Genomic DNA, 112,503 nt, shown 5'->3' on the forward strand with positions numbered 1-112,503 from the left:
CGTCTCGGCGCACGGCGCCGACCCCCTGCCGGGCGCGCTGGCCCGGATGGGCGTCCCGGTCGTGTCGCTGGGCAGGTCCTCGGTCTCGGCGGCCCTGCCGTACGTCGACGTCGACAACGTGGGCGGGGCCACGGCGGCGGTCACGCACCTGCTCCACCGGGGGCGGCGGAGGATCGCCACGATCTGCGGACCCGTGGACATGGTCGCCGCGCAGGACCGGCTCACGGGATATCGGGAGGCACTGCGCGGCACCGGGCATCGCTCGATCGTCGCCATCGGGGATCTCACCCGTGCGTCGGGCGCGGACGCGATGCGCCTGCTGCTGCGGGACGACCCGGCCCTGGACGCGGTCTTCGTGGCGGACGACCTGATGGCGATCGGCGCCCTGCACGCACTGCACGAGGCCGGGCGGCGCGTGCCGGAGGACGTCGCGGTCGTGGGCTTCGACGACCTCGAAGCGGTCTCCTACACCCTGCCGCCGCTCACCACCGTGCGCACCCTCCGGACTGATCAGGCGACGGCGGCGGTGCGCCTGCTCCTGCGCCAGATCGCCGGCGGCCCCGCCTCCTCGACGATCCTTCCCACAGAGCTGATCATCCGGCAGTCCACCTAGCGCACCTTCGCACGGGGTCAGTGGAGAGTCGCGGTCACCACGGCGTCGGGCTCCGTGCCCGCCTGGACGAGCACGCCCCCATCCGGCGCCCGACTCTTGATAAGTAAGACTTAGTAAGTTCTACTGAGTACATGGGACGTCGAACGCAGGAGCTCGGCCGCTTCACCGATGTGGCGCTGCTGGTGCTCATCAGCCTGGCCGAAGGCCAGAAACACGGCTACCGGATGATCCAGGACATCGAGGAGTTCTCGGGCACCTCGCTGGAGCCCGGCACGCTCTACGGCGCGCTGATGCGCCTGGAGGAGCGTGGCTGGATCGAGCCGGTCACCTCGGCCGAGCGGCGCAAGCCGTACCGGATCACCTCCGCGGGGAAGGACATGCTCACCGGGCAGCTCGCGACGCTGCGGCGGATCGAGCAGGAGGGTGCCAGGCGCACAGGAGTCGCCTGGGGGCTTGGATGATGCGCCTGCTCGCCGCGACGGTGTTGCGGCTCTACCCGAGAGCATGGCGCAGGCGCTACGCCGAGGAGGTCGGCGATCTGCTGGCCTCACGCCCGGTCCGCGCCCGCACGGTCACCGACCTCGCCCGAGGAGCGTTCGACGCCTGGATCAACCGTCGTCTGATCCCGGGAGGTTCCGCCATGCGCGTCCCCATCACCCCCATCGTCCTCACCGTCAGCACTTACGCGCTCCTCAACCTCTGGAATCCGGGCATCCGCCATGTGCCCAGCCTTCACGAGGCATGGAACGTCGCCATGGAGAGCAGCTCGACGGCGACCCTGGGGCTGGCCGCGGTCGCCACCTTCCTGTTCGCCGCCACTCCTGTCTTGGCGATGCTCTCCCTCGTGCCCCTGTTCTTATCCGCGACCACAAAAAGGGCCTTCATGGAGGGCAGGGGCCTCCTGGTGCTGACTCTGGCCGGGGCCTTCGCCATACCGATCTGGGGGTTCACGAGCATCTACTACGGCATGACCTTCTTCGACCTGGGTTTCCCCGTGGGCCCGCTCGGCAACGCGATGACCGGTGGGTTCTTCGCTCCCCTGATCATCGTCGTAGCGCTGGGTCTGCGCGGGGTCGCCGTCGTGGATCCGCTGCTCGACGCCGGCGTGCACCGGGCAGGCAGGCTGCTCAGCATCGCCGCCGCGCTCAACATGGTGGCCTGGGTACCGGTCCTGCTGCTGCTCACCCTCGGCGCCTCGGGTGCGTCCACCCGGTTCGTGGTGGCGGTGCTGGCGAGCGTCGTGTGCAGCGTCGGCATATCGGTCGTCATCATCCGCAGCTGCACGCGCCCAGAGCCCTCCCGGAATCTCGTCCGGGCCTGAACACGCACTCGCGGTCGCAAGACGGCGCGGGCGCTCGCGCCACGGGTGGCCGGTTCCTCAGCCCCGTGTCCCATTTCTGTCCGTCGATGCCCCTGACAAGATCTCCGCCGGCAGTATCGCCCCCGGTTATGGCCGACGATCGTCTGAGCCGCCGGCGGATAGGAGCCGGCGTCCCTCATCGACGTGTTGAGCGTTCTGGATGACGGCGCCCGCGCAGCAGCCGGCCGCCGAGTAGGACCGCGCAGGACCCGACGGTCAGCAGCCCGCCGGCGAGGAAGGTGCCCCGTACATCGGTGAGCGGCAGGACCAGCCCGCCAAGTGCGGCGCCCGCCGCGATGCCGGCGTTGTAGGCGCCGGAGTTCGCTGCGAGGGCCATGTCCGTGCGGCCCGGCGCGCAGTGCAGCATCGCGTTCTGCGTGGTCATGAACACCGGCCCGAGGGCACCGCCCATCAGTGTCAGGAACACCACCGCCGCCACCTGATGAGCGCCGAACGCGTACAGGCCGAGCATGCCCACCGCCTGCGTGGCCACGGCGGTGGCCAGCGCCGACTGCGGAAAGCGGTCCAAGAACCACCCGGTGATGCTTACCCCGGCCAGACACGCGACACCGAAAACCACGAACAGGACACTGACCGCGCTCGGGGAAAACCCGCTCACGTCCCCCAGGAACGTCACGATGTAGGTGTATCCCGTGAACGCCCCGGCGGCGGACAAGGCCCCGGCCGCCAGCACCGTCCCGAACCGCCGCACGTCGGGACTGCTCGCGTACGCGGCGGACTCCTCTTCCGGACGCGAAGTCGGCAGCAGAACGGAGATCGTCACCAGAGAGATGAGCCCCAGAGCCGCCAGCGTGGCGATGGGTACCTGCCAGTCACTCTGCTGGCCCAGCCAGGTCCCAGCGGGAACACCGAGCACGAGGGCGAGCGAACCGGCCACGGATAACGCCCCGACCACCCGTCCCCGGACCTCGGGTGCGAACAGGCCCACCGCGACCGGCCCCATCACGGCCCAGAACAGTGCCTGGGCGAGCGCGGTCAGCAGCCGCGCCACGAGGAGCAGCCCGTAGGAGGCGGCCAGCGCCGCAACAAGACTCGACACGACGAGCGCGGCCAGCAGCCCCGTGAGCACATAACGTCGGGGCACGGCCCGCACGACGTGGGCAAGTGGCACAGACGCGATGGCCACCGTCACACCGTAACCGGTAACCAGGAGACCAACCGTTGACAGGGACACCCGTAGGTCTTCGGAGATGAGCTCCAGGAGGCCGACCGGCAGGTTCTCCGCGGTGTTGAAGGTAAGGGCGGCCAGCATCAGGGCCCCGAGCACCGCCAGTCTGTGCCACGGAGCCGGTTGCCGCGCGATCGTACTTCCTGCTCCTGTCCTCGCGCGTTGTACCTGCTCCGTGGCACCGTCCATGCAGGTACCTCATCAGGCGCACCAGTTCCGCCGCAACCGGATTCATCCGCGGAACTCTCGCCACAGGCATCAGACCCGTCTCGAATTTGCATCTCCTGCGGTTCGCGACGGTTTGAAATTCAAGCAACCTCTGAACAGCGGCTAGCCGCCTTGCGGCCCGTTTTTGCCGTATTCCGGTGCTACCCGGTGAGCGGCGTCTCCCCGGTGCGGGCCCGGCGAGCTCGCGCGCTCGTCCGCTCCAGCTCGCCCGTGCTCGGCGGCAGCGAGGTTCTCGAGTTCGGGCAGCCGCTCGACGGCGCGCCCGTCGAAGGTGCCGGAGACGGAGGGATGCTCCGGCGCCAGGAACGCACCCACTCTGCCCCCTTCAGCGGCGGGGTCGGGCCGGCGCCCACGGCCCGGACAAGGCGGTGATCACCGCGGTTGAGGGCAATGGCTCGTTATCCGGCGCTCTGGCCGCCCGGTGGAGACCTTCCGGCGTCGGTAATCCTCGAGCTTGACGGGAAGCGCGGGCCTTTCTGCGGGAACGGGTAATCGATGGTGATCGGCCGGATTCCGGCGACCACTGCGGGATCAGCGCCACCAGTCGTCGAGCGGGGTGACCGGAACGGCCCGCTTGTGCCGGGTCGCGAGGTAGAGCGACTCCACCTTCGCCGCCACGTCCGGCGGGACGTCGATGCCTTCCAGATAGTCGTCGATCTGGGTGTATGTCAGGCCGAGCGCCACCTCGTCGGGCAGGGCGGGCCGGTCGTCCTCGAGGTCGGCGGTCGGCACCTTCTCCCAGACGCTCGGCGGTGCGCCCAGCTCCTGCAGCAGGACGGCGCCCTGGCGCTTGGTCAGTCCGGTCAGCGGGGTGATGTCGACACCGCCGTCGCCGTACTTGGTGAAGAAGCCGGTCACCGCCTCGGCCGCGTGGTCGGTGCCCACGACGAGCAGGCTCAGCTGCCCGGCGATCGAGAACTGGATCACCATGCGTTCGCGGGCCTTGATGTTGCCGCGCACGAAGTCCCGTAGCTGGGGCTCATCGCCCAGCAGCTCCCGCACGCCGAGCGCCGTCTCGGCGGCGACGGCGTCGGCGCCCGGCTTGACGTTCACCGCGATCGACCGGTCGGGCCGGATGAACCCCAGCGCGATCTGCGCGTCGTGCTCGTCGGCCTGCACGCCGTAGGGCAGCCGCACCGCGACGAAGGTGGCCTCGTGCCCCTCGGCGCGCAGCTCCTCGCTGGCGAGCTGGCACAACCTGCCGGTCAGCGTGCTGTCCTGGCCGCCGCTGACCCCGAGCACGTAACCCTTGGCCGGGATCGACCGCAGGTAGTCCTTGAGGAAGTCGACCCGCTGCCGGATTTCGACCTTGGGCACGATGGTCGGCTTGACGCCCAGCTCAGCGAGGATCTGCTCCCGTAGATTTGCCATCCAGGTACTGTACTGGCCGATATCGAACCGCGAGAAGGCGGCGTCGAGCGGAGCCTGCGGAGCGACCCGCCGGCGACGGGGGAGGGCGTCCCGCCGAGCTGAGCCGGCGGCTCGCAGGGGGTGTCTACCTGGTGGTGGACCAGCCGTGGATGCGCTTCAGGGCGAGGGCGACCTCGACGAACCGCTCGCCGTCCAGGATCGAGCCTTCGCGCCGGATGTCGTCCTCGTCGAGGGCGAAGACCCGGTCCAGGCGCAGGTAGGAGACGCGGTTCTCCTTGTCCCAGCGGCCGGGGCCGATCTCCAGCCACTCGTCCGGGTCGTCGCCGCCGCGGCTGGACAGCATCATCGCGAGCAGCTGGCGCTTGTGGCGGCCGACGACCAGCAGGGGCCGGTCCTTGCCCCGCTCCGGGTCCTCCTCGTAGGGGACCCAGGCCCAGACGATCTCGCCGGGGTCGGCGAGGCCGTCGAGATCGGGGGAGTAGCTGAGGGTCGCCGCCCGGTCTACGCGGTAGACCTCCCGGACTGCGCCACGGGTCGGCCTGGGGTCTTCGCCATGATCATTCACGGGGACAGCCTATGGGAGACCGTACATTTCGACCAAAGTCGTGCACTTCAACCGGCCGTACATTTTGACCAAGAGGTGGCCGTGCGCTTCAACGCGCTTCACCCGGCTATGCGCTTCAACGGTCCTGTGTTTCACCCGGCTGTGCGCTTCAACGGTCCTGTGTTTCACCCGGCTGTGTGCTTCATCGGGCTGTGCGCTTCAACCGGTCCTGGGCTTCGAGCAGCCGGGCGTTTCGGCCGGAGAGGGCAAAGGCCTGGCTCAGGTCTGAGCCAGGCCTGATCGATTCTCCCTCAGCCGCCGCTCTTGCGGCGGAAGGAACGCTTGCCCCCAACCGGGCCATGGGCACCGTGGATCTTCGAGGAGTTCTTCCCCTTGCCCCCGGCGCCCGCCTCCGTCTGGGCGAGCTTCTTACGCTCCAGGGCCTCGCGGAACTTGCGCTTCAGCTCATCCTCGGAACTTTCGGGTTCCGGTGTGACCTCAGACATACGGACCTCCTGATCTGGACGGGCAGTCCAACCCCGGCCAACCCGAACATCCTCTCATGCCCAAAATAGAGATCCGGTTTGGTCGGTGCATGCCCGGGGCCATCATCGGCGGCGGGCCGGTGAGGTGACCGACGGCCCTGCCATGGCGATCACCTCGTGCGATGCCGTCGTGGCCCGGAGCCCGGCACCGGAGCCGGCAGCGGAGTCGGCACCGGAGTCGGCTCGGACAGCACTGGCGATGATCTACCTCCGAGGGTACGCACGGCCGCTGGGCAGGGTGCTGGGCAAGCCACTGAAGCTCGGCCCCGGTACGCTGTTCTCGCTGCTGAAGCGTCTTGAGATGATCGGTTATATCGGGCGGTGGCGCGACAGCCGGGACGAGCGCGTCCCGGTGGTCCCGCGCTCAGTCCGGAGGGCCGAAAGCCGCGGCCGGGCGGAGAGGATTCCGCCGGCGACCGTTAAAAGCCGTCGTCAAAAGCCTGGGTATGGACCCGGTGGAGCAGTGGGAGCTCCGCCGGTCACCGATCCGGGTGATCGCCGCGGCGAACGACGTGCATTGCTGATCCACACGGAGAGGACAGGAAGCTCATGGCTGGTAGTCACGGAGGAAGCCCCAAGTCTTGGCTTGCGGTGATCATCATTCTGGTGGGGTTCGCCGTCGGGGGCGTGGCCCTGTGCGTCGGCCCCAACTGGATGGTGTTCTGGGCGGGAGCGGCGATCATCGCGATCGGCGGTGTGGTCGCCCTCATGGTCGACATCTTCTCCGATGTGATCGTGGACGCGCCCCGGGTGCCGATGGACCACGCCAACCGCGGTAACTGAGCGGCGGCGGGCGGCTGGTCAGGTGCCCCGCAGAGCGTCCTCGACCGAGGGGGAGAGCTCGAAGGCGGGGCGCAGGCCGGTGATGGTGAGGATCCGCTCCAGGGTGCCGTGAACACCGACGAGGGACAGGCGGATGTCCAGGGCCTGGCTCCGCTGGAGGCTCAGGATGAGCTCCCCGACGCCGGTGGAGTCACAGAAGGTGAGTTCGGTGACGTCGACGACCACGGAGGCCGCTCCGGACTCCCAGGCCTTGGCCATCTCGCTGCGGAAGACGGGGGCGTACTGGTAGTCGAGCTCTCCGCAGGCCTGGACGACGAACGCCGTGCCGTGCAGGCTCGATGAGGTCGTGAAAAAGGGCATGCTTCGCTCCTGAGGCCCGCGGGTGGCAGGGCGGGCCCCTATTTCCTACCAGTTCCGCGGTCGTTATGACGCACTGGAGCTCAAGTGAACCGGTAGAGCAGCTCGGGGCGCCCCAGCCCGCCGTACTGCGGAATCCTGCGGGCGGCCCCGATCTCCGTCAGGTATTCCAGGTAGCGGCGGGCGGTCACCCGGGAGACGCCGATCGCCGTGCCCGCGGTCTGCGCGGACAGGCCGTCGGGAGATCTGCGCAGTTCGGCCAGTACGGCGTCGAGGGTGGCCGGGGTCATTCCCTTCGGCAGCGAGTTGTGCGCCGGGCCCCACAGGGAGCCGAGGGCGCGGTCCACCTCGGTCTGGCCGCTGGCCTCGCCCGAGCCGTCCACGGACGACCTGAACTCCGCGTAGCGCATGAGCTTCTCGCTCAGCGAGGCGAACGTGAACGGCTTGAGCAGATACTGCGCCACCCCGACCGACACCGCGGATCTGATCACCGACAGGTCGCGCGCGGAGGTGATCGCGATGACGTCGGACAGGACGCCCGCGGCCCGCAGCGCCCGGCACACCTCCAGGCCGTGCATGTCGGGCAGGTAGAGGTCGAGCAGGATCAGGTCGACCGGGTGCCGCCGCAGGAAGCGCAGCGCCTCCCCGCCGGACCTGGCCACCCCTTCCACCCGGAAACCGGGCACCCGCTCCACGAAGAGGCGGTTCGCCTCGGCGGTGATCTCCTCGTCCTCGACGACCAGCACCGAGATCATGAGACGACCTCTCCGTGCGGCAGCGATTCAAGCGATTCATGGGACAGCGACCCATGCGGCAGCGGCAGCCGTACGGTGAACACCGCGCCCGGCCCGTTGCCCACGTCGATCGCGCCGCCCAGGCGGTTCACGGCCTGCCCGACCATGGCCAGCCCGAGACCGCGGCCGTCCCCCTTGGTGGTCCAGCCCCGCCGGAACGCCTCGCCGGCCGTGACGGGGTCGAGCCCCGGGCCGCTGTCGGCGACGCTGATCAGGAAGGTCGTCTCGTCGGCCCGCAAGCTCACCTCCACCCGCGCGGGCGGGACTCCCGCCATGGCCGCGTCCACCGCGTTGTCTATCAGGTTGCCGAGGATCGTCACCAGGTCCCGGTCGTCCAGGTCGATGTCGTCGAGCTCGGTGTCCGGGCTGATCACCAGCTCCACGCCGCGCTCCCCGGCCTCGGCGCTCTTGCCCAGCAGCAGCGCGGCGAGCACGGGTTCGCGTACGGCCCCCATCACCCGGTCGGTGAGCTGCTGCGCCGCCTTGATCTCCGCGGTCGCGAACGCCATCGCCTGTTCGGTGCGGCCCAGCTCGACGAGGGTGATGACGGTGTGCAGCCGGTTGGCCGACTCGTGGGCGGCGGCCCGCAGGGAGTCGGCGAAGCCTCGTTCGGCGTTGAGCTGCCCGGTCAGGGACTGCAGCTCGGTGTGGTCGCGCAGGGTGACCGCGATTCCGAGTGAGCGGCTGCCGGAGCTGACCACGGCGGCGTTCACCACGAGTGTCCGCTCTCCTGTCATGTGGATCTCGTCGGTCCGGGTCCTCCCGCTCACCAGCAGGTCGGCCAGGGAGGCGGGCAGGCCCAGCTCGGTGACGTGCACCCCACTCACCTCGCCGTGCAGGCCGAGGAGCTCCCTGGCGCCGTCGTTGCAGAGCGTGACCCTGCCCGCGTCGTCGACGAGCAGCAGCCCTTCTCGTACGGCGTGCAGGATCGCGTCGTGGTATTCGTACATCCGGCTGAGCTCCGCGGGGCCCATTCCGTGGGTCTGGCGGCGCAGCCGGGTCCCGACCAGGTAGGTGCCCGCTCCGCCGGCGGACAGGCCGAGCAGGCCGATGAGCACGACGCCGGCGATCTGCCCGCGGGTCCTCATGCTGATCTTGTCGATCGTGATGCCCGCGCTGACCAGGCCTTTCACCGTGCCGTTGGCGTCGCGCACCGGTGTAACGGCGCGGACCGAGGCGCCGAGGGTGCCCGTGTAGGTCTCGGTGAAGGTCTCACCTTTCAGCGCGCGGGTGGTGTTGCCGAGGAAATGGCCGCCGATCTGGGTCGGGTTGGGATGGGTGTAGCGGATGCCGGTGGGGCTCATGATCGTGATGAAGTCGACCCCGGTCTCCCGCCGGACCCGCTCGGCGTACGGCTGCAGGACGGAGGAGTCGCCGAGGCCCGCCAGGACCGAAGGGGACTCGGCCACGCTGATGGCCACCGCCTCGGCCTTTCCGTTGGCCTCCTCGGCGAGCAGGTCTCCGGCTTGGGAGAAGGCCAGCAGCGCGCTCCCCGCCACGGTGACCCCGACCACGACGGTCTGCAGCACGAGCATCTGCCTGGCCAGACTCCAGCGGTGTATCCGTCTCGGCAGCTCTCTCACATCCACAACCAAAATGTACGCAATAGTGACTTGGGTCACAGGGTGAAGTCATAGTCACTCGGCCAGAGTTTTTATCTAGACCCGGAAGACCGAGTGTCTCTTATGTCCCGAGATCGTACTCATTATCTCTATATAGCCGTAATTGTCGCAGTGATCGCTGGGATCGCGGTCGGGCTCGCCGCCCCCGAGGTCGGTCAGGACCTGAAGCCGCTGGGCACCGCCTTCGTCGCGCTGATCAAGATGATGATCAGTCCCATCATCTTCTGCACCATCGTGCTCGGCGTCGGATCGGTCACCAAGGCCGCCAAGGTCGGCAAGGTGGGCGGCCTGGCGCTCGGCTACTTCCTCATCATGTCGACCGTCGCGCTGGCCATCGGCCTGATCGTGGGCAACCTGGTCGATCCCGGTCAGGGACTCCAGCTCACCGACGAGCTCCGCAAGGCCGCCGAGGCCGAGGCCGCCAAGGGCGGCGAGAGCGACACGGTGACGTTCCTGCTGGGGATCATCCCCACCACGCTGGTGTCGGCGTTCACCGAGGGCCAGGTGCTGCAGACGCTGCTCGTCGCGCTGCTCACCGGATTCGCCCTGCTGGCCATGGGGGAGCGGGCCACGCCCATCCTGAACGGCATCGGGCACATCCAGCGGCTCGTCTTCCGGATCCTCTCCATGATCATGTGGGCCGCCCCGGTCGGCGCCTTCGGCGCGATGGCCGCCGTCGTCGGCGCCACCGGCATGGACGCGCTCAAAAGTCTCGGCGTCATCATGCTCGCCTTCTACGTGACCTGCGTGATCTTCGTGTTCGGCATCCTCGGGCCGATGCTCTGGGCGGTCGCCAGGGTCAGCCTGGTCTCGCTGCTGCGCTACCTCGCCAGGGAGTTCCTGCTGATCCTGTCGACCTCGTCCTCGGAGTCGGCCCTGCCCCGTCTGATCGCCAAGATGGAGCACCTCGGCGTGAGCCGTCCCGTCGTCGGCATCACCGTGCCGACCGGCTACTCCTTCAACCTGGACGGCACCGCCATCTACCTGACGATGGCCACCCTGTTCGTCGCGAGCGCCACCGGAGCCCCGCTCGCCTTCGGCGAGCAGATCTCCCTGCTGGTCTTCATGATGATCGCGTCGAAGGGCGCCGCAGGGGTCACCGGCGCGGGCCTGGCCACCCTCGCGGGCGGCCTGCAGTCGCACCGCCCCGACCTCGTCGACGGCGTCGGCCTCATCGTCGGCATCGACCGCTTCATGTCCGAGGCGCGGGCGCTGACCAACTTCGCGGGCAACGCGGTCGCCACCGTCCTGGTCGGCACCTGGACCGGTGAGTTCGACAAGGAACGCGCGGCCGAGGTGCTGTCGGGGCGGATGCCGTTCGACGAGACCACCCTCCTGGACGAAGACGACAACGACCCCCCGCCCCCGCCCGCCGAGCGGTCCGACGACCCGGCGCTGTCACCGGCGTAGCCGTCACCGTCCGAACAGCCCGTGAATCCGAGCCGGCACCCTCTCCCAAGGGTGCGGGCTCGGATTCACGGCTTTTCCGGCCGTCCTGCCCGGGCGGGGAAGAACCCTGCGGGCACCGAGCTTCCTGCGGACCTTGGCCTCTTGCCGCCGCGTCGGTTCGTCGATCCGTGAGAGCCCACCATGCGCATGCGCGACATCGGCGATGTCGCGCCGACGGCGTTCCAACCGTCTGCTGCGAGTCCAAACACCTCCAGCGTGGCGCGTGGCTTTCGGGACTGCGGCATAACGGCTGGATTAGCATGGCATCGATCACATCTCATGATCAATCTGTGATGTGAGGCGATCTCCCCCCTCATGCTGTGAAAGCCGAGGTCGAGGAGAGACCCCATGTCCCGCAGACATGCCATAACCACGGGATGCGTCCTAGCAATCACCGCGCTGGCACTGACGCCCGTCCAGGTCGCCGCCCGGTCCCGGCCGGCGGAAACGTCGGCGGCCCTGTCCGCCTGGAAACCACCGCCGGGCATGCTTGAGGCGCTCCAGCGCGACCTGAGCCTCAGCAAGGAGCAGGCCCAGGCCCGCCTGATCAACGAGGCCCGCCTGGCACCGGTCGAGGCCGAGCTCCGCGGGAAGCTCGGTGACCGCTTCGGCGGTTCCTGGTTCGCGGGAACCATCGCGCAGAACCTCGTGGTCGCCACCACCTCCGCCTCCGACATTCCCCAGATCACGGCCGCGGGCGCCCGGGCCGAGATCGTCACCCGATCGCTGGCCGACCTCGCCGGGATCAAGAAACATATCGACGGCACGGTTCCCACCCGCCGGGAGGCGGGGACCGTGCGCTACGTCGACGTGAGGACCAACAAGGTCGTCGTTCTCTCCAAGGAGAAGGAGGTCGAGCAGGCCACGAACGTCCTGGAGAGTTCCGGCGTGGATCCGGTCGCGGTGAGGGTGGAGGCGTCCGAAGAGACCCCCCGGCTCCTCGACGACATCATCGGCGGCATCCCCTACTACATCGGTACCTCGGAGCGCTGCTCGGTCGGCTTCTCGGTGACCCACGGATCCCAGAACGGTTTTGTCAGCGCCGGTCACTGCGGGAAGAAGGGCGACACCACAAGCAGCACCAACTGGAGCCCCCAGGGCGTCTTCGAGGGGTCGACCTTCCCGGGCAGCGACTACTCCTGGGTCGCCGTGAACGCCAACTGGACGCCCAAGCCGGCGGTGAGCAACGGCAGCGGCGGCACCGCGAGCGTCGTCGGCTCCAGGGCCGCCATCGAGGGCGCCTCGGTCTGCCGGTCGGGCTCCACCACCGGCTGGCACTGCGGCACCATCCAGCAGCGCGACACCAGCATCGCCTATCCCCAGGGCACCGTCTACGAACTGGTCCGCACCAACGTCTGCGCCGAGCCCGGCGACTCCGGCGGGTCCTTCATCTCGGTGGACCAGGCCCAGGGCGTCACCTCCGGCGGCTCCGGCAACTGCACCCAGGGCGGTGTCACCTACTTCCAGCCGGTCGGCGAGATTCTCGCGGTCTACGGTCTGAGCCTGGTGACCGCCACCGGCGCCACCCCGCCGAGCACCACCCCACCGGGCACCACCCCACCGGGCGTCACCCCGCCGGGCACGACCCCCCCGAGTACGGGCGCCTGCACCGGCCTGCCGAAGAACGTCACCGGCACCCTGAACAATGGGCAGATCGTCTACCAGCCAAACAACCGGAACTATCGGACGACCGTCCCCGGTCTGCACTCCGGCTGCCTGGACGCCAACGAAGGGGTCGACTTCGACCTCTTCCTCGAGAGGTGGAACGGCCGAAACTGGAACACGGTCGCCACCTCCGACAGCCCGAACCCCGACGAGAGGATCGACTACACCGGCCCGGCTGGTTACTACCGTTACCGCGTGGCCTCCGCGAGCGGCTCAGGTCCCTACACCCTGAGATACAAGACGCCGTAGGAGGAACGCCCTCGTTCGCAGAGCGTTCCGGCCAACGGCACGGACCCTCCCGGCTCCCCGGCCGACCACGGTGCACGCCTATCCGGCCTGGATCTGCGCTTCCCGCCGATCCAGGCCACGATCTCCTCCATCCACCCCACCGTCGCCCTCGCCGCCATAGCGGTCGAACTGCGCCAAACTTGACGGTGACCGGACGGATGCCTGCCGAGGAGACCGCACCATGCCCTTTGTCGTCGATCTGACCCGTGGAACCGTCGAACGGGAGGATCGCTCCGCTGAGGCGGGTCACTTCGGTGGATCCATTCTCGGGTTGCGGCTGCTCGCCGAACGCACGCCCGCCGGTCTGGATCCGTACGATCCGCGGGCGCTCGTCTATGTCGCGGCCGGCGTGCTGGGGGGCGTACGGGGACCGGGGCTGGCCAAGTCGGTGTTCCTGGCCAAGTCGCCGCTGACCGGGGTGGCCGGGGAGACGCACGCGCTCGGCCCGTTCGCGGCGGGCCTTCGCGGTGCGGGCGCCGAGGCTCTGGCGATCACCGGCAGGGCGGAGACGCTCTCCTATCTCCTGGTCACCGGCGGCCACGTCTCGATTCACGCCGCGGGAGAGCTGCGGGGGCTGGGCACCGCCGCCACGACCGACGCCCTGCGCGCGCGCCACGGCCAGGACGCGCACGTCGCGGCGATCGGGCCGGCGGGGGAGAGCCTGGTCCGCTACGCGAGCGTGGTGACCGACTACGCCTTCGCCGCCGCGAGATACGGCGTGGGCGCGGTCTTCGGTTCCAAGAACCTCAAGGCGATCGTGTGCGTGGGAGACGCCCCGGCCTCCGTCGCCGATCCGGACGCGCTGGCCGGCCTGGCCGCCTTCTACCGGGAGGCGATCCCCGGTAACCGGCTCGCCGCGCTCCAGCGCAGCGAGCCCGGGTTCGCCGGGTGGGTGGGGGAGACCCCGCAGCCCGGCTACCTGGCCGTGCGAAACTTCTCCGTCTCGGGAGAGAACGGCCTGCGCCCCATCGCCCCGCACGCCTACGACGGGCGGGCGGTGGCGACCGAGGGCGGGTGCCCCGGCTGCCCCAACGACTGCCTCAAGGTGTACGCCCCGCAGGGAGCGCCCGAGCGAAGGTCCGGCGGGCTGGGCCAGGAGGCGGTCCTGTCGCTCGGCTGGAACCTGGGGATCGACGATCTCGACACGGTGCTCGGCGCCAACGCGCTCTGCCACGACCTCGGCCTCGATCCGGTCTCCCTCGGCGGGACGCTCGCCTTCGCGATGGAGTGCGCCTCCCGTGGGCTGCTGCCCGCGGGACCCGCCTTCGGCGACACCGGGGCGCTCGACGGCCTGATCCGGGACGTCGCGGCGCGGGGCGGAGCCCTCGGTGACCTGCTCGCCGAGGGATCGGCCCGCGCCGCCCGCCGGATCGGACCCGAGGCGGAGCCGTACGCGATGACCGTCAAGGGCGCCGAGGTGCCGTGTTTCGACCCGAGGGCGCAGCCGGGGATCGGGCTCGGCTACGCCGCGGCTCCGAACGGCCCGCGCTACGACGCGCTGGAGCACGACCTCGACTTCGATCCCGAGCTCGGCCTGCCGTACTCCTTCCCCGAGGCGGCGCGGATCGGCGTCGAACCCGCCGAGGCGGTCACGCTGGACGCCGGGCGGGGGCGCCGCAGCGCTCGCCTGCTGCGGCTGTGGAGTGCCCTGGACGCGCTCAACCTCTGCGTCTTCGCCAGCTCCCCCACCAGGCCGCTGACGATCGACCACCTGACGTCGCTGGTCACCGCCGTCTCCGGGGAGAAGTTCACCGTGGAGGATCTGCTCGACGCCGGTCAGCGGCGGCTCGACCTGATGCGCACCTACGCGTCCAGGGAGGGAGGCGGGCCGGACGAGCTGCCCGCTCGCTTCCACGACGAGGCGGTCACCGCGGGGCCGTACGCGGGCGCGGTGCTGGCGCGCGACTCCTTCGCGCGGGCGCGTGACGCCTTCTACGAGGAGCTGGGCTGGGGCGACTCCGCCGTCTGACCTTTTCGTCTTCCGCCCAACGAGATCACGGCCGGGGTCGACGCGGGCGGATTCACCTGCCGCCTCCCCGACCCCGGCGAGATCACCTGGAACCCGTCCGGCCGCGGGTCCCGGCCGGGCGTGACCTCGGCGTTGACACCCTCGGGGAGGCGTCCTAGCTTGTGCAAGATCAAATGATTGAACCAATGGTCGACAATGAGGAGGGGTGGATGTCCGTCATCGATTCCCACCAGCATTTCTGGAACCTGGAGACGGGTTCCTACCCCTGGTTGACGGCGGATCTGGAGCCGATCTTCCGTACCTTCGCCCCGGAGGAGCTCATCCCGCAGCTCGCCGCGGCAGGGGTGGACCGGACCGTGCTGGTCCAGGCGGCGGACTCCTACGCCGACACCGACGCCATGCTGGCGCAGGCCGACGCGTACGACTTCATCGCCGCCGTGGTGGGCTGGGTGCCGCTGGACCGGCCGGGCGAGGCGGCCGAGGCGCTGGAGCGGTACGGCAGGCACCCGAAGTTCGCCGGGGTCCGGCACCTCATCCACGACGACCCCGACCCCGACTGGGTGATCCGGGACTCGGTCGTCGAGGGCCTCGGACTCCTCGCCGCGGCGGGGCTGCCCTTCGACGTGGTCGCGGTGCTGCCCAGGCACCTGGAGCACGTGGCGTTCCTCGCCGAACGGGTGCCTGGCCTGCGGCTGGTCATCGACCACCTGGCCAAGCCGCCGATCGCGGAGAAGGGCTGGGAGCCGTGGGCGTCGCTGATCGCCCGTGCCGCCGAGCACCCCAACGTCTACGCCAAGGTCTCCGGTCTCAACACCGCCGCCGACGCCGAGAGCTGGACCGCCGAGGACCTCCGGCCCTACGTCGAGCACGCCGTCGAGGTGTTCGGCCCCGAGAGGCTGATGTTCGGCGGCGACTGGCCGGTGGCCCTGCTCGCGGGCGACTACGCGAAGGTGTGGAAGGAGACGGGCGTGCTCCTGTCGGGTCTCGACGAGGCCGCCAGGAACGCCGTCCTCGGAGGCACCGCCGCCCGCTTCTACGGGATCGAGAGCTGATCGTCCTTGACCCGCTCGCCGCGGCCGCTCGTCCCTCAGGCTGACCTGCGCAGGAAGTTCAGGCTCCTGGCCAGGGGGAGAAGGTCGACGCCAAGGTGGCGCAGGATCGACACGGAGGCGTTCGAGCCGTCGGCCAGCAGGCCCCTCAGCAGGTCCTCGTCCGTCACCCGGCTCCCGGAGCCGCGCCGGTTCATGGCGACCTCGACGACCTTTCTCGCCCTGCCCGTGAGGGGAAGGTCGCCGACCGGGCCGACGAGCACCACGTTCAGCGGGCGGACGCGGGAGCGGCGCAGCCGCCACGCCAGAGGGTCGTCCCGCCGGACCGGGATCCGGCGGCGGATCTCGTCCAGGTCGATGCCGAGGGTGGCCAGCAGTTCGCGATCACCCGCCCGGCCCTCCGCCGCCCGGCGTTCCCCGATCTCCGTGCGGACCGCCTCGGGGGTGACCGTGAAGCCCGCCACCGGCCAGGACTCGGCCAGGGCGAGCAGGAACAGGTCCTCGTCGAGCGTGGTGCGGCCCTCGTCGAGGGCCAGAAGACCGGCACGGATCGTGGTCCGTCGGGCCTCCGGGGTGAATCTGGCGAACATCGTCATCTCCCGCCGTCGATGATCCGGTGCGCGTGCTTCCTGTGTGCCGTCTGCCGTTTCACGCCGAGTGCCGCGGCGATGGTCTCCCACGACGCCCCCTGGAGCCGGGCGCCGGTGACGTGCGCCGCCTCGAGCTCCTCTAGGAGCCGCCTCAGTGCGGCCACGGCGGCCAGCGCGGCCACGGGGTCCCTGCCGTCGACGGCCTCGGCGAGTTCGGTTACCGATCCCATGGCGTCAGCATATGCTGACACTTCATTTTTGTCAGCATATGCTGACAAAAATGTTCGGCGATCGAGGGCCGGGCGGCCGGCGGCCTCCATGCGCGTTCACCGGCGAGACGATAACGTTCGGGGAGTGGACAGGATCTTCACGCTCAGAGAGGCGAGGGCGCTCATGCCCGCCCTGCTGGAGCGGACCGACGAGTTCGTGAGCATGCGCGGAAAGCTGGCCGAGCTCGCCCATGACCTCCGTGAGGACGGCGTGTCGGAGTCCGGCGGGCTGCCGGAGGCGAAGGCGTTCGAGGCGCGCCTGGACGAGATCCTCGGCTGGTTCGAGGCGGAGGGCATCGAGGTCAAGGGCATCGCGCCCCTGCTGGTGGACTTCCCCTCGATGCTCGACGGGGTCTCGGTCCGGCTGTGCTGGCTCGAAGGGGACCGCGACCTGGCCTGGTATCACCGCGACGAGCTCGGATTCGCCGGCCGCAGACCCCTTCGCTGAGCGTGGACGTTACTCGATCACGAGGTTGACGGGGATGTTGCCCCGGGTGGCGTTGGAGTAGGGGCAGACCTGGTGGGCGGCCTCGACCAGGGCGGTGCCCTGCTCGCCGTGCAGCTCGTCGGGAAGCTCGACGCGCAGCGCCACGGTCAGCCCGAAGGTCCCGTCCCCCCGCACGAGACCCACCTCGGCGGTCACCGAGGCCTCGGAGGCGTCGAGCTTCATCTGCTTGGCGACCAGCTGCAGCGCGCTGGCGAAACAGGCGGCGTAGCCCGCCGCGAACAGCTGCTCGGGGTTGGTGCCCTCGCCCGATCCGCCCATCTCCTTCGGTGAGGCGAGTGTCACGTCGAGACGGTTGTCGGAGGACACCGCCCGTCCGTCGCGGCCGGAGGCGGTGGCGATGGCGGTGTAGAGCGCGCTCATGGGTTCTCCTTCTAGATTTTCAACAATTTCATTGTGCACGATCTAATTGTCCACAGTCAACTTTGGTATGCTTCCCCCGTGAAAATGTTGCTGGAGAATCAGCTCTGCTTCGATCTGCACGCCGCGTCGCGGGCGATGGACGGTGTCTACCGGGGAGCGCTGCGCGAGCTCGGCCTGACCTATCCGCAGTATCTGGCGATGATGGTGCTCTGGGAGCGTGAGCCGGTGACGGTCAAGGAGCTCGGTGAGGCTCTGCGACTCGACTCCGGGACGCTGTCGCCACTGCTCAAGAGGCTGCAGGCGGCGGGGCTGGTAAGCAGGGAGCGCAGCGCCGCCGACGAGCGTTCCGTGCTGGTACGGCTCACGCCGGAGGGCTCGGAGCTGAGGCGGCGGGCCCTCGAGGTCCCTCGCAAGATCTTCGAGGCCACCGGCCTCGATGCCGCCGAGGGCAGGGAGCTGCAGCTCACCCTGCGCCGCCTCACCGCCTCCCTCGACAGCGCACCCCGATGATCACGGCCGACGACGTGCGCCGCGTGGCCATGGCGCTGCCCCGGACGGAGGAGAAGATCGTCAGGGACCGGGTGACGTTCCGGGTGGGAAGGATCGTCTACATCGGGATCTCGCCGGACGAGACCTCGATGGGCTTCGCCTTTCCCAAGGAGGAGCGGGCCGCCCTGATCGCGGCCGAGCCCGAGAGGTTTCACATGCCCCGGCCCTCCGACGAGCGGTACAACTGGGTGCGGGTGTGGCTGGGCGCGATCGACGAGACCGAGATGCGCGAGCTCGTCGAGGACGCCTGGAGGATGGTCGTGCCCAAGCGCCTGCGTTCGCTCCCGGGTCGGCTCTCCACCTCGCCGCCGTCTTCGTCGCTCACAGGTGACCGTGGACGAGGCACCCCGTCGCCATGCGCGAACGGCGCTCCCGCCGCCACGGAACCGCCCCACCCGTACTGAGAGAGGACCGAGCCGGGGCTAAGCCTCCGTCGGGCCGGCCGGCTCGGCCAGGAGCGCCGCCAGCCCCCGCAGTTCCTTGCGTGACAGCACCCCGAGCTTGCGCAGCGCGTTGGAGATGTGGCTCTCCACTGTGCGCCTGGACAGGAACATCTCGGTGGCGATCTCCTGGTTCGTCTTCCCCCGCGCGGCCAGCAGCACCACCTCGCGCTCCCGGGACGACAACGTCTGGCCGTGGGACGGCCGCCCGCCGCGCCACGGGTAGGGGATGGGCACCCCGTTCTGCCGCATGATCTGGCAGATTCGCGCGATGTCCCGGTCCGCGCCCATCTCGCCGTACAGCCGCAGCGCGCCTTCCAGCAGCGGCCCGCCGTCGGCCGCCCCGTGCTCGCAGCGCCACCGGCCCAGGCGCTCGGCGGCCAGCGCCTCCTCGTAGCGCAGCCCGGCCTCACGCAGGGTGGTACGCGCAGTGTCCAGCAGCCGGTCGGCCTCCAGCGGATCCAGGGACCGCGCCAGGACCGCCCGCGCGCCCAGCAGCGCCGCCTGCGCGATCGGCGCGTCGGCGCCCGAGATCCCCGCGCTCAGCTCGTCCACCAGCCCGGCCGCCTGGTCCGCTTCGCCGAGCGCGTCCAGGGCGTTCACCAGGCACAGCACGCTCTCCGCCCCCCACACCCAGTTCCCCTTGGCCCGCACGTGGGCCAGCGCGGCGGTGGCGTGCTCGACCGCCCCGGCGGCATCGTCCAAGGTCAGCAGCAGTCGGGACAACGTCATCCGGGCGGGGATGAGCGGCCAGACGGCCCCGACCCGCTCGGCCACCGCGATCACGTCGCCCAGGCGGGCGGTCGCTTCCTCGGCCGGGCCGGTCGCGGTGAGCAGCGTGGCGTGCAGCAGCCGCCGGTCCAGGGACGCGGCCCCCAGCTTGGCCCCCGAGCCCGCCAACCGGAGGCTGCGCTCCTCCAGGCCCGTCCACCGCCCGGCGGCCAGGTCGACAGCGGCCGTCACCAGCTCGGTGATCTCCGCCAGCCGGAGGTACTCGGCCTGGTCGGCCACCTGGCGTCCCTCGGCGAGCAGGGCCTCGGCCAGCTCCAGCCGGCCGACGTGCAGGGCGCCCTGCGCCCAGTTGAGGCAGGCGCGGGCGTGCTCCCGCGGCGCGGCCCTGAGCTCGTCGTCGCGCAGCAGCTCGGCGATCAGCCGCGTGCTGGCCGGGTCGCCCTGTTCCAGCAGGAGTGAGGCCCTGGCGATGCGCACCGCGACGCGGACGTCACGGTCGCCGCTGCGGCGGGCCGCCTCCTCGGCCTGGTCGCAGCGTGCAGCGTGCTCGCTGACGTGCCTGTCCACGACGGTCTCCGGCGCGGAGAGCACCGCCAGCGCCCGTCCCAGGAGCGCGGGCCGGTCGGCGAGGTCCTCCAGGGCGCCCTCGATCTGGAGGTGGCCGGCCCGCGTCTCGCCCTGCTGCCGCAGCAGGCGGCCGAGCACGAAACGCAGCTCGCCGCGCAAGTGGGCGGGGAGGGGCTCGGTGGCCAGCAGGCGTTCGAGTACGGGCACGGCCTCCGTGTGCGCCAGCCCGTCCACCGCCGCCCGGCCGAGTTTGACGGCCAGCCGCACGCGCACCTCGTGGGACAACTCGCCGATCTCCAGCGCCTGGAGCAGGAACCGTGCCGCGATGGCGTCGTCGCCGTGGGAGAAGGCGGTGTCGGCGGCGGCCTCCGCATTGACCACGAACTCGGCCGTGCGCCCCGCGTGCCGGTAGTGGTGGGCGAGCCGGACCACGGGCCTCGGCCCGCCGCCGGATTCAGCGCCGGTTTCAAGGGTCTGCGCGGTCCTGAGATGCAGCCAGCGGCGGCTGGACACGGGCACGGATTCGTACACGATCTGCCGCGCCAGCGCGTGGCGGAACCGGCACCGGCCGCCCTCCTCGTGCAGCAGCCCCACCGCCTGGGCCTGCGCCAGCGCCCTGGCGATGGCCGGGGGCCCGCTGCCCGCGACCTCCGCGAGCACCCGCTCGTCCGGCGTCATGCCGACGACGGCGGCGGCCCCGAGGATCTCCCGCGCCGGGTCGTCGAGGGCGGACAGCCGCTGCAGGACGACGTCGCGCAGCACGGTCGGCACGGCGAGGTCGGCCAGGATGTCGGGGCGGCCGGGGATCTCGCCGGCGGGCAGCCGCTCCAGCAGCGTGCGCAGCACCTCCTCCACGACGAACGGGATGCCGCCGGTCTTCTCGTAGAGGGGTCCGGCGAACGCCGGGGGAAGATCGGTTTTGAGTATGCTCCGCGCGAGCTCCTCGACCTCGGGCATGGTGAGCGGGGCCAGGCCGATCGTGCGGGCCGGTCCCGACGGGGCCCGGGCGAAGGCTTCGCGGATCGGCAGCAAGCCCGACTCGGTGCGTACGGTGAGGATCACCGTCAGGTCGCGCGGCATGTGAGCGGCCAGGAAGGCGAGGAAGTCGTGCGTGCCGCCGTCGGCCCAGTGCACATCCTCCAGGACGAGCACCAGCGGGCTGAGGTGGTCGAGCAGCGCGACGGCGGCGCGGAACACCCGGTGCCGCTCGGCCCGCTGGTCGGGCAGGGGCGGAAGCGGCGGCGGCAGGTGCTCGGCGATCTCGGGCAGCAGCGGCGCCAGCGCCCCGACGACAGGGTTGGACGGTCGCGACCGGGCCAGCTCGGCCTCCGCCTGGCGGAACGCGTCGAGCAGCGGCGACAACGGCAGCGGTTCCTGGAGTTGTTCGCACTGGCCCACGAGGCGGCGGGTTGCGGTCAGGTCGGGCGCCGCGAACAGTTCGGCGACCAGGCGGCTCTTGCCGATTCCCGCCTCGCCCTCGACCAGGGCGAGCGAGGGCCGTACGCCGATGACCGCGCGCAGGAGGGCCAGCTCGGCGTGCCGGCCGACGAGGAGGTCAGACAGGGCGCCCGACAGCATGCGGCCACCCCCTACCTGCACTAATTAGTGCAAACAGGGTACCAAGAATTCATTAAGTACCGCCCAAAAATCCGTATACGGTACGGATGCCCCATCCCGCGCCCCTCCCTAGCCTCAGTGATCGTCCGTGCGACGTGCGGAGAGGCATGAAGGGCCAACGATGCATCCCATATCCCCCCAAATTCCCAGAAGGCTGGCCACGGCCGCAGCGTTGACCGCGCTGGCGGTGAGCGGCCTCGCCTGGCCTGGATCGGCCTCCGCGGCGACCGGCGACGAGCCGCAGAAGACCTACATCGTGCAGATGATCCCCGACCCCGTCGCGACGTACGAGGGCGACGTGGCCGGGCTGGCCAGGACCAAGCCCGAGCGGGGCAAGAAGATCCAGCCCAGGTCCGCCGCGGTGACGGAATACGCCGGCCACCTCAAGGGCCAGCACGACGCCGCGCTGAAGAAGGCCGGCGGCAGGAAAATCTACGACTACGTCTATTCCTTCGGCGGGTTCGCCGCCAAGATGACCGCCGAGCAGGCGGTGAAGATGCGGACGCTACCCGACGTCGTGGCGGTCACCGAGGACAAGAAGGTCACGGTGCAGACCTCCTCGACGCCGTCGTTCCTCGGCCTCGATGCCCGCGGCGGCCTGTGGGACCAGCTCGGCGGCCCCAGCGGCAAGAAGGGCGGTGCCGGCGAGGACCTCATCATCGGCGTGATCGACAGCGGCATCTGGGCGGACAACCCGAGCTTCGCCAACCCCGATCCGGACGGCCACGCGTACAGGCGGGTCGGCGGCTACACCGGCACGTGCGACCAGGGCAGCCCGGACGACTCCTGGGACGCCTCCCTGTGCGACGGCAAGATCGTCGGCGCCCGGCACTTCGACGAGGGCTGGGGCGGCGACCAGGGCATGAAGGAGTTCATGCCGTGGGAGTTCGCCTCGCCGCGTGACTACAACGGCCACGGCACCCACACCTCCTCGACCGCCGCGGGCAACCACGACGTGCGGGTGACCGGCCCCGCCGCCGGGTACGGCAAGATCAGCGGCATCGCGCCGCGCGCCAGGATCGCCATGTACAAGGCGCTGTGGTCCACCCAGGCCGCGGACACGGCCAGCGGCTACAACTCCGACCTGGTCGCCGCCATCGACCAGGCGGTGGCCGACGGCGTCGACGTCATCAACTACTCCGTCTCCGGGACGAGCACCGACTTCCTCGACCCGGCCGAGCTCTCCTTCCTGGCCGCCGCCGACGCGGGCATCTTCGTCTCCGCCGCCGGCGGCAACAGCGGCCCGGCCGCGAACACGGTGGCGCACCCGTCCCCGTGGATCACCACGGTCGCCGCCGGCACGCACAATCGGACCACGCAGGGGAAGGTGACCCTGGGCAACCGCACCTCCTACACCGGGCCGTCCGCGGCTCCCACGAAGGCGGGCCCGGCGCCGCTCATCGACGCCGCGACGGCGGGCCTGCCCGGCGCCGACCCGGCGAAGGCGGCGCAGTGCCCGGCCGCCCGTGACAACGGCGGCACGGCGGTGCTCGACCCGGCCAAGATCAAGGGCAAGATCGTGATCTGCGACCGGGGCGTGACGCCCCGGGTCAACAAGAGCGTCGCGGTGTCCGAGGCCGGCGGCCTGGGCGTCATTCTGACCAACGTCGACGACGATTCGCTCTACACCGACCTGACCAGCGTTCCCACCGTGCAGCTGCACGTGAAGGACAGGCAGGCCGTCAAGGACTACGCGGCCACCAACGGCGCCACCGCCACCATCGAGCAGGCGAAGGTCAGCACCGACGCCCCGGCCCCGTACGTCGCGGACTTCTCCTCGCGCGGCCCGATCAGCGCCGGCGGCGGCGACGTGCTCAAGCCGGACGTGATCGCCCCCGGCCAGGACATCCTCGCCGCGTTCTCCCCGGCCGGCTCGGGGGGTCTCGACTTCAACCTGTCCAGCGGTACGTCGATGGCCGCCCCGCACATCGCCGGTCTTGCCGCGCTGCTGAAGGACCTGCACCCCGACTGGTCGCCGATGGCCGTCAAGTCGGCCCTCATGACCAGCGGCACCGACGTCAAGGACGGCCCCGCCGACGACTCCTCGGTGATCTTCGGTGCGGGCGCCGGCCACGCCGCCCCGAACAACGCCGCCGACCCCGGCCTCGTCTACGACAGCGGCACCAACGACTGGATCGCGTTCCTCTGCGGCGAGACCAAGGGCGTCACCAAGGAGGCCTGCGACGAGCTGAAGAGCGAGGGCTACTCGTTCGACCCGAACGACCTGAACACCCCCTCGATCGCGATCGGCCGCCTGACCGGCACGCAGACCGTGACCCGCAAGGTGACCAACGTCGGCCGCTCGACCGCCAAGTACACCGCCTCCGTCACCGGCCTGCGCGGGATCAAGGCCAAGGTGTCGCCGAGCACGCTCAAGCTCAAGGCGGGCGAGACCAAGTCGTTCACGGTCACGTTCAGCCGCACCACCGCCGCGATGAACGCCTACGTCGGCGGCCACCTCACCTGGAAGGGCAACAAGCACACCGTACGCATCCCGCTGGTGCTGCGACCGGCGCAGGAGACCTGGGCGGCCTCGTACGGCGTCGCGGGCGGCCCCGACTCCGGCGAGTACGTCACGCTCGACCCCAAGGGTGAGCGGGTCTACGTGACCGGCGTCAGCCAGGCGGCCACGTTCGGCCAGGACAGCCGATCCATGGTCACCGTCGCCTACGACGCGGTCACCGGCGCCGAGCTGTGGAACAAAAACTACGTCGGCCCGGAGAAGGCGTACGACGAGCCGTTCGGCCTGGAGATCAGCCCTGACGGCTCCAAGCTCTTCGTCGTCGGCACCAGCCAGGGCACCGGCCCCGGCCTCGACGCCGTCACGATCGCGTACGACAGCGCCTCCGGTGAGCAGCTGTGGGAGACCCGGCACACCACTCAGGGCTCCTCCGGCGACTACGCCAAGGGAGCCGCGGTCGCGCCCGACGGCAAGACCGTCTACGTCACCGGCATGACCTCGTTCGGTGAGGCCGACAAGAACGACTACTTCACGGCCGCGTACGACACCGTCACCGGCAAGCAGTCCTGGTACGTCCAGTACGACGGCCCGGGTTCCAGCACCGACGACGGCCGGGAGATCGTGGTGACCCCCGACGGGTCCAAGGTCGTCGTCACCGGCCAGAGCGCCGGCCCCGAGGGCACCGGCCTGACCGACTGGGGCACCGTCTCCTACGAGGCCGCCACCGGCAGGCAGCTCTGGGCCGCCGACCTCAACGGCGAGGACAACGGCCTGGACATCCCCTCCGCCCTGGCGGTCACCGAGGACGGTAAGGCTGTCGTCGTCACCGGCGTCACCAGCAACCCCGGAACGCTGACCGACTACACCACCGTCTCCTACGACGTCGCCACGGGTGAGCAGCTCTGGTCCGACACCTACGACGGCCCCGCGCACGAGAGCGACACCCCGCACGACATCACCGTCGCGCCCGGCGGCAAGCTGTACGTCACCGGCAACACCACCGGCGAGGGCTCCGGGTCCGACTACACCACCGTCGCCTACGACGCGGCCACCGGCGCACGCTCCTGGGTGCGGAGCTTCGACGGCACGGCCAAGAACGAGGACTACGCCTACGGCGTCCGGACGACGCCGGACGGGAGCAAGGTCGTTGTCATCGGCGGCAGCAGCGTGAGCAGCGAAACGGATATGGGCACGGCCGTGACCATGGACTACGTGACCATCGCCTACGACGCGGCCACCGGCGAGCCGATCTGGACGGGCCGCTACGACGGAAACGTCGCGGCCGGGGACTCCGCCAACGGCCTGGCCGTGGACGCCACCTCCGGCAACGGAGTCCGCATCTTCGTGACCGGCACCAGCGCGACCGGCGGGACCCCGCCGAACGCCGCCGAAGTGGACATGGTCACGGTCGCCTACTTCGAACCGTGGAAGCAGTCCTGACCCTTCGGTGACACCGCGCCCCCGGCCTCCCCAAGGAGCCGGGGGCGTTCCCGTCTCCCGAGGAGACGGATGAGGAGGTCAAGCGGGAGGCCGCGGCCTTCCGGGATCGGAGGGTCTTGCCGGTAGATCTTCAAGAGGTTCCGTTGAGATAGACCTCCCGGGCCAGTTTTGTCACCTGGGCGGTGGAGCGCTGCCAGGTGGTCGACGAGGGGTGGGCGGTGAGCAGGACCATGATCCAGCGCTCCTTCGGGCCGACGAGCCCGGTGGTGTGCAGCACCGGGTGGCCGTAGTCGGGGACCGGGCCGGTGGCGGCGGCTGTGAACAGGGCCGGGGAGACGGCCGGGACGGCGGGACGTCCCGCGGCGGTGGCGGCCGGCGCGGCGGGGAGCCCGGCGGGGGCGGTGGACGCCGCGGGCGCGGAGGTGTCCGACGTGGACTTGAAGACGGTCTTCCTGCACCGGCCGGGGGGTGTCGAGCCGTACCCCGACCAGCCCTGCTTGACCGCCCACGGGCCGCGGACCCCGCGGGGGATCCCGAAAAACTGGTCGAAGCCGTCGGCGCCGCACTGCTCGGCTTCGCGCAGGTGACCCAGGATCAGGCCGCTGACCCGGGGGTCGGCGCGGTCGAGCAGGTAACGGTAGGTCTTGGTGATGTCCAGCGCGCTGATCGAGGTGTAGCCCCAGTAACCCGGCCAGCCGGCGGGCGGGGGAGCGGTGTCGGTCAGCTGCAGCTTGCGCGCCGTCCGTTCGATGATCTTTCCCTGGCCGCCCCGGTTCCAGAAGGAGGTCGCCGCGTTGTCGTCGCTGACCCGCAGCATCGTCTTGAGCAGCGCGAGGTTGCTCTTGGAGACGCTCTTGTGCGCCTCCAGGTAGTCGATCGCGATGAGGATCTTCACCACCGACGCGGAGCGGAACTTCCGGTGCGCGTAGCGGTTCGAGGTGATCTTTCCCGTCTGGCGGTCGAAGACCACGTATCCGGCGGTGATCCCCGCGGGGACCTGTGGCGTGCCTGAGGTGGCGGCGGACGCCGGTCCGGTGGCCGCCAGGAGGGGGATGGCTGTCGCGAGGATCGTCAGGAAGCGCTTCACCCGCAAATGCCTACCAGATCCGGGCGGGCCCCGTGGGGTGCGCCGGGTGATCGAGTGGATCCGGCCGGTCAACGCCCGTCAATCCCCACCCTAAAACCAACTAAACATGTAGAGATTATGGGGTTTAGTGGTATTATCGAAATATGTCGGCAGCTTCTCTCCATCTTGCCGTTGCTCTCGACGGCGCCGGATGGCACCCGGCGGCCTGGCGTGACCCCGCCGCCTCTCCCAAAGACCTGTTCACCGCCGCCTACTGGGCCGGGCTGGTGAACGAGGCCGAGCACGGTCTGCTCGACTTCGTCACCATCGAGGATTCCCTCGCCCTGCAGAGCACCCGTCAGGAGGGCCCCGACGGACGCGTCGACCAGGTGCGCGGGCGCTTCGACGCCGCCCTTGTCGCCTCACGGATCGCGCCGCTGACCAGCAGGATCGGGCTGGTTCCGACGATCACGACGACGCACACCGAGCCCTTCCACGTGGCGAGCGCCCTGGCCACCCTCGACTACGTCAGCGGTGGCCGGGCCGGATGGCGCGCGCAGGTCTCGGGGCGCAGCGCCGAGGCCGCCCACTTCGGCCGCCGGGACATTCCCTCACTGCGGCTGGAGAGCCTCGACGACCCCGAGACGGTCCGCCTCATCCGCGAGCTGTTCGACGAGGCCGCGGACGCCGTCGAGGTGGTGCGCCGCCTCTGGGACAGCTGGGAGGACGACGCGGTCATCCGTGACGTGCCCACCGGCCGCTTCATCGACCGCGACCGGCTGCACTACATCGACTTCGAGGGATCGCGCTTCAGCGTCAAGGGGCCTTCCATCGTCCCGCGGCCGCCCCAGGGGCAGCCGCTGGTCACCGCGCTGGCCCACGCCCGGGTGCCGTACGAGTTCGCCGCGCGCAGCGCCGACGTCGTCTACATCACGCCGCACGACGCCGAACAGGCGCGCGCTATCGTGGAAGAGGTCCGGGGGTTCGGCAACGACGTGCTGAAGATCTTCGCTGACCTGGTCGTCTACGTGGGCGAGGACGCCCGCGAGCGCAAGGCCCGGCTCGACGAGCTCGACGGCGCCGACCACGCCTCCGACGCCGCGATCTTCACCGGCACGCCCGGAGAGCTCGCCGATCTGATCCTGGACTGGCGCCGAGCCGGTCTGGACGGGTTCCGGCTGCGCCCCGCCGTGCTGCCGGCCGATCTCGGCGCGATCACCAGGGGACTGGTGCCGGAGTTGCAGCGACGCGGTGTCTTCCGCACCGCGTACGAGGCGGCCACGCTCCGCGGCCACCTCGGACTGCCCCGTCCGGCCGGCCGTTACGCGGGGAGCCGCTGATGACCACTCCCGGTTCGAAGTCCGGTGTCTCCACGCTCAAGGAGATTCGATGAAGCAGGTCATCCTCGCAGCCCACTTCCCGGGCGTGAACAACCACACGGTCTGGAGCGATCCAGCCTCGGGCAGCCAGATCGACTTCGCCTCGTTCGCCCATCTCGCGCGGACCGCCGAGCGCGGCAAGTTCGACTTCTTCTTCCTGGCGGACGGCCAGCGGCTGCGCGAGCAGCGCGGCAGGATCCACGATCTCGACGTGGTCGGCCGCCCCGACGCGCTCACCGTGCTCGCCGCCCTGGCCGCGGTGACCGACCACCTCGGCCTGGCCGCGACGATCAACGCCACCTTCAACGAGCCCTACGAGGTGGCCCGCAAGCTCGCCACCCTCGACCACCTGTCCGGTGGCCGGGCCGGCTGGAACATCGTCACCTCCTCCGACGCGTTCACCGGGGAGAACTTCCGCCGGGGCGGCTTTCTGGACTACTCCCAGCGCTACGAGCGCGCCGAGGAGTTCCTGCGGACCGCCCACGAGCTCTGGGACTCCTGGGCCGAGGAGGATCTCGTCGCCGACCCCGTCGCCGGCACGTTCGCCGCGGAGGGCGCGGGGGCGTTCGCCCACCACGGCGCCCAGTTCGACATCGGCGGCCACTTCACCGTGCCGCGCAGCCCGCAGCGCTACCCGCTGACCATCCAGGCGGGCGACTCCGAGGAGGGCCGGGAGTTCGCCGCCTCCACCGCCGACGCCATCTTCTCCCGGCACAGCACGCTGGAGGCCGGTCAGGCCTTCTACCGCGACATCAAGTCCAGGCTCCCCGGGCACGGCCGGTCCCCGGACTCCCTGAAGATCCTGCCCGGGGTCACGTTCGCGCTCGGCGACACCGACGCCGAGGCCCAGGAGAACGCCGACCACATCCGCCGCCAGCAGGTCAGCCCGCAGACCGCGATCCTGCTGCTGGAACAGCTGTGGAACCGCGACCTGTCGTCCTACGACGCCGACGGCCCGCTGCCGGCGATCGACCCGGACGTCTCGGAGGACTCGATCATCAAGGGCCGCGCCCGGATGCACCGGGATCCGCTGAAGACGGCCGCGGAGTGGCGGGCCCTGGCCGAGGCGAAACGGCTCGGCATCCGCGACCTGATCATCGAGGTCACCGGCAGGCAGTCCTTCATCGGCTCGCCCGCGCGGGTCGCCGAGGAGATCAACGAGTTCGTGCAGACCGACGCCGCCGACGGCTTCATCCTGGTGCCGCACCTCACGCCGGCCGGTCTGGACGGCTTCGTGGACAAGGTCGTGCCGCTGCTGCAGGAACGCGGGGTCTTCCGCGCCGAATACGAGACGAGCACGCTACGCGGCCATCTGGGGCTGGAGAACGACCTGTGACCTCCTTTCCGGGGCCAGAGCCCGAGGTCTCCACGCTCAAGGAGGTTCGATGAAATTCCTTGCCATCACCCTTATCGTGCACGGGCCGAACCCGATCACCGGCGAGCTGAAGTCCACCAACGCGCGCCTGCGCGAGGTCGTGGAGAACGCGGTCCTCGCCGAGGAGCTCGGCTTTGACGGCTACGGCGTCGGAGAGCGGCACGAGCGCCCGTTCATCTCCTCCTCCCCGCCGGTCGTGCTGAGCCACATCGCCGCCAGGACGTCCACGATCAAGCTGTTCACCGCGGTCACCACGCTGAGCCTGCTCGACCCGGTCCGCGCCTACGAGGACTACGCCACCCTCGACCACCTGTCCGACGGCCGCCTGGAGCTGATCATCGGCAAGGGGAACGGCACCGCGCAGGCCCAGCTCTTCCACGTGACCGCCGAGGACCAGTGGGACCGCAACCGGGAGGGCTACGAGCTGTTCCGCCGCCTGTGGCGGGAGGACAAGGTGACCTGGTCCGGCAGGTTCCGGCCCTCCCTGGACGAGGCCGAGACCTGGCCGCGCCCGCTGCAGCAGCCGATCCGCGTCTGGCACGGCAGCGCCACCAGCAGGGAGTCGGTGGACCTCGCCGCGCAGTACGGTGACCCGCTCTTCTCCGCCAACGTCAGCAACCCGATCGAGCCCTACGCCGAGCTGATCCGCCACTACCGGGAACGCTGGGAGTTCTACGGCCACGATCCGGCGGACGCCCTGGTCGGCGCGGGCAGCGCGGGCTTCTACACCGCCAGGACCTCGCAGGAGGCGATCGAGACCTACCGGCCGATCTTCAACGCCCGGCTGGAGCTGTTCAGGAAGGTCGGCGTGACCCCGGTCTTCCACACGCTGGAGGACGCGATCGAGCGCAGCTCCATCCTGGTCGGCAGCCCGCAGCAGATCATCGACAAGGTCCACCGTTATCACGCGGCGTTCGGGCACGAGGTCATGCACCTGCAGGCCGACGCGGACGGCCTGACCGACAAGCAGCACCGGGCCGGGCTCGAGCTCTTCCAGGCCGAGATCGCCCCCGTGCTGCGCAGGGAGATTCCCAGCAGGCCCTTCCCCCGACACGGGGATCCGCGGCCCGCGAGCCCGCGGTCCGCGAACGCTCAGCACGGGAGGCAGCCATGACATCCCTGTCGATCCTGGACCTGGCGCCCATCCCCTCCGGGGGCACGGCCGGCGACGCGCTGCGCAACACCCTGGACCTGGCCAGGCGCGCGGAGGCGTTCGGCTACCACCGCTACTGGGTGGCCGAACACCACTTCGCCCCCGGCGTCGCGAGCGCGGCTCCCTCCGTGCTGATCGCCCTGGTGGCCGCGGCGACCGACACGATCAGGGTCGGCGCGGGTGCCGTACAGCTCGGGCACCAGACCGCGCTGGCCGTCGTCGAGCAGTTCGGCCTGATCGACGCCCTGTATCCGGGCCGTATCGATCTCGGCCTCGGCCGGTCGGGCCAGCGCAGGACCGAGCTCGCGGAGCTCGCGAAGAGGACCCCGCCGCCGCCCAAGCCCGCCAGGGTCGTGGACGGACTGCTCATCCCGGAGGGGTTCTCCTTCGCCGCGCTCGCCGCGTCGCCGCTCTTCGCGCTGTACGGCTCGCTGCTGCAGCAGCCGGGCGCGGAGAGCCCCGACTTCGCCGACCAGGTGGACGACATCATCGCGCTGCTGGCCGGGACCTACCGGTCCGCCGAGGGGCTGGCCGCGCATGCCGTACCGGGCGAGGGCGCGAACCTGGAGCTGTGGGTGCTGGGCAGCAGCGGCGGGCAGAGCGCGCAGGTGGCGGGGGAGCGCGGGCTGCCGTTCGCCGCGAACTACCACGTCAGCCCGTCCACCGTGCTGGAGGCGGCCGACGCCTACCGGGCGGCCTTCAAGCCCTCGAAGACCCTGGCCGCGCCCCACCTGATCGTCTCCGCCGACGTGGTCGTGGCCGAGGACGAGGACACGGCCCGCGAGCTCGCCTCGCCGTACGGGCTGTGGGTGCGCAGCATCCGCACCGGCGCGGGCGCGATGCCGTTCCCGACGCCGGAGGAGGCCGCCGCCCACGAATGGACCGAGGAGGACCGCACCCTGGTGGCCGACCGGCTGGACACCCAGTTCGTCGGCTCGCCGCGGACGGTCGCCGAGAGGTTGCGCGTCCTGCGCGACGTCACCGGCGCCGACGAGCTGCTCGTCACCACCATCACCCACGACCACGCGGACCGGGTCCGCTCCTTCGAGCTCCTCGCGGAGGAGTGGCGGAGGAGCTGATCGCGCCGCTCACGCGGGGCCGTGCCGATCCCCACCCGCGCGGGTGTTCGGCTCCCGCGTGAACGTGCCCGTCAACCAGCAGGTGTAAGGCCTCGATGGGCGTGCGACGAGCCGAATAACATGTATTACCGATTGACTTTGTAGGTTATATGTCTGACGATAGGCATGACCTAGTCTCCAGCCGTGAATGAGGTCTCTCGTGTCCGCTCCCGTCCTCGACGTGGGGGTGCGGCGCCGGGCCGTACGGGCGCAGCCACGCGTTGCCCGGCCGTTCGCCGCCGCCTGGCAACGCCTGCTCAGCCCGCTGGTCATCGTCGTGCTCTGGCAGGTCGCCAGCAGCACCGGCCTGCTCCCCGAACGTCTCCTCGCCTCACCCGTCAAGATCGTCACCACCGCCACCGACCTGATCCAGACGGGCGTCCTGCCCGAGGCGATCGTGATCTCGCTGCAGCGCGCGGCGATCGGCTTCACCCTCGGCGCGCTGGCCGGAATAGGCCTGGCACTCATCGCCGGGCTCAGCCGGGTGGGGGAGAACACGGTGGATCCGCCCCTGCAGATGCTGCGGGCGCTGCCGCTGTTCGGCCTGATCCCGCTGTTCATCCTCTGGTTCGGGATCGGTGAGACGCCGAAGGTCGCACTGGTCGCCCTCGGCGTGGTCTTCCCGCTCTATCTCAACACGTTCGCCGGGATCCGCGGCGTGGACGGCAAGCTCGGCGAGCTGGCCCAGGTGCTGCGGCTGCGCCGCTCGGCGATGATCGCCCATATCGTGCTGCCCGGCGCGCTGCCCCAGACCCTCGTCGGCCTGCGGCAGAGCCTGGGCGTCGCCTGGCTGGCACTGATCGTCGCCGAACAGATCAATGCGGACGCGGGCCTCGGCTACATGATCAACGACGCCCGTGAGTTCCTGCGCACCGATGTGATCGTCGTCGGCCTCATCGTCTACGCGATCTTCGGCCTGCTCACCGACTCGCTGGTGCGCCTACTGGAGAGGAGGGCCCTGTCGTGGCGACAGAGCTTCCTGTCATCGTGACCTCGGACCTCGAGACGGCCACCTCGGGTTCCGAGACCGCCGCGCCCCCGGATTCCGGAAGGGCCGCGACCCCGGCGCCGACGGTGAGGGTGAACGGCCTCACCCGGACCTTCGGCGAGCGACGGGTTCTCGACGGCGTCGACCTGGAGATCCGCAGGGGTGAGTTCGTCGCGCTGCTCGGCCGGAGCGGCTCGGGCAAGTCCACGCTGCTGCGGGTGCTCGCGGGGCTCGACCCCGGGGCGAAGGGCGAGGTCGAAGTGGAGGGCACCGTCGCCGTCGCCTTCCAGGAACCCCGGCTGGTGCCGTGGAAGCGGATCCTCGCCAACGTCGCGCTCGGGCTCCAGGCCCCCGACCCGCGCGCCGCCGCGCTGGCGGCGCTGGAGGAGGTCGGGCTCGGCGAGCTGCACGGCGCCTGGCCGCTCACCCTGTCCGGGGGAGAGGCCCAGCGGGCCTCCCTGGCCAGAGCCCTGGTCCGCGAGCCCGACCTGCTCCTGCTGGACGAGCCGTTCAGCGCCCTGGACGCGCTGACCCGCATCACCATCCACCGGCTCGTGCTCGACCTGTGGGGACGGCACGGGCCCGGCATCCTGCTCGTCACCCACGACGTGGACGAGGCCATGCTCCTGGCCGACCGCATCCTCGTCCTCGACCGGGGTGTGATCGCCCACGAGTCCAGGGTGGACCTGCCCCGGCCTCGCCATCGCGATCATCGCGACCTCATCGCCCTGCGCTCGACCCTGCTCACCAGGCTCGGCGTCACCCTGGAGGGAACCACGTGAACCGCCGTGTCGTCACCACCCTGATCGCCGCCTTACTCCTCACCGTCACGGCCGCCTGCGGCGGCACGGAGGAGCAGGCCGTACGCGCGGACGGCTCGGTCGACCTCTCCCAGGTGACGCTCCGCGTCGGAGACCAGAAGGGCACGGGGCTGCAGGCACTGCTCACCGCCGCAGGCCAGCTCAAGGACGTCAAGTACAAGGTCACCTGGGCCCAGTTCACCTCCGGGCCGCCGATCCTGGAGGCCATCAACGCCGGTTCCCTGGACTTCGGCGCGGTCGGCAACGCCCCGCCGGTCTTCGCCGCCGCCGCGGGGTCGAAGATCTCCATCGTCGGGGTCGCGGAGAAGGGCGTCGGCGGCCAGGCCATCGTCGTCCCGCCCGACTCGCCGATCAAGACCCCCGCCGACCTGCGCGGCAAGCGCGTCGCCGTGGCCAAGGGCAGCTCCGCCAACTTCCACCTGCTGGCCGTGCTCAAGAAGGAGGGGCTGAGCTTCACCGACATCCAGCCGCAGTATCTCCAGCCGCCGGACGCCCTGGCCGCGCTCTCCTCGGGGAAGATCGACGCCTGGGCCATCTGGGATCCCTACACCGCCCAGGCCGAGGCCCAGACCAAGGCGCGCATCCTGGTCGACGGCGCGAACTACGTCAACGGATTCGAGTTCCAGATCGCCGGCCAGGACGCCCTCGCCGACCAGGCCCGCTCGGCGGCACTGGGTGACTGGGTGACGCGCATCCGCAAGGCCCACCAGTGGGCCAACGACCACCAGGACGAGTGGGCGAAGGTCTTCTCCCAGCTCACCGGCCTGGACCAGGCGATCGTCTCCGTGTCGGTCAAGCGCAGCCAGTTCAAGGACCTCAAGCTTGCCGGAGACACCGTCGCCCGCGAGCAGCTCGTGGCCGACGCGTTCAGCGAGGCCAAGCTCATCCCCGTTCCCGTCAAGATCGCAGACGTGGTCGACACCCGCTTCGACGCCAGTCTGGAGAACCCTTCGTGACGCGTTCCCCGCGCTGCGGACCGGGGATTACCCATATTGGAGGTATTCGATGAAGTTCCACTGGTTCCTGCCCACCGCCGGCGACAGCCGGGTCCTCACGGGGGGCGGCCACGGCCTCAGGAGAGGGCACGGCCGCTCCGACGCGGCCCCGTTCCGCCCGCCGGACATCGAATACCTGGCGCAGATCGCCCGCTCCGCCGAGCAGCTCGGCTTCGAGGCCGTCCTCACCCCGACCGGCACCTGGTGCGAGGACGCCTGGCTGGTCACCGCCGCACTGACCCGCGAGACGGAGCGGCTGAAGTTTCTCGTCGCCTTCCGGCCGGGCTTCATGTCGCCGACCCTGGCCGCGCAGATGGCCGCCACCTACCAGCGGCTCTCGCGCGGCAGGCTCCTGCTCAACGTGGTGACCGGCGGGGAGACGGTCGAGCAGGCCAGATTCGGTGATCACCTCTCCAAGGACGAGCGTTACGCGCGGACGGACGAGTTCCTGTCGATCGTGCACGGCGCGTGGAGCGGCACGCCGTACGACTTCGACGGCAAGCACTACCAGGTCGACGGCGCGATGGTCTCGGAGGTGCCCGATCCCGTCCCGGAGATCTACTTCGGCGGCTCCTCGCAGGCCGCGGGGCCGGTCGCGGCCAAGCACGTGGACGTCTACCTCACCTGGGGGGAGCCCCCGGACCAGGTGGCCAAGAAGATCAAGTGGATCCGCGAGCTGGCCGAGGAGAGAGGACGCAAGATCCGGTTCGGCATCCGGCTGCACGTGATCACCCGTGACACCGAGCGGGACGCCTGGGCGGAGGCGGAGCGGCTGCTGGCCGCGATCGACCCGGCGGACATCGTGTCGGCCAGGAAACTGCTGGGCCGCAGCGAGTCGGTCGGCCAGAAGCGGATGCTGGAGCTGCACGAGGGTTTCACCGGGGGTACGGCCCGCGACCTGGAGATCTACCCGAACCTCTGGGCCGGGGTCGGCCTCGTACGCGGCGGCGCCGGCACGGCGCTGGTCGGCAGCCACTCCCAGGTCGCCGAGCGGATCGAGGAGTACGCCGCGCTCGGCATCGAGGAGTTCGTCCTGTCGGGCTATCCCCACCTGGAGGAGGCGTACTGGTTCGGCGAGGGTGTGCTCCCCAAGGTGGCCGCGCCCGCGCTGAGGTGACCGCGGCGGTGATCGCCCCGGCGCGGGCGCGGGGGCGATCACCGCGATACCCGGCGTCACGGTGCCGGGCGACTTCCGGAAAGCGGCCTCTCGCACGGACGGGTACGGCGGGCGGTTCCGGTGACCGCTCGCTCAGCGGCGGGCGAGCCGCCGTGCGATCCCGCGGTCGGCGACCACGTCGGCGATGGCGACGGCCAGTGCGACCAGCACGAAGGCGATGGTGAGCAGGAGCCCGTGCCGGAACGCCAGGGAATAGTCCCCGTTCGACGAGGCGGCCCCGAAGAACACCGAGCCGACCACCGCGATGCCTATGGCGGAGCCGATCCGCTGCCCCGTCTGCAGCACGCCGCCGGCGGCGCCGGCCCTGACGACCGGAACCTCGGACAGGGTCAGCGTCTGGTTCGGGGAGATCACCAGGCCGCTGCCCAGGCCGGCCGCGAGGAGCGGCACCGCGATCGCCCAGGCCACCTGATGGCCGGGGACCAGCCGTACCATGAGCTCGGTGACGGCCAGGGCGACCGCGACCAGCACCAGCCCGCCGACCACCAGCGGGCGGCCGAACCGGGTGACGATCCGTCCGCCCAGTACGGAGGTCACGGCCGATCCCACGGCGAACGGCGTGGTCGCCAGACCCGCGGTCAGGGCCGAGTAGTGCAGGCCGTTCTGCAGGTACAGGGTGAGAATGAAGAAGATCGCGGTGAAGCCGGCGAAGTAGAGCGCCGCGAGCAGGGCGCCGAGGGAATACGAGCGCCTGCGGAACAGGGACAGGTCGACGACCGGCTGGCTACGCCGCCCGTACCGGCGCTCCCAGGCCACGAAGCCGGCGATCACGATGAGCCCGGCGGGCGGCAGCAGCCACCTCTCGGGGCTCTGCCACTGCTCGCCCTCCACGAGCGGCAGCAGTATCAGCACGACGCCGATGGCGAGCAGCAGCACGCCCACGGGGTCGATGCTCTCCCGCCGTCGTTCTCCCGGCTTCAGCAGCGGGATGTAGCGATATGCCAGGACCACGGCCAGGATGCCGATCGGCACGTTGACGTAGAAGACGAGGCGCCACCCGTCGTGATCGCCGCCAAGATAGATGAGCAGCCCGCCGAGCAGCGGGCCGATCGCGGTCGATATGCCGATGGTGGCGCCCAGCAGCCCGAACGCCCGGCCTCGCTCCGAGCCCCGGAAAAGCTGCTGGATCAGGCCGCTGACCTGCGGATTGATGATTCCGCCCGCGACCCCCTGGACGAGGCGGGCGATGACCAGCCAGGTCGGGTCCTGGGCGACTCCGGCCGCCGCGCTGGCCAGGGTGAAGAGGACGACGCCGAAGACGAACGCGTTGCGCCGGCCGTACATGTCGCCGAACCGCCCGGCGGGCACCAGCACCAGCCCGAAGGCGAGGGCGTATCCGGACACCACCCACTGCAGCGTGCTCTGCGGGGCGTCCAGACCGGTACGGATGGTGGGAAGTGCCACGTTGACGATGCTGACGTCCAGCAACGTCATGAAGCCGGCGACCAGGCAGACGGTCAGCGCCTTCCAGCGACGAGGGTCCGCTCCCTCCTGACCGTATGCGGCCGGAACCTCGTCCGGCCGGGCCTCGGCGCTCATGCGGCGTACCGGCGCGGCGCACCGGTGCGCGTACCCTGCCGTGCTGAGGCGGCCAGAGGGACGGAGGTGACGGGAGCGGCCGGACGGCCTTCGGCTCCGACGGTGACGTACGCGCCCCGGCCCATGCGACTCCACCGCGTGCATTTCAAGCTTCCCGGTGACATGGGCAATCGGCTGATGATCACCATGACCGCCTCCTTCCGCGCTTCCGGCGGCGTCTCCCGCACTAGAACAACGAGCCCATATCTACCCCTTTTGGACAAGCGAATCATAGTCGGGCCGCCGGATGCCTGGCCGATACCGCTCAGGCCGTGATGACGCGCGGGCGAAGCAGGTCCTCGGACTTATCAGTACAGCTCACGCCCTCCGGGGGTGGCCACGGGGGACCGGCGGCTCTCATCGCCGCCGTGATCGCCCGGGCGGTGCAGGTGGGCTCCATCCCGATGGCGGAGCCTTCGACCGGCCGCACTCCGGGGCCTCGTGTCAGCCGGCGGCGGACGACGCGGAGAAGGCGGAGAAGGCGGAGAAGGCGGAGAAGGCGGTTCGAACGTGGACGGCGGCCGAGGCCGGGGCCTACCCGGCCACAGGACGGCGACGGTGACGATCGCGGAGATCGTCAATAGGACGCCCAGCAGAATTTCGAGAAGCGCGGTGGTCGACATCGGGCCCTCCCTCGACCTCGCCGTGGACACATGATCACGAGGACGAAGGTCTTCCCACACCCCCGTGTCGCACGAGGGCCACCCCGCCGGGTCTCCCTGTGCTCGGGGACCGTGATGACGATCGGGGTGTCGGACGGTGGGTACTCCCCTCCGCATTTATTCCACTATCCGTGCGGCTCAGGCCCCAGTCAAATGCCCGCGACCACTCCCGGCCGGCGCCCCCCCGGGGTTGGCGCGCCGCCCAGGCACTGGCCTAACCTGGGATGACGGGGGGAGTACTTCTCAAGAGCCGATCCGGTCAGGACGGACGTTTCGAAGCGTCCCCGGACGGCCGCCCGCAGGCGCGGGCGAAGGAGACCTCGAACAGCCGAAGCGCGTTCGAGGGGGTTCCATGTCCGCCAAGGCAGTCCTGTCGGTAGCCGATCTTGAAACGATCGGCTCGCCGAAACTGTGGACGATCACCGTGGCCGCTCTGATGTTGCTGCTGGCCGTGGATTTCCTGCTGACACGACGCCCGCACGAGGTGCGGATGCGAGAGGCGGTGGGCTGGTCGGTCTTCTACCTGGCCCTGCCTCTGATCTTCGGTGTTTACGTATGGGGGGTCTTCGGGTCCGGTGTGGCGATGGAGTTCTTCACCGGCTATGTAGTGGAGAAGTCACTGTCGGTGGACAACCTGTTCGTGTTCATGCTGCTGCTGTCCGCCTTCGCGGTCCCGACCGCGTTGGCCCAGCGGGTCCTGCTGTACGGCATCATCGGGGCACTGGTGCTGCGCGCGATCTTCATCGCCCTGGGGGCGGCCGTTCTGCAGAGCGGCACATGGGCGTTCCTGCTGTTCGGCGGGATACTGATCGTCACCGCCGGGAAGATCCTCAAGGACGCGCTGGGTGAGAAGGAGCAGACGGTCGACATCTCCTCCATGCGCACGATCCGGCTACTGCGGCGCCTCATGCCGGTCACCGACGACTATCGCGGCTCCCGCCTGGTCGTTCGTGAGGGTGGCCGCCGCGCTCTGACCCCGCTGGCGCTGGCCATCGTGGCCGTCTTCGCCACCGACATCGTCTTCGCCGTCGACTCGGTGCCCGCGGTGTACGGCGTGACCGAGGATCCCTTCATCGTCTTCGCCACCAACGTCTTCGCCCTGCTGGGCCTGCGGGCGCTCTACTTCGTGCTCCTGGGCGTCCTGACGAAACTGCGGCACCTGAACCACGGACTCGGCGTCATCCTGGCCTTCATCGGGATCAAGCTCGTCCTGCACTGGGCGCAAGGCGTCTGGGCGTGGGTCCCGGGGATTCCCACTCCGGTCTCGCTGGGGGTCATCGTCGTGGTCCTGATCACCGTCACGATCACCAGCGTGTACGCCAACCGCCGCGACACGAAGCCCGCCTCCTCACCCGCCGAACGCGAACCCCGCTCGAGGCCGACGCACTGATGCTCCGTTGCGGGCCCCCGATCTCATGGGACAGGGCCTCTGCGGCCCGGAGAGAACGAGGGACGGCGGCAACGGCGAACCCACCCCGTCCAGGGCCGAGGCAGTGGAGAGAACGAAGGCCTCTCTGATGCGAGCGGCTTGATACGGAGGTGCCGGCGCTCCGTCCCACCGCGACGGAGGAACCGGCCGTACTCGGACGCCTCTCGGCCGCGATCCCCGACGTGGTGAGAAAAACCCGAGGTCATGGCCAATCCTTTTGCGCCGTGGCTCCGAAGCTCCGATGTGACCGTCAAGAAGCCAGCCATGTCCAGCCTCGCGGCGGCAACCTGCGGGCTGCTCGCGGCGGGGGCGGCCCTGGGCGCCGCAGAACTGGCGGCGGCCCTGTCGAAGCCGCAGACCGGCCCGCTCCCGGCGGTGGGTTCGGCCTTCATCGATCTCACCCCCGCGTGGCTGAAGGATTTCGCGATCCGCACCTTCGGCGGCAACGACAAGATCGTCCTGCTGCTGGTCCTGGTGATCGTGGTGGCCGCGTTCGCGGCGGTCATCGGTCTGGCCGCACGCCGGCATCCCCGTCTGGCCGGCGGTGGGCTGATCTCCCTTGGTCTGGCCGCCGCGATGGCGGCGCTGTCACGGCCCGGCTCGGCACCTCTCGACGTGCTGCCCTCCTTACTGGCCGCGGTGGTCGGGGCGTCGGCGCTGCACCTGACGCACCGCGCCTGGCTCCGTACCTTCGCCACGCACCTGGACGCCGACCGCCCCGACCCCTCTGCCTCTGACCGTCCCGAACTCGCGGCCGGCCCGATGACCGATCGGCGGGCGCTGTTGCGCACTGCCGCCACGGTGCTGGGCTTCGCCGCCGTCACCGGCGGCCTGGGGCGGGTGGTGAGCGCCACCCGGGACACCGCCGCCGCCGGAGTACGCCTGCTGCTGCCCCGGCCGGCCGATCCCGCGCCGCCGCTGCCCGCGGGCAGTGACCTGCGCCTTCCGGGCCTGGGGCCTTTCACCACCCCGAGCAAGGACTTCTACCGGGTGGACACCGCCCTGGTCGTTCCCCGCGTGCCGCACCAGGACTGGGTACTGCGCATCCACGGCCTGGTCGACCGGCCGGTCGAGCTGACCTTCGACGACATCCTCGCGCGGCCGCTGGTGGAGCGGGACATCACCATGACGTGCGTGTCCAACGAGGTCGGCGGCCCCTACGTCGGCCACGCGCGATGGCTCGGCGTCGACCTGGCCGATCTGCTCCGCCAGGCCGGTGTACGAGCGGACGCCGACCAGATCCTGTCGCGATCGGCGGACGGCTGGACCTGCGGCACCCCGGTGCAGGCCGTACTGGACGGCCGGGACGCGCTGCTGGCCGTCGGCATGAACGGCGAAGTCCTGCCCCCGGTGCACGGATTCCCGGCCCGCATGATCGTTCCCGGCCTGTACGGATACGTCTCGGCCACCAAGTGGGTGACCGAGATCAAGCTCACCCGTTTCGCCGACGAACGCGCCTACTGGACCAGCCGTGGCTGGGCCGAGCACGCCCCCGTCAAGACCGCCTCCCGCATCGAGCTGCCCAAGCCCTTCGCCCGGCTGGCCGCGGGTCCCGCCACCATCGCCGGGACCGCCTGGGCCCAGCATCGCGGGGTGGCCGCCGTCGAGGTCCGGGTGGACGGCGGCCCCTGGCGGCAGGCGCGGCTGGCCCCCTCGCCGAACCCGGACACCTGGCGCCAGTGGCACCTGGACTGGCAGGCCACCCCCGGCGACCACCGGCTGGAAGTCCGCGCCACCGACGCGGTCGGCCAAACCCAGCCACAGCAGCGGGCGGCGCCGTTCCCCGACGGCGCCACCGGCTGGCATTCGGTCCTGGTGACCGTCCTATGACCCCTCCTGACCGAACCCCGTCCCATCACAGTCCCATCACACAGAGGAAAAGATCATCATGAAGGTTCGTTCTCTCGCCCTTCCCCTCCTCGCCGTGGCCGTGTCGTTGACCGCGGCATGTGGCGGCGACACCTCCGCCTCCCCGGCCGCGAGCGGTGCCGCGCCCGCGCCGAGCGCCGAATCGCCGATGGCCTCCGACTCGGCGTCGTCCGCGGCCATGCCGTTCGGCGCGGCCTGCTCGGCGGTTCCGGCCTCCGGAGAGGGCAGCTTCACGGGAATGGCCGACGACCCGGTGGCCACCGCCGCCTCCAACAATCCCTTGCTCTCCACCCTGGTCACCGCGGTGCAGAAGGCCGGGCTCGGCGACACGCTCAACAGCGCCGAGGACATCACCGTCTTCGCGCCCACCAACGACGCCTTCGCCAAGATTCCCAAGGAGACCCTCGGCAAGGTCCTGGCCGACAAGAAGGCCCTCACCGACATCCTCACCTACCACGTCGTGCAGGGCCGCAAGACTCCGGCCGACCTCGCGAACGGCTCCTTCACCACCCTGCAGGGCGGCACGGTGACCACCACGGGATCGGGCGAGGACTTCAAGGCCAACGGCGCGGCCGTGCTCTGCGGAAACGTGTCCACCCGCAACGCCACCGTCTACATCATCGACACCGTCCTGATGCCCAAGAGCTGACCCCGGGGCTCGCCGTGCCGGCACCGCACACGGGGACGGCACGGCGAGGGGGCGTACGGAAAGAACAAGCCGGGCGGCCACGGAAGGGGATGCGCGGGCGGTCCCTTCGCCGCCCGCCGTACCGGCCTCTGTCCGGGAGTCGCCCGTTCAGCGGTCGGCCACGTCCGGGAGCGCCACGCGGGCTACGCGTGGACGGCTCCCGCCCTGGTGAACGTCTCGACGATCTCGGCCCACGACGCTCCCGCGGTCAGCAGGGCGATGAGCAGGATGCGCGCCTTGTACGGATGGAGGAAACCCGCGCCCGTCAGCCCCCGGGCGAGGAGGTCGCTCTCGGAACCGGGGAAACCGTAGGTGCGGGAGAGCACGGATCCGGCGCCGGTGCGAGAGGCGAGCACAACGGGCATGCGCCCGGCGAGCTCGGTCAGCACCTCGAGGTAGCTCTCGGGCACGTGGCCGACGCCCATCGCGGCGATCACCAGCCCGTCGGCGCGGTCCGCGACCGCCCGCAGGATCTCTCCGTCGTCGCCGAGCGTCGCGGTGACGAGAGCGACCCGGCGGAAGCCGGCGTCCGGTACGAGCCGTACGGTGACCCGCTCACCCGGAGTGGAGAGGAACCGCGCCCTGCCCTCGACGAGGTGGCCGAGCACGCCACCGTTGGGAGAGGCGAAGGCGGCGACGCTGGTGCTGTGCGCCTTGCGGACCCGGCGGGCGGCGTGGATCTCGTCGGCGAACACCACGAGGCAGCCACGCCCGCGTGCGGCGGGATCGGCCGCGACCTCGATCGCGGCGAGCACGTTGGCCGGGCCGTCGGCTCCGGCCATGGTGGGGTTGCGCATCGCCCCCGTCACCACGATCGGGGCCGGGCCGGTGTGGAGGAGGTCGAGGAGGTATGCCGTCTCCTCGATGGTGTCGGTTCCCTGGATGACCACGATGCCGTCGGCGTCGCCGTCGCGGATCGCGTTCGCCAGATGCCGGAGGTCGTCGAAGCTCAGGGAGGCGCCGGGAAGCCGGCGGAAGTCTCGTACCTCGATCTCGACATCGAGCTCGCCGAGTCCGGGCACCCCGGCCAGGAGCTGCTCTCCCGTCAGCGCGAGCACGGCTCCGCCCCCCTGAGCGCCGGGGGCCATGGCGATCGTGCCACCGAGCGAGAAGACCACGATCCGGACGGACACGCCCACCCCTTTCAAGGCCACTGACCGTAGGAGGAGCTTAACGAGGCCACAGGTCGGTCAGCCGCCCACAGCCGATCGTCTAGTCCATCCAGCCCCGCCTTGATCATTTTCCGTATCCCGCACCGGGCCTAGCTCAGCAGGGACCGCTCCAGCTCCGGTGGGAGGCCGTGCGCCTGCCCGGCCTGGTACGCGGCGGTGCCTGCCCGACGCATCCACTCCCAGGTGCCGGCAACCGTCGCCTCGATCGGCCGGCTGGGCAGACCGAGACGGCGGGCGGTGGCGGTCTCGATCTGCCATGCGGTCCTGGCCACCTCCTCCGGCAGCCAGAACGGCAGGTGCCTCCATGGCTGCACGCCCGCCTCCAGCAGGGTCTTCTCGGTTATCGGCACCAGCTCCGACGCGGGTCCGCCGGTCGCGGAGACGGTTTCCCGGCATGCCCGCAGCAGCCCGCCGTAGGTTGTCATGCCGTACGGCCCGGTGGCGGTCACGGGTCCGGACATCCCTCGTTCGGCGGCGTCCACCAGCCAGCTCGCGAGGTCGCGGACGTCCACGAACGCCATCGGCTGGTCCAGGGCGTCGGGGACGGCGATCCGGCCGCCGGCGGAGATGCGGTGCAACCACGCGGTCAACCGGCCGCCGATCTCACGCGGCCCCACGATCACCCCGGCCCGGGCGCTCAGCAGCCGGTCGCCGAAGGCCCGGCTCAGAATGCGCTCGCCGGCGGCCTTGACCGGGCCGTACGCGTCCGACTCCTCGTCCCAGAGCGGGTCGTCCTCTCCCCTGACGGGCCCCGGCGGCCAGTTCCGGTAGGCGTTCATGCTGCTGACGTAGACGTAGGAGTCCGCGGACGCCAGCTCCCGTGCCGCGATCCGCGCGGCCGCGACCGTCTCCCCGGACATGTCGATCACCGCGGCGACCTTCACCGAGCGCACGGCCCGCGCCATCTCGTCGGCGGCGTTCCGGTCCGCGTGAACCGCGGTGACGCCGTTCGGCGGCGCCCCCGAGACACCCCGCGTCAGCGCCGTGACCCTGTGCCCCCGCGACACCGCCTCCTCCGCCACCGTACGGCTGAGAAACCCGGTGCCGCCCAACAGAAGTAGGTCCATCGAGGCACCGTAGCAAGGGCGGCGGACCTTCCGGCTCCAGCGCCACCCGATCGTTGACGCGCACGGCCTCCCGCTCGCCGTCACCTTACGGGCCGCGGCGGATCTGATCGGGAGGTACGGGCCGCAGTTCCCAGAGCAGTGGTTGCCCGGAGGCCAGATCCGTGGCGGTGACCACCAGCCGGCCACCGGTGAGGTCGTACCGCCCGGACAGCAGCTGTTCGCCCTTGCTGAGCCACGTCCGCCAGATCCTGATCGTGGCGGTGGCCGGATCGACCTCGAAGTGATGGGTCTGCCACGTCTGCCCGCTGCGCAGGACGACCTGGTGGGCGCGGTTGTGCTCGAAGTAGACGCGCTCGGCCGGGCCGGGCAGGCCGGAGGGCTGGAAGGTGCCCGCCGTCACGTTCCATACGCCGTCGAGCGGGGTGGGCGATCGGTTGTTGTAGTTGGCGACGTAGTACGAGCACGAAGCCGGAACCGCGAGCAGGAGAACCACGAGCACGGCGTGCGCCCACCGGGGGCGCGAGCGGGACGCGGCCCGGTTCCGGTCGCTCCAGAACACCGCCGCCAGTTCGCGGCGGTGCCTCCACAGTAGGTAGCCCGCGCAGCAGGCCCCGATCAGGGCGATCAGCATGGCGTCGTAGGGGATGACGTAGGAGACGTCGAGCACGGTGATCCCGGCGAGCAGCGGCGCGGCGCCCGCGGCCCCGAGCAGCGTGGTGCGGCGGAACGCCAACGCCAGGCCGAGGCCGACCTGCACAAGCCCCAGCAGATTGCCGAAGAGCGGTGAGTAACCGAAGTAGTACCAGGTCAGCCAGAATCCACTCACCGTGCCCATCGGCTTGTCGAGCTCGGAGTCGAGCACGGTGAACTGGGCGCCGAAGAGCTTGGCGAAGCCGTACTGCAGCAGAATCACCGCGACGGTCCATCGGCATATCTGGTACAGGAGGCGCCGGTCCTTCGGAACGGTGACCTCATCGTCGTGCTCGGCCGCTGTCTGCCCCGTCACAAGCTGCCTCCCCTCTCAGACATACGTGGGCGTTCCGGGGCCGTCAAGCCCGGACGGGCCGATGCCGGTGCCGAGCGTGGACGCGCCCGCCGTTCTCGCACCTGTACGAGTTTGCGAGCGCAGGGGTTTCGTCCCGGGACGTCAAGGAAATTGGGCTAGGCAAGCAGGCCTTGAGGAACGTCACGCTGCGGTGATGGTCGCTGTCCCGTTCCCGGCCGCGACCGTGACCAGTTGGCGAGCGCCATTCTGAACATGACCGGAAGGCGCACGACGTGGACGCTACGGATACCGCGAGGACCGTTCGGCAGCCCGAGAGAACGGTTTCGGCGGAGCGGCGATTCCAGGAGGAGGGGGGACCTCGGATCCGGGAGGTGAGGGCTCCGACCTACGAGGAGCTCCGGCCCTTCGGTCGCCGCGAGACTTCGGGATTTCCCGTTTACAAGAACCTGGAGGAGCGGCTGCTGCGCGCCGGAGCGCATCCGGATCCCGAGATCGCACATGTCATGGCGACGTGTTCGGCCTACGCCTACTCGGGTCCGGAGACCGTCTCCATGATCATGGCGAGGCTGGGGCTTGAGGACAACCAGTGCCGGATGATCCAGTTGTCCGTTGACGCGCTGTTTCTTCGCTCGACGGCATTCGTGATCCAGAGCAGGAGCGGAAAAGTCGCCATCCTGTGTTACAGGGGCACGGAACCGTTGAACCTCATCAACTGGATGGTGAACCTCGACCTTGAGCCGGAACGGATCGCCTACCAGATCGGCGATGGCTGCCCCACGGTGCACGGCGGCTTCTATCGCAACACGCGGGCGACGCGCTACGAGGTCATGAGCACCCTGCGGCACGCCTGCGACCGCCGGTCGGTCCGCGTCTCGTCTTCCGACGGCGCCGGCCTCTCCATGATGGAAGGCGGGCTTGAGGCGCTTTACATCACCGGGCACAGTCTGGGTGGCGCGATGGCCGGGCTCATGGCCGTCATGATGAGACACGAACGCAAATATCGAGAGGTGTTCGCCGACCGGCTCAGGGCGGTTTACACCTTCGGCCAGCCGATGATCGGTAATCCCGATTTCGCGGAAGCCTGCCAGAACGATGAGTTCCTCCGCGAGAAGGTCATCCGGTACGTCTACGACAACGACATGGTTCCGCATCTACCGCCCGCGGTCTCGGGGCCGTTCCAGCACTTCGGGCGCGAGTATCAGTATCGGGCTCCGCGGTTTCGCAACGCGCTGACAGACCTTTTCGAATACCTTGGTCGCACCTCCCAGCCCACTAGGGGAAAGTGGGAGGAAAACGTCCACCCCACGTCCCAGGCTTCGGGCCTGCCGACGATACTGCTGGCCAACCTGGCGTTCGTCGCCGGAAAGTTCCAGTTGGCCCGCTCGCTGCCGGCCGTGTATTCCGTCGAGGATCACTTTCCCCAGCATTACATCTCATCGCTCATTCCCTGCGGGGTGCAGAACGAATTCGGCGACTGATCGGTGACGCGTGAGGTCAACGCCGTCCGCACCGGCCTCACGCCGGAGGCGTCATGCGGCCGTTCTCCTGAAACATTCAGGTGCTCACCCCTACGGCGGAGAAGTCCCCGGCCCTGCGCCGAAGCAGGATCGGGGACTTTCCGGGGAGAGCGATCAAATGAGGACCTGACGACTTCCGGTCAGTCGGTCAGCGGGCCGAACTCCTTGCGGGTGTCGATCACGTCGCCGAAGAGCTCCCACCGCTCGCCCTTGAACTCCATGAGCTGCATGGACTCGATGGGGAAGCCGTCATCGGCGGCGGTGTTCAGCGTCACACCCGGCAGCAGCATGTCGACCTGGACGTTCTGAAGCGCCCGTATGGAGTCTCGCAGTCCCTCGCGCGTCGGGCACTTCGCCGCCTCCATCGCCTTCTGGAAGCTGCTGGCCGCCGCCCATCCGAAGGCGTGGTACGGAACGGTCGGATCGGCGTCGGGCGCGTACTGCTTCATCTTCGCGTTGTAGAGCATCATCTCCGGGTCGTTCGCCCACTTCGGATCGTTGGGATCCTTGTAGTACGTGGACGACACGACGCCCTGCACGTTCGGGAAGCCGACCGGCTTGAGGACGGTGATCGAGGCGGCGACGTTGTTGACGATGTGCAGCGGATTCCAGCTCGTGTTCTTGGCGTCGGCCGCCAGCGCCTGAGAGCCGAACTTGGGCGTCGTGATATTGAGCAGGACATCCGCCTTGGACCCGGCGAGGTTGCGCATCTGGGGGTCCACGCTCGGATCGGAGACCTCGTAGCTCTGCTCCGCGGCCACTGTGATCTTGCTGCCCTCGATGGCCTTCTTGAACCCGCCGAGCAGGTCCTTGCCGAAGTCGTCGTTCTGGTAGAGCACCGCCACCTTGGCGTCGGGCCGCTCCTGCTTGAGGTACTGCGCGTAGACGCGGGCCTCGGAGATGTAGTTGGGCTGCCAGCCGATGGTCCACGGGTGAGCCGTGTCGGATCCCCACTTCGACGCGCCGGTCGCGACGAAGACCTGCGGCACCTTCTGCTGGTTGGTGTAGTCCCAGGTCGCCGTCGTCGAGGGTGTGCCCAGTGTCTGGAAGAGCGCGAACACCTGCTCCTGCTCGACGAGCCTTCTGGCCTCTTCCACGGCCTTGGGCGGCTGGTAGCCGTCGTCGCGCACCACGAACTCGACCTTGCGGCCGCCGATCCCGTTCTTCTCGGCGTTGATGTAGTCGAAGTAGGCCTTGATGCCCTTGGGGATGTCGCCGTACGCGGAAGCGGGGCCAGAGAGCGGATAGATGCCGCCGAGCTTGATGCTCGTGTCCGTGATGCCGGTGGTCTGCTGCCCCTGGCATTCCCCCGACCCGGACCCTGACGCCGCCGTGCTCGGCGCGGCGGCCTCTCGCCCCCCGCAAGCCGCCAAGGCGACCAGCAGGGTTGCCGTCATCGCCGTAGAGCCGATCGCAGATACCCGCATTTCCTACTCCTTCCGGAGAATTTTTGTGATCGAGCGCGTCATGCGTCCCGCCAGCCCGGCGAGGCCGGTCGGAGCGACGTACATCACCGCGATGATCAACAAGCCGAAGATGACGCCGGGCGCGGCGTCGTTGACGTCCTGGGAGATGCTCGGCACGAACATCATGAACAGCCCGCCCAGCAGCGGGCCGGAGAACGAGCCCAGGCCGCCGACGACGATGCTTGCCAGCAGGGTGATCGAAAGCGTGAGAACGAACGAGTCCGGAGAGACGAACCCGATGACCCAGGTGTAGACGCAGCCCGCCGCCCCGGCGAACATCGCGCTCCAGGCGAAGGCGAGCGTCTTGTAGAACGACAGCCGCACGCCCATGACCTCGGCCGCCGCCTCGTTGTCCCGGATGGCGTGCAGGGCTCGGCCGACTCGCGAGCGCAGCAGGCCATGGGACAGCAGGAAGGCGACGACGGTCACGGCCAGCGCCAGGAAGTACAGCCACTGGTCCTCGGCCAGTCCCGTCCACGCCGGCGGAACCGGCTTGCCGAGGGTCAGCCCCATGGAACCGCCGGTCACCGCCTCGAAGCGCTTGAGCAGCGGCACGAGGAAGATCGCGATGGCCAGTGTCACGAGGGCCAGATAGAGCCCGCGCAGGCGCATGGCGGGCAGGCCGAGCGCCAGGCCGAGCGCGAACGCCACCGCGGCGGCGATCGGCAGGGTCACCAGGTGCGGGGTGTCCCACCGATCGATCATGATCGCGGAGCCGTAGGCCCCGACGGCGAAGAAGGCGCCGTGCCCGAGGGAGATCTGCCCGGCGTGACCGACGAGGAGGTTCAGCCCGAGCAGCGCCACCGCGTAGACCAGCACCATGGTGAGCTGGAAGACGCGGAAGGGCACGAGCTGGAACGGCGCGTAACAGGCCACCGCGAGCAGCACCGCCATCACGATCCACTGCCGGTGCGCGGTGGCGACGCGCGCCAGGGACCGGCCCCGGGTGGGCGCGTCCGCTCGCGCGGCCTTCTCGGTCACCTCCGCAGGCCCGCTCATGCCCTCTCCACCGCCGCCCGGCCGAACAGGCCCTGGGGCCGCAACAGCAGGATGAAGAGGATGATGACCAATGGCACGCCCACCTTGAGGTCGGATCCGATGAAGCCGACGTACGCGCCGGCGAGGGTCTCGGCGACGCCGACGACCAGGCCGCCCACCACCGCGCCCACCGGGCTGTCGAACCCTCCGAGGGTCGCCGCGGCGAAGGCGTAGATGAGGACGCCGCCCATCATGTTGGGCTCCAGGAAGAGCAGCGGGGCCACCAGGATTCCCGACACCGCGCCGACGGTGGCGGCGAGCCCCCAGCCGAGCGCGAGCGTCCAGCCCACCCGGATGCCGACGAGCCGGGCCGAGGAGGGGTTGGTCGCCACGGCGCGCATCCCCAGGCCGACCTTGGTGTGCTGGAAGAGCAGGTACAGCAGGCCCATGACCACGCCGACCACGGCCATGATGCCCAGCGTCGAATACCCCAGGCTGAGCCCGCCGGCCTCGATCGCGCCGCCGGGGAACGGATTGGGGAAGTCCTTGATGAGGAACGACCAGATCCATCCGGCGGCGGCGTTGACGAAGATGAACAGCCCCACGGTGACGATCACCACGGTCAGTTCGGGGGCGCCTTCCACGGGGCGGATGATGACCCGCTCGATCAGCATGCCGCCCACGAAGGAAACCGCCAGCGTGAGCACCAGGGCCAGCCAGAACGGCAGGCCCGCGGCCATGAACTGCCAGGCGATGTAGGCGGAGAACATCGCCAGCTCGCCCTGGGCGAAGTTGACGATCCCGGTGAACTGGTAGATCAGTACCAGAGCCAGGGCCAGGCTGGCGTAGATCGCACCCGCGCCGAGCCCCTCGACGATCTGCTGCAGGAAGCCGGCCATGCCTAGACCCGGTATCCGAGGTAGGACTGGGCGACCTGTTCGTCCGCCCGTATCTGCTCCGCCGATCCCGACAGGACGATCCGGCCGCTCTCCAGGACATGCGCCTGCTGGGCGATGCTGAGAGCGAGATGGGCGTTCTGCTCGACGACGACCACGGTGGTCCGCTCCTCTTCGTTGACCGCCCGCACGATGCGGAACAGTTCCTGGGTGACCATGGGGGCGAGTCCGAGGGACGGCTCGTCCAGAAGGAGCAGCCGCGGACGCAGCATGAGCGCCCGGCCGATCGCCAGCATCTGCTGCTCGCCGCCGCTGAGGCTGCCGGCCACCTGCTTCAGCCGCGTCTTCAGCACCGGGAAGTAGGTGTGGACGCGCTCCAGGTCGGCGTCCACCGCGCTGTCCCCCCGACGACCTCGAAGACCGCGAAGGCCTCGGCGGTCCCGGCGGACGAAGGCCCCCAGGCGCAGGTTCTCCTCGACGGTCAGCGGCATGAACGTGCCGCGCCCCTCGGGCACGTGCGCGACGCCCTGCCGGGCGATCGCGTCCGGAGAGCGCCCGGACAGGTCGGCCCCGTCGAGCCGGACGTCGCCGCGCACCCGGACCATGCCCGAGAGCGCCCGCAGCAGGGTCGTCTTGCCCGCTCCGTTGGGGCCGAGGATGGCGCAGATCTCCCCCTGGCCCACGGCCAGGCTCACACCGTGCAGGACCCGGGCGCCTCCGTAGCCGGCGCGCAGGTCCGTGACCGTCAGAAAGGCGTTCTCGCTCATATGGCCGTCCCCAGGTATGCCCGCATGACGCCGGGATCGCGCTGGACCTCCGCTGGCGGCCCCTCGGCGATCTTGCGGCCGAAGTCCAGGCAGACGACCCGGTCGCAGATTCCCATGACGAAGCCCATGTGGTGCTCGACCACGACCACCGTCACGTCGAACTCCTCGCGGAGCGCGCGAAGGGTGCCGGAGAACTCCTCGACCTCGGCGGAGTTGAGCCCGTTGACGGGTTCGTCCAGCAGCAGCAGTTTGGGGCGCCCGACCAGCGCCCGGGCCAGCTCCACCCGCTTGAGCGTGCCGAACGGCAGGCCCGCCGCGGGGTGGTCGGCGACCTCGGTCAGCGCCAGCCGGTCCAGCACGCTGTCGGCCTCGGCGCGGAGCCGGGCCTCCTCGCGCCGGACCTGTGGCAGCCACAGCGCGGCGGTGAGGAAACCGGCCCCTCCGGTGTGGTGCGCGCCGACCAGGATGTTGTCGCGCACCGACATGTGCCCGAACAGCCCGAGGTTCTGGAAGGTCCGCGCGATGCCCAGCCCCGCGATCGCGTGCGGCGGTACGGCCAGCAGGTCTCTTCCCTCGTACCGGACTCCTCCCTCGTCGGCGTCGTATCGCCGTGTCAGGCAGTTGAACAGCGTGGTCTTGCCGGCTCCGTTCGGCCCGATGAGTCCCACCATCTCGCCGCTCCGCACGGAGAAGCCCACGCCGTCCAGCGCCGTGATGCCCCCGAAGCGAACGGTAAGATCGTGTACCTCCAGCATCCGGCCTCCTGGGCGCAGCGAGTGGAAGAACAATGTTCTGAAGTTGTGGTCAGCGTAGGATCCGCCCGTGAGGAACCGCATTGGGCACGGGCACCCAAAATGTGACAGGGGTGTTGTCCACCGCGCACAGCGTGTGTCTCGGACCGGTTACGAACCGTTGACCGCCCGGCCTCAGCCATGGATCATCCCGGCATGTCCAGTGGATTCAGCACGGAAACACTCACTGGTACGGAAGCGGTCCGCGCTGAACGCGCACGTATCCTTTCCGAACTCCTCAACGACCTAGACGAGCTGGCCGACACCGCGGCCAGAACCATGCGGGACGAGATTCCCGCGTACGCGGCTCAGGACGAGGCGTTCCACGCCGACGTGCGGAGCCAGGTGACCCAGCACTACCGCAGCAAGCTGGCCGTACTGTTCGAAGACCGCACGGTGACGCTCGACGACATCGCCTTCACCCGACGGGCGGGGATGCGGCGGGCCCGGGCCGGGGTCGCCCTGGCCGACTACATCAACGCCTTCCGCGTCGGCCAGCAGGTCTTCTGGGAGTCGGTGGTCAAGCGGGCCGGCCGCTCGTTCGCCGGTCATGAGGCCGCGCTGTCGCTGGCGGCTCCGCTGATGCGCTACTGCGACTTCGCCAGCACGCACGCGGCCAACGCGTACATGGAGTTCCAGCAGTACGCCACCGCCGAGGCGGTGCGGGAGAGCAGGGACCTGCTGGAGACCCTCCTGGCCGGGAACACGCCTACGCGCGGCCGGCAGCTCGCCGCGGCCCAGGCGCACGGCCTCGGGCCCGACACCCGCACGCCGTTGCTCGTGCTGATCGCGATCCTTCTCCCGAGGATCGCCAGGTTCGGGGGAGAGGCCGTGGCATCGGGCCCGGACCGCGGCGCCGACGCGCGGCACGCGGCATGCGCGGCGATCGCCCGGACCGGGGGAAACGGTACGAGGACGCTGTCGGTCGTACGGCAGTCGGAGATCGTGGCCATCCCCTCGCTCGGTCCCGGCGCCGATCCCGAGCAGCTGTGCGACCGGCTGCAGGCGGTGCGGGAGAGTCTCCTCGGCGAGGGCATCGTCCTGGCGATGGGCGTCAGCACCGTGATCGCCGGGACCGCCCAGATCCCGCAGGCCTACCAGGAGGCTCGCACGGTGCTGGAGTTCCTGCCCGAGGAGGGAGGGGTGGCGGCCCTGCCGAGGATCACGGCCTTCCAGTATCTGGCGCTGAAGGCCGACGACACCGCCCGGCACCTGGTCGACCCGCGGATCACCGCGCTCCTGGCCGAGGACCGGGCGCGCGGAGGCGTGCTCACGGCCACGATCAGGGCCTTCGCCGCCGACGACCTGAACCTGCGCGCCTGCGCGGAGCGGCTGCAGATCCACCCCAACACCGCCCAGTACCGCCTGCGACGGATCCGGGAGCGCACCGGACGCAATCTGCGCCGGATCAACGACCTCCTCGACCTGCTCGTCGCGATCGCGCTTCAGGACACGCTGTCGCCGGACACCAATCCCGAGCGGAAAAGACTGGCCGCCGCGACCGATGAGAGCCATGGAGGCCAGACGTACGGTCGTTCCCATGAACCTCGCTGACCGGCTCCAGGTCGCCGCCGGGCGGCTCACCGGGAGAGCGGTCGTCACGCTCGACGAGGCGGAGATCACCTACGACGCGCTCGAACTGCTGAGCGCGCGCGTCGCGTCGATGCTGCGGCGGCGCGGGATCGGCGTCGGCGACCGGGTGGCGGTCATGCTGCCGAACGTCCCGGAGTTCGCCGTCGTCTACTACGGGGTTCTGCGGATCGGAGCCGTGGTCGTCCCGCTCGACCCGCTGCTGAAGAGGCGGGAGATCGCCTCCTACATCGGTGACTGCGGGGCCCGGCTGCTGATCGCCTGGCACGCCCTCGCGGAGACCGCCGAGGCCGGAACCTCGGGCACCGGCGCCGACTGCTTCTTCGTGGTCCCCGAGGAGTTTCGCCGGCTGCTGCGCGGCGTGGAGGCCGAACACGAGATCGTCGCGAGGGCGGCCGGCGACACCGCCGTCATCCACTACACCTCGGGGACGACCGGCCGGCCCAAGGGCATCGAGCTGACCCACGCCAACCTCGTGAGCAACGCCACGACGGTGGCCCGCATGCACGCGCTCGGCGTGGACGACGTCGTCCTCGGAGCGCTTCCGCTCTACCACGCCTTCGGGCAGACATGCTCGCTCAACGCGAGCATCCACGCCGGCGCGCGCCTCACGCTGCTGCCGCGCTTCGAACCGGGCCGGGCGCTGGAGGTGATCCGGCGTGACGGCGTCACGGTCTTCCAGGGCGTGCCCACGATGTACATCGCGCTGCTCGATCACCTCGGGGTCTCCGACATGTCGCTGCTGCGCCTGTGCGTCTCCGGCGGCGCCGCGCTCCCGCTCGACGTGCTCCGGGTGTACGAGGCGCGGTTCGGCTGCCTGATCATGGAGGGGTACGGCCTCAGCGAGACCTCCCCGTCCGCCGCGACCAACCGCGCCGGCCCCGGCCGCAGGCCGGGGTCCATCGGCTGGCCCATCAAGGACGTCGAGATGAGGGTCGTCGACGAGATCGGCGGCGAGGTGCCGTGCGGCCACGTCGGCGAGATCGTCATCCGGGGCCCCAACGTGATGAAGGGCTACTGGAACAATCCCGCCGCGACCGCGGAGGCGATCCGCGACGGCTGGTTCCACACCGGCGACCTGGGCAGGGTCGACGACGAGGGGTTCTTCTTCGTGGTCGGACGGCGCCGCGACGTGATCATCCGGGGAGGCCGCACCGTGTATCCCCGGGAGGTGGAGGAGGTCCTGTACGAGCACCCCGCCGTACGGCAGGCGGCGGTCGTGGGGATTCCCCATCCGAAGCTCGGGGAGGAGATCGCGGCGGTGGTGGTGCTGCGCGCGCCGGTCGAGGCCGACGGCCTGCGCGCCTTCGTGAGGGAGCGGGTGGCCGCCTACAAGTATCCCCGCCACATCTCGTTCGCCGACGAACTGCCCATGACCCCCACCGGCAAGATCCTCAAACACGCCATCGGACTGCCGCTGGACGCGACCGCCCCGCACACCCGAAGGAGATGAGCGCCCTCGACGGTCGTGGTCCCGGATCGAGCGGGTGCGTGGCGCGTCGCGGAGATCTCGCGGATGTGGGGCCTGCCACGTGGCGCTTGGGAGCACGCCGGGTCTCGTTCTTCAGGCCGGCTCACACGGCGGTGGAGATCGGCGCCGGTCCGCGGTACGGGTTGTTCATCGGGCGGTGCGCCCTTTCAGATCGCCGATCCCCAGGGAACCGTCGTATGGGGCCTGGGCATCAGATGTCGCGTCGGCCTTGCTCTCGGCGTCGGCCCTGCTCTTGGCGCCGGCTCCGCTCCCAGCGTCGGTCCCGTTCCCGGGGCCGGCTCCGCTCCCGGTGCGGGTCCCGGTCTCGGTCGCGAGGCCGGGCGGGTCGGGCAGGTCGTCGAGGAAGTCGGCGCTCGGGACGAAGAACAGGGTGCCCGTCACGGGGGTGGAGAAGTCCAGGATCCGGTCGTGGCTCGCGGTCGGGTCGCCGAGGAACATCCGCTCCAGCATTCGCTCGGTGACCGCCGGGGTGCGGGCGTAGCCGATGAAGTAGGTGCCGAACTCACCGCGCCCGACGGCGCCGAAGGGCATGTTGTCCCGCAGGATCTGCCGCTCGGTGCCGTCGTCGTCGACGATCGTGGTCAGCGCGACATGGGAGTCGGCCGGCTTGACGGCGTCGTCCAGCTCGATGTCGTCCAGCTTGGTGCGGCCGATCACCCTTTCCTGGGCCTCGACCGGCAGGGCGTTCCATGCCCGCAGATCGTGCAGGTACTTCTGTACGATCACGTAACTCCCGCCCGCGAACTCCGGGTCCTCGGCGCCGACCAGGACCGCCGCGCCCGCCGCGGGACCGACCGGGTTCTCCGTGCCGTCGACGAAGCCCAGCAGGTCCCGTACGTCGAAGTATTTGAATCCGTGCACCTCATCGCGGACCGTCACCGCGCCGTAGAGCCGGTCCATGATCTGCGACGCCAGCCCGAAGCACAGGTCCAGCCGCTGGGCTCGGATGTGGAACAGCAGGTCACCGGGTGTGGAGACCGCGTGGTGAACGGCCCCGACGAACTCGCGGAGAGGATGCAGCTCGGCCGGGCGAGGCCCGCCGAACAGGCGGTCCCAGGCCTGCGACCCGATCGCGGCGACGCAGCTCAGGTCGCCCTCCGGTGCCCGGAAACCGACGGCCCGCTGCAACCCCGGCAGATCGGACAGCAACTCCCGCGCGACGGGCTCTCCACCCGGATCGACCGTCACCACCAGGAAGATCGCCGCCCTCGTCAGCGGGCTCAGCACCGGCTGCGGGATCGCGCCTTGGTCGGGCTCCGCCATCGCCCCTCCTCATGTGCCGTATGCGGGGGCAGTCGCGTGTCAAGGTCGTCGATGTCGCCCCGAGGTGCCCCGAACCCCGCGAAGGCGCACGTTCACTGACCGTACCAACGAAGACTACGCTGCGTCGTTATGCCCTGCCGTCACCGGCCTCGCCATCGCGATACGGGCTACCCACGGCTGCGGCGGACATGGCGCCGAAGGTTGTCGTGCTCACCCGCCTGCCAATGATCTGGCAGGACTGAAGGATCAGCCGGCGGCACCAGGTGTGGCTCAGACGGTGTGGACGCCGGCCGCGGGCGGGTGGTTACCTGCGGCTGCGGCTCTTCTGCCTTGGATCGAAGGATCTGGGCGGTGAGGGCGGCGACTACGCAGAAGGCCACGGGCAGGAAGAACGTGTAGTTCAGTGGCATGAGGTCGGCGAGGGGTCCGATGATGGCGGGCCCGGCGAGCATGCCGAGGTAGCCGAGGCCGGCAACGCGGGAGACGTTGGCTCCGGCGGCGTTGGGGTCGGCGTGGCCGGCCGCGCTGAAGAGTTGCGGGATGGTGCCGGACAGTCCGACACCGAACAACGTCCATCCGGCGATGGCCAGTGGGATCGACGGTGAAAACACGATCATCGTGAGGGCGAGCGCGGCCAGTGCCGATCCGTAGCGGACGATGGCGACCGGGCCGAAGCGTGCGGCGACCCGGTCGGTGAGGAAACGCCCGATCGTCATGGCGACGGCGAAGGCGCCGTAGGCGAGGGCAGCGGTGGCGGCGGGCGCGTCGAGCACGTCGCGCATGGCCAGCACGCTCCAGTCGTTGGCGACGCCTTCGCTGAGCATCAGCATCAGAGCGAGCGCGGCGAGCGCCCAGATGCGCAGAGGAGTGGTCCGCCAGGTGGCGGCCTTGGCGGTGGGGCGTTCCAGTGTGCCGGCGGCTTCGGGCCGCGGTAGCAGCGCGGGTGCGACGACTGCGGTGACGGCGAGGGCGAAGAGGCTGACCGCGGTCAGGGTGGTTGTCGTGCTCCAGCCCCAACTGAGGGTGCGGGCGCCGACGAGCGCGGCGAGGACTCCGCCGATGGAGAACACGGCATGGAACGCGGACATGATCGGGCGCCGGTACCCGGCTTCGACCTGGACGGCGTGGGTGTTCATGCTGACGTCCAGGCTGCCGTTGCCGATACCGAGCACCAGCAGTGCCAGGCCGAGCGTCCACGTGTTCACGGCGAGCGCCGGCAGGACGAGTGCCGCACCGCACAGCGCCGCGCTCAGCGGCACGACCCTACGAGCGCCGAAACGGTCGGTGAGCGGCCCGACCAGCTGCATGCCGGCGAAGGCGCCGGCGCCGAGGAGCAGCAGGAGCCAGCCGAGCACGGCGTGGCTGATTCCGGCCCGATGCTCGACGGCGGGGATATGGACAATCCAAACACCCAGGACGAGACCGTTGAGGGCGAAGTAAACGAAGGTGGCCAGTCGCGCGGCCCGCAAGGATCTCATCACGTCTTCGAACGTATCAAACATAATTCACGTTCGAAAGATTGCTTTTCGAATGCATTTTGTGTTCAATGAGTGTATGGCGAGCGTGGACCGACACCGACAGATCACCGATGCCGTACGGCAGGCCGGGCAGCTCAGCGTGGCGGAGCTGGCGGACCTGACCAGCACCTCGGAGATGACGATCCGCCGAGACCTGGAGATCCTGGCCGAACAGGGCGTCCTCGAGCGTTACCGCGGCGGGGCCAGAAGTCTGCTGCTGCGCGGCGAGGAACCCCCGTTCGCGCTTCGCGAACATGACGGCCGGCAGGTCAAGCAGCGCATCGCCGCAGCGGTAGCCGACATGATCGCCGACGGCGAGGCAGTCGTGATCGACAGCGGCACCACCTGCCTCGAAGTGGCCCGCGCACTGACCCACCGCCGCCTGACCGTCATGCCGATGTCCCTGCACGCAGCCAACGCGCTGGTCGGCGCACCCCAACTGAGACTGCTCCTGCCCGGCGGGGAACCACGCCCCGGCGAGCTGGCGCTCACCGGCCCCCTGGCGGAGGCGTCACTCGCCGCGCTGCGCTTCGACACCGCGATCATCGGCTGTTGTGGCCTGAACGCCTCGAACGGCCTGACCGCGTATGACCTCGCCGACGCTGCGATCAAGCGCGCCATGATGGCCTCGGCCCACCGCGTCATCGCGGTCACCGAGGCGGCCAAGTTCTCCCGCACCGCCCTCGCCTTCGTCGCACCGGCATCCGCGCTGCACGCCGTCGTGACCACAGACGACGTCCCCAACGACGAGGCTGACGCGCTGGACGCCGCCGGCGTCGCCGTGCGGAGGGTGTGACCCGATGGCGGACACCGTGCTCTTCGACCTGTTCGGCGTCATCGCCCGCCAGCAGTCCCCATCCGGCCAGGAGTTGCTGGTGGCGACGGCGAGCGTCTCAGCCTCCGCGTTCTGGCAGCCTTACTGGGCGCTGCGCATGCCCTACGACCGTGGTGAAGTGACCGGATCCGGATACTGGCGGCAGGTGGCAGCCGCCCTCGGCACCACCTTCGATGACCATCAGATCGCCCACCTCATCGCCGCGGACATCGCGAGCTGGAGCGCCATCGACGATGACATGGTCGCCCTGGTCGAACAGACGGCGGCATCGGGGCGGCGAATCGCATTGCTGTCGAACATCCCGGAAGAGCTCGCCGCGCACTACGAACAGCACCACCGCTGGTTGAAGCACTTCGACGTGGTCGCCTTCTCCTGCCGAACCGGCCACACGAAACCCGACCTGGACGCCTACCGGTGGTGCTGTCAGACCCTCGACCTCGCACCGGAACGCATCCTGTTCGTCGACGACCGCGCCGAGAACATCCAAGCTGCCGAGGCAATCGGCATGCGCACCCACCTGTTCACCGGCCCCACGCAGGCCCGTCAGGCCATCACCGAACCGGACCCGGTGCCGCGGCGACGATAGCCCGACCGGCGCGGTGCACACGGAGCCGGCGCCCGGACCGACACCATCATCGCCGCGCTGCGGGTGTGTTCGTTGCCAGACGTCCGCGGGCGGGGTCGACATCGTCGACATCGAGGCGCTGCGCGCGCAGGCGGACGTGTTCGCGATGCTCGGCGCGGCCGTCAACGAGCCGCCGTACATCCAGCGAGCACGCCACTGGGTGGTGCCCGGCGAGGCCGGGTTGGATTTAGAAGCTGATTGCCGCTGAGCGGGTCATGATGGCCAGGCCGATGACGGCGAGGAGCCCGAGTGCGGCTGGGATGAGGAATACCAGGGGTAGTCCGACGGCGGCGGCTCCGAGTCCACCGGCGGCACCGCCCAGGGCGGAGGCCAGGGCGGAGGAGCTGAGGAAGATGGCGGAGGCGGTGGCGACGGCGGTGGGGAGAAGCCGTTGGGCGAGGATGATGCCGAGTGCGGCGAAGACCCCCCACACGCCGCCCATGAGGATCTGTCCGGCGAACAGCCCTGCGGCGGTGCCGGTGGTGGCGAAGCAGATGTTGGCGGCGACGCCGAAGGCAGCGCCGATCACCATCAGCCGCGTCATCCCGATTCTGCGTGCGACGAGCACCGCCAGCGGCATGAGGATGATCTCGACCAGTGGCTGGATTCCGATGATCGCCCCGCTGAGCTCGGCGGGGAAGTCGAGTTGGCCGTTCATGTAGATCGGCAGGTACGCGTACTTGATCGGTTCTCCGGCGTACACGAGCACGTAGAGCGCGGTGAACGTGATCAGCGGCAACATGTCGCGCACGCTGGGTCCGCGCGTGTCCGGTTCGCTGGTTTGACGCGCGGAGGTGATGGCAGGTGTCCTGAGCGTCCCCAGCGGGAGTATCTGCGCGAGCGTGCAGATGGCCGTTGCCAGGAGCATGGTGCGCGATGAGGTCTGGGCGGCCAGGAATGCCCCGGCGACCGGGCCGATCACCCAGCCGGCGGTCAGGGCCATCCGTACGACGGCGACCACTGCGTCGTTGTTCGGGTCCGGGTGGGCTTTCTGCTCGTCGTGGACGGCGGCGAACAGTTGGGAGGTGGCGGCGCCGCCGAACGCGCCGATGACGGCGCTGATGACGTAGGGCATCCAGAGCTGGGTCGAGTAGGCGGTGCCTACCCAGCCCGCGAAGCCCAGGAGAGCGCAGATGCGAAACAGTCCCAGGCGTCGGCCCGTGTGGTCCGAGCGTCTGCCGATCAGATAACCGGCCACGGGCGCGGTCAGGTTCGTGAGATAGAAGAGTCCGGCTGCGCTGAGTGAGGCACCGAGGTCGTTGACGAGGAAGGACGCGATCTGCGGCGCGGCGGCCGAGAACCCGAGAGCGGACAGGAACACCGAAATGGTGGCGCCGCGGTAGAGCGGTGAGGCGAGCGTAAGCCGCAGCGCCGACGTGCGCACCAGTGGTTCGTCCAGCGCCACGTCGGTGGCCTCGACCTGCTCGTGAAGTGCCATCCCTGCCGCCTTCGCGGATTCTAGTTTCGGGTGCTGTCGCGGAGGACGAGGTCGACCGGGAACCGCTGTCGGTGGCCTGGCGCCGGGTCGCCTTCCAGAAGCAGGCGGGTGGCGGCGGCGGCCATGTCCTCGACGGGCAGGCGCATCGTGGTCAGCATCGGGTTGCTGCATACGGACGCGATGCTGTCGTCGAAGCCGATGATGCTCACATCGTCGGGGACGCGTCTGCCGGTGGCGGTGATGGCCTGGACGGCTCCGGCGGCCATCAGATCGCAGGCGACGAACATCGCGTCGATGTCCGGGTGCTGTTCGAGCAGTTTTCTGGCTGCGTGGTAGCCGCCTTCACGGTGGAAGTCGCCGTCGGCGTCGACACCGGTCAGTCCGAGGTGCCGAACGGCTCGCAGATACCCGGTGCGGCGGTCGATGGCGCAGGGGTTGAGGGCGGGCCCGTGGATGGCGGCGATGCGGCGGCGGCCGAGCCGGTGGAGTTCGTTGACGGCGGTGTACGCGCCGCCGATGTTGTCGGCCTGCATAGCGGGAACCGATGAAGCGGTGGGCACCATCGAGACGGTGCGGCGGCACCGGCGGTAGAACCGGGTCGCCAGTGCCGGGGTGATGTCGGCGAGAACGGCCCCGATGGTGGTGTTCGTAGCGATCTCGTCGATCATTTCGGCGGCTGTCTCATGGCCCAGGGCGTGCAGTCGCAGTTGCGCGTTGACGGCTTCCAGGACGGGCATCATGCCGGCCAGGACGCGGCTGAAGTATGGGTGGGTCCCGAGCCAGCCGATACCGGGACCGTAAGTGATCGCGATGACGTCGACAGTGCGTTGGCGGCCGGAGGCCAGGGCTCTGGCGGTCTCGTTGGGCTGGTAGCCCAACTCGGCCACAGCCGCGTGGACCCGGGCGCGCAGCGGCCCGGACGCGCCGGGCGCGTTGTTGATCACACGGGACGCGGTCGCGCGGGACACACCGGCCACGCGCGCGACATCCTCGATCGTGGGCTTGAAACTGCTCATGGGGGCCTGCGCTCTCCGTCGCGGCACCTCGAACGCCGCGGCGTTCGAACCATAGACCCGAGAGCGCTCTCAGCTGAAGCGGCCGTAGCGCAGGGTGGATCACTGGCGACGGACACGGCGGCGGCGTCATGAGCTTCGGTCTCACGGGCTCACGCTTCCCCCGTTTGTTCGATCCCGATCGCGCACTACCGGCCCGAGGATGTTGAAGGAGCGCCCCCTGGCGATCCGACACCGGGACCGGCAGGACCGGGCGGCGGTTCTGCCGTGCTCACCATCAGGGCCTCGAACCGGACAGCATGATCGAGATGACCATTCTGCGAGTGGCCTGAAGACGACTGACAGATCGTGCCGCCCGCCGTTACCGTCCGAAGACAGGCCGTCGCCGCAACCGTCTCCAGGGCTCAGGGGAAGAAGACCGCGAACTCAGCGATGCCGGGGGTCAGGTGCGGCGGCAGGTCGGCGGCGGCGAACAGCTCCTCGGCCGACACGAAGGGACCGGCGGTCGTGCGGACCTGCACCAAACGGTCCACCAGTTCCTGGGTCATCCCGGGGAGCATCGCGAGAACGCTGGGCGGGGCGTGGTTGACGTCGATCAGACCGCCGTCGTCGTACTGGCGCGGCAGGTCGGGACGGCCCACTCCGGCATTCCTGGCCACGGTGGGGTCTCTCGTCACCAGGTCGCGGGCCTGACGGCGGAGCTCGGCACGGTTCCGTGCGGCGGCCAGGGCCTGCTCGTTGGGGTCGGCGAAGTGGGGCGCGAAGACCGAACGCCTGATGGCAAGCGCATGCGCGGTCCCGACGAGCATGCACCCTATGAAGGACAGTAGGAAGGCCACGTCACCCGCGCTGCCCGGCGCGCTGTCACTGGTGGAGAACAGCGTCACGACCAGCGCGGTGTAGACGGCCGTGGCCAGCCAGAGCGGCCACGACCGCTTGCGTCCCGCCGCGTAGCCGAACACGAGCGGCGAGAGCACACCCAGGCTCACCAGCGGCAGGAGCGCCCACAGGAAACTGAGCGCCGTACGCAAGGGAGACGGGGAGTGCGTCTTGCGGACGGGATGCGTCATGCTCCGAAAGGATAGATTCCAAAGGCGAAATTTCCAGTCCAGGATCTACATTCTGTCCCTTGGCCCTCTGGCAATAGGGGCCGACAGCCGGCAGGGGTGACCCGGCGGCACAGCACCGGGCCGGGCGTATCATTTCCACGGTGCCGCCTGGGTCGATGCGGTCGACCTGACTCCGCAGCTCATCCTCGCCGGACGCGCACCTGCTGCCGCCGTGTTCGAAGAGGTCACGCTGCACGCCGAAGCACCCGAACCGGCCGTCGGGCGCGAATCGCCGCGTCCGCGGGTGATGGAGGAGTGATGACGGGCTCGTTCTGGTGGGACCTCGTGATCGGTATCGTCGGCGCGCTCCTGCTCGCCTGGCTCGCCCTGGTGATCGTGCTGGTGATCCTGAGGCCCCGCGGCGGGCTGCTGGGCGAGGCGCTGCGCGTGCTGCCCGACGCGCTGCGCCTGGTGCGCCGCCTCGCCGCCGACCAGACCCTGCCGCGCGGAGTCCGTATCCGGCTGGGACTGCTGCTGGTCTACCTCGCCGTACCGATCGATCTGATCCCCGACTTCATCCCCGTCCTGGGCTACGCCGACGACGCCATCATCGCCGCCGTGGTCCTGCGCTCGGTCGTACGCCGTGCCGGACTGCAGGCCGTGCGCGCCCACTGGCCCGGCACCGACGACGGCTTCGCAGCTCTGGCCCGGCTGACCGGACTGGCCGAGCCCACCGACACCGGACGGCCGGACCGGACGGCAGGCTAGGTGAGTGTTCGTCGATCCGCTTTGTCCTGCTCGTCGAAGCCGGACTTCTCGCCGCCGGAGTCCTCTTTCTCGTCGGTCTTTGATAGGGGTGAAAAGTGGCGGACATCGGCGACGGCGCGGGCCAGAGGGCGGTTGTACGGCATGGCGGACACCTTCGGGTCTTCCGCCGTGCCGTACCTGGAAGCCGGCGGTCGGATGCCCTCACCCCGCGCCGCCCCGCCGCGGTCAGCCGATGCGGAGCGGGAGCGTGCGGGGGCCGCGGACCTGGCCCGTGGCCCAGGTCACCGCCGCCGGGTCCTCCAGCCCGAAGTTCGGGATCCGCTCCAGCCAGACCTCGAGCGCGACCCGCAGTTCCATGCGCGCCAGGTGCGAGCCCACGCAGCGGTGGATGCCGAGGCCGAACGCGGCGTGCCGGTTGACCTGGCGGTCGATGACAACCTCGTCCGCCCGGTCGAACTGGGCCGGATCACGGTTGGCCGCCGGGAACGACAGCAGGATCCAGTCGTCGGCCTTCATGTCGACGCCGTTCCAGTGCATGTCCTCCTTGACCAGCCGGGCCATCGTGACCGGCCCGTAGGCCCGCAGCAGTTCCTCCATCGCGGTCGGCAGCAGGGCGGGCTCGGCGACCAGGCGCTCGCGGTCGGCCGGTGTCTTGGCCAGGTGCCACAACGACGCGCCGATCGCGCTCCACGTGGTGTCGATGCCGGCGATGAGCAGCAGAGCCATCGTGCCCGCCACGTGGTTCGACTCCAGCTTCTGGCCGTAGAGCTCGGCGTTGATGAGGTAGGTCGTCAGATCGTCGCGCGGATTGTCGACGTGGTCGCGGATCTGCGTGAGCAGATATTCGAACAGCTTCTCCACCCGGAGGATGCGCTCCTCGGGCGGAGAGTTGATGCCTTCGAGCGCGTTCTCGACGAATTCGCGGAACTGCGGTCCGTCCTCGGGCGGGAAGCCGAGCATGTCGGCGATGACGCGCATCGGGATGTGCTGGGCGTAGTCCCGGGCGGCGTCGACGACGTCCTGCCCCTCGAAGGAGTCGATGAGCGAGTGGCAGAACTCTCGCGTCACCTGCTCCTGCTTGGAGACCGCGGTCTTGGTGAACGCCGGCAGCAGCAGCTTGCGCGCGTCGTGGTGGAAGGGCGGGTCGGAGGAGATCGGCGGCGTACCGCCCACCGGCGCCAGCTCAAGGGGCGGCCGGACGTTGCTCACGATGATCGCTCGTGAGGAGAAGCGTTCGGTGTCGTAGGCGATCGCCGCGACGTCCTCATAACGCGTCGGCAGCCAGGCGCCGCCGAAGCGCTCGGTGTGCGCGATCGGGCAGCGCTGCCGCAGCTCGTCCTGGATGGGGTAGGGGTTGGCGGCCCACTCGGGCTCGGCGTGGGAGAAATCGGTCGCCCAGTCGGAGACGGGGCCGGTGATGATCTCACTGCGTGGTTCGAGGGGCCGGTTCTGCTGCCTCTCCTGGAAACTCTGGGTGAAGCGGTCGTCAACGGTCATGCCACGCCTCCTTAGAGGATCTCGATCGCTCTTTCCGGACAGTTGGCCAGGGCCAGACGTGCTGCCTGTTCCTGACCCGGTGGCACGGCTCCGTCGCCGACGACGTGCCCGTATCCCTCGTCGTCCTCCTCGAACAGGTCAGGGGCGAGGTCGTAGCAGCGGCCGTGCCCGTGGCAGCGCTCGGAATCAACTCGTACTTTCACTACGGGGGCTCCGCTCTGTGTGCGGTGATGGCGTCGGTGGGATGAGGGCGCCCACGACGCGGGTGAGTAACGCCGACCATTCCGCGTCGTCGACCGCGTGCAGGTCCGGCGGGATGAGCGCGCTGCCCATCGACAGCAGCAGGCAGAAGTGGGCCAGCGCCTCGGGCGACAGCGCGGGATCCAGCTCGCCGTCGCTCTGGGCCACGCGTACCAACTCGGCGATCCAGTCGGTTCGCTCGCCGACGTAGTCGCGCATCGGACGCGCGACGTCCGCGTCGCGGCGGGCCGCGACCAACGCCTCGACGATGAGGTGGCGGGGAGCGTCGCGGCGCCGCGGAAGCCAGCGGCCGATGGCGAGGAGCAGGTCCGTGACCGACCGGTCGGGGTCCGCGGCGAACAGACTGGCCAGCAGCTGCCGCCCGTGCGCCCGCAGCGCGGCCACGAGCAGCTCGGCCTTCGAGCCGAAGTGCGCGTACAGCGCGCCGTTGCTCACCCCCGCGGCCGCGGCGATGTCGGCCACACGCGTACCGTCGTACCCCCGCTCGGCGAAAACCTCGGCGGCCGCCTGCAGCAGTCGTTCGCGCGTCTCAGCGGCGGTGACGCCCGCGATACGTCCCATAAATGAATTAAAAGATCGTTCATTTGATTCGTCAAGAGCGAACGTAAGTGTTCAGTTGTCTGATGTCCGGGGCCCCTGCTCGCGCGCGGGCCGCGCTCCCACGGTTCCGCGCGGGGCAGTCGCGCGTCCAGGATGGTTGCATGATGTTTCTTGGACTCGCCATCGTGCTCATCGCGAAGCTGGCGCCCCGCAAGGCGTCCCGGGTGCGTCGCGACGCGCCGGGATCGCTCAGCCAGGAGTTGTTCGATCTGGCCGTCCGGCAAGGCACGGCACCGGACCTGATCTATGTGGTCGCCGTGCGAGGGTACGAGCTGGTCGAGCAGTCGGTCGGCGTCATCAACGACGAGGGATTCGGGGCCAACTACTCCGCGGAGGGCGGGCGGCTGGTCCAGCTCAGGATCGACCGCGGCACCCTGGCGGACGCCGCGTGCACCAAACTCCCGAAGCGGTGCGAGAAGGACGGAGCCGGCTGGTACCGGGTGGGCGAAGGCTGTCACGAGTACTTCGCTGTCCGCGACGACCACCACATCAGATTGACCGGTCGCGTCGGGGAAGTCGATCGGGCCACCCTGAAGGCGGCCGTCGCCGGAGCGCGACCCGCCACCAACATCCCCTCCGCCATGCCGCCGCCGTCGCGGCCTCCGGTCCGGCGCGGTGACCTGCCTACCGGCGACGGCGCCCCGATCCGGCACACCGGCCGGGGCGGCTGAAACCGGTCCGGCCGGGGATCGGCTGTTCGGCCGAAGCGGCCGAGCCGGATCTGGACGCACGGGCGAGGTTCCCGGCTTTCCCGTCTCACCCGTGGCTCGCCGCAGCCGACTCAGCGGCCGTGGGCCCAGATCAAACCGTTGAGGCCAGAAGGTGCCGCGCCGACCGCCCAGACGGAACCGCTCTCCGGCCGGATGGCGAGGTCATGGACGAACGCGTTCTGGTTCGGCGGAGCCGGAAAGGCGCCCGGCTCGACACCGTCGGCGCCGATGTGCAGAAACCCGCTGCCTTTGCCCTTGGCGTCGTAGACGACCCAGGCCCCGCCTCTGCCGTCGGGCTCCGCCTGCGCGCGCGGTTGGATGCCCGGTTCGCCACGGACCTCGAAGGTGAAGCCGCCCAGATAGCCCGACAGCAGCAAAGTCTCACCGCAGAAGGAGCGCTTCGCACCGCCGCACGGCCAGGCGACCCAGCCGACGGCCATCACCCGGCCGGTCTCACCGTCGACCGCGACATCCGTCAACTCCGAGATCTGGTCCGAGTGCGCGGACGGAATCGCGGGAAGCGTGACCGCGCGCCAGGCCGCGCCGGTCCAGCGGGCCAGAGCCGCCGTGCCCCGCACCGAGCCCGCCGCCCACTTGCCGTCGAGTCCTTTGACCACGATCGGCGTGTCGACCTTGCGCCACACCGACCCGGCCAGGCGCCGCAGCGTGGACTGCGCCTTCCACCCGGCGTCACCGGCCGCGGGGAACGTGTTCGAGTTCTCGATGACCCACAGGTTCTTGCCGATGGAGTACGCCCGATCCGCCCGGCCATGGCTCCATCGCTTGACCTGCCAGCGCTTGCCGTCCCACCGGGCGTACCGCGACGCGCCGAACGCCCAGACCCTGGTGTCGGACGCCGACGTCAGCCGCTTCACCCGGAAGCCCGGCCCGGTGACCCGCTTGAAGGTGGACCGGCCGCCCTTGAGCAGGAGCGACTCGGCAGGACTCGATCCGCGATCCGGGTGCCTCGTCCCGGCGACCCAGACCGCCCCACCCGGCGTCACCGTTACCGCGTCATAGGAGTCACGGCGCTGCTCATGGACGACGCTCCACTGACCGGCCGGTGCCACGGCGTGGGCGGCGGCAGGCCCGGCGGCGACAGAAAGGGCGACGGCCGCAGCGGTGCCGCGAAACAACATTCCCATAAGGGTGAGACGCACCTATCAGCGGAAAAGTTTACATGCGGCAGGGCAGGAGCCCTGCTGTGCCGGCGGCGGAGTCTGGGGCGAAGCCGGTGGTGAGGCGGTCGCGCGATGTGAGGATCTGCCTGTTTGGGCGGCCGGCCACGAAGGCCTTCGCCGGCCGTCCCCGGTGAAACAGGCGCCAGGGGTGTGGCTAGATCGGGAAGCGGCCGCGGCGGATGTGCCAGTGGCGGCCGGCCTTCAGATGGTCGACGATCGCGCGCTGGAGCACGGTACGGCGCGGCAGCCGGTCGAGCGGCGTGGTCAGGGTGCGGAACACGAACCGCAGCACCTCGACGTCGGCGTCCAGCCCCTCCGGCTCCTCGTAGGGCTCCAGCTCGAACCTCCGCTGGAACCGGACGATGTTGGAGTCCTCGGGCAGGTATTCCAGCAGCTGCGGGTCGAGCAGCCACGAGCCGCAGGAGAACGCCGTGTAGCGCTCGTCGGGAAAGTGGCGTGGGAAGAACGCTCGGGCCTCGTCGAGCGACGCCGTGACCGCCTCCGAGGTCATCGGCCCCGACTCGGCGATGTGCAGGTCGATGGCGGTGCCGCCGCGCTGGTGCTGCAGCCGGCCCAGCTCGTAGACGCCGCCGCGCGCGTGCAGCGTCAGCCAGCTCTGCATGACCGGCCAGCCCTCGCGGTGCATCCGCCGGTCGATCGCGAGGTTGCGGCCCAGGTCCGCGAGGGTCGCCCATGACACGACGTCGGCGATGCCGTGGTCGCGGTGGTACTCCGTGACGACGTCGACCAGGGCCAGGTACGCGTACACGTAGAGATGCCGCCAGGCGGGACCCCGTTCGCGCGGCAGCTCCGGACCGGGCGGCAGCCAGCCGTGGCCCCCGAGATCGGCGCGGACCAGGGCGATCGAGCGGTCGAGCAGCCAGCGCAGCTCCGGAGTCCACAGCGGAGAGCCGGGGTCGGGCCAGCCCGCCATGATCTCGGCGGCGTCGTCCGGCCGCACCGCGAGCCGGGCGAGGATCGCGGGCGCGTCGGCCTTGGCGGGCAGCGGAGCCGACGGCCGGTCGCCGGCGAGCCGGTGCACGCGGTCGATGTCCTCGACGGGCACTCCGAGCCGGGCGGCGGTGTCGTCCAGATCCACGCGGACGATCCTACCGGCCGGTGGGGTCGTCCCCCTCGCCGCCGGTTCTCCCGGCGCCGGCTACGACGGCACGATCCGCCAGTGGGACATCGCCCGCCCGCCCGACCTGCTCAGAGCCGTCTGCGCACTCGCCCAGCGGCCCGTCACCGCTGCCGCGACCGGGACTACCCCGATGTCTCGCCGACCTTGACCTGGACGCGGGCGCTCAGTCGGAGGCGTGCTGCCAGTAGGGGTCGCGGTAGAGCATGACGGAGGTGCCGCGGAGCATCTCGTCCGGGGCGGAGACCAGCACGAGTTCGCCGTCGGCTTCGAGCCGGCGCAGGATGTCGCGGACGCGCGGGCCGACGGGCAGGCGGCCGACCGGGAGGCCGAGGAGCTCCCGGACGGTGTCGGCCACCTGGGAGAGCTGGAAGGGCTCGGTGAAGTCGGCGATCACCTTGCGGACGATCTCGACGGGGATCGCGGTCTCGGCCTCCATGTAGGCGAGCTCCCAGATGAGCTGCGCCTTGCGTCGGCCGGTCCCGGCGCAGGCCGTACACGGCTGGGAGAAGCTGGGCACGATGTGCTCGACGGTGGAGCCCAGGCAGGTGGTGCACTGGTTGGTCTCCGCCGCGTGCAGTTCCGCGGCGGCCCGGTCCGCCAGCTGCTTGCCGCAGAGGCACAGATAGACCCGGAACCCGCCGCGGACCAGGACGAGGTCGTCGGCGTCGTCGGGGATCTCGTCCCACAGCGCGGTAATAGTGTGTTTTTTCATCGTTTGCGACTCTAGCGACCCTGACCTTCGGGCCGGAGCTGAACCGGGACCAGCCTCATCGGAGCGCTCCACAGCCACTCCTCGGTGATGTAGGTGGCGGTCAGCAGCGTCATCAGGGCCAGCGCACGCTCGGCCGCGGTGGAGGGGTGCGCGCCGCGGTCGCCGAAACGGCACATCCACACTTCGAACAGGCTGCTGTCGCTGAGCTGTTCGTGAACCGAGGGCCGCGCGACGGCGAAGCCGTCCCGCCAGATGTCGACCGAGGGACTGGCGGACGGGAACGCCCCGGCCAGGATCCCGCCGCCGGCGGTGACCATCCGGCCGACGCCGTCGTGCACCGGCAGGATGCCGTCGCTCTGGAAAAGCACGACCCCGCCCCCCGGCGGGCTGGCGATCCGCAGGACCTCGACGGGGGAGAACTGCTCCGCCTTCCACAGCTCGGCGGCGTCCACCGGCGGGCAGAGCTCCGGCACGGCACCCAGGCGCCGGATGACCTCGTCCTCGGTCACTCCGCCGACGAAGGCGACGCAGAGATCCTCGTTGTAGGTCTCGTAGGAGAACATCATCTCGTCGACGGTGTCCTGAAGCTCGCTCAGCCGAGGGCTGATGCGGGGAGCCCCGGGAAGGTGGACGAACAGCTCCGCGAGCTCGGTGAACAGCGCCTGGACGCCGGGGGAGCGCCCGGCGATGCACGGCCGCCAGGGGTCGGCGCCCGCGGCGAGCAGGGCCCGGACGGCGTCGTCCTGGCCATGCCGTACGGCCTCCCACAGGGGGGTGGCGCCGTCGCCGTCGACCGGGTCCACCGCGGCCCCCGAGGCCAGGAGCAGTTCGATCACCTGGACCGCGCCCTCCTGGGCGGCCTGGTGCAGGGGCGTCGAACGCAGCCAGGGAAGGCACTGGCCGGGGTCCAGCCCGTCCGCCAGCCGTTCGCGGATCTGCGCCAGGTTGCTGTCACGCCACGCGCCGATGTCCTCGGCCCACTCGTCGTCGCCCATGGTCATCCCATCTTCTTACGCTGATCGGATCCAATCAGGACTGAACGACAGTTTTCGATCAGAGCCCGGCGTGACAGCCGGTCGGAGACGCGGGTGGTCTCGGGCAGACGGTAGCGGGGGGTCAGATTGAGGACATTGTGACAGGCCGTGTCGAGGTCGACGCGGTGGCCGACGGAGACGAAGACCGGTTTGACCCCCCGCTGGGTGCGGAGCACGCGTCCGACGACGTCGCCGTCCAGCGTCAGGTCGGTCCAGGAGCCCCGCTCGGGGGCGGGATCGGGATAGGTGCCGACGAAGGTCGTCTTGCCGACGCCGATCGTGGGCAGCCCGGTGAGCACACCCAGATGGCAGGCGAGGCCGAAGCGGCGGGGATGGGCCAGGCCGTACCCGTCGCAGACGATCAGCTCGGGGCTGACGGTCAGGCGGTCCAGGGCTTCGAGCAGGGCGGGGATCTCACGGAAGGCGAGCAGGCCGGGAACGTAGTCGAAGGTCACCCGCCCGCCGACGGTGACCTCTTCGACGACCTCCAGCGTCGTTCCGTCCAGTACGGCCACCGCGGCGGCCAGCCGATCCCCCTCATAGGCCACGTCCACCCCCGCGACCCTGGAGGGGTCGCGGGGGCCGGGATCGGTGAGGTCGAGCAGCGATCTGAGCTCGTCCTGGATCGCCTCGGCCTCCAGGACAGTACGCGGAGTTCGCACCTTCATATCTATATGATCGCCATTTTTAGGTCACGGCGTTATATCGCGGGAACGTCCGGCGAATTCGCGGTGGCCGGGGAAGCCGTCGCGGGGCGAGAGTCCGGCGCGCCGGCCGGTCCGCGCGGGCTCCGGCGCGCCCCGTCCCTGCTTGCCCGATGATTTGAAGAGAACCTATGGTGCGTGGACGGATCTTCGGGGAAAGGGCCATCCATGTCAGTGCTCGTAGCGTTCAGCGTGACTCCGATCGGCGCGGGGGAGGACGTCGGCGAGCTCGTCGCCGAGGCCGTTCGGGTGGTCCGCGCGTCGGGGCTGCCGAACCGGACCGACGCCATGTTCACCACGGTCGAGGGGGAGTGGGACGAGGTCATGGCCGTGGTCAAGGACGCAGTCGCGGCGGTCGAGGCGCGCTGCGGGCGGGTCAGCCTCGTACTCAAGGCCGACATCCGGGACGGGCAGGGCGGCAGACTGGACGCCAAGGTCGCCACCATCGAGAGGCACCTCGCCTGACACCCCGCTCACCGCCGGGCCGCACTCCGCCCAACGCCCTCCTCACCGTCGGGCGGAGCTCCGCCCGACATCCCGCTCACGCCGGGCGGTGCTCCGCCCAACGCCTCGCTCCCCGTCGTACGGCATCTCGCTCGCAGCGAAACGGGAACACCAAGCGGAGTGAAACCGTTTGCAAAAACGGGCGACTTCAGGAGTGTGGGCCGGATGGTGGCAGGCAGATCGATTGGACGTGTCCTCGCGGGCGGGCTGGCGCTGACCGCCGCCGGATGGGCGCTGAAGAACATTCCAGCGGAGCTGGGCGGCCGGGCCGCGGGAGAGCGGCTGGAGCGGATGCGGCGCTCGCCGCAGTTCCGCGACGGTGTCTTCCACAACCCCATGCCCGGAGCCGTCGCGCCGTCGGCTTCGAGCGCGCAGAACATCCTCTGGAACATGATCTTCAATGCCGAGGAGCGCCACCCCTCCCTGCCGGTGCCCCTGGTGACCTCTCCGGCCGTCGCGCCGTCGGCGACGGGGCTGAGCGTCGTCTGGTACGGCCACGCCACCACGCTGGTGGAGATCGAGGGCCGCCGCGTGCTCATCGACCCGGTGTGGAGCCATCGCGCCTCGCCGTCCCAGCTGGCCGGTCCGCGACGCCTGCACCCGCTGCCGGTGCCGCTGAGCGACCTTCCCGTGCTCGACGCGATCGTGATCTCCCACGACCACTACGACCACCTCGACCGCGCGACGGTCCGCGCGCTCACCGCCATGCAGGCGGCGCCGTTCCTGGTGCCGCTGGGGATCGGCGCCCACCTGGAGCGCTGGGGAGTGCCCCTCTCGCGGATCATCGAGCTCGACTGGGACGAGGAGGCGAGCGTCGCGGGCCTGCGGTTCGTCGCCACCGCCGCCAGGCACTTCTCGGGACGCACCTTCGCCCGCAACACGACCCTGTGGGGCTCCTGGGTGATCGCGGGCAAGGACAAGCGGGTCTTCTACGCGGGCGACTCCGGATATTTCGACGGCTACGCCGGGATCGGCGCCGCGCACGGCCCCTTCGACCTCACCCTCCTGCCGATCGGCGCGTACAGTCCCGCCTGGCCCGACATCCACATGAACCCGGAGGAGGCGGTCGCCGCCCACCTCGACCTGGGCGGCGAGCTGCTCCTCCCGGTTCACTGGGCGACCTTCGCGCTCGCCATGCACCCCTGGGCCGAGCCCGTCGACCGCCTGTGGCGCGAGGCCAAGGCCCGCGACGTCCGCCTGGCGATCCCCCGCCCCGGTGACCGCATCGACACCGGCGACGCACCCCTGGTGGACAGCTGGTGGGAGCTCCTTCACGGCGGGGAGACCAACGGCCGGTCGAGGTAGGCCCGGCGACCTCGGATCAGCTCCTGATCTGGTGGGTGATGGACGGGTCGGTGATGGCGGTGTCGTCGGCCAGCAGGAACGCCTTGGACATGATGACCGCCAGCATGCCGCCGTCCTCCTCGAACGGCAGGAAGACCTGGTCGAACGCGCCCTGGGGGACGATGCAGAGATAGGCGTCGTTGGGTTCCATCAGGATGTTGCCCGACCCTAGATGGATCTTGTAGGTGCGCAGATCTCCGCGGACCCGCAGAAAACGCTCGGCGAGCTCGACCCGGTCGGCGATGCGCAGGCGGGGAAGCAGCCGGGTCAGGGCGTCGCGGCGGACCTCGGCGCTCTCGGTGAGGTCACCGAAGTTGTAGGACTGCCAGTAGTCGCCCTGTCCCTGGGGGTCGAGACCGACGGAGGAGACGCCGACGGCGAGGTCGGCATCCCGCATGATCTCTGACAGGACCAGCGGCGGCACCTCGGTGAGCGGAACCGCCTCCCGCGACTCCACGTCGGTGCGGTCGAACCGGATCGGTCCGCTGATACAGGACGAGGCCGGGGCGCCGTACTCGTCGTGCTCCCAGGAGCCCCATGGCAGCTCCATGTCCCAGCGCGCCCGCCAGCCGGGGACCTCCTTGACGGCCTCGCCCTGTCCGGAGCCGCCCGCCGCGTCCCAGTGGCCGAGCGAGAGCCCGGTCCAGCCGCGCTCGGACAGCAGCGCCTTGGCCTGTCCGTAGCGCAGCACGTGTCCCGCGAAGCGGTTGGAGAACGTCCCGGTCTGCTCCTCGGCCGGGGTGAGCAGATAGACCTCGCGGAAGGCCTGCTTGAACGGTTGCCGCAACCCGATCTCCAGAAGATGGTCGCGCCGGCTCCGGACCTCCTCGACGGCCGCACCGATGGGATGCCAGAGCTGCACCGGGGTGTCGGCGCGAGGCTGGATCCGGCGGCCGAGCGGATCGGTGAGCTCCCAGCCGTCGGCGGTCTTGACCGGGATCCCGGCGGGGCCTTGCAGGATCTGCCAGATCAGCCGCCTGCCGTGGACGCCGGTGACGGGGTGGTCGAGGAAGAACTCCTCGACCTGGTTCCAGCGCCAGAGCCGGTCTTCCGCGAGCGCCCGCTCGATGCGGAGCCGTTCGGAGGGCAGGGTCTTTCGAACCTCCGCGAGCAGCTTTCTGAACTCGGAGAGCAGGCCGCCGTGGCTCTCCCTGACCGCCTTCGGCGCGGACTTGACCGGTTTTCCCGCCGGGTTGAGAAAGGTCAGCAGCGGGGTGCCCGTCTCGTTCAACGCCAGACGGAGGACGTGCTCGCCGGCCTTCTCCTCCAAGACTCCGTCGGGGCCGAGCCCGAACGTCGGCACGGTCCGATCGAGCAACTGCTCGCGGCTCAGCCCGGCCTGTGCGGCCACCGCGTCCAGCACCTGTGCGACTTTCGCCAGGATCGACCTCCTCCTGATCTTGGTCTGTAGCCGGGCCAGAGGAGCCACCACCTCTAGGCCGCCGTGCTTGGCCAGCACGCCCAGAGCGGCGTTGGCGAGCATCTCGCTGCGGGAGTTGGGCCCGGACCCGCCGATTCCGGTGCCCGCCGCCAGGGCGACCTCCCCGAGCAGCGGAACCACCCACGGCTCGTCGATCAGCTCGCACGTCCACACCATGCCGCGCAGCGGTGTGGCGGTGCGCGCGTGCAGGTATATCGCCGTCTCCCGATAGGCGGGGAGGCGGCTCAGGACCTCCTGGATGAGCGCGGCGGTGTCCGGAGTGAGAAGTGCGGCGGCCCGCCGGAGCCAGGCGACGCTGGGGCGGGCGGAGGTGGCGGTGATCCAGTGGCGCAGCAGGGGGAACGTCTGCCGGCTGCCGAGGGACACACCGTACTCGGAGGCCATCATGGCGGCGAAGCCGTCGCCCTTGCCGACCAGGCAGGTGGTGGCCTCCACGGGGTCATCCTCGGCGTGCTCGGCGATGAGGATGTCCAGGTCGAGTTTGTCCTGCGGGCTGAACCATCCACGGCTCCTGTTCAGGAGCTCCTGGACCTGGCGCATCAGGGGGAGATGGCGGCGCTGTGCCTCGTGGGAGAGCTTTCTGGTGACGGCCAACGGGAGAATCAGCGGGGACGCGGGGTCGCGGTCGAACAGGATCGGCTCGACCGAGGCCTGCCAGAGCAGCTCGATCTCGTCACCGGTCCAGGCGAGTTTCCGCTCGGCGACGCACAGGGCCAGCGATACCGGATCGCGAAGGTGGTCATGCTCGCGGGTGTGGGACAGGTTCGTCCGCAGCTGCGCCCACACTCCCATCGCGCGCCACTGCGCGTCGCCGATATCGGGCCCGAGCACGGAGATGACCTTCTCGGCGAAGGGCTGCACGTACCATTGCCGCTCTGGCACGTAGAGCTCGTCGAGCCGGGCGAACACGTCCACGCGGGTCTGGTCGATCTCGTCGCCGAGCCGGCCGAGCTGCTCGGGGGAGAGCTCGTCGAGGAGACCCAAGCCGGTCTTCGCCGCGGGGGCGAGCGGGGGCACCGGATCGGCGGCGGGGTCGATCCGCTCGGACGGCTCCGGCGGCGTGGACCCCTCCAGCGGCCTGACGCCGGCGGTCTCGTCCCGGAAGGTGTCCTGCGTCATCGGTGGTCTCCAGCGGTAGGGGGTGCCCTACGACTATCAGCCGGCTCCGACAAACCACCGGAGGAAGCCCTCACCCGGGCGAGGGCCGACGCCCCCTTCCCCGTGGGACAGGCGCGTCATACGCTCGATCCGACGCCTGGGAGGAGCGCCATGGATACGGCCGAACGCCGCGCCTGGGCCTGGACGTGCGGCAGTCTCGCCGTCCTGGGCGCACTGGTCGCGGTGATGGGATGGGGTCTGTCACCGGCTGTCTTCGCCCGCTATCTGAACCTCCTCGGTGGTGTGGTGCTCGTGGCCTCGCTCGTGAGCCTGATCGCGATTCTCGCCGCCGCGAAACCCGAACGGTGACCGTGCCTTACCTAGGGGAGTTCGCCTGTGGGGAGGAGGCCGATCACCGGGAGCCTTCCGGCGAGGCCCGGACCGACAGGCGGGTGCGGACGACGAGGTCGTGCAGGATCGAGGCCGAGGCCGAGGTCTCGGGAAGCCGGGAGGCGTCTCTGGCCTCCTCCAGCTCCGCGGTCAGGCGGGTGACGTCGTGCGCCAGCCGTACCCGATCGGGCGCGTCGCCGGGCAGGAGGCCGTGCTCGGCGGAGCGTTTGGCGGCCATCAGGTCACCGAGGTAGGCCGGGCCGCCGGTGAGCCGGGTGAGGTCGGCCTCCAGCTCCCCGGTGCGCATCAGGTGGATGCCGGTGAGCAGCACGCGGAAGGTGTAGAGCAGCGGCTTGAGCTCGCCGGAGCGTTCGAACAGCGACCACTGGGTGCGAGCGAAGCCCAGGTAGTGGTGGGCGTGGTTGCGGGTGACGCAGCCCGGGGCGGCGGCGATCATCTCCTGGTGGACCGGGGAGGTGGCCACCACCAGCGGTGAGAGCAACTGCTCCAGCACGTAGCCGTTGCGGCGCAGCAGCAGGCGGCAGAACTTGGCCAGGTCGTGGGTGACCAGGTCCACTTCGACGCCGTGCCGTACCCAGGAGCGGGTGAGGGTCTCCTCGCCCGTGTGCAGGCCGATCACCTCCTCAAGCGGCAGCAGGTGCACGCCGCGCAGGTCGACGTCGGAGTCGACCGAGGGGAAGCCGTACAGGTGCGCGCCGCTGACCGTGGCGAAGGCCGCCGGGTGCGCCTCCTCGGCGGGGATCTCGGCCAGCCAGGCCGGCAGGGTGACGGTCACAGGGCGGCCTCTCTGGTGCTCATCAGGTATTCCTCCACGCGCCGCCGGTCGGGCTCGGCGGGTAACACGCCCGTGCCGTCGAAGCCCGCGACCAGCTCGGAGCGCCAGCGGGTGACCTTATCCCAGGACAGCTCTCCCCGCCGTACGGCGAGCAGCCGATCGCGGTGGGCGTCCATCCGGACCAGCGGCTCGCCGTGTCGCGCCAGGTGCAGGCCGCTGATCAGCAGCCGGATCGTGTGCATGGCCTGCTTCCACTTGGGACGCTCGGGGTCCAGGCGGCGAAACTGGGCGTCGGCGTATCCGGTGAAGGTCTGGTGGGCGCGCCCGGACAGGAAGGCGCGCCGGATGGCGAGCAACTCGCTGCCCGCCGGGGTGGCATGCTCGACGATCGGTGACCACAGGCACTCCAGGACCGTCGGGTTGGCCTCCAGGGCGAGCCCGCAGAACCGCTCGACCTCCCACGAGAACTGCTCGGGCAGCGGTCCCTCGACGTGGGTGGGCGGTTTGGCCAGCCGCCAGAACAACCGGGTCGGCGTCACGAAGACCCCGCGCCGGTCGACGTCGGACTCCTCGGTCTCCAGGCCGTAGGCGCGCGAGCCGACCACCACCGACAGGACCGAGTGCGCCGGGAGGCACCGTGTTTCCATCCGCACAGCGTGCCAGCCCGGCGCTTGTTCGCGACACGGGGTTTCCGCACCCGGGCCGATCACCCCGTCGGCTCAGGGGCGGCCGCGGGCGGCGAAGTACGGCCGGAACCCCTGGCTCTTGTCGGCTTTGACCAGGGTCTCCACCACCTTGCCCTTGAGGTCCACCACTCCCACGCCGGTTTCGGTGGAGGCGATGAGGCGCTTGTCGTCGTACCAGCCGAGAACGGTTCCCCAGCTCGCGCTGAATCCAAGGCTGATCCGGGTCACGGCCTTGCCGGTCGCGGTGTCCCAGACACAGGCGGCCTTCTCCAGGGAGGTGCAGGCGGTGACGGAGCGGCGGCCGGAGATGGATCTTGATCGGAGGATGCTACACACGTCCGCAGGGACGATTCAGCGACTTTCATGATCTTAGCGATTTAAGCCGATTCAGGCGGTGAGGGTGGAGCGCATCTCCCCTCTCGGGAGGACGAGGTCCCAGGGATCGGTGGGAACCGTCTGCTCGGCCCTGCACCATGCAGAACGCCTCGGCCCTGCCCCCTGAAGCCTGGTGCAAACGGGCAGGATCTTTCGGGTTCAATTAAGCCCTCGGAAATCTGCGGGCAACAGTGAAAACCGCGCTCAGGTTAAGGTCAAGTGCCTGGACGCGCCGAGAAACCGAACCCCATGGTGGAGGTAGCGCGTCGTTCCAACCGGCATGCGATGCCGGAGGACATCACCAATGGGCGGCGACGGAAAACAGGGGCCACAGCCAGATGCCCTCCTCCGAGAGGGCAGGGAAGCAGAAACTTCCAATGTTCGCCTTCATGAGGATCGGCTCTCCTGAGCCATCCCTGGGCGCCATTTCCTCAGATGGAGTCGCGGTTGTCGAGACGGCTTCATCAGGAAGGAGCCGAAGATGTACGGAAAACGTCTGCTCACCGCCAGTCCGCTGATCGCCGCCCTCGTGTTTGGGACGGTCGATATCTCGCAGGCTTCGGTCGTTCAGGCTTCGGTCGTTCCGAAGTCCGTAAGCGCCGCCGACAGTCATGTCACGGCGCCCTTGAATGTCGCGCCGCCTCGGTGCAGGCGCGCATTCAACGGCCAGCTCAGAGAGCTGTGCTCGTCCGGTTGGAGCGAGGGATACACGGCCGGGAAAGCCTCGTGCGGGAAGCAAAACAGGAGCTTCTCCCCGGCGATGCAAGACACCGCATACCTGCACGGCTTCAACGGCGGGTTCGCAGCGGGCAAGGCCACGTGCTAGCCGCTGCCGGATCGTAGCCGTACAAGGGTTCGTGATCCCGTGAGGGTTCTCGAACCAAAATGGGGCGGGCCTGTCCGAACCTCGGACAGGCCCGCTTCCTGTTGAGCCGTCGGCCCCGGTTGTCAAGGCCGAGCACAGGTGGATCGTTGACTTGCTGCCGGTACTCCTCATCAACAATGACAGCGGAACGGACGTCAATGACGTCCACGGCTCAGGCCCCCGCTGCTACCCACCGTGCCACCTCGCCGCGGCGGGCGGACGAGATGACCAGGGCCGCCGGCAGCGCGGTCGCGACCACCGTTACGGCGAGTGCGATCCACGTAGCCGCGTCGGGGTGGACCAGCGACTGGCCGCGCATCGCCTGCCACGTCGTGATGGCGAACAGCGCCGTGTAGCCCAGAATGACGACCCCGGTCAGCTGGGCGCGCACGCGTTCGCTGCGCAGCCAGCCGATCCGGGCCGCGAGGGCGGTGAGAAGCAGCACCGCGAGCACGAACACCTGGATGGAGTGCAAGCCGATGAAGTGCGGAACACGCAGGTCGCCGCCTGCGGTGCTCCAGTTTGTGATCGGCATGCCGTCGCCGTCCGGTGCCCCGACCCCGTGCTGCCCCAGCAGCGTGACCGGGTTCCCGTAGGCGTCCTCGGCCGGCCGTGGTCCGGTCGCGGCCCACCCGCGGATGAAGGACGCCAGCGCCATGCCGATGACGGACAGCCCGATCCCGGCGCGCAGGGCCCAGGTGAGTGCCGTGTCGCCGACCCGCTGGAACAGCAGCATGACAGCGATGAGCAGGCTCGCCCCGAACAACCCGACCACGCCTGAGGAGAAGACCACCTGCCCGATCTGATTGAACGCGTCGGTGTTGACGTTGAAATGACTGTAGGTGCCGCGGGCGGCCTGCACCGCGATGAAACCGACGTCGATCGGCCCGGTGACGGCGAAGGCCGTTCCGAGGGTCCACATCGTGCGCCTCGCCCTGTGAAGCTTCGGCAACAGCCAGGCGAGCGTCGCGCCGTAGATGACGAACGACACCCCGAACTTCAACGGCTTCGCCCAGACCGATGCCTGCATGAGCTCACGACCGTCCGCGAAGAGGCCGATGCTCGCGACGACGACGAGCGTGGACATCGCCGCCACCATAATCATCAATGGTCGATGCCACGACCGCACTTCGGCGAACGAGCCGGACAACGGGTTCATACGATCCTCATTCCGGTGTCGCCCATGGCGGTGGGGGCCGCGCCGAGCGTCATCGGAGCGAACCACTCTCGATCCGGTGGGCAGAACCGCGGCACGAGCAGGCGGTGCACCGGTTCTGCGGCGCCCGCCGTGTCGCCGGGAAGGATCCGGCGCGCCAGGAAGCTCGGGACCGCCTCGGGCGCGTCCGGATGCTCCGCGTCGGGCGCCCGGCCTGTGGTCGGCGCCGACCATTGCGAGGGGACGAGCCGACGGGCAACGGAATCGCTCGAAAGCACTTCGGTGAGGATGCCCAGCGCCGCATGCCCTTCCGCGTCATCCGTATGTCGCACGGGTGCGTACGGTGTATATCGTGTCATGCGGACACCGTATCCAAACTGCGCAATTCACCTGTTTATTTGGCTTTAAAAGGCTTAGAAAGTGAACTAGTGCTCCAAAATTGAACTAGTACACTTGGTATAGCGCGACACCCTCCGTACGGTTCGGGAACAGCCGGTCGGCTCGACCACGCCGCCAAGCCCGCGGCGAGCCGACAACCCCAAACAGGCACTGAACCGCAAGCACGTACTCCGAACCGCCATCGCGATCGCCGACCTTGAAGGACTCGACGCCGTGTCCATGCGGCGATTGGCGGCGGAACTCGACGCCGGTGCGATGTCGCTGTACCGGCACGTGATGAACAAGGACGAACCGGTGACGCAGATGGTCGACGAGGTCTTCGCCGAACCAGAGCTGCCCACCCCCGGGCCGGAGGGGCGGCGAGCCAAACTCGAACTGATCTCCCGCCGGCAACGGGAGTTGGGGCGCCGGCATCTCTGGCTGCCCAGGGCCGCCTCTTTCACGCACCCGTTGCTCGTGCCCAACATGATGGCTCACACCGGGTGGACCCTGCGCGCTCGACGGGCTCGGGCTGCCGATGGACCGCATCGCCGACCGCACCGTCCAGGGCGTCGCGTAAGGCGGCCCGGGAGGTGATGCCAAGCTTGGGGAAGATCCGGTACAGATGAGCGCTGACGGTCCTGGAGGACAGGAACAGCCGTTCGCCGATCTCCTTGTTGCTCAGTCCCGAGGCGGCTAGGCGGGCCACTTCCAGTTGCTGGGCGGTCAGGCCGTGGGCGGCGTTGGGGCGCTGCGTCACGGCCACCCCGGTGGCCCGCAGTTCCTGCTCGGCCCGCTGCTGCCAGGCCGTCGCGCCGATCCCGGCGAACAGGTCCGCGGCCCTGCGTAGCTCGGGCCTCGCCTCGCCCGGCTGCAGACGGCGGCGCTGCAGCTCGCCGAGCGCGAGCCGTACCCGGGCGTGATCGAAAGGCCAGCGCTCGGTTCCGGGCAGCGCAAGCGCGGCCTTGAACAGCGGCACCCCCTCCTCGTCCGCCGCCACCAGCGCCTGCGCGGCCATGATATGCAAGCGCAGCCGGGGAGCCCGGCCGGCCAGCCCGGCCGCGGCGGCGGCGTGCGTCCTGGCCGCGGTCATCCGGCCGGTGCGCACCGCCGAATCCACCAGCTCGAAGACAGCCCACGGCGCGAACGCCACGTACGGGGGGATGACGCCGACCGGGCTGATGCTCGTCCAATGCGCATGAGCCGTCTCGTAGTCCCCGTGCGCCGTCGCGGCCAGCGCGAGGTTGCGGGCCGCCAGCGACAGATGCAGCGCGCTGCCGCGCGGTGCGGCCCACCGCTCGACGATCCTGCTGTACTCCCTGGCGCTGTCGGCGTCCCCCCGCGCGGCCGCGATCCACCCCAGGGTGCAGCGCAGGTCATGGGCCAGCAGCTCCAAGTCGTGCCGGACGCACAGGTCCAGCCCGGCATTGGCCGAGCTTTCTGCGGCCTCCCACTGCCCGGCCAGGAAGTGATCGTGCGCGGCCAGCCAGTAACCGCTGGCGGCATGCGTCACCGCGCCCTGCCCGGCCTCGCCGTCGATCAGGGCGCGGAAGCGGGAACGGTAGCCGGGCAGCAGGTCCATCCAGGTCGCCGCCCGGCACAGCGCGGCCACCCGGCCCGGCGGGGCGTCACCGGGCAGCTCGTCCAGCGCCGTCCGCACGCGTGCCGCAGTGCTGGTGCCCGTGAAGACGTCGTGCAGCAGCCGTACGTGCTCGTCGTCGCAACCGGCGACCACGTCCGTGACCGCCGCCCACTCCTCGGGGTCCTGGGCGTAGGAGGCGGCCATCACCCTGACCAGCGGACCGGCCGCAGGCGTGCCGCGCAGCAGGCGGCGGGCCGCGTCCAGGTCACCGTCGCGCAGCATGAGGATCTGCGCCCGTACGGCCAGCGCCCTGCCCGGATCGTCCAGATGGCGCCGCGCCTCGTCCAGCAGCTCCTGGGCCAGGTCGAGCTGCCCGGACTCGCCGGCCAGCTCGGCCGCGTGCTCCAGCCGTGCGGCGCGGGCCGGCGGGTCCGGGGTGAGGCGGGCCGCCCGCTGCAGCGCCTTGACCGCCAGCCCGGAGCCGCCCCGCAGGCTCACCGCGCGGGCGGCCTTCTCGATCTCGGCGGCCACCTGCTCGTCCGGTTCGACCGTGGCCGCCGCCAGATGCCACATCCGCCGTTCCGGATCGGTCTTGTGCTGATCGGCCAAGACCGCGTGCGCGCGCCGCACCTCGTCAGGAGAGGCTGTGTTGATGATCGCCGACCTGACCAGCGGATGGCGGAAACGCAGGCCGGACGGGGTTGAATCGCGCGTGACCAGGCCCAGCCGCTCCACCTCCAACAGGTCGTGCGAGGACAGCTCAGCTTGGTGCTCCAGCCGGTCACCGTCCAGCGCGGTCACCAGCAACGTCGTACGGATCTCGGGCGGCAGCGACAGCACCCGGCCGGCGAACGCGGTCTCCAGACGGGTGCGCATCGGCGCGTGGGCAGGCAACATCTCCACCCCGACCGAGGTCTGCGCCAGCTCGGTGAGCGCGAGCGGGTTGCCCGCGGCCTCGCCCAGCACCCGCAGGCGTACCGATCCGGGCAGGCCCGGGTGAAGCAGATCCAGCAGGTGCCCGGCCGCCTCGTCGTCGAGCGGTCCGACCTCCAGCATGGTGATCCCGGGCGTGACGCGTTCGCCGGCCGTCAGCGACCGCCGCGCGAAGATAGCCCTCAGGTCGTACGGCTTGAGTCGCAGCAGGATGAACATCATCACTTCGCGTGTGGGACGGTCCACCCAGTGAGCGTCCTCCACCGCGATGAGCATCGGTCCCTCCTGCGCCACGGCCGCCAGCACCGCCAGGGACGCCACCGAGATCGCCAACCGGTCAGGCGGCGGCCCGTCCTGCATTCCCAGTACCCGGCGCAGCACGTCCCGGTGGAAGGGCTCCACCCGGTCCATGTACTCCATCACCGGCGCGAACAACTGGTGCAGCCCGGCGAAGGCCATCTGCGCCTCACTTTCGAAGCCACTGCCACCCACCACCCGCATCCCCCGCTGCTCGGCGTAGGTGATCCCGGCCTGGAGCAGCACGGACTTGCCCACACCGGGATCGCCGTGCAGCACCAGGTTCGGCAGCACGCCGGGCACGCGGTCGATCGCTTGCCGCAACGCGGCCAGCTCCCGCTCCCGTCCAATGATGTCCATGTGCTCGTCTCCTCGGGTGCAGTCATCTGACCGATGGCCGCGATCGCGTGCCCCGGCATGCTGAGCGGGTGGCGCGACTACAGGCGGGAACAGGCGTGAGCCTCTTCTATCAGGACTTCGGCGACGGCGAGCCCGTCGTCCTGGTGCACGGCCGGCCGCTGTCGCACCGGTTCTGGGACGCCACGGACGCCTCTCCCAAGGCGACGGCCGGTTCGCTGACCGCCTGGAGCGCCGCGCACCCGGACGCGGACCTGTCGCACGTCACCGTGCCCACGCTGATCGTCCAGGGCGAGCGGGACGCGTTCGTGCCACTGGAGGGCAGCGGGGCACGCATCGCGCGGGCCATCGCGAACAGCGTGCTGGTCACCATTCCGGACGCACCGCACGGGGCCCCGCTCACGCACGACGGGCAGCGGAACCAGCTCATGCTGGAGTTCCTGGCGAGATGACGGCACGCAGCGACGGTAAGCAGCGGGCCGGGGGACCGGGTATCGGTCGCATGACGTAGATACTCGAGTGCCATGCGGGTCGTGCGGTCTAAAGAACGTCGCGAAGCTGGGCGCGCGAGGTGATGCCCAGCTTGCGGAACAGGTTGTACAGATGGGTGCCCACGGTGCGGTGCGACAGGTAGAGCTGCTGTCCGATCTCTCGGTTCGAGAGCCCGCCGGCCGCCAGCTTGGCGATGTGCAGTTCCTGGGGGGTGAGCTGTTCGGTTGTGGCGGGCACGCGGATCTCGCTGCTTTCGCCGGTGGCGCGCAATTCCTGGCGGGCCTTCTCGCCCCACGTGAGCAGGCCGAGGGCGTCACATGTGTCGCGGGCGGTGCGCAGGGGGACACGGGCGTCCAGGATGTGGCGCCGGCGGCGTAACCACATGCCGTACGCCAGCAGGAGCCGGGCCCGGGCGGCCGGCCATTCGGTCAGGTCGGCGGCCAGGGCGGCGAGGTAGAACTGTTCGGCGCGGTCGTCGTCGGCCAGCACCGCCCGCGCGTAGCGGAGTCCCGTGTGCAGGATCGGCGCCGGGGTGCGCCCGCCGATGACCTCAAGGCCGGCCACGGCCGCGCGGGCGGTCTCGCGGTGCGTCTCGGTGACGGCGGCATCCACCAGATCGCTGACCATCCACTGCCGCCAGGTGGAGTGGTACGTGGTGTCCCCCGGGTCGTACACCCGCCACAGGTGGCCGAAGGCTTCCTCATGCTGCCCGGCGTTTAGCGCGATCATGCCCCTGGCGTGGCGGAGCAGCGCCATGTTGGAGCGGATGGTGACGGTGCCGAGCACGCGTTCGCCCTCGGCCACCAGTGCGTGGGCGCGCTCCTCCTCGCCCCGCAGCGCGGCCAGCATGGCCAGTCCCCCCAGAGCCGCGGACTGCCAACGGGGCAGTCTGGTCTCGAAAGCCAGGCGTTCGCTCTCCTCTGCGGCCAGCAGGGCGTCTGCCAGGTGGCCGCGGAAGATCCGCGTCCACACGTGGGAGCCGAGCGCTTGCGCCAGCAGTCCCAGCCTGCCCTGGGCGCGCAGATCGGCGATCGAGACGTCGAGGAATCCGTCACCCAGCTCGAACGCCCCGACCGTGTGCGCGGCCACGGCCAAGATCCTGGCATCGGCCGCATCCACCTGGGTCTCCAGCAGTCCGGCCAGCCGCTTCATGACCTCTGCGCCGTTCTCGACGGGGTCCGCGGTGGCCAGGATGTAGATGAGCGCGGGGTCGTCCGGTCCGGTGGCCAGCCGTTCGGCCAAGGCGATGATCCGTTGCCGCAGTTCCTCGCCGGGATCGTTCCAGAAGGAGCGCAGGGCCGCGGCGCGGACGAAGTTGAGGGCGAGCGCCCGGTCATCGGACGCCTCGGCGGTGCCGATGAGGCGCCGTACGCGAGCCGGGCCCTCGTTGCGGCCCTCCTCCATGACCTCGCTCAGCCACGCCAACCGTGTGCGCTGGGTCTGGCCCTGGAGTTCGGGCTCGGCCAGCGCGAGCAGTTCGGCGACCTGATGGACGTTGCCGAGCTCGAAGGCCAGCTCGGCCGCGCGCAGGAGACGTTCAGCCCTGGTCGCGGGTTTCTCGCTGATGTCGGCGGAGCGGCGCAGAGCGGTGACCGCCACCGTGATGGCGCCGCGTTGCTGCGCCCGCACCGCCACGTTCTCCAGTTCCGCCGCCACGCTGTCGTCGCGGTGGCCGAGCGCCGCCGCTCGGTGCCAGGCGCGGCGGTCGTGGTCGTGGTCGTGCACTTCAGAGAGGGCGGCGTGGACGGCCCGTCGCTCCGTGACTTCGGCCTGCTGGTAGATCGCCGAACGTACCAGCGGATGCCGGAACTGGACGGCCCGCTCGGTCAGGCTGACCAGGCCGAGATCGGCTGCGGGCAGCAGGTCCGCGGGTGAGACGTCGGCGCCGGCCGTCCGGCGCGCTGCGGCCAGCGTCTCACCGAGATCATGACCGTCGTTGGCTGCGGCGGCCAGCAGCAACGTCCGCGTCCGGGGCGGCAGCTCCGCGAGCCGGACGGCGAAGGAGCGCTCCAGCCGGACGGTGAGCGGCAGGAATTCGGGCTGGGCGGCACCGCGCCCGCCGTCGAGCGCGAGCGGCAGCTCCACCAGGGCGAGCGGGTTGCCTGCCGCTTCCGTGAGCACGCGTCGGCGCAGGCTCGGCGAGAGCTCGGGGGCACGGCTGTCCAGCAAGGCTTCGGCGTCTGACGGCGCCAGGGCGCCCAGCGCCAGTTCGGAGAAGTGGGTGTTGTCCAGGATGGTGGCATAGCGGTCGCGGGCGGCCATCAGCAACGCGATCGGCTCGGCGCGCACCCGCCTGGCCACGAACGCCAGCACCTCTGCGGTGGGCCGGTCGAGCCACTGCAGGTCGTCCACGACGAGCAGCAGAGGCCGACGTGCGGCCATGTCGCTGAGCAGGTTGAGTACGGCGAGTGCGATGTGAAAGGGCTCGGGATCGCGGACCTCGTCCAGCCCGAAAGCGCCGAGCAGCGCTTCGCGCTGCCGTACCGGCAGCTCGCGTACCGAACCCAGCAGCGGCTGCACCAGCTGGTGCAGCCCTGCGAAGGCCAGGTATGTCTCACCCTGCACGCCGGAGGCCGACAGCACCACCAAGCCGCGCGCCGCCGCCCTTTCGTCCGCCACTGTGAGCAGGGCGGACTTGCCGATCCCCGCCGCCCCTCGCACCAGCAGCGTCCCGCCTTGCGTGCGTCCGCGGTCGACGAGCTCGTCGACCTGCGCCATCTCACGCTCCCGCCCGAACAAAGTGATCATGTGCTTCTCCCCGGACCTGATCTCCCGCGGATGATGATGGCAAGGGAGAAGGCGGTTGACTTTTCTGTGCGTGCCAGAGTCAGGGCATGGGGAGCTGGCGGCGCGAGGTGATGCCCAGTTTCTGGAAGGCATTGCGCAGGTGGAACTCCACGGTGCTGACGCTGATGTAGAGCCGGGTGGCGATCTCGGCGTTGCTGACGCCCCGTGCGGCCAGGTCGGCGATCACCGTCTCCCGGGGGGTGAGTGTGGTCGTGGCGGCGGCATCGGAGCGTGCGGTTCGAAAGCCGATCGCCGCCAGTTCGGTGCTCGCCCGCTCGGCGAAGGCCGCGGCGCCTATCTCGTGGAACATCGTGTAGGCGGTGTGGAGCTGCTGACGGGCGGCCTGCCGATGCCGGGCACGCCGCAACCATTCGCCGTACAGCAGGTGGGTCCGCGCCAGGTCGGTGCGTATGCCGGTGCCTCGCAGCAGCTCGACGGCCTGGCTGAACAGCGGCTGGGGATCATCGGCCAGGAGTGCGCGGGAACGGGCGAGCAGACCGAGCGCCCACGGTGTGTCCGCCGCCATCGCCCGCCGCTCGAGCGTGTGCAGGGTGGTGCGGGCCAGCTCGTGATCCCCGGTGCGTACGGCCGCCTCTACGAGATCGGGCAGGATCGGGCTGTGCAGGAGCGGGAAGGCGTCGTCGAAGACGGCGCGAGCCTGCGCCAGTGCCTCGGCGTAGCGGCTTCGGCCCAGGTGAAGGATGGTGAGTGCCTGACGGGCGCTCTGCAGGCTAAAGCCGCCGACCGTCTGGGGGTCGGTGCGGTGGGCGCTGATGAGCTCGGCCGCGGCCTGGGTGCCCTCATCGTCGCCGCGCCAGGCCAGCAGCGCTATTCGCACGAGGCCGGCGAATCGTTCGCCGCCTCCGATGACGGCTGACATTTCGCTGAATTCGGCGAAGAGCGTCTCGGCCGCGCCGAACTTCCCGCGCCAGAGCTGAAGCATGCCTGAAGCGTGCAGGACGGCGCGCAAGCTCTGCAGGTCACCGCGATCGCGGGCATGTCGCGTGTAGGTGTCGCACAAGGCGCCGACGGCCTGGTCGGCCCACATCTCGATGCCTGCCATCGCGGTCAGGATCGGCACCGCCGGACCGTTGGGGGGATCGTGCGACTGCGCGGCGGCGTTCAGTGCCTGACGCAGCAGCGGTGCGGAGGAGCCGATGCCGTACGCGAAAGTGCGGGCCAGCGCGACCAGGAAGGGAGCCTGGGTTTCGGCTCCCGCGGATGTGTCCGTGGCGGCGGCGAGGTCGCGCAAGGAATGCCGGGCGGTCACCGGAGAGATCGATACGGCGTAGAACCCGAGCAACAAGGTGTCGGCCGTCCTGCCGGGGTGCTCGTCGTACGCGGCCGATTCGATCACCGCATCGATGGCCTGTTCCGCGCGAGCGGTGGAGATGCGCAGCATCGCGCGCAGCCGCAGCGCTCTGGCTCTTTCGGTGCCCTGGGCGTAGGGTTCGATCCGGTCGAGCAGCCCTTCCGCCTGGTCGATCCGTCCCGCGATGATCGCGGCCTCGCAAGCCGCGATGAGCCGCCGGGTCCGTCCGCGCGGCTCTGGCGACAGCTCAGCCGACCGGACCAGCAGGGCGGCCTGCGCGGTGAACCCGCCACGCCGTCTGGCCTGATCGGCTGACCGCTCCAGTTGAGCGGCGACGTCCTCGTCCGGCCCCGCCGTAGCGGCGGCGAGGTGCTGCGCGCGACGGTCAACGTCGCCGTCGGCGTTCGTGGCCCGCGCCAATGCCCGATGTACGGCCCGGCGATCCTCGGGACCTGCTTCGGCGTAAACGGCCGAACGCAGCAGCGGGTGCCGAAATCTGACAAAAGGTGCGGTCACCAGCAAACCGGCCCTTTCTGCGGGTTCCGCCGCCATCAGCAGATCCGCGGCGGCCTCGTGCACGCCGAGCTCACGGGCGGCGCGCCAGACCAGATCCCGATCGCCCGTCGGCTCGGCGGCCGCCAGGAGGAGCAACCGCCGAGTATGGCCGGGCAGGCCACTGACTTGACGGAGGAACTGCTCCCGTATGGCGTCACCGGACTGCCCGGCTGGCCCGGGAGCAGGGATGCGGGTTTCCAGCTCCTCTGCCATGAGCTGCAGCGCCAGTGGATTCCCCTGCGCCTCGCCGACGACTCGGGCGGCGACGTCGCGGTCCAGCTTGCCCTTCACATGAAGGCCGAGCAGTTCCCACGAAGCCCGTTCACCGATCCCGGTCAGCCGATGGTGAGGCAGATCGTCCAGGACGGCCGTGGCGGCGCTGTCCCGGGTTCCAAACACAACGACCACGTTGTCGGCCGTCAGGCGTCTGCTCACGAAGGCCAGAATGCGCAGGGATTCGGCATCCAGCCACTGCCCGTCGTCACACACGCAGAGCAGGGGTTGTTCTCTGGCGTAGGTGGTGATCAGCGTCAACGTGGCCAGCCCGGCGAGGAACGGATTCGCGCGCGCCGCCTCGTCCATGCCGAATGCCGCCATCAATGCGTCGCGCTGAGGGCGGGGCAAATCGTCGATCCCGGCCATCAACGGCAGCAGGAACCGGTGCAGGACCCCATACCCGAAGTGGGCCTCCGCCTCCAGCCCGGTGACGCTCAGTATCCGCATGTCCGCGGCCAACTCGATCGCGCATTCCAGCAAGGCCGTCTTGCCGATCCCCGGCTCACCGCGCAGAACCAGTGCCCCGCCCACTGATCTGCGGGCGCCTTCGAGCAGGGCCGCGAGGAGGTTCACCTCCGCCGCCCGTCCGATCAGAGCCATCACAGACGGATCTTACGGGGATCATCCCGTTACAGGTAGGCACTCGTCCTGGGGCCAGCCTCAGTACAAAGGCGTTGGACGGCCGCCGACAATCCGTGTTGTGAAACTTGCGACAAGGACGAATGACGCTGCAGCTCTTGCCCGGATCCTCCGCTACGTCTCCCGCCAGGTGGCCGACCCCGAGCTCAATCCCCGGCACATCGCCAGAGCGCACCACATCTCCCTTCGCACCCTCTACCGGCTCTGCGAGCAAGGCGGCTTGAGCCTCGAACAATGGATCATCGACCAGCGTCTCGAAAACGTCCGGTGTGACTTGTCCCGGTCCGCGCGCGACCATCACAGCGTGGAGGCCGTGGCCCGCTCCTGGGGTTTCTCCAATCCCACGTTCTTCTCCCGCCGGTTCCGGCTCGCCTACGGCCTCACCGCCGGCCAGTGGCGGCGGCGCGCTCACGAGCTTCCCGCGAAGTAGCGGTGACCGGCGATCCCGTACACGCCGTCGTTTCGGACCCGCTACCGCCGCGGCGTCGCGGCTGCGGCAGGAGGCGTGTAAGGAGGACGCCCACTGACCCCTGGTGCAGTCATATGACCGATTGCCGCCAGACCTCGCGAACCTAGGGTCGCATCCATCGACACCGACCTGGAGACACCGAGATGCCCTACGTGATCGCCGACGACGGTACCGAGATCTTCTACAAGGACTGGGGAAGCGGTCGTCCGGTCGTGTTCAGCCACGGGTGGCCGCTCAACGCGGACGCCTGGGACGGGCAGATGCGCATGGTCGCCGCCAACGGCTTCCGCGCGATCGCCCACGACCGGCGCGGGCACGGCCGCTCCAGCCAGTCCTGGACCGGCAATGAGATGGACGTCTACGCCGACGACCTGGCCACCCTGATGAACACCCTCGATCTGAACGAGGCGAGCCTGGTCGGGCACTCCACCGGCGGTGGCGAGGTCGCCCGTTACATCGGCAGGCACGGCACCTCCCGGGTGGCCAAGGCAGTGCTGCTCGGCGCGGTACCGCCGCTGATGCTCAAGACCGACGCCAACCCTGACGGGTTGCCGATCGAGGTGTTCGACGCCATCCGGGCCGGTGTCGAGGCCGACCGCTCGCAGTTCTACAAGGAGCTGGCCGTGCCCTTCTACGGCTTCAACCGTCCTGGCGCGCAGGTGTCCCAGGGCGCCGTCGACGCCTTCTGGCTGTGGAGCATGCAGGTCGGCCTCAAGGGCGCGCTCGACTGCATCCGTGCCTTCTCCGAGACCGACTTCACCGAGGACCTCAAGCGCATCGACGTGCCCACCCTGATCGCGCACGGCGACGACGACCAGATCGTGCCCGTCCTGGCCTCGGCGCCGGAGAGCGCCAAGCTGGTCAAGGACGCCACCCTGAAGATCTACGACGGTGCCCCGCACGGCCTGACCGGCGCGTTCGAGCGCGAGTTCAACAACGACCTCCTCGCCTTCCTGAACTCCTAAGGAGCACCGCCATGACCCCCCTACACCGTCTCGGCCGCCTGCTGGGCGCCCTTGTCACCAGCTGCGTCCTGGTCCTCGGCCTGACCGCCGCAGCCGCACCCGCAGCCGCAGCCGCACCCGCCACCGGTGCCGGCGCTAAGCCGACGGTGGTGCTCGTGCACGGCGCGTTCGCCGACGCCTCCGGCTTCAACGACACGATCGCCCTGTTGCAGAAGGCGGGCTTCCCCGTCATCGCCCCGGCCAACCCGCTACGTGACGCCGCCGGTGACGCCGCCTACATCTCCAGCGTCATCGACACGATCCCCGGGCCCGTCATCCTCGCCGGGCACTCCTACGGCGGCATCGTGATCACCAACGCCGCACGCGGGCACGCCAACGTCAAGGCGCTGGTCTACCTGGGGGCCTTCGCACCCGACGAGGGCGAAAGCGCCCTGGTGCTGGCCGACAAGTTCCCCGGCAGCGAGCTGGGCTCCGCCCTCATCCAGCGCCCCTACCCGCTGCCGGGCAGCACGAGTGGGACCGATGGGATCGACGGCTACATCGACGCCGCCAAGTTCCGTGCGGTCTTCGCCGCCGACCTGCCCGAATCCCAGACCCGGCTCATGGCGGCCACCCAGCGCCCCGGCAGCGTCGGCGGGCTCGCCGGCCCCAGCGGCGTCCCGGCCTGGAAGACCATCCCGTCGTGGTACCTGATCCCCACCCAGGACAAGGTCATCCCGCCGGCCGTCCAGCGCTTCATGGCCAAGCGCGCCGGCAGCAAGATCACCGAGATCCGCTCCTCGCACGTCGTCATGATCTCCCATCCCGCGGCCGCCACGGCCGTCATCGTCGCCGCCTACGCCGCCACCCGCTGAAGGAGAACCCCCATGAAACCCGACACCATCGTCTTAATCCATGGCTTCTGGGTCACCCCCCGATCCTGGGAGCACTGGATCACCCACTACGAGAGCAAGGGATATCGGGTGCTGGCCCCGGCCTATCCCGGCTTCGAGGTCGAGGTCGAGGCGCTCAACGCCGACCCCACCCCGATCGAGGAACTCACCGTCCCCGCCATCATCGCCTCGCTGGAAAAACTGATCGACGGACTGGACTCCCAGCCGATCATCATGGGCCACTCCGCGGGCGGTGTCTTCACCCAGATCCTGCTCGACCACGGCTACGGCGCCGCGGGCGTGGCCATCAACTCCGCCCCCACCGAAGGCGTCCAGGTCATCCCGCTGTCGCAGATCAAGGCGACCTTCCCGGTGCTCAAGAACCCGGCCAACCGGCACAAGGCCGTCGGGTTCACGTTCGAGCAGTGGCACTACGCCTTCGCCAACACCTTCTCCGAGGAGCAGTCCCGCACCCTGTACGAGCGCTATCACATCCCCGCCTCCGGCAACGTCTTCTGGGGCAGCGCGCTGGCCAACATCCACCCCGGCAAGGACGACAACTATGTCAACTACCACAACGACGACCGGGCACCGCTGCTGTTCATCGCGGGTGAGAACGACAACCTGATGCCGCCCAAGATCCAGCGGTCCAACGCCAAGCACTACACGTCCAACACCGTCACCGAAGTGATCGAGTTCTCCGGACGCTCCCACCTCATGCCCGCCCAGGAGGGCTGGGAAGAGGTCGCCGACCGCGCCCTGGCCTGGGCCCTCGACCACAGCTGACACCTTCGGAAAAGAGCGCGCCCCATGTCGGAAGTCAGGTTCACTCACATCGGCGGCCCCACCGTCCTCATCGAGTTCGAAGGCTGGCGACTGCTGACGGACCCGACTTTCGACGCCCCCGGCCGGACCTACGCATTCGGCTGGGGGACCTCCTCCCGCAAGCTCACCGGCCCCGCCCTCCCGCCAGACGCCCTGCCGCCGCTGGACGCCGTCCTGCTCACCCACGACCACCACAGCGACAACCTCGACGACGCCGGGCGCACACTGCTGGTCGGCGCCGGAGTCACGATCACCACCCGCTCGGGCGCCCGCCGCCTCGGCGGAGCCACCCGCGGGCTTAAGGCCGGGCAGAGCACCCGGCTGGAGGCGCCCGGCCGTCCGCCGATCGAGATCACCGCCACCCCGTGCCGGCACGGGCCGCCGCTCAGCCGTCCCATCGTCGGCGACGTCATCGGCTTCGCCCTGACCTGGCCGGATCAGGACCACGGAGCGCTGTGGATCACCGGCGACACCGTGCTCCACCCCGCGCTCCACAAGACGGCCGCCGACCTCGACCCGGGCACGATCCTCCTGCACCTCGGCGGCGTCCAGTTCCCCCTCACCGGCCCGCTCCGCTACACCATGACCGCCGCCGACGCCCTCGACCTCGGCGGGGCCATCGACCCGGTCACCGTCCTGCCCGTCCACTACGAGGGCTGGCAGCACTTCCAGGAAGGCCAGGAGGCCATCACCGACGCCTGGGCCGACGCTCCCGCCGCCTTCACCAGGGCCGTCACCTGGCTGACGCCGGGCACGCCCCATCCCATCACCGTGTGACGAACCCCAGCACGCATCCGGCCGACCATCCCCTCCGCACTCGCCGGCGATCAAACGACCAGCGGCATGAGATCGACCAAGACGCCGGCGATGTCGAGCGAGCCGAGGAGAGCGGATGGAGCCGGGCGCGGTCTGGTCCGGGCCGTGGCCTGGTCGATTCCGGTAGCGATTGTGAGGACCGCGCCGCAGAGCGCGGCGAACTCGAGGTGGTGGAGGTCATGGATCCGCTGACCGCGTCCGCCCGGTCCGAGTTGCAGACGCTGCCTGCCCTGCCGGCGGCGTGGTTCCGGGAGCCGACGGCTGAGGAGTTGCCGCCCGCGTCCGGTGGCGTCCACTACGCCGAGGGCCGGTCCCAGCCCGACCTAGTGGCCCGTCTCTGAACGGTGGCGGGGTAATTGGCATCACCAGGTGAGGTTCGTCAGTCTGCCTCCAGGACTCTTGTTGGAGGCGGTCATGGCGCGTCGCCCGGAGGTATTCGTCCGGCCGTTGTCGCTGGAGTTCGCCGCCGGCTCACCCATCCGAGGCGACCGGTTACCCGGCCAAGGCTGCGTGACGGGCCGCTAGAGCGAGGCCGGGACTCTTGAGGCGGCCAGCGCCACGGAGGCCGAGGCGAACGCGGTGATGATCGGGTGAGGCCGGGTGCCGTCCCCGGACAGTTCGGGCTGGAAGAGCGTGGCCAGGAAGAACGGGTGACCGGGCAGCTCGAGCACTCGTACGGCTCCGGCGCTGTCACGGCCGGTGAAGATCAGGCCACCCTCCTCTAGCACGGACAGGTAGTCGAGGTTGAGGCCGAAGTTGCAGGAGTACTTCTCCACGCTCCTGTCGGCGCCGATGATCCTCTCGACCAGCGAGCCGGGCGTCAGCCGGACTTCATCCTCATGGCCGGCGAGCGAGCACGCCAGCGGCAGCAGCAGGAAGTCGTCGGCATCCGGGTCGTTCTCGGCGTGCGCGACCGGCAGGCCAAGGACGTTGCGCGCGTATTCCAGCAGGGTGTGCTGGAAGCCACCGCAGGTGCCCAGGAACGGGATACCCCGCTCGCGGGCGACCCGCGCGGCGTTCACCGCACCTGCCTCGCTGCGATAGGGACTGCCGGGCAGCATCCAGATGCCGTCGAACCCCTCCAGGTCCTGAGCCTCGGTGGTGGGGATCCAGTAGGCGTCCAGTGTCAACCCGTCGCGCTCGCGCAGCGCCTCGAGGATCGATGGGATGCGCACGTGGGCCTGGACACTTGGGGATCTGTCGCCGACCAGGGCGACTCTTGCGATCGTCATGCCCTCATCCTCACCGGAACTCCGAGGTAAGCGCCAACGATGATCCTTGCTGGCTTGATAAGCGATACTGATGCATCGTGGATCCACATCTGCTGCGCACGTTCGTGACCGTCGTCCACCGGAGGTCCTTCTCCGCCGCGGCCGAGGATCTCGGCTACACCCAGTCGGCGGTGTCCCAGCAGATCGCCGTGCTGGAGGCGGACCTGGGACTGGCTCTGTTGCACCGCCGCCCGGTGACGCCCACCCTTGCGGGGGAACGCCTGCTGGAACACGCCGGTCCGCTGTTGCTACGCCATCGAGCCGCCCGCGCCGACGTCCTGCGTGCCGCCGCCGGCCCGATCGAGCGGCTGACCGTGGTGGCCTCCCCGCTGGCGTGCACCCCGGCGATCGCCCGGAGCCTGGCGCAGGAGCGGCTGGCGGTGACCCTTCGCACAGCCGGACGTGAGAACGTCGCCGAGCAGGTCGCCTCCGGCGCCGCCGACCTCGGGTTCGTCGACGGGATCGCCGCGCCCAGCGATCCGCTGCGCCTGCCGGACGTGGGACCGCTTACCGCCGTTGGCGTGGCCGAGGAGGAGTTGGTGGTGGTCCTGCCCGGCGATCACCCGCTGTCTCGCAGGCGCGGGCTCGCGCTGGCCGACCTGGCCGACGCACTGTGGCTGCAGGCCCCTGCCGCCGTGTCGGTGGAGCGGTTGCGCGAGGTGGCAGGTATGGGCGGGTTCCGTGTCGGATTCCACTACGGCGGTGAAGATGTGCACACCCTCCTGAATCTCGCCGCCGCCGGACACGGCCTGACCCTGCTGCCCTCGTCGGTGGCGGCCGGAGTGCCGCTGACCGCGCCGCGTGTGGTGCACCGGGTGGAGATGCTGCACGGTCCCCTCGCGCCGGGTCCGGCCCAGGCCGTCACCGAGCGGCTCCGTTAGGAGAGAGCGCATCGCACCCTCGCTCGTTGAACGCGTGGATGACCTCACGTACGTAATCCGCGCGGTCTGCCGGGCCGGGTCAGGCGGCGAGGGTGGCGTGCATCTCCCAGAGGAGGATCTCGGCCGCGTCGGTGGCGGTGACGCGCTGGCCGCCGGTGGCGGTGAACCGTACGGCGTCGCCCTCGGCGAGCGGGCCGGCTCCCTCCAGGTCGACGGTGCCGCGGGGCACGAACAGGTGCAGGAACGGGGCCTCGGGCAACTCCACACTCTGGCCGGGCTCCAGCCTGGCCACGTGCAGCGCGGCGTACTTGTTGTTGATCCGGATCGCGCTGCGCCCCTTGTCCCTGTCCATCCCGGAGGCGACCGGGACCAGGCCGCCGCTGAGCAGCTCGCCGTCGATCTCCAGCTGCTCGTATCCGGGGGTGATCCCGGCCTCGTCGGGCACGACCCACATCTGCACGAAGCGCACCGGGTCGGTGTGTTTGTCACCCTGCAGCCGCCACGAGTCGTTCTTCTCCGAGTGAAGGATGCCGGTTCCGGCGCTCATCCGCTGCGCCAGCCCCGGATAGATCACTCCGGAGTGTCCCTCGGAGTCCTGGTGGACGAGGGAGCCGCGCAGCACCCACGTGACGATCTCCATGTCCTGGTGCGGGTGGGTGTCGAAGCCGGTGCCGGGCTTGACGACGTCGTCGTTGTTGACCAGCAGCACGCCATGGTGGCTGTTGGCGGGGTCCTGATGGCGGCCGAACGAGAACGAGTGCTTGGAGTCGAGCCAGGGGATCTTGGTGGCGAAGCGGTCGGCGGACCTGCGGATGTCGACGGTCATGGCGATCCTCTCTCGTCTATTTGATTGAACCTTCAACCGATCGATGCTCCGAGATGTTCCCCGGGCCCCTCGGCGGCAGGCAATCTTGCTCACCTGGTCGAATACACGCCGGAAATCACGCGTAACACGGGATAGCCGCCCATTCGTTATACCTTCGATCTTGCAGGTCAATATTGCTTCGAAGAGATTGACCGGAGTTGTCAAGTTCTCGTCGACCCTCTGGGAGTTCTCCTCGATGAACAAGTGGAAGACAGTCCTCATCGCGCTGGCGGTAGCCGTACCTTCCGGTGTCCTGCCCGCCGCGGCCGCTCAGCCCGCGGCCGCTCAGCCCGCGGCCGCTCAGCCCGCGACCGCGCAACCCCTGGCTGCACAACCCGCGACCGCACCGATCGAGAACAACGAGACCCAGCCGGTCTACTCGCGGGCCGACGCCCTGACCGAGACCGTGTTCGTCGAGGTCGCCCGGGTCGACAGCGACTCCGACGGCCGCCCCGATCGGGTCGCGGTCGACATCATGCGGCCCAAGGAGACCGCGGCGGGGCTGAAGGTCCCGGTCATCATGGAGGCCAGCCCCTACTACGCGGGCGGCAACGACGTGCCCAACCACGTCGTGGACCTCGACGGCTCGGACCCCGCGGGCATGGAGTACCGGCACAACAAGTTCAGCGACCTGCGTGACGAGATGTTCGGTCTTGACGACTCGAGCGCGGCCCGGGCGATCGCGCCGCCCTTCACCGGCTACTACGACAACTACTTCGTCCCCCGTGGTTACGCGGTCGCGCTGGTGGAGAACCTCGGCTCGGGCCGCGCGACAGGCTGCCCGACGACCGGTCTGGACAACGAGACCGCCGGGCCCAAGGCCGCGATCGAATGGCTCAACGGCCGGGCCCGCGGGTTCGACGTGGCCGGAAACGAGATCAAGGCCGACTGGTCCACCGGCAAGGTCGGCATGATCGGCGTCTCCTACAACGGCACGCTCCCCAACGCCGTCGCCGCCACCGGGGTCCAGGGGCTCAAGACCATCGTGCCGATCGCCGCCATCTCCTCCTGGTACGACTACTACCGCGCCAATGGCGGCGTGCTGGCTCCCGGCGGCTACCAGGGTGAGGACGCCGACGTGCTCGCCCGTTACGTCCTGACCCGCGATGACGCCGAACACGCCTGTGGCGCGCTCATCGACCGGATCGAACAGGACCAGGACCGCGTCACCGGCGACTACTCCAGGTTCTGGGACGATCGCAACTACCTCAACGACGTGCGGAAGGTCCGCGCCAGCGTGTTCCTGGTGCACGGTCTCAACGACTGGAACGTCAAGACCAAGCAGGCCGTCCAGTGGTGGAACGCGCTCGCCGAGCGGGACGTGCCGCGCAAGATCTGGCTGCACCAGGGCGCCCACTTCAACCCGTTCTCCTTCGCCCAGCGTAACGCCGAGTGGCTGCGCCAGCTTCACCACTGGTTCGACTTCTACCTGTACGGCCTGCGCAACGGCATCATGGACGAGCCGCAGGCGGACGTGGAGTCGGGTCCCGGCCAGTGGGCACAGCACGCCTCGTGGCCGCTGCCGGGCACGCGTGATGTGCGGCTGAACCTCTCCGCGGGCAAGGACGGCCGCAACGGCGTTCTGAGCGACAGGCGCCCCCGGGGCAACGCCGTCGAGTCCTTCGTCGACCAGAACGTCCGCGCCGCCGATCAGCTCGCCGAGAACGTCGAGACCACCGATCCCAACCGGCTGGCCTATCTGTCCGACCCCGTGACCAGGGACGTGCGCCTGTCCGGCACCCCGAAGGTCTCGGTGAGGGCGGCCTTCCAGGGCGGGCACTCGCCGTACCTGACGGCACTGCTGGTCGACTACGGCTCCGACGCCCGCGCCTACGGCTCGGTCGTCTACGGCACCACCCCGGTCTGCTACGGCCAGGGAGTGCCAGGCGACACCGGCTGCGCCCGCCTCGCCCAGCACATCACGGTGACGGCCCCCTACAAGATCATCACCAGGGGGTGGATCGACGTCCGCAATCGTAAGTCCGACTCCCGGACCGAACTGCTCCGCGAGGGCGGTTTCTACGACTTCGACGTCGACCTCCAGCCCAACGACTACATCGTCAAGGCCGGCCATCGGATCGGCGTCGTGCTCATCTCCACCGACCGCGACTTCACGCTCCGCCTGCCCGCCGGGACAGGTGTCTCGGTCGAGCCGGACGACAGCTCGGTCACGCTTCCCCTGGTCGGCGGCCGCGCCGCCCTCGGCTAGTCCTTTCCGGTAGGCGGGCCGCCTCGGGGGATCGACTCCCCGCGGCGGCCCGTACGGATTCCGGCCCTTGACGGAGAAGCTGACCCCTGATGGAGTGAGCCGCGATATGCGTCGTTTGGGGAGCTCGCCTGCGGGCCGGTGGCGTCGGTGGACACCGTTCGCGATGGTCGTCGTGGGACTGATGGCCGTCGGGCTCGCCGTGGGCGGGGTCCGGCTCGACGCCACGTTCGACCTGGACGCCTTCGTCCCCGACCTCTCCGCGCAGAGCCCCCTCCCGATCCCGAGCCGGACCGTCGATTCCCGGCCCGGGGACGACGACCCGCTGGGGGAGTTCTCCTTCTGGGCCGTGGTCACGATCGGCTCCGTGCTCGCCGCACCCATGATCGTCATGCTGATCCGGATGCTCACGCGACCCGACGACCGGCCGCCCCCGCCCCGCCCCGCACCGGAGGAACCGGTGGCCGTCGCCGCCGGCGGCGACGAGGTGCGGGCCGCGCTCAGGGCGGCCCTGGCCGACCTCGACGCCGGGGACGACCCGCGCCGCGCGGTGATCGCCTGCTGGCTCCGGCTGGAACACGCCGCCGCCGGGTCCGGAACCCCGCGCATGGCCGCCGACACCACAGCGGACCTGGTCGCCCGGCTGCTCGCCGTACACGAGGTGAGCGAACCCGCGCTGGGCCGCCTCGCGGGCGCCTACCGCCAGGCGCGTTACGCTCCGCACGAGGTGGCCGAATCGCTGCGCGACACGGCCCGCCGCGCACTGGCCGAGGTGGACGCGGAGCTGTCGTCGTGACGGCCGTCCTGTGGCATCTCGGGATCGTCGCCGTCGCCGTCGCACTGGCCGTCGTGATCGTCCGCCGGGTCCCGGTCGTCCTGTCGAGGCCGCCCGCCCAACCACGGGCGACCCGGACCGGAGAGCCGGCGGACCGGGCGTTCGCCGAGGCCCGGTGGTGGGAGCACCGGCTCGCCTCCACCCGGGACGACCTGCCGAGGTTCCGTTCGCTCGTCCAGCCCCGCCTGGCCGAGCTGGCCGTGGAACGACTCCGCCAGCGGCACGGCGCGACCGGCCCCGCCCGCGCCGCGGAGATCCTCGACGCCGAACTGTACAAACTGATCACCGTCCCCGCGAAGGCGGTCCCTACCCGCGCCGAGCTGGCCCGCCTGGTCGCGCGCATCGAGGAGATATAGATGGAGCTTGCCGACGTCGGCCGGCACGCACGCGAGGTGCTCGACCGGGTCAACACCGTCGTGGTCGGCAAGCGTGAGTCCCTGGAACTGGTCCTGGCCGGAATCCTGGCCGGCGGTCACGTACTGCTCGAGGACTTTCCCGGCCTGGCCAAGACCCTCACCGCTCGCTGCTTCGCGCAGGCACTCGGCCTGGACTTCACCCGCCTGCAGTTCACCCCCGACCTGCTGCCGGCCGATGTGACCGGTTCGTTCCTCTACAACCAGCGCGACGGCGACTTCGTCTTCCGCAGGGGTCCGGTCTTCACCAACCTGCTGCTCGCCGACGAGATCAATCGCACCCCGCCCAAGACCCAGGCGGCGCTGCTGGAGGCCATGCAGGAACGCCAGGTCAGCGTCGAAGGCGTCACGCATCCGCTGGAGGCGCCGTTCCACGTGCTGGCCACCGCCAACCCGATCGAGTACGAGGGCACCTACCCGCTCCCCGAGGCCCAGCTCGACCGGTTCCTGCTCCGGGTGTCCTTCGGCTACCCGTCCCCGGAGGAGGAGTGGACGATACTGGGGCGCCGGATGGCCCGCCGTACCGAGGAGGCCACGCTCGAACCCGTCGTGGACGCCGCCACCCTGAACGAGATGCAGCGGGCGATGGAGGGGGTGGCGGTGGAGGACTCGGTCGGCCGCTACATCGTCGACATCGTGTCGGCCACCCGGGACCATCCCCAGCTCCAGGTCGGCGCCTCCCCCCGCGGCTCGCTCGCCCTCCTGCTGACCGCCCGCGCCCGCGCGGTGCTCGACGGCCGCGACTACGTCATCCCCGAGGACGTCAAGCGGGTGGCTCCGGCCGCGCTGTCCCACCGGATCAGCCTCCGCCCGGAGATGTGGCTCCGCCGCGTCGATCCCGTCTCCATCGTCGAGGAGATCTGCGCCCGCACCCCCGCGCCCCTCTCCGAGCAGCTCCCCGCCTACACCGGTGGCACGTGATGTGGGCCTCGACCCCGGCGCTGCGGCGTGCGGTCGTTTTCAGCGTCGGGCTGTGCCTGCTCGCGGTGACGTTCGGCCGGGTGGACCTGCTGGTCATGGCCGTGCCGTTCGCACTGGGCACGGCTCTCACCCTGCGTTCCCGGCCGGCCGGGCCGCCCAGGGCCGCCCTGCGCCTCGACGACGTCGCCGTCGTCGAGGGCGGTGACGTCAGCGCCTCGGTCACCGTGGAGGGCGACCACTCGACGCTGTGCGTCGTCAGTCCCGACGTCTCGCCCGGCCTGGGCCAGAATGTCATGCACCACGTCGCGTCGTTGCCCGCCGAGGTGGCACTCACGGGCACGGCCAGGCGCTGGGGCGTCCACTCGCTGGGGCCGGTGCGGGTCCGGGTGATCGCCTGCGACGGGCTGCTGGAGTTTCCCGAGCTGGTGCTGCCCCCCGAGACCGTGCGGGCCCTCCCGGCCGCCGAGCCGTTCGTCTCGCGCGCCTTCGTGCCCCGGGCCGACGGGATGTCCGGGGTTCACCGCTCCCGGCGGTCCGGCGAGGGAGGGGAGCTCGCCGGAGTCCGGCCCTACCGGTCGGGCGACCGGTTGCGCCGCATCGACTGGCGGACCACCCTGCGCACCCGCGAGCCGTACGTCAACGCCACCCAGCCCGAACGCGACGCCGGGATCGTCCTGCTGCTGGACGTCCTGCACGAGGCGGGCGGCGGCGACGACGGTACGGGGAGCGTGCTGGACGCCACGGTCCGGGCCGCCGCCGCGATCGCCGAGCACTACACCCGTCAGGGTGACCGGGTCTCCCTGACCGAGTTCGGACCCCGGCTGCGGCGGCTGCCCCCCGGCACGGGCCGGCGGCACCACCTGGCCCAGCTCGCCTGGCTGGCCGATACCAGAGCCATGCCCGAAGGCTGGGACGCGTTGGGCGACCGGCCACCGATCGCCGGACCACCGGCCTCGAACGCCCTGGTCATCATGTTGACCCCGCTCCTGGACCCGCGTAGCGCCACCGCCCTGGCCACCTTGGCCCGCACCCGCCGCTGCCTGGTCGCGGTCGACACCATGCCCGCCGGTCTCCAGCTCCGGAGAGCCGGCGAATGGTCGGATCTGGCCGAGCGGCTCTGGCGGCTGGAACGCGAGAACACCATCGGCCGCCTGCGTGAGGTCGGGGTGCCGGTCGAGGTCTGGCGTGGCTCGGGCAGCCTGGACGCGGTCCTGCGAGACGTCGCCCGGATCGCCGCGGTGCCGCGATGAGCAGGCTGCACTCGCTGAGCTGGCGGGCGCTGGTGTGGGCCTGCGGAACGACGGCGCTGCTCGTCGCCATGCCACCGGACTATCGCGCCGGGATCGTGATGCCGCTGCTCGCCGCCCTGATCGGCCTGCTCACCGCGGCGGAGCCGGAGAGCGCCTGGGTGCTCTCCCTGGAGGTCGTCACCGTGGTGTCCTGGCTGCTGACCACCGTCGTGTACGGCTACTCCCCGTCCTGGATCGTGGCGCTGGCCATCGGGGCGCTCCTCTACATCCACCACGCGATGGCCGCCGTCGCCGCTCATGTGCCGGTGCCGGCGCACATTCCCGTCTCCCTGCTCACCGCCTGGCTGGGCCGGGTCGGTGTTGTGCTCGCCGCGTCCGTCGCCGTCTGCGTGCCCATCACCGCGCTGGCCGGCGCCCCCTTCGTGATTCCATCGGCCGTGGCCGTCATCCTCGGCGCCGGGGGAGCGCTGGGCGTCGCCCACCTTCTGACGCGGCCAGGCGCGGGGGGACGCTGACGCGGGAGGCGGCCGGTCACCGGATACGGCGCATTATTGCAACCTTTTTGCAATTGCGTGTTCATCGCAGAAGAGGCCTTGGTTCGGTACCGTGCTCTTGTGACCAGAGACTTCACGGTGTTCCCGGCCTCGAAGGGCGACGGGGATGTGGTGGGCGAGATCCACGCGGAGTCGTGGAAGGCCGCCTACGCCGGCTTCTTCTCTCCGGAGTTCTTCGCCGAAGCGGTGAGGCGGCGGCGCCACAAATGGCACGACGTGCTCGCCGAGGGCAAGGACACGGCCATGCTGGCCGCGCTGGACGGGCGGCCGCTGGCCTACTCCTACTTCGGCTCCTCACCGGCGCGGCCGGAGTCGGCGGAGATCTTCGGCTTCTACGGACACCCGGACGGCTGGGGAAGCGGGATCGCGGGTGCCCTGATGACCGCCTCCCTGCAAAGGATGCATGAGGACGGCTTCAGCGGGGTCCATCTCTGGACGCTCCGTGACACGCCCCAGTCCCGCCGCTTCTACGCCAAGAGCGGCTTCACGGAGTCAGGCGCGGTCCGCGGCCACGACTTCGGCGACGGCAACCCGATCGAGCAGGTCGAGTACGAGTTGGCCCTTCGCTGACAGCCCACGGTCACCGGCGGCGGCCTCGCGTCCGGGCCGGAGGAGCCCGGTCCACCACGCGGCCGTTCAACCGCGAACCCTGATTGTTTGCCGGACACTCCCTAAGGCCTGACCCTGGCTTGTCCCTGACTTTGACCCGTGCCTCTGCCGCCGGGCCGTACCGGCGCATAGCGTTGTGGGCATGGGACGAATTCTGTTGATCGTGGCGGCCGTGGTGCTCGCCTTTTTCCTGCTCGGCTCGCTCATGGGCATCATCTTCGGACTGCTCAAGTGGGCTCTGATCATCGGCCTGGTGGCCGTGGTGGTCATGTTCGTGGCCAGGCTCTTCCGCTCCTCCCACATCCGGGACTGATCGCCGGCCGGTGGGCTCCGTAGCCGGGACGCCGCCCGGACAGGCGGCGTCCGCCCGGTCCACTGACCGGCGTCCACCCGGGCCCTCTGGTCTGTGTCCATCCGGTTCTCCTGACCGGTGTCCGCCTGGTCCTCCTGGCCGATAGCCGCCCGGTCTCCATCCGCCTCCCCGGCCGGCGTCCGGCCGGTTGAACGGCGCAGGACGAGAGCGGCCCTCTCCGGGTTCCGTTCTGGATCTCCCCTTCCGTCGACCGCCCGTGTAAAGCCCTGGAAAGAGGGCACGTGGCCGATGCCGGATCCTCTCCTCCGCTCCCTGAGCGGGCGGAGGGGATACTGGATGACAGGGGGACAGGACGCCCGATCTCCATGGACTCCCGCCTGCGCCGCGTACGGCCTGCGCCGTAGGAGGCCGGTCCGTTCTCGCAGGTGGGCCGATCGTCCCCGCCGAAAGCTCTCAAGCCCGACCGCCCCGTCGTCTGAGGGCGACGGTTGCCGAGGAGGTACCGATGGCGATCGCGACGATCAACCCCACCACGGGGGAGACGCTGAAGACCTTCGAATCACTGAGTGAGCAGGAGTTGGACGAGCGGCTGGCGCTCGCCGCCGCGGAGTTCACGACCTACCGGACCACCGATTTCAAGCAGCGGACAGCCTGGATGCAGAGCGCCGCGGACCTGCTGGAGTCGGAGCAGGGGCAGGTGGCCCGGATGATGACCACCGAGATGGGAAAGACGCTGGTCGAGGCCCGGAACGAGGTGGCCAAGTGCGTGAAGGGGATGCGTTTCTACGCCGACCACGCCGAGGCGTTCCTGGCGGATGAGCCGGCGGACGCTCCCGCCGTGGGCGCGAAGCGGGCATATGCGCGTTACCAGCCGCTGGGGCCGGTGCTCGCGGTGATGCCGTGGAACTTCCCCCTGTGGCAGGCGATGCGGTTCGCCGCCCCGGCGCTGATGGCGGGCAACGTGGGGCTGCTCAAGCACGCCTCGAACGTTCCGCAGACCGCGCTCTACCTGGGGGAGCTGTTCGCCAGGGCGGGCTTCCCCCCGGGCTGCTTCCAGACGCTGCTCATCGGGTCCGACCAGGTTGAGCGGGTGCTGCGGGACCCGCGGGTGGTGGCCGCCACCCTGACCGGGTCCGAGCCGGCCGGCCGGTCGGTCGCGGCGATCGCGGGGAGCGAGGTCAAGACGACCGTCCTGGAACTCGGCGGTTCCGACCCCTACGTCGTGATGCCGTCCGCCGACCTCGACGGCGCCGTGGCCACCGCGGTCACCGCGCGGGTGCAGAACAACGGCCAGTCCTGTATCGCGGCCAAGCGGTTCATCGTGCACGCCGACGTGTACGAGGACTTCACCGACCGGTTCGTGGCGCGGATAGAGGCGCTGCGTGTGGGAGACCCGGTGGACGAGTCGACCAACGTGGGGCCTCTCGCCACCGAGCAGGGGCGCGACGACCTGGAGATGCTGGTGACCGACGCGGTCGTACGCGGTGCGCGCGTGCTGTGCGGGGGATTCACCCCCGACCGGCCGGGCTGGTTCTACCAGCCGACCGTGATCACCGACATCACCCCGGAAATGCGGATCTTCAAGGAGGAGGCGTTCGGCCCGGTGGCCTCGCTGTACCGGGTGGAGAACATCGACGAGGCGCTCGCACTGGCCAACGCCACCGACTTCGGGCTCGGCTCCAACGCCTGGACCACGGACGAGAGCGAGCAGGAGCGCTTCATCGCCGACCTGGAGGCGGGCATCGTCACCGTCAACGGCATGGTCGTCTCCTACCCCGAACTGCCGTTCGGCGGAATCAAGAACTCGGGATACGGCCGGGAGCTGTCCGCGCACGGCATCCGTGAGTTCTGCAACCTCAAGGCCGTCTGGATCGGCTGACCCGCCGGCGGTTCCGATCCGACCGGCGTCCGCGCCCCACGACCACGGCGTGTGGAGCCGGTACGACGCGTGGGGCCGGGCACGGCCACGGCGCGTGGGGCCGGGTACGGGTACGGGCGTGGAGGTGGATGCGGATACCGCGCATGGAACCGGGTGCGGCCACGGCGTGTGGGGCCGGGCGCGGACATCGTGCGTGGAGCCGGGCGCTCTCGGGCAGGTCCGTGTTCGCGTGGACGAGTGCGAGGGTGACCCGGCGATCTACGGCTGAGGTCGATCCGCTACCGTGCGCCCGTGCCGAATCAACGAACCGGTCCCGGAGGGCGGTCGCCCGACAGCCGTCTCGCCTCCGTCCTCCGCGCCTCCTCCGAGCTCATCGCCTGGATCGCGACGCCATGGGCTCTGTGGTCCTCCTCCATCCCGCTCGCGATCCTGTCGGTCGTGGTGCTCATCGGCCTGCCGACGGTGTTCACCACCCCCGGTGACAAGGCGCACGGGATGATCCCGGTGCCCGGCGTGGTGACCATCGCCCTGGTGCTCATGGAACTGGCGGCTGCCGTGATCTCCTCCTGGTCCGCCTGGTACCCGGGGATCGCGGTCGTGGTGAGCGTGCTCGCGGTGGCCTGCGTCGTCGCCGAGATCCCCCGCTGGCGCTGGCTCATGACACAGCGGTGATCGTCCGGCCTGCCTGAGGCCCGCCTGAGGCAGGCCGGACGTGGCCGGGCCGGTGCCCGCGGCGGAGATCAGTCGGATTGATCTCCGCCGGAGGCGGCCCGGGAGACCTGCTTCAGTTCGAGGTCGTCGAGCAGGGTCCGGGTCGCGGCGGCTATGGCGTCCACGGCCCGCTCGAAGGCCTCGGCGTTGCGGGCCGAGGGGGCGCGAAAGCCCGATATCTTGCGGACGTACTGGAGCGCGGCGGCTCGCATGTCGTCGTCGGTCACGTCGCTGGCGTAGGGCTCACGAAGAGTCTTGATGCTCCGGCACATGAACAAGACGGTACGTCGTATCCGGCCGCCGGTCGCGAGGGGACGCATATGTTCCCGTGATCCGGCACATCCGTCGACGCCGGCTTCCAGGTCGATGAAGTCCTCCGCGCCGGAGCCGGCCGAATACCCCCGCATGCTCCCGGCCCGGTATGCGCGCGACCGTCTGTGCGCTCTTCAGCCGCCGACGTTCAGGAGCTTGCCGAGGAGGGCGGTGAGGTGGTCGCGCTCGGCGGGGGTCAGGGCCTGGAACGTACGGTCGAGGAATTCCGGGACCGAGGTCTCGGCCTCGGCGAGCAGCCCCCGGCCGGAGTCGGTGATGGTGACGGCATAGGCGCGCCGATCGGCGGGATTGCGCTCGCGGCGCACGTGCCCGGCCTTCTCCAGGTCGTCGCAGACGCCGACCATGACGCTGCGGTCGATGCGCAGCTCCTCGCTGAGGGTCTGCTGGGAGCAGGGCCCGACGGCCGCGAGCATCTTCAGCACCAGGTGCTGGCCGACGCCGATGCCGTGTTCGTCCGCCTGGGTTTCGGCGGCGCGGGCGACGGCGGCCGAGGCCCGGCACAGTGCGATGTCCAGCCGTTCGCCCGCGAGTCGCGGAAAGTAGATCGTCTGTGCGCGGTCAGTGGTCTTGATCGCCATCTGGTCCCCTTCCGATGCCGATGATCGTACCACCAACCATCTTGATGCAGATTGTTTGACATCAGATGGATTCTACCCGTACGGTCACAAATAATCTGGACACAGATTGTTTGTACTCAGATGGAAGCTCGGATGAGGGCGGCTTCTCGCCGCCCAGCGCCGCCATCGCCCCACCTCGGCGTCCGCCTTGGGATCCACATCGGGATCCACCGCCCGCCGCGGACACCAATCCGCCCATGCCCGAGCCGGTGGCTGACGGACCACTCGACCCGAAAGGAAAACTCCCATGACCCTGGATCTGACCCCCGACGAGCTGCTGTCCACCACCCGCGCGGTCCGCAAACGTCTTGACTTCACCCGCCCGGTGCCCCGCAGCCTGATCGAGGAATGTGTGGACCTGGCCACCCAGGCCCCCACCGGACGCAACCGGCAGCGCTGGCACTTCCTGGTCGTCACCGAGGAGTCGCGGCGCAGGGCCGTGGCAGACATCTTCCGCCGCGCGGTCGCGACCGGCGGCGGCGCGCCGGTGAACGAACACGACCTGCGCCGCATGTACGCCCACCCGGGCTCCATGGAGCGCATCGCCGACGGTTTCCAGCACCTGTACGACAACATCCACCGGGTCCCGGCCTTTGTGATTCCCGCGGTCGAGGGCCGGACCGACCGGGCTTCGGTGCTGGATCAGTCCATGACCTGGGGGTCGATCCTGCCGGCGGTGTGGAGCTTCATGCTCGCGGCGCGGGCCCGTGGCCTCGGCACCGTCTGGACGACCGCCCAGGGCCCGCTGGAACGCGAACTGGCCCAGGTGCTCGGCGTTCCGTACGACGAGATCATGCTGGCCGCCTTCATTCCCCTCGCCTTCACCATCGGCACCGACTTCCGCCCGGCCCGGCGCATCCCCCACGAGGAGGTCCTGCACTGGGACCGCTGGTAGGAGGACACGCCGTACGGCCGATTTCCGCCCCGCCCGGCGCATTCCCCACGAGGGGGTCCGGCACTGGGACCACCGGCAAGGGGACACCCCGTCAAACTCACTGCACGCGTGCGCAGGACGGCTCGAAGAGGAAAAAACGGACCGGCCCGCCAGAGGGGCAAGCCCCTGGGGGTCGAGCGGGCCGGTCCGGGATCAGGGGATGGAACGGCGCAGGGCCACCGAGTCCTGCAGCACTTTGATCGGGTTGTGGCCGTCGATCAGCAGGCGGCGGATCAGGACCGCGACCTCGCGCATGGCGTCCGGGCCGAAGCCGCGGCGGGTCACCTCCTGGGTGCCGATCCGCAGACCGCGTACGGGTCCGCCGGGAGCCTGGTCGGGCAGGCCGATGCCGCTGAGGTAGACGCCGCCCTCGGCCAGCAGCCGGGCCGCGTCCTCCCCGCCGCCGAACGCGGCGGCGTCCACCGCGACGTGGTGGGAGGCGGTCCAGCCCAGAGAGGCGGCCGCCACGGTGAATCCCTCACCGTCCAGCGCCGCGGCCAGGGAGGTGGCGTTGGCCATGCAGCGGTCGGCGTAGTCGGGGCCTCCGGCGGCGTGCTCGGCGGCGGCGACGGCCAGCGGGGCCAGCCGGGAGGCGTCGTAGTTGGCGGTCAGCCCGGGGTAGGCGGCCGTCGACACCTGGCGCGCGAGGTTTTCGTCACGGGTCACGATGGCCGCGCCCGGCGGCCCGCCGAAGGACATGTAGGTGGACATGGTCACCAGGTGCGCGCCCTCGTCCAGCGGTTGCTGGAACCGGCCTCCCGCGATCAGCCCGGCCATGTGCGAGGCGTCGTAGACCAGGAACGCCCCCACCTCGTCACACGCCTTCCGGATCCGCGCCACGTCGTGGGGGAACAGCATCAGGCTCGCCCCGACCATCACCAGCGCGGGCCTGTGCCTGCGCAGGAACGCCGGCAGCGCGGCGTGGTCGACGTCGAACCGCTCGGCGTCGTAGGGCAGATCGACCACTCGCAGGGCCCGGATCCCGGCCGCGCCCTGGGCGTGGTGGCCGGCATGGCCGCCGGCGATCCGGGGCAGTACCGCGATCGTGTCGCCCGGCCGGGTGAAGGCGCTGTAGCAGGCGAGGTTGGCCAGCGTCGCGCTCTGCAGCCTCACCTCGGCGAACTCGCCGCCCATCACCGCCGCGACCTGGAGCGGGGCGAGCACCTCCAGCACGTCCAGCTCGTCCAGGCCCGTCTGGACCTTGTCCCCGGGCCAGCCCATCGACGGGCGGCTGCCCAGGGAGGCCTCGTGGGCCGCGTGGGCTCGCGGGCTCATGGTGTTGGTGCCCGCGTAGAGAACGATGCCGTCCTCGTCCAGACGGCCCCGGTGCTCCGCCAGCACCGCGTCGATCAGCCGGGTGACCTCGTCGAGGCCCAGGCCGGCCAGCTCGGACTCCAGTTCGGACAGACGCCGCTGCGCCCGGGGCGGTGCCCAAGGTGCGACGCGGCTTCGCTCCTCCACGGCGGTTCCTCTCACGGGGTGATGGGTGTGACGGTATGGCCCACGCCGGGAGGAGTCATCGTTCGGCCGGTGGAGATCCTTCCTACATCTGTAGGATCGGATGGTGATCGCGGATGACGTTCAAGACCTCCTTGAATCACTGGCCGTGGCCGTCGGCAGGGGCATGTCCGTGGACGACCTCGAGGGCCGGGTCGTCGCGCACAGCGCCCACCACGGCGAGGTCGACCAGGTCCGGGCCCACGCCATCCTGTCACGGTCGGTTCCGGCCGAGGTCGAGGCCTGGCAGGAGGCCCACGGGGTGACGAAGACCTGCGAGCCGGTCCGGATCCCGGACAATCCGGAGCTGGGCATGGCGTCCCGGCTCTGTGTGCCGCTGCTTCACCAGGACAGGCGCGTCGGCTACCTCTGGATCATCGAGGGCACGGGCCCGCTGAGCGCGGAGGAGCAGTCCAGGGCCATCCATGACGCCGCCGCGATCGCGGCCCTGCTCGACGACGGCGGGAGCTCTCACACCCTGCGCCGCCTGCTCACCGGAGAGATCGCCGTACGGCGGGCGGCCGGCGTGCTCGGTGAGGGACCGCTGCGCGTCCTGGCCCTGCGGAGGGATCCGGCCAACCTGCGCGAGGCGGTCGGCGCGGAGCTCGCACGCCTGCGCCGCCCTCCGGCCTTCACGATCCTGGACCGGCACGCCGTACTGCTGCTGAACCAGCGTGAGGACGCGCAGGCGCTGGGAGAGCGGCTGGCCGCCGGCACCCAGGGGAAGGTCGGGATCAGCGCGATCCACCCGGAGCTCGAATCAGCGGTGGAGGCGTACAGGGAGGCGGTCGCCGCGGCCAGGGCGGCGGCGGCCGAACCGGGGCTCGGGCCGGTCGCCCGCTGGCCGGAGTTGGGTGTCTACCGGCTGATCGCCGAGCCCACCGCCACCCCGATCGCCTCGCTGCGCGAGCATCCGGCGCTCATGCTGACGCTGGAGAGCTATCTGGACAGCGGGGGAGACGCGCAGGAGACCGCCCGTCTGCTCCACCTGCACCGCACCAGCCTCTACTACCGCCTGGCAAGGATCGAGGAGCTCACCGGGCGGAGCCTGAAGAACGGAACGCATCGGTTAGAACTCCATCTCGCGCTGAAGCTGATTCGCTGGAATACGGTGTAACGGCAAATAATTCGGGCACAGCTCTGCGGTGCTGGAGTTGATCGGCGGAATCATCAGCGTCATGGTCGTGCTCGCGATAGCCGCGCTCGCGTTACTCATCGTCTCAGCGGTGGTCCTGGTCACCCTGGCGGTGTTGGCCCTGACGACCTCACGGGAGCAGGATGGAAGGACGACTTCCCGGAGGTAGACGGTGCGGCAGCTCAGCGCGGTGGACACACAGTTTTTGAACTTTGAGACCTCGACGAATGTCGCGAACATAGCGGGGCTGGCGATCCTGTCCGGCGGGCTCACCCGCGGGGACCTGGTCTCGCTGCTGGCCAGGCGGCTCCACCTGGCCGCGCCGTTCCGCCGGAGGCTGGCCTTCGTGCCGTTCGGCCTGGACCATCCGTACTGGACCGAGGAGACCAGGATCGACCTCGACTACCACGTACGCGAGATCGCGCTGCCCGCGCCGGGCGACGACGAGCAACTGGGCGAGCAGGTGGCCAGGCTGCACGCCCGCCGCCTGGACCGGCGCCGCCCGCTCTGGGAGATGTATCTGATCCACGGCCTCGCCGGTGACCGGACGGCCCTCTACATGAAGGTCCATCACGCCGCCGTCGACGGGGTCACCGGCGCCGACGTGCTCGCCTCCCTGCTGGACACCTCCGCAGAGCCCGCCGAGATCGAGATGGCGCCTCCGAGCGAACCCGAGGAGAAGGTCGAACCCCGGGAGATGGTCGCCAGAGGGGTGGCCAAGGCCATCGTCAACCCGGCGAACACGGTGAGGTTCCTGATCAACGCCGTTCCGCACCTGGACGAGATCCCGCTGATCTCCCAGGTGCCCGGAGCGGGGCTGGTCTCGCGCATCACCCGGGATCTGGCCAACCGCCTGTCCGGTGGCGATCCGGTGCCCGCCCTTCCGCGCCTGACCGTGCCTCGCACGCCCTTCAGCGGCAGGATCACCGCCCACCGCCGGTTCGCCTTCACCACGTTGCCGCTGAAGGACGTCAAACAGGTCAAGAACGCCTTCGGCGTCACGGTGAACGACGTGGTGATGACCCTGTGCGCGGGAGCGCTACGGCAGTGGCTGCTCAAGCACGACGCGCTGCCCGAGCAGCCGCTCGTGGCCGGGGTGCCTTTCTCCCTCAGGGTTCCCGGCGACCACAGCGTGGGCAACCAGGTCACCATCATGATCACTACTCTGGCCACGCAGGTCGCCGATCCGGTGGAACGGCTGATGGCCGTGCGGGACGCGATGGAACTGATCAAGGACCGTTCGTCGCTCGCCCCGGCGCGCTGGCTCCAGGAGCTCAGCGACATGATGCCCTCGGCCCTGACCGGGATGGCCGCCCGCGCGGCCTTCAACCTCTTCGCCGGGAGTGCGGGACCGATCAACGTTGTGATCTCCAACGTCCCCGGCCCGCAGATCCCGCTCTACGTGAGTGGCGCCCGGCTGCTCTCCTATCACCCCGTCTCGGTGGTCACCGACGCCAGCGGCGGCCTCAACATCACGGTCTTCTCCTACGACGGCTCACTGGACGTCGGCGTGGTCACCTGCCGGGAGATGGTTCCCGACGTATGGACGGTCACCGACTACCTCAGGGACGCGCTGTCCGAGCTCGTGTTCCTCGCTGAGCAGCAGTGACAGGCCGGGGGCGTCCTCGACGAAGCGCAGGGCCTTCTCCAGGCAGACGATCGAGCCGCGCTCGTGTCTGTTCACGAACCGGATGTCGTCGGCCAGGGCCTGCATGATGAGCAGGCCGCGCCCGTGTTCGGACGTGGCGGAGGGCGAGGAGGGCACTCCTGAGAAGTCGAAGCCGTTCCCCGCGTCCACCACCTTGATCACGCAACGGTCACGGCAGAGTTCGGTGCTCACCATGTAGTCGTCGCTGGGGGTTGCGTGCTGGATGACGTTGGAACACGCCTCCGAGAGCATGAGCTGGATGTCCTCCCGGATCTGTGGCACCACGCCAAGGGCGCCGAGCGAGGCGTCCAGTAGTTGTCTGATGACGGGAACACTCGCGGCGTCACGCGGTAGACGCAACGCGATCGTGGCCTCCACGGTCTCCTCCTTCGCAGCTGACGACTAAGCCTTGCCCCGCCTAGGTCGTCCTAATCGAAGAGAGATGCTCGTGCCCGCACGAGGGGCCACGGAGGCCCCTGGGACTGGGGGGAATCCGGGGATTCGGAAATCTCCCGGTCCCTGGCGTCTCCGAGTGTCCCGGAGACGCCAGGGAGATCCGGGGGTGGTCCTCAGCCGGAGAAGGCGTCGCCGAAGGCCTGGTTGAAGGCCTTGAGGTCGTCGGGCATACGGCTCGTGATCAGGGTGTTCGGGCCGGAGGTGCAGATCACGACCTC

107 protein-coding genes (2 of these 107 cut by a window edge) are annotated in these 112,503 nt (G+C 70.0%); 55 read left to right on the forward strand and 52 right to left on the reverse strand.

From position 1 onward, the window contains the following. The 3 genes from DKM19_RS52945 to DKM19_RS16445 all read left to right on the forward strand — a co-directional run. Window positions 1–613: the 3' portion of a GH1 family beta-glucosidase gene (locus DKM19_RS52945; RefSeq protein WP_110696441.1), read on the forward strand. 1,799 nt of this gene lie to the left of the window's left edge; only the last 613 of its 2,412 coding nucleotides appear in the window; the start codon falls outside the window, past its left edge; its stop codon occupies window positions 611–613. A 131-nt stretch (window positions 614–744) separates the two neighbouring features. Next, window positions 745–1,074, forward strand: a complete 330-nt coding sequence (locus tag DKM19_RS16440) for a PadR family transcriptional regulator (protein ID WP_110696442.1) — start codon at window positions 745–747, stop codon at window positions 1,072–1,074. Then, window positions 1,071–1,934, forward strand: a complete 864-nt coding sequence (locus tag DKM19_RS16445) for a hypothetical protein (RefSeq protein WP_110696443.1) — start codon at window positions 1,071–1,073, stop codon at window positions 1,932–1,934. The genes DKM19_RS16440 and DKM19_RS16445 overlap by 4 nt, the downstream gene beginning before the upstream one ends. Window positions 1,935–2,109: 175 nt before the next feature. Here DKM19_RS16445 and DKM19_RS16450 read toward each other — a convergent pair whose 3' ends face one another. From DKM19_RS16450 to DKM19_RS16470, 5 genes are all read right to left on the reverse strand, one after another. Continuing rightward, window positions 2,110–3,246, reverse strand: a complete 1,137-nt coding sequence (locus DKM19_RS16450; RefSeq protein WP_239514281.1) for an MFS transporter — start codon at window positions 3,244–3,246, stop codon at window positions 2,110–2,112. A gap of 246 nt (window positions 3,247–3,492) precedes the next feature. Beyond that, entirely contained in the window at window positions 3,493–3,705 is a 213-nt protein-coding gene (locus DKM19_RS16455) for a hypothetical protein (protein ID WP_110696445.1), read from the reverse strand. 216 nt (window positions 3,706–3,921) lie between these two features. After that, the gene (gene nadE / locus DKM19_RS16460; protein ID WP_110696446.1) at window positions 3,922–4,761 is read right to left on the reverse strand and encodes an ammonia-dependent NAD(+) synthetase; all 840 of its coding nucleotides are present in this window, start codon (window positions 4,759–4,761) and stop codon (window positions 3,922–3,924) included. A 124-nt stretch (window positions 4,762–4,885) separates the two neighbouring features. Beyond that, a complete protein-coding gene (locus DKM19_RS16465) occupies window positions 4,886–5,326 on the reverse strand; it encodes a type II toxin-antitoxin system PemK/MazF family toxin (protein ID WP_110696447.1) in 441 nt (146 codons plus the stop codon). A gap of 290 nt (window positions 5,327–5,616) precedes the next feature. Then, the gene (locus DKM19_RS16470) at window positions 5,617–5,811 is read right to left on the reverse strand and encodes a DUF5302 domain-containing protein (RefSeq protein WP_089205615.1); all 195 of its coding nucleotides are present in this window, start codon (window positions 5,809–5,811) and stop codon (window positions 5,617–5,619) included. Window positions 5,812–6,399: 588 nt separating this feature from the next. On the opposite strand from DKM19_RS16470, the gene DKM19_RS16475 reads away from it, so the two are divergent. Then, a complete protein-coding gene (locus DKM19_RS16475) occupies window positions 6,400–6,633 on the forward strand; it encodes an HGxxPAAW family protein (RefSeq protein WP_110696448.1) in 234 nt (77 codons plus the stop codon). 18 nt (window positions 6,634–6,651) lie between these two features. Here the strand turns inward: DKM19_RS16475 and DKM19_RS16480 are convergent, their stop codons facing one another. The 3 genes from DKM19_RS16480 to DKM19_RS16490 form a co-directional block, all read right to left on the reverse strand. After that, window positions 6,652–6,993 (reverse strand): STAS domain-containing protein, encoded by a 342-nt coding sequence (locus tag DKM19_RS16480; RefSeq protein WP_110696449.1) that lies wholly within the window; start codon window positions 6,991–6,993, stop codon window positions 6,652–6,654. Between the two features lie 80 nt (window positions 6,994–7,073). Continuing rightward, window positions 7,074–7,745: a response regulator gene (locus tag DKM19_RS16485; protein WP_110696450.1), complete on the reverse strand. Its 672-nt coding sequence runs from the start codon at window positions 7,743–7,745 to the stop codon at window positions 7,074–7,076. Then, on the reverse strand, window positions 7,742–9,367 hold the full coding sequence (locus DKM19_RS16490; protein WP_239514283.1) for a sensor histidine kinase: 1,626 nt from the start codon (window positions 9,365–9,367) through the stop codon (window positions 7,742–7,744). Before DKM19_RS16490 ends, DKM19_RS16485 begins: the two co-directional genes overlap by 4 nt. Window positions 9,368–9,469: 102 nt before the next feature. Here DKM19_RS16490 and DKM19_RS16495 point away from each other — a divergent pair, with 102 nt between their 5' ends. The 4 genes from DKM19_RS16495 to DKM19_RS16510 all read left to right on the forward strand — a co-directional run bounded on the left by DKM19_RS16495 (window position 9,470) and on the right by DKM19_RS16510 (window position 15,829). Next, window positions 9,470–10,816, forward strand: coding sequence for a cation:dicarboxylate symporter family transporter (locus DKM19_RS16495; protein WP_110696452.1), 1,347 nt, complete (start codon window positions 9,470–9,472; stop codon window positions 10,814–10,816). A gap of 387 nt (window positions 10,817–11,203) precedes the next feature. Beyond that, a complete protein-coding gene (locus DKM19_RS16500) occupies window positions 11,204–12,769 on the forward strand; it encodes a S1 family peptidase (RefSeq protein WP_110696453.1) in 1,566 nt (521 codons plus the stop codon). Between the two features lie 220 nt (window positions 12,770–12,989). Further along, window positions 12,990–14,777 carry an aldehyde ferredoxin oxidoreductase C-terminal domain-containing protein gene (locus DKM19_RS16505; RefSeq protein ID WP_110696454.1) on the forward strand — a complete coding sequence of 596 codons (1,788 nt, stop codon included), beginning with the start codon at window positions 12,990–12,992 and terminating at the stop codon, window positions 14,775–14,777. A gap of 209 nt (window positions 14,778–14,986) precedes the next feature. Continuing rightward, the gene (locus DKM19_RS16510; protein ID WP_110705759.1) at window positions 14,987–15,829 is read left to right on the forward strand and encodes an amidohydrolase; all 843 of its coding nucleotides are present in this window, start codon (window positions 14,987–14,989) and stop codon (window positions 15,827–15,829) included. A 35-nt stretch (window positions 15,830–15,864) separates the two neighbouring features. Here DKM19_RS16510 and DKM19_RS16515 read toward each other — a convergent pair whose 3' ends face one another. Both DKM19_RS16515 and DKM19_RS16520 read right to left on the reverse strand, forming a co-directional pair. Next, window positions 15,865–16,416: a hypothetical protein gene (locus DKM19_RS16515; protein ID WP_162641535.1), complete on the reverse strand. Its 552-nt coding sequence runs from the start codon at window positions 16,414–16,416 to the stop codon at window positions 15,865–15,867. Window positions 16,417–16,418: 2 nt separating this feature from the next. Continuing rightward, window positions 16,419–16,646, reverse strand: a complete 228-nt coding sequence (locus DKM19_RS16520) for a helix-turn-helix domain-containing protein (protein ID WP_110696456.1) — start codon at window positions 16,644–16,646, stop codon at window positions 16,419–16,421. Between the two features lie 124 nt (window positions 16,647–16,770). Here DKM19_RS16520 and DKM19_RS16525 point away from each other — a divergent pair, with 124 nt between their 5' ends. Then, window positions 16,771–17,133 (forward strand): DUF2203 domain-containing protein, encoded by a 363-nt coding sequence (locus DKM19_RS16525; RefSeq protein WP_089205626.1) that lies wholly within the window; start codon window positions 16,771–16,773, stop codon window positions 17,131–17,133. Window positions 17,134–17,142: 9 nt separating this feature from the next. Here the strand turns inward: DKM19_RS16525 and DKM19_RS16530 are convergent, their stop codons facing one another. After that, on the reverse strand, window positions 17,143–17,553 hold the full coding sequence (locus tag DKM19_RS16530; protein WP_089205627.1) for an organic hydroperoxide resistance protein: 411 nt from the start codon (window positions 17,551–17,553) through the stop codon (window positions 17,143–17,145). Between the two features lie 84 nt (window positions 17,554–17,637). Here DKM19_RS16530 and DKM19_RS16535 point away from each other — a divergent pair, with 84 nt between their 5' ends. Both DKM19_RS16535 and DKM19_RS16540 read left to right on the forward strand, forming a co-directional pair. Beyond that, complete coding sequence (locus DKM19_RS16535; RefSeq protein ID WP_110696457.1) at window positions 17,638–18,063, forward strand: MarR family winged helix-turn-helix transcriptional regulator; 426 nt, start codon at window positions 17,638–17,640, stop codon at window positions 18,061–18,063. After that, on the forward strand, window positions 18,060–18,506 hold the full coding sequence (locus DKM19_RS16540) for an MmcQ/YjbR family DNA-binding protein (protein ID WP_110696458.1): 447 nt from the start codon (window positions 18,060–18,062) through the stop codon (window positions 18,504–18,506). Before DKM19_RS16535 ends, DKM19_RS16540 begins: the two co-directional genes overlap by 4 nt. An 18-nt stretch (window positions 18,507–18,524) precedes the next feature. Here the strand turns inward: DKM19_RS16540 and DKM19_RS52730 are convergent, their stop codons facing one another. Then, entirely contained in the window at window positions 18,525–21,419 is a 2,895-nt protein-coding gene (locus tag DKM19_RS52730) for a LuxR family transcriptional regulator (RefSeq protein ID WP_110696459.1), read from the reverse strand. A gap of 160 nt (window positions 21,420–21,579) precedes the next feature. On the opposite strand from DKM19_RS52730, the gene DKM19_RS52735 reads away from it, so the two are divergent. Beyond that, complete coding sequence (locus tag DKM19_RS52735) at window positions 21,580–25,359, forward strand: S8 family serine peptidase (RefSeq protein WP_110696460.1); 3,780 nt, start codon at window positions 21,580–21,582, stop codon at window positions 25,357–25,359. Window positions 25,360–25,489: 130 nt separating this feature from the next. On the opposite strand, the gene DKM19_RS16555 is transcribed toward DKM19_RS52735, so the two are convergent. Further along, window positions 25,490–26,446, reverse strand: a complete 957-nt coding sequence (locus DKM19_RS16555) for a hypothetical protein (protein ID WP_239514285.1) — start codon at window positions 26,444–26,446, stop codon at window positions 25,490–25,492. A 143-nt stretch (window positions 26,447–26,589) separates the two neighbouring features. Between DKM19_RS16555 and DKM19_RS16560 the strand changes: the two genes are divergently transcribed. The 8 genes from DKM19_RS16560 (at window position 26,590) to DKM19_RS16595 (ending at window position 35,371) form a co-directional block, all read left to right on the forward strand. Continuing rightward, on the forward strand, window positions 26,590–27,765 hold the full coding sequence (locus DKM19_RS16560; protein WP_110696462.1) for an LLM class flavin-dependent oxidoreductase: 1,176 nt from the start codon (window positions 26,590–26,592) through the stop codon (window positions 27,763–27,765). Window positions 27,766–27,814: 49 nt separating this feature from the next. Continuing rightward, window positions 27,815–29,140 (forward strand): NtaA/DmoA family FMN-dependent monooxygenase, encoded by a 1,326-nt coding sequence (locus tag DKM19_RS16565; RefSeq protein WP_110696463.1) that lies wholly within the window; start codon window positions 27,815–27,817, stop codon window positions 29,138–29,140. 49 nt (window positions 29,141–29,189) lie between these two features. After that, entirely contained in the window at window positions 29,190–30,293 is a 1,104-nt protein-coding gene (locus DKM19_RS16570) for an LLM class flavin-dependent oxidoreductase (protein ID WP_110696464.1), read from the forward strand. Continuing rightward, entirely contained in the window at window positions 30,290–31,411 is a 1,122-nt protein-coding gene (locus DKM19_RS16575) for an LLM class flavin-dependent oxidoreductase (protein ID WP_110696465.1), read from the forward strand. Before DKM19_RS16570 ends, DKM19_RS16575 begins: the two co-directional genes overlap by 4 nt. Before the next feature lie 199 nt (window positions 31,412–31,610). Then, the gene (locus tag DKM19_RS16580; protein WP_239514286.1) at window positions 31,611–32,441 is read left to right on the forward strand and encodes an ABC transporter permease; all 831 of its coding nucleotides are present in this window, start codon (window positions 31,611–31,613) and stop codon (window positions 32,439–32,441) included. An 83-nt stretch (window positions 32,442–32,524) separates the two neighbouring features. Continuing rightward, a complete protein-coding gene (locus DKM19_RS16585; RefSeq protein WP_204359095.1) occupies window positions 32,525–33,220 on the forward strand; it encodes an ABC transporter ATP-binding protein in 696 nt (231 codons plus the stop codon). Next, window positions 33,217–34,215 carry an ABC transporter substrate-binding protein gene (locus DKM19_RS16590; protein WP_110696468.1) on the forward strand — a complete coding sequence of 333 codons (999 nt, stop codon included), beginning with the start codon at window positions 33,217–33,219 and terminating at the stop codon, window positions 34,213–34,215. The genes DKM19_RS16585 and DKM19_RS16590 overlap by 4 nt, the downstream gene beginning before the upstream one ends. A gap of 49 nt (window positions 34,216–34,264) precedes the next feature. Further along, entirely contained in the window at window positions 34,265–35,371 is a 1,107-nt protein-coding gene (locus DKM19_RS16595) for an LLM class flavin-dependent oxidoreductase (RefSeq protein WP_110696469.1), read from the forward strand. Between the two features lie 132 nt (window positions 35,372–35,503). Here DKM19_RS16595 and DKM19_RS16600 read toward each other — a convergent pair whose 3' ends face one another. Beyond that, complete coding sequence (locus DKM19_RS16600) at window positions 35,504–36,970, reverse strand: MFS transporter (RefSeq protein ID WP_110696470.1); 1,467 nt, start codon at window positions 36,968–36,970, stop codon at window positions 35,504–35,506. Window positions 36,971–38,023: 1,053 nt separating this feature from the next. On the opposite strand from DKM19_RS16600, the gene DKM19_RS16605 reads away from it, so the two are divergent. The 3 genes from DKM19_RS16605 (at window position 38,024) to DKM19_RS16615 (ending at window position 41,618) form a co-directional block, all read left to right on the forward strand. Further along, complete coding sequence (locus DKM19_RS16605; RefSeq protein ID WP_110696471.1) at window positions 38,024–39,061, forward strand: TerC/Alx family metal homeostasis membrane protein; 1,038 nt, start codon at window positions 38,024–38,026, stop codon at window positions 39,059–39,061. 303 nt (window positions 39,062–39,364) lie between these two features. Further along, window positions 39,365–40,930, forward strand: a complete 1,566-nt coding sequence (locus DKM19_RS16610; protein WP_110696472.1) for a molybdopterin-dependent oxidoreductase — start codon at window positions 39,365–39,367, stop codon at window positions 40,928–40,930. A 58-nt stretch (window positions 40,931–40,988) separates the two neighbouring features. Next, entirely contained in the window at window positions 40,989–41,618 is a 630-nt protein-coding gene (locus DKM19_RS16615) for a fasciclin domain-containing protein (protein WP_204358821.1), read from the forward strand. 182 nt (window positions 41,619–41,800) lie between these two features. Here the strand turns inward: DKM19_RS16615 and DKM19_RS16620 are convergent, their stop codons facing one another. The 3 genes from DKM19_RS16620 to DKM19_RS16630 all read right to left on the reverse strand — a co-directional run bounded on the left by DKM19_RS16620 (window position 41,801) and on the right by DKM19_RS16630 (window position 44,902). Further along, a complete protein-coding gene (locus DKM19_RS16620) occupies window positions 41,801–42,790 on the reverse strand; it encodes an asparaginase (RefSeq protein ID WP_239514287.1) in 990 nt (329 codons plus the stop codon). Between the two features lie 128 nt (window positions 42,791–42,918). After that, entirely contained in the window at window positions 42,919–43,896 is a 978-nt protein-coding gene (locus DKM19_RS16625) for an NAD-dependent epimerase/dehydratase family protein (RefSeq protein WP_110696474.1), read from the reverse strand. Between the two features lie 85 nt (window positions 43,897–43,981). Continuing rightward, window positions 43,982–44,902: a hypothetical protein gene (locus tag DKM19_RS16630; protein ID WP_110696475.1), complete on the reverse strand. Its 921-nt coding sequence runs from the start codon at window positions 44,900–44,902 to the stop codon at window positions 43,982–43,984. Window positions 44,903–45,453: 551 nt separating this feature from the next. On the opposite strand from DKM19_RS16630, the gene DKM19_RS16635 reads away from it, so the two are divergent. Then, window positions 45,454–46,380, forward strand: coding sequence for a lipase family protein (locus DKM19_RS16635; RefSeq protein WP_162641537.1), 927 nt, complete (start codon window positions 45,454–45,456; stop codon window positions 46,378–46,380). 179 nt (window positions 46,381–46,559) lie between these two features. Here the strand turns inward: DKM19_RS16635 and DKM19_RS16640 are convergent, their stop codons facing one another. The 5 genes from DKM19_RS16640 to DKM19_RS16660 are packed head-to-tail and all read right to left on the reverse strand — an operon-like array spanning window position 46,560 to window position 51,281. Beyond that, on the reverse strand, window positions 46,560–47,846 hold the full coding sequence (locus DKM19_RS16640) for an ABC transporter substrate-binding protein (RefSeq protein ID WP_110696477.1): 1,287 nt from the start codon (window positions 47,844–47,846) through the stop codon (window positions 46,560–46,562). Between the two features lie 3 nt (window positions 47,847–47,849). Then, window positions 47,850–48,884 (reverse strand): branched-chain amino acid ABC transporter permease, encoded by a 1,035-nt coding sequence (locus DKM19_RS16645; RefSeq protein WP_204358822.1) that lies wholly within the window; start codon window positions 48,882–48,884, stop codon window positions 47,850–47,852. Next, window positions 48,881–49,762, reverse strand: a complete 882-nt coding sequence (locus DKM19_RS16650; protein ID WP_110696478.1) for a branched-chain amino acid ABC transporter permease — start codon at window positions 49,760–49,762, stop codon at window positions 48,881–48,883. Before DKM19_RS16650 ends, DKM19_RS16645 begins: the two co-directional genes overlap by 4 nt. 2 nt (window positions 49,763–49,764) lie before the next feature. Further along, a complete protein-coding gene (locus DKM19_RS16655) occupies window positions 49,765–50,526 on the reverse strand; it encodes an ABC transporter ATP-binding protein (protein ID WP_110696479.1) in 762 nt (253 codons plus the stop codon). Continuing rightward, window positions 50,523–51,281, reverse strand: a complete 759-nt coding sequence (locus DKM19_RS16660; protein WP_110696480.1) for an ABC transporter ATP-binding protein — start codon at window positions 51,279–51,281, stop codon at window positions 50,523–50,525. Before DKM19_RS16660 ends, DKM19_RS16655 begins: the two co-directional genes overlap by 4 nt. Before the next feature lie 192 nt (window positions 51,282–51,473). Here DKM19_RS16660 and DKM19_RS16665 point away from each other — a divergent pair, with 192 nt between their 5' ends. Beyond that, the gene (locus tag DKM19_RS16665) at window positions 51,474–52,871 is read left to right on the forward strand and encodes a CdaR family transcriptional regulator (protein WP_110705762.1); all 1,398 of its coding nucleotides are present in this window, start codon (window positions 51,474–51,476) and stop codon (window positions 52,869–52,871) included. After that, window positions 52,858–54,360 (forward strand): long-chain fatty acid--CoA ligase, encoded by a 1,503-nt coding sequence (locus tag DKM19_RS16670; protein WP_110696481.1) that lies wholly within the window; start codon window positions 52,858–52,860, stop codon window positions 54,358–54,360. Before DKM19_RS16665 ends, DKM19_RS16670 begins: the two co-directional genes overlap by 14 nt. 165 nt (window positions 54,361–54,525) lie before the next feature. On the opposite strand, the gene DKM19_RS16675 is transcribed toward DKM19_RS16670, so the two are convergent. Both DKM19_RS16675 and DKM19_RS16680 read right to left on the reverse strand, forming a co-directional pair. Beyond that, window positions 54,526–55,662: a Dyp-type peroxidase gene (locus DKM19_RS16675; protein WP_110696482.1), complete on the reverse strand. Its 1,137-nt coding sequence runs from the start codon at window positions 55,660–55,662 to the stop codon at window positions 54,526–54,528. A gap of 167 nt (window positions 55,663–55,829) precedes the next feature. Then, complete coding sequence (locus tag DKM19_RS16680) at window positions 55,830–57,140, reverse strand: MFS transporter (RefSeq protein WP_110705763.1); 1,311 nt, start codon at window positions 57,138–57,140, stop codon at window positions 55,830–55,832. 76 nt (window positions 57,141–57,216) lie between these two features. Between DKM19_RS16680 and DKM19_RS16685 the strand changes: the two genes are divergently transcribed. Continuing rightward, window positions 57,217–57,975 carry a DeoR/GlpR family DNA-binding transcription regulator gene (locus tag DKM19_RS16685; RefSeq protein ID WP_110696483.1) on the forward strand — a complete coding sequence of 253 codons (759 nt, stop codon included), beginning with the start codon at window positions 57,217–57,219 and terminating at the stop codon, window positions 57,973–57,975. Window positions 57,976–57,979: 4 nt separating this feature from the next. Continuing rightward, the gene (locus DKM19_RS16690) at window positions 57,980–58,600 is read left to right on the forward strand and encodes an HAD family phosphatase (RefSeq protein WP_110696484.1); all 621 of its coding nucleotides are present in this window, start codon (window positions 57,980–57,982) and stop codon (window positions 58,598–58,600) included. Window positions 58,601–58,826: 226 nt separating this feature from the next. Here DKM19_RS16690 and DKM19_RS16695 read toward each other — a convergent pair whose 3' ends face one another. The 3 genes from DKM19_RS16695 to DKM19_RS16710 form a co-directional block, all read right to left on the reverse strand. Next, complete coding sequence (locus DKM19_RS16695) at window positions 58,827–60,077, reverse strand: MFS transporter (RefSeq protein ID WP_110696485.1); 1,251 nt, start codon at window positions 60,075–60,077, stop codon at window positions 58,827–58,829. A 20-nt stretch (window positions 60,078–60,097) separates the two neighbouring features. Continuing rightward, window positions 60,098–61,093 (reverse strand): LacI family DNA-binding transcriptional regulator, encoded by a 996-nt coding sequence (locus DKM19_RS16700; RefSeq protein WP_110696486.1) that lies wholly within the window; start codon window positions 61,091–61,093, stop codon window positions 60,098–60,100. Window positions 61,094–61,494: 401 nt separating this feature from the next. Beyond that, window positions 61,495–62,160 carry a helix-hairpin-helix domain-containing protein gene (locus tag DKM19_RS16710; RefSeq protein ID WP_110696487.1) on the reverse strand — a complete coding sequence of 222 codons (666 nt, stop codon included), beginning with the start codon at window positions 62,158–62,160 and terminating at the stop codon, window positions 61,495–61,497. Window positions 62,161–62,457: 297 nt separating this feature from the next. Here DKM19_RS16710 and DKM19_RS16715 point away from each other — a divergent pair, with 297 nt between their 5' ends. After that, a complete protein-coding gene (locus DKM19_RS16715) occupies window positions 62,458–62,907 on the forward strand; it encodes a YkvA family protein (RefSeq protein WP_110696488.1) in 450 nt (149 codons plus the stop codon). On the opposite strand, the gene DKM19_RS49485 is transcribed toward DKM19_RS16715, so the two are convergent. The 4 genes from DKM19_RS49485 to DKM19_RS16730 form a co-directional block, all read right to left on the reverse strand. Then, entirely contained in the window at window positions 62,904–63,050 is a 147-nt protein-coding gene (locus DKM19_RS49485; RefSeq protein WP_162641538.1) for a hypothetical protein, read from the reverse strand. The two genes, DKM19_RS16715 and DKM19_RS49485, sit on opposite strands and share 4 nt — an antisense overlap. A gap of 82 nt (window positions 63,051–63,132) precedes the next feature. Next, a complete protein-coding gene (locus tag DKM19_RS16720) occupies window positions 63,133–64,404 on the reverse strand; it encodes a cytochrome P450 (RefSeq protein WP_110696489.1) in 1,272 nt (423 codons plus the stop codon). Between the two features lie 11 nt (window positions 64,405–64,415). Beyond that, window positions 64,416–64,607, reverse strand: coding sequence for a ferredoxin (locus DKM19_RS16725; RefSeq protein ID WP_110696490.1), 192 nt, complete (start codon window positions 64,605–64,607; stop codon window positions 64,416–64,418). After that, a complete protein-coding gene (locus DKM19_RS16730; RefSeq protein WP_110696491.1) occupies window positions 64,591–65,226 on the reverse strand; it encodes a TetR/AcrR family transcriptional regulator in 636 nt (211 codons plus the stop codon). Before DKM19_RS16730 ends, DKM19_RS16725 begins: the two co-directional genes overlap by 17 nt. 140 nt (window positions 65,227–65,366) lie before the next feature. Between DKM19_RS16730 and DKM19_RS16735 the strand changes: the two genes are divergently transcribed. Then, on the forward strand, window positions 65,367–65,936 hold the full coding sequence (locus DKM19_RS16735) for a hypothetical protein (RefSeq protein ID WP_110696492.1): 570 nt from the start codon (window positions 65,367–65,369) through the stop codon (window positions 65,934–65,936). A gap of 110 nt (window positions 65,937–66,046) precedes the next feature. Here the strand turns inward: DKM19_RS16735 and DKM19_RS16740 are convergent, their stop codons facing one another. The 5 genes from DKM19_RS16740 to DKM19_RS16760 all read right to left on the reverse strand — a co-directional run bounded on the left by DKM19_RS16740 (window position 66,047) and on the right by DKM19_RS16760 (window position 70,711). After that, the gene (locus tag DKM19_RS16740) at window positions 66,047–67,120 is read right to left on the reverse strand and encodes a hypothetical protein (RefSeq protein ID WP_162641539.1); all 1,074 of its coding nucleotides are present in this window, start codon (window positions 67,118–67,120) and stop codon (window positions 66,047–66,049) included. 190 nt (window positions 67,121–67,310) lie between these two features. After that, window positions 67,311–68,255, reverse strand: a complete 945-nt coding sequence (locus DKM19_RS16745; protein WP_110696494.1) for an acyltransferase domain-containing protein — start codon at window positions 68,253–68,255, stop codon at window positions 67,311–67,313. 205 nt (window positions 68,256–68,460) lie between these two features. After that, window positions 68,461–69,009 carry a hypothetical protein gene (locus tag DKM19_RS16750; protein WP_110696495.1) on the reverse strand — a complete coding sequence of 183 codons (549 nt, stop codon included), beginning with the start codon at window positions 69,007–69,009 and terminating at the stop codon, window positions 68,461–68,463. 11 nt (window positions 69,010–69,020) lie between these two features. Beyond that, complete coding sequence (locus DKM19_RS16755) at window positions 69,021–70,010, reverse strand: ankyrin repeat domain-containing protein (protein ID WP_110696496.1); 990 nt, start codon at window positions 70,008–70,010, stop codon at window positions 69,021–69,023. Beyond that, window positions 70,007–70,711 (reverse strand): endonuclease V, encoded by a 705-nt coding sequence (locus DKM19_RS16760; RefSeq protein WP_110696497.1) that lies wholly within the window; start codon window positions 70,709–70,711, stop codon window positions 70,007–70,009. The genes DKM19_RS16755 and DKM19_RS16760 overlap by 4 nt, the downstream gene beginning before the upstream one ends. A gap of 210 nt (window positions 70,712–70,921) precedes the next feature. Between DKM19_RS16760 and DKM19_RS16765 the strand changes: the two genes are divergently transcribed. Then, a complete protein-coding gene (locus DKM19_RS16765) occupies window positions 70,922–71,212 on the forward strand; it encodes an MTH1187 family thiamine-binding protein (RefSeq protein WP_089205675.1) in 291 nt (96 codons plus the stop codon). 204 nt (window positions 71,213–71,416) lie between these two features. Further along, window positions 71,417–72,556 (forward strand): MBL fold metallo-hydrolase, encoded by a 1,140-nt coding sequence (locus DKM19_RS16770; protein ID WP_110696498.1) that lies wholly within the window; start codon window positions 71,417–71,419, stop codon window positions 72,554–72,556. A 16-nt stretch (window positions 72,557–72,572) separates the two neighbouring features. Here the strand turns inward: DKM19_RS16770 and DKM19_RS16775 are convergent, their stop codons facing one another. After that, window positions 72,573–75,155: a DUF4132 domain-containing protein gene (locus DKM19_RS16775; RefSeq protein WP_110696499.1), complete on the reverse strand. Its 2,583-nt coding sequence runs from the start codon at window positions 75,153–75,155 to the stop codon at window positions 72,573–72,575. Between the two features lie 150 nt (window positions 75,156–75,305). Here DKM19_RS16775 and DKM19_RS16780 point away from each other — a divergent pair, with 150 nt between their 5' ends. Further along, complete coding sequence (locus tag DKM19_RS16780) at window positions 75,306–75,503, forward strand: hypothetical protein (RefSeq protein ID WP_110696500.1); 198 nt, start codon at window positions 75,306–75,308, stop codon at window positions 75,501–75,503. A 43-nt stretch (window positions 75,504–75,546) separates the two neighbouring features. On the opposite strand, the gene DKM19_RS16785 is transcribed toward DKM19_RS16780, so the two are convergent. From DKM19_RS16785 to DKM19_RS16795, 3 genes are all read right to left on the reverse strand, one after another. Continuing rightward, window positions 75,547–76,320, reverse strand: a complete 774-nt coding sequence (locus DKM19_RS16785) for a DNA polymerase beta superfamily protein (RefSeq protein ID WP_110696501.1) — start codon at window positions 76,318–76,320, stop codon at window positions 75,547–75,549. Then, window positions 76,317–76,967: a DNA polymerase beta superfamily protein gene (locus DKM19_RS16790; RefSeq protein WP_110696502.1), complete on the reverse strand. Its 651-nt coding sequence runs from the start codon at window positions 76,965–76,967 to the stop codon at window positions 76,317–76,319. Before DKM19_RS16790 ends, DKM19_RS16785 begins: the two co-directional genes overlap by 4 nt. Window positions 76,968–77,039: 72 nt before the next feature. After that, window positions 77,040–77,342 (reverse strand): hypothetical protein, encoded by a 303-nt coding sequence (locus DKM19_RS16795; RefSeq protein ID WP_110696503.1) that lies wholly within the window; start codon window positions 77,340–77,342, stop codon window positions 77,040–77,042. Window positions 77,343–77,862: 520 nt separating this feature from the next. Between DKM19_RS16795 and DKM19_RS16800 the strand changes: the two genes are divergently transcribed. Beyond that, a complete protein-coding gene (locus tag DKM19_RS16800; RefSeq protein WP_110696504.1) occupies window positions 77,863–78,207 on the forward strand; it encodes a hypothetical protein in 345 nt (114 codons plus the stop codon). 211 nt (window positions 78,208–78,418) lie between these two features. On the opposite strand, the gene DKM19_RS16805 is transcribed toward DKM19_RS16800, so the two are convergent. The 3 genes from DKM19_RS16805 to DKM19_RS16820 form a co-directional block, all read right to left on the reverse strand. Continuing rightward, the gene (locus tag DKM19_RS16805; protein ID WP_204358823.1) at window positions 78,419–79,333 is read right to left on the reverse strand and encodes a hypothetical protein; all 915 of its coding nucleotides are present in this window, start codon (window positions 79,331–79,333) and stop codon (window positions 78,419–78,421) included. Window positions 79,334–79,401: 68 nt separating this feature from the next. Beyond that, window positions 79,402–79,761, reverse strand: coding sequence for a hypothetical protein (locus tag DKM19_RS16810; RefSeq protein ID WP_162641540.1), 360 nt, complete (start codon window positions 79,759–79,761; stop codon window positions 79,402–79,404). A gap of 479 nt (window positions 79,762–80,240) precedes the next feature. After that, window positions 80,241–82,952, reverse strand: coding sequence for an AAA family ATPase (locus tag DKM19_RS16820; protein WP_110696508.1), 2,712 nt, complete (start codon window positions 82,950–82,952; stop codon window positions 80,241–80,243). Window positions 82,953–83,047: 95 nt separating this feature from the next. Here DKM19_RS16820 and DKM19_RS16825 point away from each other — a divergent pair, with 95 nt between their 5' ends. Further along, window positions 83,048–83,401, forward strand: coding sequence for an alpha/beta fold hydrolase (locus DKM19_RS16825; protein ID WP_162641541.1), 354 nt, complete (start codon window positions 83,048–83,050; stop codon window positions 83,399–83,401). Window positions 83,402–83,489: 88 nt separating this feature from the next. On the opposite strand, the gene DKM19_RS16830 is transcribed toward DKM19_RS16825, so the two are convergent. Both DKM19_RS16830 and DKM19_RS16835 read right to left on the reverse strand, forming a co-directional pair. Continuing rightward, window positions 83,490–86,189, reverse strand: a complete 2,700-nt coding sequence (locus DKM19_RS16830) for a LuxR family transcriptional regulator (RefSeq protein WP_162641542.1) — start codon at window positions 86,187–86,189, stop codon at window positions 83,490–83,492. A 79-nt stretch (window positions 86,190–86,268) separates the two neighbouring features. Further along, on the reverse strand, window positions 86,269–88,971 hold the full coding sequence (locus tag DKM19_RS16835) for a LuxR family transcriptional regulator (protein ID WP_110696511.1): 2,703 nt from the start codon (window positions 88,969–88,971) through the stop codon (window positions 86,269–86,271). A gap of 100 nt (window positions 88,972–89,071) precedes the next feature. Here DKM19_RS16835 and DKM19_RS49490 point away from each other — a divergent pair, with 100 nt between their 5' ends. The 6 genes from DKM19_RS49490 to DKM19_RS49495 all read left to right on the forward strand — a co-directional run bounded on the left by DKM19_RS49490 (window position 89,072) and on the right by DKM19_RS49495 (window position 93,298). Then, window positions 89,072–89,440: a helix-turn-helix domain-containing protein gene (locus DKM19_RS49490; protein WP_162641543.1), complete on the forward strand. Its 369-nt coding sequence runs from the start codon at window positions 89,072–89,074 to the stop codon at window positions 89,438–89,440. Window positions 89,441–89,622: 182 nt separating this feature from the next. After that, window positions 89,623–90,444, forward strand: coding sequence for an alpha/beta fold hydrolase (locus DKM19_RS16845; protein ID WP_110696512.1), 822 nt, complete (start codon window positions 89,623–89,625; stop codon window positions 90,442–90,444). An 11-nt stretch (window positions 90,445–90,455) separates the two neighbouring features. Further along, complete coding sequence (locus DKM19_RS16850; protein WP_110696513.1) at window positions 90,456–91,298, forward strand: alpha/beta fold hydrolase; 843 nt, start codon at window positions 90,456–90,458, stop codon at window positions 91,296–91,298. Between the two features lie 12 nt (window positions 91,299–91,310). Beyond that, complete coding sequence (locus DKM19_RS16855) at window positions 91,311–92,102, forward strand: alpha/beta hydrolase (protein ID WP_110696514.1); 792 nt, start codon at window positions 91,311–91,313, stop codon at window positions 92,100–92,102. Between the two features lie 24 nt (window positions 92,103–92,126). Continuing rightward, a complete protein-coding gene (locus tag DKM19_RS16860) occupies window positions 92,127–92,918 on the forward strand; it encodes an MBL fold metallo-hydrolase (protein ID WP_110696515.1) in 792 nt (263 codons plus the stop codon). A 218-nt stretch (window positions 92,919–93,136) separates the two neighbouring features. Further along, window positions 93,137–93,298: a hypothetical protein gene (locus DKM19_RS49495; RefSeq protein ID WP_162641544.1), complete on the forward strand. Its 162-nt coding sequence runs from the start codon at window positions 93,137–93,139 to the stop codon at window positions 93,296–93,298. Between the two features lie 180 nt (window positions 93,299–93,478). On the opposite strand, the gene DKM19_RS16865 is transcribed toward DKM19_RS49495, so the two are convergent. Then, on the reverse strand, window positions 93,479–94,189 hold the full coding sequence (locus DKM19_RS16865) for a hypothetical protein (protein WP_110696516.1): 711 nt from the start codon (window positions 94,187–94,189) through the stop codon (window positions 93,479–93,481). Window positions 94,190–94,266: 77 nt separating this feature from the next. On the opposite strand from DKM19_RS16865, the gene DKM19_RS16870 reads away from it, so the two are divergent. Beyond that, complete coding sequence (locus DKM19_RS16870; RefSeq protein ID WP_110696517.1) at window positions 94,267–95,109, forward strand: LysR family transcriptional regulator; 843 nt, start codon at window positions 94,267–94,269, stop codon at window positions 95,107–95,109. Between the two features lie 79 nt (window positions 95,110–95,188). Here DKM19_RS16870 and DKM19_RS16875 read toward each other — a convergent pair whose 3' ends face one another. Then, a complete protein-coding gene (locus DKM19_RS16875; protein ID WP_110696518.1) occupies window positions 95,189–95,935 on the reverse strand; it encodes a pirin-like bicupin family protein in 747 nt (248 codons plus the stop codon). 187 nt (window positions 95,936–96,122) lie between these two features. Between DKM19_RS16875 and DKM19_RS16880 the strand changes: the two genes are divergently transcribed. The 10 genes from DKM19_RS16880 (at window position 96,123) to DKM19_RS16920 (ending at window position 105,626) form a co-directional block, all read left to right on the forward strand. After that, complete coding sequence (locus DKM19_RS16880) at window positions 96,123–98,183, forward strand: Xaa-Pro dipeptidyl-peptidase (protein ID WP_239514289.1); 2,061 nt, start codon at window positions 96,123–96,125, stop codon at window positions 98,181–98,183. A 106-nt stretch (window positions 98,184–98,289) separates the two neighbouring features. Continuing rightward, entirely contained in the window at window positions 98,290–98,976 is a 687-nt protein-coding gene (locus DKM19_RS16885; protein ID WP_110696519.1) for a DUF4129 domain-containing protein, read from the forward strand. Continuing rightward, window positions 98,973–99,371 carry a hypothetical protein gene (locus DKM19_RS16890; protein ID WP_110696520.1) on the forward strand — a complete coding sequence of 133 codons (399 nt, stop codon included), beginning with the start codon at window positions 98,973–98,975 and terminating at the stop codon, window positions 99,369–99,371. The genes DKM19_RS16885 and DKM19_RS16890 overlap by 4 nt, the downstream gene beginning before the upstream one ends. After that, a complete protein-coding gene (locus tag DKM19_RS16895; protein WP_110696521.1) occupies window positions 99,372–100,349 on the forward strand; it encodes a MoxR family ATPase in 978 nt (325 codons plus the stop codon). After that, complete coding sequence (locus DKM19_RS16900; protein WP_110696522.1) at window positions 100,349–101,599, forward strand: DUF58 domain-containing protein; 1,251 nt, start codon at window positions 100,349–100,351, stop codon at window positions 101,597–101,599. The genes DKM19_RS16895 and DKM19_RS16900 overlap by 1 nt, the downstream gene beginning before the upstream one ends. Next, window positions 101,596–102,114 (forward strand): hypothetical protein, encoded by a 519-nt coding sequence (locus tag DKM19_RS16905; protein ID WP_110696523.1) that lies wholly within the window; start codon window positions 101,596–101,598, stop codon window positions 102,112–102,114. Before DKM19_RS16900 ends, DKM19_RS16905 begins: the two co-directional genes overlap by 4 nt. Window positions 102,115–102,213: 99 nt before the next feature. Next, window positions 102,214–102,723: a GNAT family N-acetyltransferase gene (locus tag DKM19_RS16910; protein ID WP_239514290.1), complete on the forward strand. Its 510-nt coding sequence runs from the start codon at window positions 102,214–102,216 to the stop codon at window positions 102,721–102,723. 181 nt (window positions 102,724–102,904) lie between these two features. After that, window positions 102,905–103,075, forward strand: coding sequence for a DUF4175 domain-containing protein (locus DKM19_RS49500; protein ID WP_162641545.1), 171 nt, complete (start codon window positions 102,905–102,907; stop codon window positions 103,073–103,075). Between the two features lie 505 nt (window positions 103,076–103,580). Further along, window positions 103,581–104,954 carry an NADP-dependent succinic semialdehyde dehydrogenase gene (locus DKM19_RS16915; RefSeq protein ID WP_110696524.1) on the forward strand — a complete coding sequence of 458 codons (1,374 nt, stop codon included), beginning with the start codon at window positions 103,581–103,583 and terminating at the stop codon, window positions 104,952–104,954. A 291-nt stretch (window positions 104,955–105,245) separates the two neighbouring features. Next, on the forward strand, window positions 105,246–105,626 hold the full coding sequence (locus DKM19_RS16920) for a hypothetical protein (RefSeq protein WP_110696525.1): 381 nt from the start codon (window positions 105,246–105,248) through the stop codon (window positions 105,624–105,626). Window positions 105,627–105,694: 68 nt separating this feature from the next. On the opposite strand, the gene DKM19_RS51715 is transcribed toward DKM19_RS16920, so the two are convergent. Next, window positions 105,695–106,072: a DUF2277 domain-containing protein gene (locus DKM19_RS51715; RefSeq protein ID WP_239514291.1), complete on the reverse strand. Its 378-nt coding sequence runs from the start codon at window positions 106,070–106,072 to the stop codon at window positions 105,695–105,697. Between the two features lie 39 nt (window positions 106,073–106,111). Beyond that, complete coding sequence (locus DKM19_RS16930; protein ID WP_110696526.1) at window positions 106,112–106,576, reverse strand: MarR family winged helix-turn-helix transcriptional regulator; 465 nt, start codon at window positions 106,574–106,576, stop codon at window positions 106,112–106,114. Between the two features lie 286 nt (window positions 106,577–106,862). Between DKM19_RS16930 and DKM19_RS16935 the strand changes: the two genes are divergently transcribed. Then, on the forward strand, window positions 106,863–107,510 hold the full coding sequence (locus tag DKM19_RS16935) for a nitroreductase family protein (protein WP_110696527.1): 648 nt from the start codon (window positions 106,863–106,865) through the stop codon (window positions 107,508–107,510). 192 nt (window positions 107,511–107,702) lie between these two features. Here DKM19_RS16935 and glyA read toward each other — a convergent pair whose 3' ends face one another. After that, window positions 107,703–108,890: a serine hydroxymethyltransferase gene (glyA, locus tag DKM19_RS16940; protein WP_239514292.1), complete on the reverse strand. Its 1,188-nt coding sequence runs from the start codon at window positions 108,888–108,890 to the stop codon at window positions 107,703–107,705. A gap of 220 nt (window positions 108,891–109,110) precedes the next feature. Between glyA and DKM19_RS16945 the strand changes: the two genes are divergently transcribed. Both DKM19_RS16945 and DKM19_RS16950 read left to right on the forward strand, forming a co-directional pair. Next, window positions 109,111–110,163, forward strand: coding sequence for a CdaR family transcriptional regulator (locus DKM19_RS16945; RefSeq protein ID WP_110696528.1), 1,053 nt, complete (start codon window positions 109,111–109,113; stop codon window positions 110,161–110,163). A gap of 208 nt (window positions 110,164–110,371) precedes the next feature. Further along, on the forward strand, window positions 110,372–111,790 hold the full coding sequence (locus DKM19_RS16950; RefSeq protein WP_369990534.1) for a wax ester/triacylglycerol synthase family O-acyltransferase: 1,419 nt from the start codon (window positions 110,372–110,374) through the stop codon (window positions 111,788–111,790). Here DKM19_RS16950 and DKM19_RS16955 read toward each other — a convergent pair. Next, window positions 111,677–112,207, reverse strand: coding sequence for an ATP-binding protein (locus DKM19_RS16955; protein WP_089205695.1), 531 nt, complete (start codon window positions 112,205–112,207; stop codon window positions 111,677–111,679). The genes DKM19_RS16950 and DKM19_RS16955 overlap by 114 nt on opposite strands. Before the next feature lie 191 nt (window positions 112,208–112,398). After that, on the reverse strand, window positions 112,399–112,503 hold the 3' end of the coding sequence (locus DKM19_RS16960) for a type 1 glutamine amidotransferase domain-containing protein (RefSeq protein WP_110696530.1). Its footprint extends 441 nt past the window's final position; 105 of the gene's 546 nt are visible here — the last part of the coding sequence; its start codon lies off the right edge, out of view; its stop codon occupies window positions 112,399–112,401.

Origin of the sequence: Streptosporangium sp. 'caverna' (assembly GCF_003203775.1) — a bacterium.
Classification (GTDB): domain Bacteria; phylum Actinomycetota; class Actinomycetes; order Streptosporangiales; family Streptosporangiaceae; genus Streptosporangium; species Streptosporangium subroseum.

Bases quoted from the DNA above. Each gene is read 5' to 3' on its own strand.
- DKM19_RS16800 (WP_110696504.1), top strand. From the start codon at position 77,863: ATGTACGGAAAACGTCTGCTCACCGCCAGTCCGCTGATCGCCGCCCTC.
- DKM19_RS16700 (WP_110696486.1), bottom strand. From the start codon at position 61,093: ATGAGCAGTTTCAAGCCCACGATCGAGGATGTCGCGCGCGTGGCCGGT.
- DKM19_RS16595 (WP_110696469.1), top strand. From the start codon at position 34,265: ATGAAGTTCCACTGGTTCCTGCCCACCGCCGGCGACAGCCGGGTCCTC.
- DKM19_RS16930 (WP_110696526.1), bottom strand. From the start codon at position 106,576: ATGGCGATCAAGACCACTGACCGCGCACAGACGATCTACTTTCCGCGA.
- DKM19_RS16680 (WP_110705763.1), bottom strand. From the start codon at position 57,140: ATGAGATCCTTGCGGGCCGCGCGACTGGCCACCTTCGTTTACTTCGCC.
- DKM19_RS16695 (WP_110696485.1), bottom strand. From the start codon at position 60,077: ATGGCACTTCACGAGCAGGTCGAGGCCACCGACGTGGCGCTGGACGAA.
- DKM19_RS16625 (WP_110696474.1), bottom strand. From the start codon at position 43,896: ATGGACCTACTTCTGTTGGGCGGCACCGGGTTTCTCAGCCGTACGGTG.
- DKM19_RS16855 (WP_110696514.1), top strand. From the start codon at position 91,311: ATGAAACCCGACACCATCGTCTTAATCCATGGCTTCTGGGTCACCCCC.
- DKM19_RS16535 (WP_110696457.1), top strand. From the start codon at position 17,638: ATGTTGCTGGAGAATCAGCTCTGCTTCGATCTGCACGCCGCGTCGCGG.
- DKM19_RS16845 (WP_110696512.1), top strand. From the start codon at position 89,623: ATGCCCTACGTGATCGCCGACGACGGTACCGAGATCTTCTACAAGGAC.
- DKM19_RS16900 (WP_110696522.1), top strand. From the start codon at position 100,349: ATGTGGGCCTCGACCCCGGCGCTGCGGCGTGCGGTCGTTTTCAGCGTC.
- DKM19_RS16445 (WP_110696443.1), top strand. From the start codon at position 1,071: ATGATGCGCCTGCTCGCCGCGACGGTGTTGCGGCTCTACCCGAGAGCA.
- DKM19_RS16685 (WP_110696483.1), top strand. From the start codon at position 57,217: ATGGCGAGCGTGGACCGACACCGACAGATCACCGATGCCGTACGGCAG.
- DKM19_RS16575 (WP_110696465.1), top strand. From the start codon at position 30,290: ATGACATCCCTGTCGATCCTGGACCTGGCGCCCATCCCCTCCGGGGGC.
- DKM19_RS16540 (WP_110696458.1), top strand. From the start codon at position 18,060: ATGATCACGGCCGACGACGTGCGCCGCGTGGCCATGGCGCTGCCCCGG.
- DKM19_RS16805 (WP_204358823.1), bottom strand. From the start codon at position 79,333: ATGTCCACGCTCGTCGTCGTCGCGAGCATCGGCCTCTTCGCGGACGGT.
- DKM19_RS16770 (WP_110696498.1), top strand. From the start codon at position 71,417: ATGGTGGCAGGCAGATCGATTGGACGTGTCCTCGCGGGCGGGCTGGCG.
- DKM19_RS16675 (WP_110696482.1), bottom strand. From the start codon at position 55,662: ATGGCGGAGCCCGACCAAGGCGCGATCCCGCAGCCGGTGCTGAGCCCG.
- DKM19_RS16605 (WP_110696471.1), top strand. From the start codon at position 38,024: ATGTCCGCCAAGGCAGTCCTGTCGGTAGCCGATCTTGAAACGATCGGC.
- DKM19_RS16780 (WP_110696500.1), top strand. From the start codon at position 75,306: ATGGATACGGCCGAACGCCGCGCCTGGGCCTGGACGTGCGGCAGTCTC.
- DKM19_RS16650 (WP_110696478.1), bottom strand. From the start codon at position 49,762: ATGGCCGGCTTCCTGCAGCAGATCGTCGAGGGGCTCGGCGCGGGTGCG.
- DKM19_RS16515 (WP_162641535.1), bottom strand. From the start codon at position 16,416: ATGTTCGCCAGATTCACCCCGGAGGCCCGACGGACCACGATCCGTGCC.
- DKM19_RS52735 (WP_110696460.1), top strand. From the start codon at position 21,580: ATGCATCCCATATCCCCCCAAATTCCCAGAAGGCTGGCCACGGCCGCA.
- DKM19_RS49500 (WP_162641545.1), top strand. From the start codon at position 102,905: ATGGGACGAATTCTGTTGATCGTGGCGGCCGTGGTGCTCGCCTTTTTC.
- DKM19_RS16750 (WP_110696495.1), bottom strand. From the start codon at position 69,009: ATGAAAAAACACACTATTACCGCGCTGTGGGACGAGATCCCCGACGAC.
- DKM19_RS16520 (WP_110696456.1), bottom strand. From the start codon at position 16,646: ATGGGATCGGTAACCGAACTCGCCGAGGCCGTCGACGGCAGGGACCCC.
- DKM19_RS51715 (WP_239514291.1), bottom strand. From the start codon at position 106,072: ATGCGGGGGTATTCGGCCGGCTCCGGCGCGGAGGACTTCATCGACCTG.
- DKM19_RS16835 (WP_110696511.1), bottom strand. From the start codon at position 88,971: ATGGCTCTGATCGGACGGGCGGCGGAGGTGAACCTCCTCGCGGCCCTG.
- DKM19_RS16690 (WP_110696484.1), top strand. From the start codon at position 57,980: ATGGCGGACACCGTGCTCTTCGACCTGTTCGGCGTCATCGCCCGCCAG.
- DKM19_RS52730 (WP_110696459.1), bottom strand. From the start codon at position 21,419: ATGCTGTCGGGCGCCCTGTCTGACCTCCTCGTCGGCCGGCACGCCGAG.
- DKM19_RS16655 (WP_110696479.1), bottom strand. From the start codon at position 50,526: ATGAGCGAGAACGCCTTTCTGACGGTCACGGACCTGCGCGCCGGCTAC.
- DKM19_RS16715 (WP_110696488.1), top strand. From the start codon at position 62,458: ATGACGGGCTCGTTCTGGTGGGACCTCGTGATCGGTATCGTCGGCGCG.
- DKM19_RS16510 (WP_110705759.1), top strand. From the start codon at position 14,987: ATGTCCGTCATCGATTCCCACCAGCATTTCTGGAACCTGGAGACGGGT.
- DKM19_RS49485 (WP_162641538.1), bottom strand. From the start codon at position 63,050: ATGCCGTACAACCGCCCTCTGGCCCGCGCCGTCGCCGATGTCCGCCAC.
- DKM19_RS16790 (WP_110696502.1), bottom strand. From the start codon at position 76,967: ATGGAAACACGGTGCCTCCCGGCGCACTCGGTCCTGTCGGTGGTGGTC.
- DKM19_RS16760 (WP_110696497.1), bottom strand. From the start codon at position 70,711: ATGAAGGTGCGAACTCCGCGTACTGTCCTGGAGGCCGAGGCGATCCAG.
- DKM19_RS16450 (WP_239514281.1), bottom strand. From the start codon at position 3,246: ATGCTGGCCGCCCTTACCTTCAACACCGCGGAGAACCTGCCGGTCGGC.
- DKM19_RS49495 (WP_162641544.1), top strand. From the start codon at position 93,137: ATGGATCCGCTGACCGCGTCCGCCCGGTCCGAGTTGCAGACGCTGCCT.
- DKM19_RS16495 (WP_110696452.1), top strand. From the start codon at position 9,470: ATGTCCCGAGATCGTACTCATTATCTCTATATAGCCGTAATTGTCGCA.
- nadE (WP_110696446.1), bottom strand. From the start codon at position 4,761: ATGGCAAATCTACGGGAGCAGATCCTCGCTGAGCTGGGCGTCAAGCCG.
- DKM19_RS16615 (WP_204358821.1), top strand. From the start codon at position 40,989: ATGAAGGTTCGTTCTCTCGCCCTTCCCCTCCTCGCCGTGGCCGTGTCG.
- DKM19_RS16635 (WP_162641537.1), top strand. From the start codon at position 45,454: ATGATCATGGCGAGGCTGGGGCTTGAGGACAACCAGTGCCGGATGATC.
- DKM19_RS16720 (WP_110696489.1), bottom strand. From the start codon at position 64,404: ATGACCGTTGACGACCGCTTCACCCAGAGTTTCCAGGAGAGGCAGCAG.
- DKM19_RS16470 (WP_089205615.1), bottom strand. From the start codon at position 5,811: ATGTCTGAGGTCACACCGGAACCCGAAAGTTCCGAGGATGAGCTGAAG.
- DKM19_RS16640 (WP_110696477.1), bottom strand. From the start codon at position 47,846: ATGCGGGTATCTGCGATCGGCTCTACGGCGATGACGGCAACCCTGCTG.
- DKM19_RS16755 (WP_110696496.1), bottom strand. From the start codon at position 70,010: ATGACCATGGGCGACGACGAGTGGGCCGAGGACATCGGCGCGTGGCGT.
- DKM19_RS16560 (WP_110696462.1), top strand. From the start codon at position 26,590: ATGTCGGCAGCTTCTCTCCATCTTGCCGTTGCTCTCGACGGCGCCGGA.
- DKM19_RS16645 (WP_204358822.1), bottom strand. From the start codon at position 48,884: ATGAGCGGGCCTGCGGAGGTGACCGAGAAGGCCGCGCGAGCGGACGCG.
- DKM19_RS16730 (WP_110696491.1), bottom strand. From the start codon at position 65,226: ATGGGACGTATCGCGGGCGTCACCGCCGCTGAGACGCGCGAACGACTG.
- DKM19_RS16600 (WP_110696470.1), bottom strand. From the start codon at position 36,970: ATGAGCGCCGAGGCCCGGCCGGACGAGGTTCCGGCCGCATACGGTCAG.
- DKM19_RS16895 (WP_110696521.1), top strand. From the start codon at position 99,372: ATGGAGCTTGCCGACGTCGGCCGGCACGCACGCGAGGTGCTCGACCGG.
- DKM19_RS16830 (WP_162641542.1), bottom strand. From the start codon at position 86,189: ATGATCACTTTGTTCGGGCGGGAGCGTGAGATGGCGCAGGTCGACGAG.
- DKM19_RS16820 (WP_110696508.1), bottom strand. From the start codon at position 82,952: ATGGACATCATTGGACGGGAGCGGGAGCTGGCCGCGTTGCGGCAAGCG.
- DKM19_RS16440 (WP_110696442.1), top strand. From the start codon at position 745: ATGGGACGTCGAACGCAGGAGCTCGGCCGCTTCACCGATGTGGCGCTG.
- DKM19_RS16775 (WP_110696499.1), bottom strand. From the start codon at position 75,155: ATGACGCAGGACACCTTCCGGGACGAGACCGCCGGCGTCAGGCCGCTG.
- DKM19_RS16485 (WP_110696450.1), bottom strand. From the start codon at position 7,745: ATGATCTCGGTGCTGGTCGTCGAGGACGAGGAGATCACCGCCGAGGCG.
- DKM19_RS16480 (WP_110696449.1), bottom strand. From the start codon at position 6,993: ATGCCCTTTTTCACGACCTCATCGAGCCTGCACGGCACGGCGTTCGTC.
- DKM19_RS16530 (WP_089205627.1), bottom strand. From the start codon at position 17,553: ATGAGCGCGCTCTACACCGCCATCGCCACCGCCTCCGGCCGCGACGGA.
- DKM19_RS16735 (WP_110696492.1), top strand. From the start codon at position 65,367: ATGATGTTTCTTGGACTCGCCATCGTGCTCATCGCGAAGCTGGCGCCC.
- DKM19_RS16885 (WP_110696519.1), top strand. From the start codon at position 98,290: ATGCGTCGTTTGGGGAGCTCGCCTGCGGGCCGGTGGCGTCGGTGGACA.
- DKM19_RS16610 (WP_110696472.1), top strand. From the start codon at position 39,365: ATGTCCAGCCTCGCGGCGGCAACCTGCGGGCTGCTCGCGGCGGGGGCG.
- DKM19_RS16670 (WP_110696481.1), top strand. From the start codon at position 52,858: ATGAACCTCGCTGACCGGCTCCAGGTCGCCGCCGGGCGGCTCACCGGG.
- DKM19_RS16915 (WP_110696524.1), top strand. From the start codon at position 103,581: ATGGCGATCGCGACGATCAACCCCACCACGGGGGAGACGCTGAAGACC.
- DKM19_RS16570 (WP_110696464.1), top strand. From the start codon at position 29,190: ATGAAATTCCTTGCCATCACCCTTATCGTGCACGGGCCGAACCCGATC.
- DKM19_RS16665 (WP_110705762.1), top strand. From the start codon at position 51,474: ATGTCCAGTGGATTCAGCACGGAAACACTCACTGGTACGGAAGCGGTC.
- DKM19_RS16475 (WP_110696448.1), top strand. From the start codon at position 6,400: ATGGCTGGTAGTCACGGAGGAAGCCCCAAGTCTTGGCTTGCGGTGATC.
- DKM19_RS16860 (WP_110696515.1), top strand. From the start codon at position 92,127: ATGTCGGAAGTCAGGTTCACTCACATCGGCGGCCCCACCGTCCTCATC.
- DKM19_RS16505 (WP_110696454.1), top strand. From the start codon at position 12,990: ATGCCCTTTGTCGTCGATCTGACCCGTGGAACCGTCGAACGGGAGGAT.
- DKM19_RS16850 (WP_110696513.1), top strand. From the start codon at position 90,456: ATGACCCCCCTACACCGTCTCGGCCGCCTGCTGGGCGCCCTTGTCACC.
- DKM19_RS16710 (WP_110696487.1), bottom strand. From the start codon at position 62,160: ATGACGCATCCCGTCCGCAAGACGCACTCCCCGTCTCCCTTGCGTACG.
- DKM19_RS16810 (WP_162641540.1), bottom strand. From the start codon at position 79,761: ATGACACGATATACACCGTACGCACCCGTGCGACATACGGATGACGCG.
- DKM19_RS16500 (WP_110696453.1), top strand. From the start codon at position 11,204: ATGTCCCGCAGACATGCCATAACCACGGGATGCGTCCTAGCAATCACC.
- DKM19_RS16905 (WP_110696523.1), top strand. From the start codon at position 101,596: ATGAGCAGGCTGCACTCGCTGAGCTGGCGGGCGCTGGTGTGGGCCTGC.
- DKM19_RS16945 (WP_110696528.1), top strand. From the start codon at position 109,111: ATGGTGATCGCGGATGACGTTCAAGACCTCCTTGAATCACTGGCCGTG.
- DKM19_RS16565 (WP_110696463.1), top strand. From the start codon at position 27,815: ATGAAGCAGGTCATCCTCGCAGCCCACTTCCCGGGCGTGAACAACCAC.
- DKM19_RS16660 (WP_110696480.1), bottom strand. From the start codon at position 51,281: ATGCTGGAGGTACACGATCTTACCGTTCGCTTCGGGGGCATCACGGCG.
- DKM19_RS16935 (WP_110696527.1), top strand. From the start codon at position 106,863: ATGACCCTGGATCTGACCCCCGACGAGCTGCTGTCCACCACCCGCGCG.
- DKM19_RS16865 (WP_110696516.1), bottom strand. From the start codon at position 94,189: ATGACGATCGCAAGAGTCGCCCTGGTCGGCGACAGATCCCCAAGTGTC.
- DKM19_RS16740 (WP_162641539.1), bottom strand. From the start codon at position 67,120: ATGGGAATGTTGTTTCGCGGCACCGCTGCGGCCGTCGCCCTTTCTGTC.
- DKM19_RS16875 (WP_110696518.1), bottom strand. From the start codon at position 95,935: ATGACCGTCGACATCCGCAGGTCCGCCGACCGCTTCGCCACCAAGATC.